The sequence below is a fragment of the Amycolatopsis sp. NBC_00348 genome, assembly GCF_036114655.1.
GTDB lineage: Bacteria > Actinomycetota > Actinomycetes > Mycobacteriales > Pseudonocardiaceae > Amycolatopsis.
This window is the reverse complement of the sequence record NZ_CP107994.1, coordinates 7,029,732-7,141,744: the sequence shown is the minus strand read 5'-3', so window position 1 is coordinate 7,141,744 and position 112,013 is coordinate 7,029,732. Positions and strand designations below refer to the sequence as shown.

106 protein-coding genes, 2 tRNA genes, 1 pseudogene and 1 riboswitch (2 of these 110 cut by a window edge) are annotated in these 112,013 nt (G+C 71.4%); of the genes and pseudogenes, 68 read left to right on the top strand and 41 right to left on the bottom strand.

Going from position 1 to position 112,013, the window contains the following annotated elements:
- Together OHS58_RS31170 and OHS58_RS31165 are read right to left on the bottom strand one after the other, a co-directional pair.
- On the bottom strand, positions 1-55 hold the 5' portion of the coding sequence (locus OHS58_RS31170; protein WP_328644884.1) for an SGNH/GDSL hydrolase family protein. Its footprint begins 743 nt before the window's first position; the window shows 55 of its 798 coding nt (coding positions 1-55); the start codon lies at positions 53-55; its stop codon lies beyond the left edge, outside the window.
- 117 nt (positions 56-172) lie between these two features.
- Positions 173-1,654 carry a helix-turn-helix domain-containing protein gene (locus OHS58_RS31165; protein WP_328644883.1) on the bottom strand — a complete coding sequence of 494 codons (1,482 nt, stop codon included), beginning with the start codon at positions 1,652-1,654 and terminating at the stop codon, positions 173-175.
- A 115-nt stretch (positions 1,655-1,769) separates the two neighbouring features.
- Between OHS58_RS31165 and adh the strand changes: the two genes are divergently transcribed.
- Together adh and OHS58_RS31155 are read left to right on the top strand one after the other, a co-directional pair.
- Positions 1,770-3,293, top strand: a complete 1,524-nt coding sequence (adh, locus tag OHS58_RS31160; RefSeq protein WP_247058008.1) for an aldehyde dehydrogenase — start codon at positions 1,770-1,772, stop codon at positions 3,291-3,293.
- A complete protein-coding gene (locus OHS58_RS31155; RefSeq protein WP_328644882.1) occupies positions 3,293-3,661 on the top strand; it encodes a DUF779 domain-containing protein in 369 nt (122 codons plus the stop codon). Before adh ends, OHS58_RS31155 begins: the two co-directional genes overlap by 1 nt.
- On the opposite strand, the gene OHS58_RS31150 is transcribed toward OHS58_RS31155, so the two are convergent.
- The gene (locus OHS58_RS31150; protein WP_328644881.1) at positions 3,630-5,006 is read right to left on the bottom strand and encodes a M20 family metallopeptidase; all 1,377 of its coding nucleotides are present in this window, start codon (positions 5,004-5,006) and stop codon (positions 3,630-3,632) included. The genes OHS58_RS31155 and OHS58_RS31150 overlap by 32 nt on opposite strands.
- A 54-nt stretch (positions 5,007-5,060) precedes the next feature.
- Between OHS58_RS31150 and OHS58_RS31145 the strand changes: the two genes are divergently transcribed.
- Positions 5,061-5,744: an MOSC domain-containing protein gene (locus OHS58_RS31145; protein WP_326944494.1), complete on the top strand. Its 684-nt coding sequence runs from the start codon at positions 5,061-5,063 to the stop codon at positions 5,742-5,744.
- A complete protein-coding gene (locus tag OHS58_RS31140) occupies positions 5,734-6,336 on the top strand; it encodes a TetR/AcrR family transcriptional regulator (RefSeq protein ID WP_326957665.1) in 603 nt (200 codons plus the stop codon). The genes OHS58_RS31145 and OHS58_RS31140 overlap by 11 nt, the downstream gene beginning before the upstream one ends.
- Positions 6,337-6,389: 53 nt before the next feature.
- Here OHS58_RS31140 and OHS58_RS31135 read toward each other — a convergent pair whose 3' ends face one another.
- Positions 6,390-7,958 (bottom strand): beta-N-acetylhexosaminidase, encoded by a 1,569-nt coding sequence (locus tag OHS58_RS31135; protein ID WP_328644880.1) that lies wholly within the window; start codon positions 7,956-7,958, stop codon positions 6,390-6,392.
- Positions 7,959-8,025: 67 nt separating this feature from the next.
- A complete protein-coding gene (locus OHS58_RS31130) occupies positions 8,026-9,903 on the bottom strand; it encodes a propionyl-CoA synthetase (RefSeq protein WP_328644879.1) in 1,878 nt (625 codons plus the stop codon).
- Positions 9,904-10,098: 195 nt separating this feature from the next.
- Here OHS58_RS31130 and OHS58_RS31125 point away from each other — a divergent pair, with 195 nt between their 5' ends.
- Positions 10,099-11,856 carry a serine/threonine-protein kinase gene (locus OHS58_RS31125; protein ID WP_328644878.1) on the top strand — a complete coding sequence of 586 codons (1,758 nt, stop codon included), beginning with the start codon at positions 10,099-10,101 and terminating at the stop codon, positions 11,854-11,856.
- 72 nt (positions 11,857-11,928) lie between these two features.
- Here OHS58_RS31125 and OHS58_RS31120 read toward each other — a convergent pair whose 3' ends face one another.
- A complete protein-coding gene (locus tag OHS58_RS31120; RefSeq protein WP_328644877.1) occupies positions 11,929-12,498 on the bottom strand; it encodes a class I SAM-dependent methyltransferase in 570 nt (189 codons plus the stop codon).
- An 82-nt stretch (positions 12,499-12,580) separates the two neighbouring features.
- Here OHS58_RS31120 and OHS58_RS31115 point away from each other — a divergent pair, with 82 nt between their 5' ends.
- Positions 12,581-13,294: an AraC family transcriptional regulator gene (locus tag OHS58_RS31115; protein ID WP_328649884.1), complete on the top strand. Its 714-nt coding sequence runs from the start codon at positions 12,581-12,583 to the stop codon at positions 13,292-13,294.
- A gap of 1 nt (position 13,295) precedes the next feature.
- On the opposite strand, the gene OHS58_RS31110 is transcribed toward OHS58_RS31115, so the two are convergent.
- A complete protein-coding gene (locus OHS58_RS31110) occupies positions 13,296-14,864 on the bottom strand; it encodes a dolichyl-phosphate-mannose--protein mannosyltransferase (RefSeq protein WP_326944488.1) in 1,569 nt (522 codons plus the stop codon).
- A 79-nt stretch (positions 14,865-14,943) separates the two neighbouring features.
- On the opposite strand from OHS58_RS31110, the gene rsmI reads away from it, so the two are divergent.
- The 3 genes from rsmI (at position 14,944) to OHS58_RS31095 (ending at position 18,615) form a co-directional block, all read left to right on the top strand.
- A complete protein-coding gene (gene rsmI, locus OHS58_RS31105; RefSeq protein ID WP_328649883.1) occupies positions 14,944-15,780 on the top strand; it encodes a 16S rRNA (cytidine(1402)-2'-O)-methyltransferase in 837 nt (278 codons plus the stop codon).
- 4 nt (positions 15,781-15,784) lie between these two features.
- A complete protein-coding gene (locus OHS58_RS31100; RefSeq protein WP_328644876.1) occupies positions 15,785-16,012 on the top strand; it encodes a hypothetical protein in 228 nt (75 codons plus the stop codon).
- 188 nt (positions 16,013-16,200) lie between these two features.
- Positions 16,201-18,615, top strand: coding sequence for a LamG domain-containing protein (locus OHS58_RS31095; protein WP_328644875.1), 2,415 nt, complete (start codon positions 16,201-16,203; stop codon positions 18,613-18,615).
- Here the strand turns inward: OHS58_RS31095 and OHS58_RS31090 are convergent.
- Positions 18,612-19,088, bottom strand: a complete 477-nt coding sequence (locus tag OHS58_RS31090; RefSeq protein WP_326951666.1) for a QsdR family transcriptional regulator — start codon at positions 19,086-19,088, stop codon at positions 18,612-18,614. The genes OHS58_RS31095 and OHS58_RS31090 overlap by 4 nt on opposite strands.
- A gap of 135 nt (positions 19,089-19,223) precedes the next feature.
- Between OHS58_RS31090 and OHS58_RS31085 the strand changes: the two genes are divergently transcribed.
- Complete coding sequence (locus OHS58_RS31085) at positions 19,224-20,183, top strand: quinone oxidoreductase family protein (protein WP_326957680.1); 960 nt, start codon at positions 19,224-19,226, stop codon at positions 20,181-20,183.
- Positions 20,184-20,230: 47 nt separating this feature from the next.
- Here OHS58_RS31085 and OHS58_RS31080 read toward each other — a convergent pair whose 3' ends face one another.
- From OHS58_RS31080 to OHS58_RS31070, 3 genes and pseudogenes are all read right to left on the bottom strand, one after another.
- Complete coding sequence (locus tag OHS58_RS31080) at positions 20,231-21,475, bottom strand: aminodeoxychorismate synthase component I (RefSeq protein WP_328644874.1); 1,245 nt, start codon at positions 21,473-21,475, stop codon at positions 20,231-20,233.
- Between the two features lie 19 nt (positions 21,476-21,494).
- Positions 21,495-22,109: a glycoside hydrolase family 25 protein gene (locus OHS58_RS31075; protein WP_247057973.1), complete on the bottom strand. Its 615-nt coding sequence runs from the start codon at positions 22,107-22,109 to the stop codon at positions 21,495-21,497.
- Positions 22,110-22,304: 195 nt separating this feature from the next.
- Positions 22,305-22,576, bottom strand: a pseudogene (locus tag OHS58_RS31070) (PadR family transcriptional regulator); the annotation flags it as partial.
- A 57-nt stretch (positions 22,577-22,633) separates the two neighbouring features.
- Between OHS58_RS31070 and metG the strand changes: the two are divergent.
- From metG to OHS58_RS31045, 5 genes are all read left to right on the top strand, one after another.
- Positions 22,634-24,427 (top strand): methionine--tRNA ligase, encoded by a 1,794-nt coding sequence (metG, locus tag OHS58_RS31065; RefSeq protein WP_247057971.1) that lies wholly within the window; start codon positions 22,634-22,636, stop codon positions 24,425-24,427.
- A gap of 12 nt (positions 24,428-24,439) precedes the next feature.
- On the top strand, positions 24,440-25,276 hold the full coding sequence (locus tag OHS58_RS31060) for a TatD family hydrolase (RefSeq protein ID WP_326944484.1): 837 nt from the start codon (positions 24,440-24,442) through the stop codon (positions 25,274-25,276).
- A 286-nt stretch (positions 25,277-25,562) separates the two neighbouring features.
- The gene (locus OHS58_RS31055; protein WP_326944483.1) at positions 25,563-26,993 is read left to right on the top strand and encodes a transglycosylase family protein; all 1,431 of its coding nucleotides are present in this window, start codon (positions 25,563-25,565) and stop codon (positions 26,991-26,993) included.
- A 418-nt stretch (positions 26,994-27,411) separates the two neighbouring features.
- Positions 27,412-28,251 carry a 16S rRNA (adenine(1518)-N(6)/adenine(1519)-N(6))-dimethyltransferase RsmA gene (gene rsmA, locus OHS58_RS31050; RefSeq protein ID WP_247057964.1) on the top strand — a complete coding sequence of 280 codons (840 nt, stop codon included), beginning with the start codon at positions 27,412-27,414 and terminating at the stop codon, positions 28,249-28,251.
- Between the two features lie 161 nt (positions 28,252-28,412).
- A riboswitch (SAM riboswitch) is annotated at positions 28,413-28,503 on the top strand.
- 207 nt (positions 28,504-28,710) lie between these two features.
- On the top strand, positions 28,711-29,724 hold the full coding sequence (locus tag OHS58_RS31045; RefSeq protein ID WP_326944481.1) for a methionine ABC transporter ATP-binding protein: 1,014 nt from the start codon (positions 28,711-28,713) through the stop codon (positions 29,722-29,724).
- Positions 29,725-29,788: 64 nt separating this feature from the next.
- On the opposite strand, the gene OHS58_RS31040 is transcribed toward OHS58_RS31045, so the two are convergent.
- Positions 29,789-31,186 carry a DHA2 family efflux MFS transporter permease subunit gene (locus tag OHS58_RS31040; protein ID WP_328644873.1) on the bottom strand — a complete coding sequence of 466 codons (1,398 nt, stop codon included), beginning with the start codon at positions 31,184-31,186 and terminating at the stop codon, positions 29,789-29,791.
- Between the two features lie 105 nt (positions 31,187-31,291).
- Between OHS58_RS31040 and OHS58_RS31035 the strand changes: the two genes are divergently transcribed.
- Genes OHS58_RS31035 through OHS58_RS31015 form a run of 5 tightly spaced genes read left to right on the top strand, consistent with a single transcriptional unit; the run spans position 31,292 to position 36,724 of the window.
- Complete coding sequence (locus OHS58_RS31035; RefSeq protein ID WP_328644872.1) at positions 31,292-31,834, top strand: TetR/AcrR family transcriptional regulator; 543 nt, start codon at positions 31,292-31,294, stop codon at positions 31,832-31,834.
- 9 nt (positions 31,835-31,843) lie between these two features.
- Positions 31,844-32,806: a 4-(cytidine 5'-diphospho)-2-C-methyl-D-erythritol kinase gene (locus OHS58_RS31030; protein WP_247057956.1), complete on the top strand. Its 963-nt coding sequence runs from the start codon at positions 31,844-31,846 to the stop codon at positions 32,804-32,806.
- Positions 32,803-33,210 (top strand): ASCH domain-containing protein, encoded by a 408-nt coding sequence (locus OHS58_RS31025; protein ID WP_328644871.1) that lies wholly within the window; start codon positions 32,803-32,805, stop codon positions 33,208-33,210. Before OHS58_RS31030 ends, OHS58_RS31025 begins: the two co-directional genes overlap by 4 nt.
- A 4-nt stretch (positions 33,211-33,214) precedes the next feature.
- Positions 33,215-34,981: an ABC-F family ATP-binding cassette domain-containing protein gene (locus OHS58_RS31020; protein ID WP_328644870.1), complete on the top strand. Its 1,767-nt coding sequence runs from the start codon at positions 33,215-33,217 to the stop codon at positions 34,979-34,981.
- A gap of 54 nt (positions 34,982-35,035) precedes the next feature.
- On the top strand, positions 35,036-36,724 hold the full coding sequence (locus OHS58_RS31015; protein WP_328644869.1) for a fatty acyl-AMP ligase: 1,689 nt from the start codon (positions 35,036-35,038) through the stop codon (positions 36,722-36,724).
- A 61-nt stretch (positions 36,725-36,785) separates the two neighbouring features.
- Here the strand turns inward: OHS58_RS31015 and OHS58_RS31010 are convergent, their stop codons facing one another.
- From OHS58_RS31010 to OHS58_RS30995, 4 genes are all read right to left on the bottom strand, one after another.
- Positions 36,786-37,142, bottom strand: coding sequence for a DivIVA domain-containing protein (locus OHS58_RS31010; RefSeq protein ID WP_326957692.1), 357 nt, complete (start codon positions 37,140-37,142; stop codon positions 36,786-36,788).
- A gap of 180 nt (positions 37,143-37,322) precedes the next feature.
- Positions 37,323-37,640 (bottom strand): DivIVA domain-containing protein, encoded by a 318-nt coding sequence (locus tag OHS58_RS31005; protein ID WP_305879357.1) that lies wholly within the window; start codon positions 37,638-37,640, stop codon positions 37,323-37,325.
- 21 nt (positions 37,641-37,661) lie between these two features.
- Complete coding sequence (gene pth / locus OHS58_RS31000; protein ID WP_247057946.1) at positions 37,662-38,255, bottom strand: aminoacyl-tRNA hydrolase; 594 nt, start codon at positions 38,253-38,255, stop codon at positions 37,662-37,664.
- Between the two features lie 7 nt (positions 38,256-38,262).
- Positions 38,263-38,871: a 50S ribosomal protein L25/general stress protein Ctc gene (locus OHS58_RS30995; RefSeq protein WP_328644868.1), complete on the bottom strand. Its 609-nt coding sequence runs from the start codon at positions 38,869-38,871 to the stop codon at positions 38,263-38,265.
- Between the two features lie 349 nt (positions 38,872-39,220).
- Here OHS58_RS30995 and OHS58_RS30990 point away from each other — a divergent pair, with 349 nt between their 5' ends.
- Together OHS58_RS30990 and OHS58_RS30985 are read left to right on the top strand one after the other, a co-directional pair.
- Positions 39,221-40,333 (top strand): hypothetical protein, encoded by a 1,113-nt coding sequence (locus tag OHS58_RS30990; protein ID WP_328644867.1) that lies wholly within the window; start codon positions 39,221-39,223, stop codon positions 40,331-40,333.
- 97 nt (positions 40,334-40,430) lie between these two features.
- Positions 40,431-41,072, top strand: a complete 642-nt coding sequence (locus OHS58_RS30985) for an NAD(P)-dependent oxidoreductase (RefSeq protein WP_328644866.1) — start codon at positions 40,431-40,433, stop codon at positions 41,070-41,072.
- Here OHS58_RS30985 and OHS58_RS30980 read toward each other — a convergent pair.
- The 5 genes from OHS58_RS30980 to OHS58_RS30960 form a co-directional block, all read right to left on the bottom strand.
- Positions 41,056-41,934, bottom strand: coding sequence for a TIGR03621 family F420-dependent LLM class oxidoreductase (locus OHS58_RS30980; RefSeq protein WP_328644865.1), 879 nt, complete (start codon positions 41,932-41,934; stop codon positions 41,056-41,058). The two genes, OHS58_RS30985 and OHS58_RS30980, sit on opposite strands and share 17 nt — an antisense overlap.
- Before the next feature lie 64 nt (positions 41,935-41,998).
- A complete protein-coding gene (locus OHS58_RS30975) occupies positions 41,999-42,979 on the bottom strand; it encodes a ribose-phosphate diphosphokinase (protein WP_247057935.1) in 981 nt (326 codons plus the stop codon).
- Positions 42,976-44,448: a bifunctional UDP-N-acetylglucosamine diphosphorylase/glucosamine-1-phosphate N-acetyltransferase GlmU gene (glmU, locus tag OHS58_RS30970; RefSeq protein ID WP_326944469.1), complete on the bottom strand. Its 1,473-nt coding sequence runs from the start codon at positions 44,446-44,448 to the stop codon at positions 42,976-42,978. The genes OHS58_RS30975 and glmU overlap by 4 nt, the downstream gene beginning before the upstream one ends.
- 150 nt (positions 44,449-44,598) lie before the next feature.
- Complete coding sequence (locus tag OHS58_RS30965) at positions 44,599-46,353, bottom strand: GGDEF domain-containing protein (RefSeq protein WP_247057931.1); 1,755 nt, start codon at positions 46,351-46,353, stop codon at positions 44,599-44,601.
- A gap of 48 nt (positions 46,354-46,401) precedes the next feature.
- Positions 46,402-46,473, bottom strand: a tRNA-Gln gene (locus tag OHS58_RS30960).
- A 202-nt stretch (positions 46,474-46,675) separates the two neighbouring features.
- Between OHS58_RS30960 and OHS58_RS30955 the strand changes: the two genes are divergently transcribed.
- A complete protein-coding gene (locus OHS58_RS30955; protein ID WP_326944468.1) occupies positions 46,676-47,641 on the top strand; it encodes an acyl-CoA desaturase in 966 nt (321 codons plus the stop codon).
- 96 nt (positions 47,642-47,737) lie between these two features.
- The gene (locus OHS58_RS30950; protein ID WP_247057927.1) at positions 47,738-48,331 is read left to right on the top strand and encodes a TetR/AcrR family transcriptional regulator; all 594 of its coding nucleotides are present in this window, start codon (positions 47,738-47,740) and stop codon (positions 48,329-48,331) included.
- 1 nt (position 48,332) lies between these two features.
- Here OHS58_RS30950 and OHS58_RS30945 read toward each other — a convergent pair whose 3' ends face one another.
- Together OHS58_RS30945 and OHS58_RS30940 are read right to left on the bottom strand one after the other, a co-directional pair.
- Positions 48,333-49,742, bottom strand: a complete 1,410-nt coding sequence (locus OHS58_RS30945; RefSeq protein WP_328644864.1) for a hypothetical protein — start codon at positions 49,740-49,742, stop codon at positions 48,333-48,335.
- Entirely contained in the window at positions 49,739-50,131 is a 393-nt protein-coding gene (locus OHS58_RS30940; RefSeq protein WP_328644863.1) for an NUDIX hydrolase, read from the bottom strand. Before OHS58_RS30940 ends, OHS58_RS30945 begins: the two co-directional genes overlap by 4 nt.
- A 56-nt stretch (positions 50,132-50,187) precedes the next feature.
- On the opposite strand from OHS58_RS30940, the gene OHS58_RS30935 reads away from it, so the two are divergent.
- On the top strand, positions 50,188-50,913 hold the full coding sequence (locus OHS58_RS30935; RefSeq protein ID WP_328644862.1) for an SDR family NAD(P)-dependent oxidoreductase: 726 nt from the start codon (positions 50,188-50,190) through the stop codon (positions 50,911-50,913).
- 447 nt (positions 50,914-51,360) lie between these two features.
- Here the strand turns inward: OHS58_RS30935 and OHS58_RS30930 are convergent, their stop codons facing one another.
- The 3 genes from OHS58_RS30930 to OHS58_RS30920 all read right to left on the bottom strand — a co-directional run bounded on the left by OHS58_RS30930 (position 51,361) and on the right by OHS58_RS30920 (position 54,263).
- Positions 51,361-52,545, bottom strand: coding sequence for a PQQ-dependent sugar dehydrogenase (locus OHS58_RS30930; RefSeq protein ID WP_328644861.1), 1,185 nt, complete (start codon positions 52,543-52,545; stop codon positions 51,361-51,363).
- A 16-nt stretch (positions 52,546-52,561) separates the two neighbouring features.
- Positions 52,562-53,413 carry an alpha/beta fold hydrolase gene (locus OHS58_RS30925; RefSeq protein WP_328644860.1) on the bottom strand — a complete coding sequence of 284 codons (852 nt, stop codon included), beginning with the start codon at positions 53,411-53,413 and terminating at the stop codon, positions 52,562-52,564.
- Between the two features lie 73 nt (positions 53,414-53,486).
- Positions 53,487-54,263, bottom strand: coding sequence for a helix-turn-helix transcriptional regulator (locus tag OHS58_RS30920; RefSeq protein WP_328644859.1), 777 nt, complete (start codon positions 54,261-54,263; stop codon positions 53,487-53,489).
- Between the two features lie 74 nt (positions 54,264-54,337).
- On the opposite strand from OHS58_RS30920, the gene OHS58_RS30915 reads away from it, so the two are divergent.
- Genes OHS58_RS30915 through mfd form a run of 3 tightly spaced genes read left to right on the top strand, consistent with a single transcriptional unit; the run spans position 54,338 to position 59,494 of the window.
- Positions 54,338-55,258, top strand: a complete 921-nt coding sequence (locus OHS58_RS30915) for an LLM class flavin-dependent oxidoreductase (protein ID WP_328644858.1) — start codon at positions 54,338-54,340, stop codon at positions 55,256-55,258.
- Between the two features lie 29 nt (positions 55,259-55,287).
- Positions 55,288-55,914, top strand: a complete 627-nt coding sequence (locus OHS58_RS30910; RefSeq protein ID WP_328644857.1) for a hypothetical protein — start codon at positions 55,288-55,290, stop codon at positions 55,912-55,914.
- A gap of 25 nt (positions 55,915-55,939) precedes the next feature.
- A complete protein-coding gene (mfd, locus tag OHS58_RS30905) occupies positions 55,940-59,494 on the top strand; it encodes a transcription-repair coupling factor (RefSeq protein ID WP_328649882.1) in 3,555 nt (1,184 codons plus the stop codon).
- 39 nt (positions 59,495-59,533) lie between these two features.
- Here mfd and OHS58_RS30900 read toward each other — a convergent pair whose 3' ends face one another.
- Positions 59,534-59,941, bottom strand: a complete 408-nt coding sequence (locus OHS58_RS30900) for a hypothetical protein (RefSeq protein ID WP_326944459.1) — start codon at positions 59,939-59,941, stop codon at positions 59,534-59,536.
- Positions 59,942-60,027: 86 nt separating this feature from the next.
- Between OHS58_RS30900 and OHS58_RS30895 the strand changes: the two genes are divergently transcribed.
- The 9 genes from OHS58_RS30895 to OHS58_RS30855 all read left to right on the top strand — a co-directional run bounded on the left by OHS58_RS30895 (position 60,028) and on the right by OHS58_RS30855 (position 67,353).
- Positions 60,028-61,068 carry a hypothetical protein gene (locus tag OHS58_RS30895; RefSeq protein ID WP_328644856.1) on the top strand — a complete coding sequence of 347 codons (1,041 nt, stop codon included), beginning with the start codon at positions 60,028-60,030 and terminating at the stop codon, positions 61,066-61,068.
- Positions 61,065-61,994, top strand: coding sequence for a MazG family protein (locus OHS58_RS30890; protein WP_326944457.1), 930 nt, complete (start codon positions 61,065-61,067; stop codon positions 61,992-61,994). The genes OHS58_RS30895 and OHS58_RS30890 overlap by 4 nt, the downstream gene beginning before the upstream one ends.
- 74 nt (positions 61,995-62,068) lie before the next feature.
- On the top strand, positions 62,069-62,620 hold the full coding sequence (locus OHS58_RS30885; protein ID WP_328644855.1) for an RNA polymerase sigma factor: 552 nt from the start codon (positions 62,069-62,071) through the stop codon (positions 62,618-62,620).
- Positions 62,617-63,429 carry a zf-HC2 domain-containing protein gene (locus tag OHS58_RS30880; RefSeq protein ID WP_328644854.1) on the top strand — a complete coding sequence of 271 codons (813 nt, stop codon included), beginning with the start codon at positions 62,617-62,619 and terminating at the stop codon, positions 63,427-63,429. Before OHS58_RS30885 ends, OHS58_RS30880 begins: the two co-directional genes overlap by 4 nt.
- A gap of 10 nt (positions 63,430-63,439) precedes the next feature.
- Positions 63,440-64,243 (top strand): ABC transporter ATP-binding protein, encoded by an 804-nt coding sequence (locus OHS58_RS30875; protein ID WP_326944455.1) that lies wholly within the window; start codon positions 63,440-63,442, stop codon positions 64,241-64,243.
- A complete protein-coding gene (locus tag OHS58_RS30870; RefSeq protein WP_328644853.1) occupies positions 64,243-65,586 on the top strand; it encodes a hypothetical protein in 1,344 nt (447 codons plus the stop codon). The genes OHS58_RS30875 and OHS58_RS30870 overlap by 1 nt, the downstream gene beginning before the upstream one ends.
- Positions 65,583-66,146 (top strand): hypothetical protein, encoded by a 564-nt coding sequence (locus OHS58_RS30865; protein WP_328644852.1) that lies wholly within the window; start codon positions 65,583-65,585, stop codon positions 66,144-66,146. Before OHS58_RS30870 ends, OHS58_RS30865 begins: the two co-directional genes overlap by 4 nt.
- 172 nt (positions 66,147-66,318) lie before the next feature.
- Positions 66,319-66,840 (top strand): ArsR/SmtB family transcription factor, encoded by a 522-nt coding sequence (locus OHS58_RS30860; protein ID WP_328644851.1) that lies wholly within the window; start codon positions 66,319-66,321, stop codon positions 66,838-66,840.
- A 108-nt stretch (positions 66,841-66,948) separates the two neighbouring features.
- Positions 66,949-67,353, top strand: coding sequence for a hypothetical protein (locus OHS58_RS30855; protein ID WP_328644850.1), 405 nt, complete (start codon positions 66,949-66,951; stop codon positions 67,351-67,353).
- Positions 67,354-67,398: 45 nt separating this feature from the next.
- Here OHS58_RS30855 and OHS58_RS30850 read toward each other — a convergent pair whose 3' ends face one another.
- Genes OHS58_RS30850 through efeU form a run of 6 tightly spaced genes read right to left on the bottom strand, consistent with a single transcriptional unit; the run spans position 67,399 to position 72,867 of the window.
- Positions 67,399-67,809, bottom strand: coding sequence for a PPOX class F420-dependent oxidoreductase (locus tag OHS58_RS30850; RefSeq protein WP_247057880.1), 411 nt, complete (start codon positions 67,807-67,809; stop codon positions 67,399-67,401).
- 45 nt (positions 67,810-67,854) lie between these two features.
- Positions 67,855-68,997 (bottom strand): GDSL-type esterase/lipase family protein, encoded by a 1,143-nt coding sequence (locus tag OHS58_RS30845; protein WP_328644849.1) that lies wholly within the window; start codon positions 68,995-68,997, stop codon positions 67,855-67,857.
- Positions 68,994-69,563: a TetR/AcrR family transcriptional regulator gene (locus tag OHS58_RS30840; protein WP_326944449.1), complete on the bottom strand. Its 570-nt coding sequence runs from the start codon at positions 69,561-69,563 to the stop codon at positions 68,994-68,996. The genes OHS58_RS30845 and OHS58_RS30840 overlap by 4 nt, the downstream gene beginning before the upstream one ends.
- A gap of 48 nt (positions 69,564-69,611) precedes the next feature.
- Entirely contained in the window at positions 69,612-70,868 is a 1,257-nt protein-coding gene (efeB, locus tag OHS58_RS30835) for an iron uptake transporter deferrochelatase/peroxidase subunit (protein WP_328644848.1), read from the bottom strand.
- A complete protein-coding gene (efeO, locus tag OHS58_RS30830; protein ID WP_326957735.1) occupies positions 70,865-72,025 on the bottom strand; it encodes an iron uptake system protein EfeO in 1,161 nt (386 codons plus the stop codon). Before efeO ends, efeB begins: the two co-directional genes overlap by 4 nt.
- Entirely contained in the window at positions 72,022-72,867 is an 846-nt protein-coding gene (efeU, locus tag OHS58_RS30825) for an iron uptake transporter permease EfeU (protein ID WP_326944446.1), read from the bottom strand. The genes efeO and efeU overlap by 4 nt, the downstream gene beginning before the upstream one ends.
- A gap of 369 nt (positions 72,868-73,236) precedes the next feature.
- Here efeU and OHS58_RS30820 point away from each other — a divergent pair, with 369 nt between their 5' ends.
- On the top strand, positions 73,237-73,983 hold the full coding sequence (locus OHS58_RS30820) for a murein transglycosylase (RefSeq protein WP_247063670.1): 747 nt from the start codon (positions 73,237-73,239) through the stop codon (positions 73,981-73,983).
- A gap of 236 nt (positions 73,984-74,219) precedes the next feature.
- Here the strand turns inward: OHS58_RS30820 and OHS58_RS30815 are convergent, their stop codons facing one another.
- The gene (locus tag OHS58_RS30815; protein ID WP_247057868.1) at positions 74,220-74,621 is read right to left on the bottom strand and encodes a tetratricopeptide repeat protein; all 402 of its coding nucleotides are present in this window, start codon (positions 74,619-74,621) and stop codon (positions 74,220-74,222) included.
- Between the two features lie 72 nt (positions 74,622-74,693).
- Between OHS58_RS30815 and OHS58_RS30810 the strand changes: the two genes are divergently transcribed.
- From OHS58_RS30810 to OHS58_RS30735, 16 genes are all read left to right on the top strand, one after another.
- The gene (locus tag OHS58_RS30810) at positions 74,694-75,140 is read left to right on the top strand and encodes a VOC family protein (protein ID WP_326944445.1); all 447 of its coding nucleotides are present in this window, start codon (positions 74,694-74,696) and stop codon (positions 75,138-75,140) included.
- A 106-nt stretch (positions 75,141-75,246) separates the two neighbouring features.
- Positions 75,247-76,533 carry a phosphopyruvate hydratase gene (eno, locus tag OHS58_RS30805; RefSeq protein WP_247057862.1) on the top strand — a complete coding sequence of 429 codons (1,287 nt, stop codon included), beginning with the start codon at positions 75,247-75,249 and terminating at the stop codon, positions 76,531-76,533.
- A gap of 7 nt (positions 76,534-76,540) precedes the next feature.
- Positions 76,541-77,110: an FtsB family cell division protein gene (locus tag OHS58_RS30800; protein ID WP_326944444.1), complete on the top strand. Its 570-nt coding sequence runs from the start codon at positions 76,541-76,543 to the stop codon at positions 77,108-77,110.
- A gap of 407 nt (positions 77,111-77,517) precedes the next feature.
- Positions 77,518-78,027, top strand: a complete 510-nt coding sequence (locus OHS58_RS30795; protein WP_326944443.1) for a DUF501 domain-containing protein — start codon at positions 77,518-77,520, stop codon at positions 78,025-78,027.
- Between the two features lie 143 nt (positions 78,028-78,170).
- Complete coding sequence (locus tag OHS58_RS30790) at positions 78,171-79,340, top strand: lytic transglycosylase domain-containing protein (RefSeq protein WP_328644847.1); 1,170 nt, start codon at positions 78,171-78,173, stop codon at positions 79,338-79,340.
- Between the two features lie 27 nt (positions 79,341-79,367).
- Positions 79,368-80,321, top strand: coding sequence for a Ppx/GppA phosphatase family protein (locus OHS58_RS30785; protein ID WP_328644846.1), 954 nt, complete (start codon positions 79,368-79,370; stop codon positions 80,319-80,321).
- A gap of 305 nt (positions 80,322-80,626) precedes the next feature.
- Entirely contained in the window at positions 80,627-82,255 is a 1,629-nt protein-coding gene (locus OHS58_RS30780; RefSeq protein WP_326944440.1) for a peptide ABC transporter substrate-binding protein, read from the top strand.
- Between the two features lie 101 nt (positions 82,256-82,356).
- Positions 82,357-83,286, top strand: coding sequence for an ABC transporter permease (locus tag OHS58_RS30775; RefSeq protein ID WP_247057850.1), 930 nt, complete (start codon positions 82,357-82,359; stop codon positions 83,284-83,286).
- A complete protein-coding gene (locus tag OHS58_RS30770) occupies positions 83,279-84,232 on the top strand; it encodes an ABC transporter permease (RefSeq protein ID WP_326944439.1) in 954 nt (317 codons plus the stop codon). Before OHS58_RS30775 ends, OHS58_RS30770 begins: the two co-directional genes overlap by 8 nt.
- Positions 84,233-84,238: 6 nt before the next feature.
- Positions 84,239-85,243: an ABC transporter ATP-binding protein gene (locus tag OHS58_RS30765; RefSeq protein ID WP_328644845.1), complete on the top strand. Its 1,005-nt coding sequence runs from the start codon at positions 84,239-84,241 to the stop codon at positions 85,241-85,243.
- A complete protein-coding gene (locus tag OHS58_RS30760; RefSeq protein ID WP_328644844.1) occupies positions 85,230-86,267 on the top strand; it encodes an ABC transporter ATP-binding protein in 1,038 nt (345 codons plus the stop codon). The genes OHS58_RS30765 and OHS58_RS30760 overlap by 14 nt, the downstream gene beginning before the upstream one ends.
- Before the next feature lie 75 nt (positions 86,268-86,342).
- Positions 86,343-88,064, top strand: coding sequence for a S8 family serine peptidase (locus OHS58_RS30755; RefSeq protein WP_328644843.1), 1,722 nt, complete (start codon positions 86,343-86,345; stop codon positions 88,062-88,064).
- 100 nt (positions 88,065-88,164) lie between these two features.
- A complete protein-coding gene (locus OHS58_RS30750; RefSeq protein WP_328644842.1) occupies positions 88,165-88,956 on the top strand; it encodes a hypothetical protein in 792 nt (263 codons plus the stop codon).
- Positions 88,953-89,771: a hypothetical protein gene (locus OHS58_RS30745; protein ID WP_328644841.1), complete on the top strand. Its 819-nt coding sequence runs from the start codon at positions 88,953-88,955 to the stop codon at positions 89,769-89,771. The genes OHS58_RS30750 and OHS58_RS30745 overlap by 4 nt, the downstream gene beginning before the upstream one ends.
- A complete protein-coding gene (locus tag OHS58_RS30740; RefSeq protein WP_328644840.1) occupies positions 89,768-90,571 on the top strand; it encodes a hypothetical protein in 804 nt (267 codons plus the stop codon). Before OHS58_RS30745 ends, OHS58_RS30740 begins: the two co-directional genes overlap by 4 nt.
- Positions 90,568-91,392: a hypothetical protein gene (locus OHS58_RS30735; RefSeq protein ID WP_328644839.1), complete on the top strand. Its 825-nt coding sequence runs from the start codon at positions 90,568-90,570 to the stop codon at positions 91,390-91,392. Before OHS58_RS30740 ends, OHS58_RS30735 begins: the two co-directional genes overlap by 4 nt.
- Here OHS58_RS30735 and OHS58_RS30730 read toward each other — a convergent pair.
- Positions 91,389-92,882 (bottom strand): S10 family peptidase, encoded by a 1,494-nt coding sequence (locus tag OHS58_RS30730; protein ID WP_326957754.1) that lies wholly within the window; start codon positions 92,880-92,882, stop codon positions 91,389-91,391. The genes OHS58_RS30735 and OHS58_RS30730 overlap by 4 nt on opposite strands.
- On the opposite strand from OHS58_RS30730, the gene OHS58_RS30725 reads away from it, so the two are divergent.
- The 5 genes from OHS58_RS30725 (at position 92,881) to OHS58_RS30705 (ending at position 97,440) form a co-directional block, all read left to right on the top strand.
- The gene (locus OHS58_RS30725; RefSeq protein WP_442875478.1) at positions 92,881-93,582 is read left to right on the top strand and encodes an endonuclease V; all 702 of its coding nucleotides are present in this window, start codon (positions 92,881-92,883) and stop codon (positions 93,580-93,582) included. The genes OHS58_RS30730 and OHS58_RS30725 overlap by 2 nt on opposite strands.
- The gene (locus tag OHS58_RS30720) at positions 93,579-94,262 is read left to right on the top strand and encodes a uracil-DNA glycosylase (RefSeq protein ID WP_328644837.1); all 684 of its coding nucleotides are present in this window, start codon (positions 93,579-93,581) and stop codon (positions 94,260-94,262) included. Before OHS58_RS30725 ends, OHS58_RS30720 begins: the two co-directional genes overlap by 4 nt.
- Positions 94,263-94,346: 84 nt before the next feature.
- On the top strand, positions 94,347-95,681 hold the full coding sequence (locus OHS58_RS30715; protein WP_326944428.1) for an NAD(P)/FAD-dependent oxidoreductase: 1,335 nt from the start codon (positions 94,347-94,349) through the stop codon (positions 95,679-95,681).
- A 248-nt stretch (positions 95,682-95,929) separates the two neighbouring features.
- On the top strand, positions 95,930-97,273 hold the full coding sequence (locus tag OHS58_RS30710; RefSeq protein ID WP_328644836.1) for a ricin-type beta-trefoil lectin domain protein: 1,344 nt from the start codon (positions 95,930-95,932) through the stop codon (positions 97,271-97,273).
- 93 nt (positions 97,274-97,366) lie between these two features.
- Positions 97,367-97,440 (top strand) — tRNA-Leu (locus OHS58_RS30705).
- 8 nt (positions 97,441-97,448) lie between these two features.
- Here the strand turns inward: OHS58_RS30705 and OHS58_RS30700 are convergent.
- Positions 97,449-98,471 (bottom strand): aldo/keto reductase, encoded by a 1,023-nt coding sequence (locus tag OHS58_RS30700; RefSeq protein WP_328644835.1) that lies wholly within the window; start codon positions 98,469-98,471, stop codon positions 97,449-97,451.
- A gap of 78 nt (positions 98,472-98,549) precedes the next feature.
- On the opposite strand from OHS58_RS30700, the gene OHS58_RS30695 reads away from it, so the two are divergent.
- The 3 genes from OHS58_RS30695 to OHS58_RS30685 all read left to right on the top strand — a co-directional run bounded on the left by OHS58_RS30695 (position 98,550) and on the right by OHS58_RS30685 (position 101,238).
- A complete protein-coding gene (locus OHS58_RS30695) occupies positions 98,550-99,107 on the top strand; it encodes a TetR/AcrR family transcriptional regulator (RefSeq protein WP_328644834.1) in 558 nt (185 codons plus the stop codon).
- A 98-nt stretch (positions 99,108-99,205) separates the two neighbouring features.
- On the top strand, positions 99,206-99,925 hold the full coding sequence (locus OHS58_RS30690) for a hypothetical protein (RefSeq protein ID WP_328644833.1): 720 nt from the start codon (positions 99,206-99,208) through the stop codon (positions 99,923-99,925).
- The gene (locus tag OHS58_RS30685; protein ID WP_328644832.1) at positions 99,922-101,238 is read left to right on the top strand and encodes a hypothetical protein; all 1,317 of its coding nucleotides are present in this window, start codon (positions 99,922-99,924) and stop codon (positions 101,236-101,238) included. Before OHS58_RS30690 ends, OHS58_RS30685 begins: the two co-directional genes overlap by 4 nt.
- A 39-nt stretch (positions 101,239-101,277) precedes the next feature.
- On the opposite strand, the gene OHS58_RS30680 is transcribed toward OHS58_RS30685, so the two are convergent.
- The 4 genes from OHS58_RS30680 to OHS58_RS30665 form a co-directional block, all read right to left on the bottom strand.
- On the bottom strand, positions 101,278-101,673 hold the full coding sequence (locus OHS58_RS30680; RefSeq protein WP_247057818.1) for a hypothetical protein: 396 nt from the start codon (positions 101,671-101,673) through the stop codon (positions 101,278-101,280).
- 1 nt (position 101,674) lies between these two features.
- Positions 101,675-102,394, bottom strand: coding sequence for a hypothetical protein (locus OHS58_RS30675; protein WP_328644831.1), 720 nt, complete (start codon positions 102,392-102,394; stop codon positions 101,675-101,677).
- An 82-nt stretch (positions 102,395-102,476) separates the two neighbouring features.
- Positions 102,477-103,154, bottom strand: coding sequence for a winged helix-turn-helix domain-containing protein (locus OHS58_RS30670; RefSeq protein WP_328644830.1), 678 nt, complete (start codon positions 103,152-103,154; stop codon positions 102,477-102,479).
- Entirely contained in the window at positions 103,151-104,845 is a 1,695-nt protein-coding gene (locus OHS58_RS30665; RefSeq protein ID WP_328644829.1) for an AfsR/SARP family transcriptional regulator, read from the bottom strand. The genes OHS58_RS30670 and OHS58_RS30665 overlap by 4 nt, the downstream gene beginning before the upstream one ends.
- Before the next feature lie 25 nt (positions 104,846-104,870).
- Between OHS58_RS30665 and OHS58_RS30660 the strand changes: the two genes are divergently transcribed.
- Together OHS58_RS30660 and OHS58_RS30655 are read left to right on the top strand one after the other, a co-directional pair.
- Positions 104,871-105,536 carry a response regulator transcription factor gene (locus OHS58_RS30660; protein ID WP_328644828.1) on the top strand — a complete coding sequence of 222 codons (666 nt, stop codon included), beginning with the start codon at positions 104,871-104,873 and terminating at the stop codon, positions 105,534-105,536.
- Positions 105,533-106,780 (top strand): sensor histidine kinase, encoded by a 1,248-nt coding sequence (locus OHS58_RS30655; protein WP_326944410.1) that lies wholly within the window; start codon positions 105,533-105,535, stop codon positions 106,778-106,780. The genes OHS58_RS30660 and OHS58_RS30655 overlap by 4 nt, the downstream gene beginning before the upstream one ends.
- Here the strand turns inward: OHS58_RS30655 and OHS58_RS30650 are convergent.
- Positions 106,767-107,207: a hypothetical protein gene (locus OHS58_RS30650; RefSeq protein WP_328644827.1), complete on the bottom strand. Its 441-nt coding sequence runs from the start codon at positions 107,205-107,207 to the stop codon at positions 106,767-106,769. The genes OHS58_RS30655 and OHS58_RS30650 overlap by 14 nt on opposite strands.
- Before the next feature lie 131 nt (positions 107,208-107,338).
- Between OHS58_RS30650 and OHS58_RS30645 the strand changes: the two genes are divergently transcribed.
- The 4 genes in view from OHS58_RS30645 to OHS58_RS30630 are tightly spaced (at most 23 nt apart) and all read left to right on the top strand, a layout consistent with a single transcriptional unit that may run on beyond the window.
- Positions 107,339-109,186, top strand: a complete 1,848-nt coding sequence (locus OHS58_RS30645) for a fibronectin type III domain-containing protein (protein WP_328644826.1) — start codon at positions 107,339-107,341, stop codon at positions 109,184-109,186.
- Entirely contained in the window at positions 109,183-110,142 is a 960-nt protein-coding gene (locus tag OHS58_RS30640; RefSeq protein ID WP_326944407.1) for an AAA family ATPase, read from the top strand. The genes OHS58_RS30645 and OHS58_RS30640 overlap by 4 nt, the downstream gene beginning before the upstream one ends.
- Before the next feature lie 23 nt (positions 110,143-110,165).
- A complete protein-coding gene (locus tag OHS58_RS30635) occupies positions 110,166-111,269 on the top strand; it encodes a DUF58 domain-containing protein (RefSeq protein WP_328644825.1) in 1,104 nt (367 codons plus the stop codon).
- Positions 111,266-112,013, top strand: partial view of a transglutaminase family protein gene (locus OHS58_RS30630; RefSeq protein ID WP_328644824.1) — the 5' portion only. The gene runs 1,238 nt beyond the window's last position; 748 of the gene's 1,986 nt are visible here — the first part of the coding sequence; its start codon is at positions 111,266-111,268; its stop codon lies beyond the right edge, outside the window. The genes OHS58_RS30635 and OHS58_RS30630 overlap by 4 nt, the downstream gene beginning before the upstream one ends.

Here is a 112,013-nt window from a genome sequence, read left to right as displayed (position 1 = left end):
CGTCGAGCCCTTCGGCGCAGCTGTCGCCGAGGACGACGAAACGGTGGTAGCTCATCCCGATCTCCGTAACCGGCAGTTCATCTTGTAGACACTGTCTATCAAACTTCTGTAGACGCTGTCTACTTACCGGACACGACGACGGAGAGTCAGGACGAACGTCCTGGGGAACGGGTCAGCGCAAGCGGGCGCGGTGGCCCGCGACGGCCGCGCGGCGGGGGTCCGCCGGCGGGAGCGTCTTCAGCAGCGCGTCCAGGACCTCGAAGTCGTCGACGCCACAGGGGGTCTCCCAGAACGACCACAGCACCGCCGGGTCGGTGCTGTTCAACGCCACCTGGCGGACCTGCGCGGTGAGCGTCTCGCGCTCTTCGCGGATCGCCGGGGCCTCCGACTCCGGCAGCAGTGGCCCGCGGAACACGCGCATGACGTCCGCCGGAGAGCTGGACCGCAGGGCCGCGCGAGCCTGGACGAAGTCCGCGTCCACCTCGGCCGCCAGGCGGTACGGGCGGGTCTGCACCACCGTCGCGCCCAGCTGGGAGCGCAGGCGATGGATCTCGGCGCGGACCGTCACCGGGTTGCCCGTCTCGCCGTAGAGCTGCAGGGCCAGCCGCTCGGCCGAGAGGCCGTTCGGGTGCAAGGTCAGCAACGTCAGGATCTCCGCGTGGCGCAAGGTGAACGGCACGTCGCGACCGTCCACTGTGGTCATTCCGGCGCCCTCGGCCAGGTACTCGAGACGCAGCCGGGGGCGGTGCCCGCCGCCGCTGCTGCCGGTCGCGCGCAGCCGGAGCAGGTAGCCCTCGGCCAGCGGCTCCATCGTCGCGATCCGGCCGTCGGGGAGGGCGACCGTGCCGCCGCCGCGGCGGACGTCCACTGTGGCCGGCAGCAGGCACGCCTGGGCCGCGAGCACCCGGCCGCCCGCCGAGAGCAGGGCGCCGGGGCGGCCGCGCAGGGCCTCCAGGTGGGGCATGTTGGCCCGCCGCAGCCGCTCGTCGCGGACCGCGAGCTGGGCGCGCAGCTGCCCTTCGGCGAGCTGCGCGGTGGCCGTGACCAGCGACAACATCGCCGGGTGCACCGTGCGCAGCGGGCCGCTGACGTCGATCGACCCGAGCAGCACCCCTGTCTCCGGGTCGCGCACGGGCGCCGCCGCGCACGTCCACGTGTGGTAGCGCCGGACCAGGTGCTCGGCCGAGTAGATCTGCACCGGCTCCCCGGTCGCCAGCGTCGTGCCCATGGCGTTCGTGCCGATCGCCGACTCGCTCCACCGGGTGCCTTCGGAGAGGCCGACGCGGTCGGCGCGCACCAGCTGGTTCGCCGCGCCCTCGCGCCACAGGATCAGGCCCTCGGCGTCGGTCACGATCATCACGTGCTCGGCGTCGTCGGCGATGCTCACCAGCATCTGCCGAAGCACCGGCAGCACGGGCGCCAGCGGGTGGGCCTCCCGCAGCGCGGTCAGCACGTCGACGTCGTAGACGAACGGGGCCTCGCCCTCGTCCGGGTCGACGTGCGCGGCCAGCGAGCGGTCCCAGGACGCCGAGACCACCGAGCGTGGCGAGCGCGGGCCCGGCAGCCCGGCCAGCACCGCCGCCCGGACGTGTTCGAGCAGCCGCGCGTACGACTCCGGATCGCGCAGCAGTTCGGGCTCGGGCGCCTCTGCCACGCTCTCCAGAGTAGAGACCCAGCTCACAGCGCTGCAACGCTCGTGCAACGTTGCCCGGCCTACGTTCGGCGGGAGCCCGAGCACCGCCGTCACTCCGAGCAATGAGGCAGGGAAGATGGTCCAGTACGCCGCACCGAACACCGAAGGCAGCGTCGTCAGCTTCGAATCGCGCTACGACCACTACATCGGCGGCGAATACGTGCCGCCCGCCGGCGGCCAGTACTTCGAGAACCCGACTCCCGTCACCGGGAAGACCTTCTGCGAGATCGCCCGGGGCACCGCGCCGGACGTCGAGAAGGCCCTCGACGCGGCCTGGGGCGCGGCCCCCGCGTGGGGCAAGACCTCCGTCGAGGAACGCGCCGGCGTCCTGCTCAAGATCGCCGACCGGATGGAGCAGAACCTCGAGAAGATCGCGGTCGCCGAGGCCTGGGAGAACGGCAAGGCCGTCCGCGAGACGCTCGCCGCCGACATCCCGCTGGCCATCGACCACTTCCGCTACTTCGCCGGCGCGCTGCGCGCCCAGGAGGGCGGCATCTCGCAGATCGACGAGAACACCGTCGCCTACCACTTCCACGAGCCGCTCGGCGTGGTCGGCCAGATCATCCCGTGGAACTTCCCGATCCTGATGGCGGTCTGGAAGCTCGCCCCGGCGCTGGCCGCGGGCAACGCGATCGTGCTCAAGCCGGCCGAGCAGACCCCGGCGTCGATCCACGTGCTGATGTCGATCATCGGCGACCTGATCCCGCCGGGTGTGCTGAACATCGTCAACGGCTTCGGCGTCGAGGCCGGCAAGCCGCTGGCCTCCAGCAACCGCGTCCGCAAGGTGGCCTTCACCGGCGAGACGACCACCGGCCGGCTGATCCTGCAGTACGCCAGCGAGAACATCATCCCGGTGACCGTCGAGCTGGGCGGCAAGAGCCCGAACATCTTCTTCGACGACGTCGCCGCGCAGAACGACGCCTTCTACAACAAGGCGCAGGAGGGCTTCACGCTCTTCGCGCTGAACCAGGGCGAGGTCTGCACCTGCCCGTCGCGGGCGCTGGTCCAGACGGGCATCTACGACAAGTTCATGGGTGACGCCGTCGAGCGCGTCCGCAAGATCAAGCAGGGCCACCCGCTCGACACCGACACGATGATCGGCGCGCAGGCGTCCAACGACCAGCTCGAGAAGATCCTGTCCTACATCGACATCGGCAAGCAGGAGGGCGCCGAGATCCTGATCGGCGGCGGCCGCAGCGACCTCGGCGGCGAGCTGTCCGGCGGCTACTACGTCGAGCCGACGGTCTTCGCGGGCGACAACAAGATGCGGATCTTCCAGGAGGAGATCTTCGGCCCGGTCGTGTCGGTGACGAAGTTCGACGACTACGACGACGCCATGAAGATCGCCAACGACACCCTCTACGGCCTCGGCGCCGGTGTCTGGTCCCGGGACGGCAACACCGCCTACCGGGCCGGCCGCGACATCCAGGCGGGTCGCGTGTGGGTGAACAACTACCACGCCTACCCGGCCCACGCGGCCTTCGGCGGTTACAAGGCGTCCGGCATCGGGCGGGAGAACCACAAGATGATGCTGGATCACTACCAGCAGACGAAGAACATGCTGGTCTCCTACTCCGACCAGGCGCTCGGGTTCTTCTGATGACCGAGCGGGTGGCGTTGACGGAGGAGGCGGCCGACCTCCTCCGGAAGCTCGCGGCGACCCACGGACCGGTGATGTTCCACCAGTCCGGCGGGTGCTGCGACGGAAGCGCCCCGATGTGCTACCCGAAGGGCGAGTTCAAGACCGGCCAGACCGACGTGCGCCTCGGCGACCTGGTCGTCGAGGGCATGGAGGACGTGCCGTTCTGGATGTCCGGGCCGCAGTTCGCGTACTGGAAGCACACCCACCTGACGGTCGACGTCGTTCCCGGTCGCGGAAGCGGGTTTTCGCTGGAGGCGCCCGAAGGCGTGCGTTTCCTGATCCGCTCCCGCCTGTTCACCGACGAAGAGTCGGCGGCGCTGAACTGAAGGCACTGAACAACGCCGTGGCGAGCACCAGCCCTTCCCGGGCGACCGGGGCGAGCTGGTGCTCGTCCGGCGCGTGCTGCAGGCAACCCGGGTAGGAGTGCGGCAGCCACAGCGTCGCCAGGCCGAGGACGTCGGTGAAGACGTGGTTGGGCAGGCCGCCGCCGAAGTTCGGCAGGACCGCGACGGGCGTCGCGGCGACCTCGTCGAGCGCGGCCTTCGCCCAGGTGACCCACGGGTCGTCGACCGGCGTGCGGCTGGCCCGGAAGTCCCCGCCGACGCTCACGTCGACCATTGGGAACCCTTGTGCGGCAAGGTGTTCCGTGACGGCGTCCGGGATCTTCCCGACGTCGGTCCCGGCGACGTACCGCAGTTGCAGCACCGCCCTCGCGCGGCCGGGGATCGCGTTGACCGGGCGGTCGACGTTGCCCGCGTCGAGCGCGAGGACTTCGAGGGTGTTCCAGCCGTAGAGCCGTTCCGCGCCGGTCAGGCCGGGCGCGCCCCAGCCTTCGTCCGGCACCGGGTCGCCGGGCGTGTTCGCGATCTTGAGACCGTCTAGGGCCGCGCGCACGCCGTCCGGGAGTTCCGGCGGCAGCAGTTCGGGCACCTGGACGCGGCCGTGGCCGTCGACCAGGCTCGCGATCGCCCCGGTGAGCGTGGTGGCCGGGTTGCGCAGGACCCCGCCCCAGTTGCCGGAGTGGTAGGCGTCCGGGCGCAGGTCGACGTCGAGCGCGAACCGGATGGCGCCGCGCGCGCCGAGGAACAGCGTCGGTGTCGCGGCGTCCAGGCGTGGGCCGTCGGAGGCGATGAGGACGTCGGCTTTCAGGAGGTCCTGTTCCTGTTCGGCGAACTCCGTGAGGCCGGGCGAGCCGATCTCCTCGCCGGTTTCGAAGAGGAACTTGAGGTTGAAGCCGAGCTTTCCGCGGTCGGCCAGCAGGAGCCGCAACGCCGTCAGGTTGATCAGGTGCTGGCCCTTGTTGTCGGCGGTGCCGCGGCCGTACCAGCGGTCGCCGTCGGCGGTCAGCGTCCACGGGTCACGGCCTTCGCCCCACTCGCCGGCTTCGCCCACGACGTCGGCGTGGCCGTAGCAGAGCAGCGTCGGCCGGTCCGGTGATTCGGTGCGGACGCCGACGAGGAACGGGCCGCCCGCCGGGTCCGGGTTGGCGTGCTGCGTGACTTCGCAGCCCAACGCCGTGAGCGCGGGGGTGAGGACTTCGTCGAGGTAGGCCTGGATGGCGACGCGGCCCTCGGGGGCGTCGCTGACCGTGGGGTACGCGACGAGCGTGGCCAGTTCGGCGAAGAGGGCGCCGGAGTCGACGTGGGCGCGGGCCTGGTCGAGCAGTTCCATGTCCGCCAGCCTAGAGGGGGTAAACAATACGAACGATCGTGCTATCTTCGAGACATGAACGTCGACAGCGTTTACGTGGGGGAACCGAGCGTCCTGGGGTACCGACGCGAGCTGCCGGTGCTGAGCGGGATCACCAAGGCGCTGGTCACGGCGCCGGAGCTGAAGCTTGCCGAGCTGAACCTCGACGGCGACCGGCAGGCCGACCTCACCGTGCACGGCGGCCCCGACAAGGCGGTCTACGTCTACCCGGCCGAGCACTACGCGGCCTGGCGCGAGGACGGCTTCGAGGTGTCGACGGCCGACTTCGGCGAGAACATCTCACTGTCCGGGGTCACCGAGGACGACGTGCGGATCGGGGACGTCTGGGCCTGGGGTGACGCGCTCGTGCAGGTCTCCCAGCCGCGGTCGCCGTGCTTCAAGCTCGCGATGAAGACCGGCCGCAAGGACATCACCCCGGCGATGATCGACTCGGGGCGCTCCGGGTGGTACCTGCGTGTGCTGCGGCCGGGCACCGTGCCGACGTCGGGCGCGGTCGAGGTGGTCGAGCGCGCGGACGCGCCGACGGTCGCCGAGGTGTACGTCATCTCGTTCGCGAACTACGGGCAGCTGCCATCGGAGCACGTCGGGTCGGCGCTGGACTTCGCCGACCGCGTGCTCGCGACGCCCGCGCTCGCCGAGCAGTGGAGCGTCTGGATCCAGTCCACTGTGGACCGGTGGCGGGCTCGCCGTGCCGGTTGACGGCCGGGTCGCGCGCGGAGACGTCACGCGCAAGCTGGTGCTGCGGCGGGCGGTGGACGTCGCGTCGGTCGACGGCCTCGACGGGCTGTCCCTCGGCCGGCTGGCCGCCGAGCTGGAGCTGAGCAAGAGCGGCGTCTTCGCGCTGTTCGGGTCCAAGGAGGACCTGCAGCTCGCGACGGTCGAAGCGGCTCTCGAGATCTTCCGCTCGTACGTCGTGACGCCTGCTTCGGACGAGCCGCCGGGCTTGCCGCGGCTGCGGGCGATCTGCGAGAACTGGCTGGACTACTCGGAAAAGCGGATCTTCCCGGGCGGCTGTTTCTTCTTCAACGTCGGCGCGGAGTTCGACGCGCGCCCGGGCCGGGTCCACGACGCGGTGGCCGCGGCGAACGGCTCGTTCGCGGCCTTCATCCGCGCGTCGGCTCTCGAAGCGGTGACCTTAGGCCACGTAGACGTCGACCCCGAAGTCCTGGCCTTCGAGCTGCACGCGCTGGGTCGCGCGGCGAACGCGGACTCCGTCCTCACCGGCACCACCACGCCGTACGCCGTGGCCCGCCGCGCCATCCACGCCCACCTGGGGGCCGAAAGTCCGTGAATGCCACATTGAGGGACATAGTGTCCCTCAATGTGGCATTCACGGACTTTGAACTACTTCCAGTCGACCTGGGGGCTGCGGTAGAAGTTGATGCCCTGCAGGGTCCAGCGGGGGGACTGCTTCGCCAGGCGGACGCGGTAGGCGTCCCAGTTGTGCGTGGACTTCGGGGACCAGCCGATCTCCGCGATGCCCGGCAGACGCGGGAACGCCATGTACTCGAGGTCGTCGCTCGTGCGGAGCGTCTCCGTCCACAGTGGAGCTTCGACGCCCGCGACCTGGTTCTCGCCGACGCCGGTCACCAGTGACGCCGGGTCCCAGTCGTAGCCGTCGCGCACCTCGATCAGCGCCGCCCAGTCCTGGCCCAGCGGCGTCGACTCGTCGTACTTCATGTCCAGGTACGCGTAGTTCGCCGGCGACATCAGGATCTTGTTGCCCCGGGCGGCCGCGGCCGCGACGGAGGCGTCGTCACCACCGAAGTCCCAGTACTGCGGGATCGCCGACACCGGCGGCGACGCCTTGGCGATCTCGTGCCAGCCGGTGATCTTCTTGCCGTACTTCGCGACGATCGGCGCCACCTTCTGCTCGAAGGTGATGTAGTCGGCCGGCGGTGTCGCGTGCGCCTCGTCGCCGCCGATGTGCAGGTACTGGCCTGGCGTGATGGCCGCCAGTTCGCGCACGACGTCGTCGACGAACCTGTACGTGATCGGCGAGGAGATGCACAGCGAGCTGTAGCCGACCTCGGTGTCCGTCCGCGGCGGGACGGCGACGCCGTCGCAGTTCAGCTCCGCGTACGTCGACTGCGCCGCGTTCGTGTGGCCCGGCATGTCGATCTCGGGGATCACCGTGATGTGCCGCGAAGCCGCGTACGCGACGATGTCCTTGTACTGCTTCTGCGTGTAGTAGCCGCCCGGGTCGCCGTCGGCCGCGGTCTTGCCGCCGACGGTCGCCAGCTTCGGCCAGCTCTTGATCTCGATGCGCCAGCCCTGGTCGTCGGCCAGGTGCAGGTGCAGCGTGTTGAGCTTGTACTGGGCGATCTGGTCGATGTAGAGCTTGACCTGGTCCGGCTGGAAGAAGTGCCGCGCGACGTCGACCATCGCGCCGCGCTCGCCGAAGCGCGGGTAGTCGAGGATCGTGCCGCCCGCGACGGTCCACGTCCGGTGCTGCACGTGCTTCGCCTCGATCGCCGACGGCAGCAGCTGCCGCAGCGACTGGACGCCTTCGAAGAGGCCGTCCGCGGTGTTGGCGCTGAGCTTGACGCCGTCGCGCGCGACCTTCAGCTGGTAACCCTCGGTGCCGATCCGGGCGTCGTGGCCCAGTTCGAGCGAGATCGCCGGCAGGCCCCACGCGCGCGGCACGACCGGCAGCGGGTAGCCGGTGGCCGGGCGCAGCAGGCCGCGCAGGTAGTCCGCGACCTGGCCGGCGCCGCGGTCGGCGCTGATCACGGTGAACGGCGTGAGCCGGAAGTCCGCCTTCGCGTCGGCCTTCGCCGACACCGGCGCGGGGACGACGTCGGTCACGCTCCGTTCTGGGGCCGCCGGCGTGGCTTCGGCGGTGGCGGCGGGCAGGCCGACTGCCGTCAGACTCACGACAGCCGCGGTCAAGACGGCTCGGGACAAGCGCATCAAGGCACCTCCGGTCGGGGACTCCCTCACAAAGGTACAGACCAGCCGGTGTATTTGGAACAATACTTTACGAAGTGCGCAACGCCGCCCGGATCGCGTCCAGCACGGCGGGATCCTCGATGGTCGACGGCACCGCCTCGTCGCGGCCGTCGGCGATCGCGCGCATGGTCTTGCGCAGGATCTTCCCGGACCGCGTCTTCGGCAGAGCGTCCACAATGGACACGTCGCGGAACGCGGCGACCGGGCCGATGTCGCGGCGCACCGTCGCCACCAGCTCGTCGCGCAGCTGGTCCGCGGGCGTGTCGACGCCCGCCTTCAGCACGACGAACCCGCGTGGCAGCTGGCCCTTGAGCTGGTCGGCGACGCCGATGACCGCGCACTCCGCGACCGCCGGGTGCGAGGCCAGCGCGGCCTCCATCGACCCCGTCGACAGCCGGTGCCCGGCGACGTTGATGACGTCGTCGGTGCGGCCCATGACGAACAGGTAGCCGTCTTCGTCGAGGTAGCCGGAGTCGCCGGTCAGGTAGTGGCCGTCGTAGCGGGAGAGGTAGGCCTCGCGGTAGCGCTCGTCGTCACCCCAGAGCGTCGGCAGCGAGCCCGGCGGCAGCGGCAGCTTGATCGTGATGGCGCCTTCGCGACCGGCCGGCAGCTCGTCGCCGGCCTGGTCGAGGATCCGGACGTCCCAGCCCGGCACGGGCTTGGTCGCCGACCCGGGCTTGACGTCCATCGGCTCCAGGCCGCGGAGGTTGGCCGCGATCGGCCAGCCCGTCTCGGTCTGCCACCAGTGGTCGATCACCGGCGTGCCGAGCTTCTCGCGCGCCCAGTGGTAGGTCTCCGGGTCGAGCCGCTCGCCGGCCATGAACAGCGTCCGGAACTGCTTGAGGTCGTACTTCTCGAGTTCTTTCGCGTCCGGGTCGACCTTCTTGATCGCCCGCAGCGCGGTCGGCGCGGTGAACAGCGCCTGGACGCCGTGCTCGGCGATGACGCGCCAGAACGCGCCCGCGTCCGGCGTCCCGACCGGCTTGCCCTCGTAGAGCACCGTCGTCGCCCCGGCCAGCAGCGGCGCGTAGACGATGTAGGAGTGCCCGACGACCCAGCCGACGTCGGACGCCGTCCACCAGACGTCGCCCGGGTGGACGTCGTAGATCGCGGCCATCGACCAGGCCAGCGCCACCGCGTGCCCGCCGGTGTCGCGGACGACGCCCTTCGGCTTCCCGGTGGTCCCGGACGTGTAGAGGATGTAGAGCGGGTCGGTCGCCTTGACCGGCACCGGGCCGGCCGGGGACGCGCTCGCGGCCAGCTCGCGCCAGTCGACGTCCCGCTCGCCCAGCTCGGCGGGCGCCTGCTCGCGCTGCAGCACGACGACGTGGTCCGGCTGGTGCTCGGTCAGCGCCAGCGCGGCGTCGATGATGGGCTTGTACTCGACGACGCGCGTCGGCTCGATCCCGCACGACGCGGCCAGGATGACCTTCGGCTTCGCGTCCTCGATCCGGGCCGCCAGTTCCTTCGGCGCGAACCCGCCGAAGACCACCGAGTGCACCGCGCCGATCCGCGCGCAGGCCAGCATCGCGATCACGGCTTCGGGGACCATCGGCAGGTAGACGATCACCCGGTCACCGTGCGTCACGCCGAGCGAACCCAGCGCACCGGCGAAGCGCGCGACCTCGTCGCGGAGCTGTTCGTAGGTGAACGTGTGTTGCTGTCCGGTCACGGGGGAGTCCCAGATCAGCGCGTCCTGCCCGCCGCGGCCGGCCTCGACGTGGCGGTCCAGGGCGTTGTAGGAGGTGTTCAGCTCGCCGTCGGGGAACCAGCGGTAGAAGGGCGGGTTCGTGTCGTCGAGGGCCCGTTCCGGGGCCTTCGTCCAGGTGATCGTCTTGGCCGCTTCCAGCCAGAACGCGTCCGGCTCGGCCAGGCTCCGCCGGTAGGCTTCGGAGTACGCGCCCATTGCCGCTCCTTCGCGTCGAACGTCCCGCCGGTCCCATCATGACGCCGCGACGGCGGGCCCGCCGGATTCCGCGCGGGATTCGGCCGCCGGAAAGACCCGGCAACCCAACGGCGGCGGCGAGCGTCCTAAGCTGGACCGCGGGGAAATGCCGCGTGACGGTAAGACGTGAACACGGACAGTGAGGGGAGCCCGGCAGTGAACGGACTCGCGAGCGCGTTGCTCTCGCTAGCCCATTCCTTGTTCGGCCCGGGCTTCTGCCCCGGCGACTGGGTCTGGGCCACGAGTGCGGCGGGCGCGCTCGTCGCGTTGCTGCCGCCGATCGGCGCGCTCGTCGTCTCGATCATCCGCAAGGGCACCGGCAACCGGTACGACCTGACGACGCTGTCGGTGTTCGGCGTGATCGGCCTGCTCAGCACGCTGGTGCTGCCGTGGCTGCTGTCGAACGGCGTGTCGGGCGTCTACCGCATGGTGTTCGCCGGCCAGAAGTCCGGGCTGTCCGCGAGCGAGGTCGCGACGCTGAAGGGGCCCGGCGGCTGCTGGGTCGACTCCCAGGTCAACTACCTGGGCGGCCGGCAGACGGTCTTCGACGTGCTCTCCTCCGGCAGCACGGGCGCCGACGACCTCCCGTTCTTCGTGTACCTGCTGGCCTTCATCGTGCTGCCGGCCGGGTCGCTGCTGTTCGTGATGCTGCAGGGGCGCACGGCGTTCCGCCGCGGTCCGAAGTGGCCGTCGCGGTTCTTCTGGATCCCGTTCGTCGCGATGGCCTTGTTCAGCGTCGGCATGGAAGCGAACACCGCGCTGCACTTCTGGCTCGGGTTCCTGCCGTTCAGCGTGCTGGGCCTGATCCCGGTCGCGATGGTCGGCCCGCCGCCGTGGTCGGTGATCAACCGGCCGGACGTGCCGCCGCGCCGCGAGCAGGAGCCCTACCGGCCGCCGCAGCAGCCGCCGTCGCAGGTCCAGCCGCGGCCCACCCCGCCGCCGCCTCCGCCGCCCCCGATCAACAAGCCGTACCCGAAGACGGCGCTGGCGTCCGCGCCCGAGCCGCCCTCAATGGCGGGCGCGCTGGCCGCGGCGCCGGGCCCGATCCCGCCGCCGCCCGGCTCGCGCAACGCCGGCGGCAGCCGCTACCGGCGCGTCAAGCAGCTCGGTGCGGGCGGCTTCGGCACGGTCTGGCAGGCCGTCGACACCCAGCTCAACCGCACGGTCGCGCTGAAGATCGCGCACGCGCCGGACCGCGACACCGCCGAGCGCATGCAGCGCGAGGCCCGCGCGCTGGCCGTCGTCAGCCACCCGAACTGCGTCAAGGTGTACGACCTGGCCGAGGAGCCGGACGGCCTCGCGCTGGTCATGGAGTACCTCGAGGGCCGGCCGCTGGCCGAGCTGGTCGACGGCCAGGGCCCGCTCGACGACATCGCCGCGGGCCGGCTGTGGGCGACCATGGCGGGCGCGCTCGCGGCCGCGCACGAGAAGGGCGTGCTGCACCGCGACATCAAGCCGTCGAACGTCGTGCTCGACCCCAGCGGCCTGGCCCACCTGATCGACTTCGGCATCGCCCGCAGCCAGGGCGACTCCAAGATGACGGCGACCGGCATGATGATCGGCACGCCGGACTTCGTCGCCCCGGAGCAGGCGATGGGCGCCACGGCCTCACCGGCGTCCGACGCCTGGCAGCTGGCGGCGACGATCAGCTACGCACTGACGGGCCAGCCCCCACGCGGCACCCGCGAGACGCCGATGGCCGCGCTGATGGCCGCGGCGCGTGCGGAACCGGTGTCCCGGCTGCCCCAGCGCAGCGCGCACGCACGGCTTCTGGCGGCGTCCTTGGACCCGGAACCGCGACGCCGTCCGACGCTCAACTCGGTGCGGCGCGAGGTCGAGGGCTGGCTGTCGAGGGCGGGCAAGTCCCTGGACGGCCCGGTGACCCGGGTGGTCCCGCGCCAGCCCCACCGCTGACCCAGACCCGTCGTGAGTGTTTAGGGCGGTTCTAACCGCCCTAAACACTCACGACAAGCCGCGGCAGACCCCTCAGCCGGGCTTCGACGCGGAGAAGATCACCAGCTCCTTCGGCCGGACCTCGACGTCCACCTGCTCGAAGCCCGCCTTCGCCAACCGCGCGGGGAACGTGCCCGCGTCGACGACGTTCATCGTGTCGCCGATGTGCAGCAGGCGGAACCTGAGGTTGAGCTGGCCGTCGCTGCCGCAGTACGTGCCGCCCGGGCGCAGGACCCGCGCGGCCTCGGCGAAGATCGCGTCCTGCAGGCGGTCGGTCGGCACGTGGTGCAGCATCGTGAAGCAGACGACCGCGGAGAACCGGCCCGACTCGAACGGCATCTCCGCGCCGCTGCCCTCGACGACGTCCGCGCGGGCGCCGTACTTCGCGCGCAGCAGCTGGGTCGACGCGGGGTCGATCTCCAGGACCGTCAGCTTCGGCACCACGTCCAGCAGCACCTTCGTCGTGGCGCCGAAGCCGGGGCCGATCTCGAGGACGTCGTCGCCCAGTTCCCGCTCCGCGAGCCACGGCGTGAGGCGCTCCTCGACCGTGTTCGCCCACTTCTCCGAGCTGCAGATCTTGCGGTGGATCAGGTTCATCGGCATGGCTTCGACGTTAGGGAGCCGCCGCGGTGACCGGTAGCCGATAGACTGACAACCGATGTCGCAAACCGGCCAACCCCACGCGATGCTGCTCGGCGAGGTCGATCTGCCGGCCGGCACCTGGTTCCCGTGGCACGAACACCCCGTCCACCAGCTCGTCTGGGCGGCCAGCGGGGTCATCGCGGTCAAGGCGGGCGACGCCGGCTGGGTCCTGCCGCCGACGCGCGCGCTGTGGATGCCCGCCGGCGTCCAGCACCGCACCGGCGCGCTCGGCAAGGCCGCGCTGCGCGGCATCTACGCGCACCCCGACCGCAGCCCGGTGGCGTGGCCGGAGCCGCGGCTGGTCGCCGTCCGGCCGCTGCTGCACGAGCTGCTGGAGTACCTGACCGGCGACGGCGTCGCCCCGGAGGCTCGGCTGCGGGCCGAAGCCGTCGCGTTCGACCTGCTGGAACCGCTCGACGTCGTGCCGATCGTGGTGCCGTCGCCCGCCGACCCGCGGGCCCGGGACGTCGAGGCGGCGGTGCTGGCCGACCCGGCCGATCCGCGCGGCCTCGCCGAGTTCGGCCGGGACGTCGGCGCGGCCGAGCGCACGCTGGCGCGGATCTTCGTCCGCGAGTGCCGGATGCCGTTCGGGACGTGGCGCACCCAGGTGCGGTTGCGTGCGGCGCTGCCGTTGCTGGCGCAGGGAATCCCGCTGACGACGGTCGCGCACCGCGTCGGCTACAGCTCGGCGAGCGCGTTCGTCGCCGCGTTCCGGCGCGCGGTCGGCGTCACGCCCAGGGCGTACTTCGCGGGCTGAGCTACCGCCAGGACGGCAGCCAGCGTTCGGCTTCCCACTGGCCGGTCGTGATCGCGATGCCGTTGAGGATCGGCCACAGCCAGGCGAAGTTGGCCACGACGAGCCCGACGTACAGGCTGACGACGAGCAGACCGGTCCCGCGTCTTTCGAACCCGCGTTTCGCGCTGCCCAGGATCTGGCCCAGGCACAACGTCAAGCCCAGCACGAGGAACGCGGCCAGCGGCGTCGCGTAGAAGAAGTACATCTGCCGGTCGATGTTGGTGTACCAGAAGACGTAGCCGCCGAGGTAGCCGACGAGGACGGCGGCGTAGCGCCAGTCCGCGCGGAAGATCGAGCGCCAGGCCGACCAGGCGAGCATCGGGATGGCCAGCCACCACATCGCCGGCGTGCCGATCAGCATCGTCGCGCTGACGCAGCGGGACTCGCCGCAGCCGGTGACTTCGCCGTCGTAGCTGTAGAGCATCGGGCGCAGCCCCATCGGCCACGTCCAGGGCTTCGACTCCCACGGGTGCGGGTTGTCCTTGGGCGTGACCAGGGTTTCGTGGAAGTGCAGGACGTTCGCCGAGTAGTCGCCGAGCGAGCGCAGCGACGCCGGGATCCAGCCCCAGACGCCCGGCGCGATGTCCTTGATCTCGGTGTAGTGCCGGTCGGTCGCCGTCTCGCTGGCGAACCACGCCCAGTACGCGCCGAGGTACATCACGAGCGGGATGAGCAGGATCGCCCACAGCGCGGGCGCGACGTCCCGGCGGATCGTGCCCAGCCAGGGCCGTTCGACGCCGGCCGCGCGCCGCGCCGCGACGTCGAACCCGACGCACAGCAGCCCGAACGCGACGATGTAGTAGAGCGCCGACCACTTGACGCCGAAGGTCAGGCCGATCATCAGCCCGGTCGCGAACCGCCACCAGCGGAAGCCGAGCTTCGGCCCCCAGACCGTCTCGTTGACCCAGCCCTCGCGGACGGCCGTCGCGAGCCTGGTGCGCACCTGGTCGCGGTCGACGAGCAGGCAGGCGAACGCGGCGAGCACGAACAGCGCGATGAAGATGTCGAGCATGCCCATCCGCGACTGCAGGTGCAGGACGCCGTCGCTGATCACCAGGATGCCGGCGATGGCGCCGAGCAGCGTGGACCGGGTGAGCCGGCGGGCGATGCGGATGGTCAGGAAGATGATGAGCGTGCCGGCCAGCGCGGGCATGATCCGCCAGCCCCAGCCGTTGTAGCCGAACAGCCACTCGCCGACCGCGATCAGCTGCTTGGCCAGCGGCGGGTGGACGACCAGCTCGTAGCCGTAGTTGTCTTCGTAACCGCCGTTGCGCAGCACCTGCCACGCCTGCGGGACGTAGTGCTTCTCGTCGAAGACCGGGCTGCCCTTGTCGGTCGGGCTGCCGAGGTTCTGCAGCCGGACGATGCCGCCGATCACGGTGAGCACGATGGTCACGAGCCAAGCGCGCAGCCGGTCGTCCGGCATGCCGCGGCCGAGCAGGGTCGTCTCGCGGTCGGTCGGCGGCCGGAGCGCCTCGACCGGGCCCGGCCGGACGCTTTCGTCGTCGGGACGGGTCAGCACGGCGGTCACGGGGCGATCCTACGGGCGGGACAGGGCGTACGTCGTCCGGATCCGCCGACCCGCCTAGGCTGGCCGGGTGAGCTCATCGGTGACAACCGGCCGCTTGGTCCTGGCCGCTACCCCACTCGGCGACGTCCGCGACGCTTCGCCCCGCCTGGCGGAAGCGCTGGCCGAAGCCGACGTCGTGGCCGCTGAGGACACCCGCCGCTTCCGGTCGCTGGCCTCGGCCCTGGACATCACCCCGCGCGGCCGCGTGGTGAGTTTCTACGAGGACGTCGAGACGGCGCGCCTGCCCAGGTTGCTCGAATCGTTACAGGCGGGCGAGACGGTGGTGCTGGTGACGGACGCCGGTATGCCCAGTGTGTCCGATCCGGGCTTCCGCCTGGTGGCCGCGTGCGTCGAAGCGGACATTCCGGTGACGTGCCTGCCGGGCCCGTCCGCGGTGACGACGGCGCTCGCTTTGTCCGGTTTGCCGTGTGACCGGTTCTGTTTCGAGGGTTTCGCGCCACGCAAGCCGGGCGAGCGGACGAAGTGGCTCACGTCGCTGGTCTCCGAGCCGCGCACGGTGGTGTTCTTCGAGTCCCCGCACCGGCTGGCCTCCCTGCTGGCGGACGCGGCCACGACACTGGGCGCGGACCGGCGCGCGGCGGTGTGCCGCGAGCTGACGAAGACGTACGAAGAGGTGAAGCGGGGCTCGTTGGCGTCGCTGGCGGAGTGGGCCGCAGACGGCGTGCGCGGCGAGATCACGGTGGTGCTGTCGGGCGCCGAGCCGCGTGCGGTGTCGGTGGCGGACCTGGTGGCGGAGGTGGCGGACCGGGTCTCGGCGGGCGAGCGGTTGAAGTCCGCGGCGGCGGAGGTCGCGGAGGCGACCGGAGTGTCCAAAAAGGAACTGTACGACGCGGTCCTGGCGGCGCGGAAGTCCTGAGCCGGTGCCCATCTCGCCTGAGCTGCGTGCCGCGTTGCGCGCGCTGGGAAGGTCGCGGGACGAGAAGCCTGACGGCGGAGACCTCGCCGCGTGGCGTGAGCGGGTCGCGGAGGCCCTGGAGACGCTGGCGCCGTTGCTGATCTTCCCGGAAGACCGGCGCCGGGCGGCCGCGGAGGCTGCCGAAGCCCGAGCCGAGGCGGCACGAATCCGCACATCGCGGCCACCCGAATGACGCACTCCGGGCCGGCGAGGGTCGCGCCGAACCGCCCGTTCACTCCAGGGCAATGTCCTGTATGTGCGACTTGTGGCGTGTGAGATCGAGATTGAGCCGTTCGGTCGCTACCGCCGCAGTCGATCATCGACGATCGTTCCCGGTGGGCGCGGCCAGGACTGTCCAGGTCGCGGAGGAGGGGTTTCCGCGTGTCTTCCGTTGTGCGTTCTTCCCGGTCGAGAGCCGGCCGTGGCGGGCTCTTCCTCGTGCTGGCCGTGGTGTCCGGGATCATCCCCGCCGCGGTCTTCGCGCGTCCGGCTGACGGCGCGACCGTCCCGCAGGCGCCCGGCGCGCCCGCGGTTTCCTCGCAGACGTACCCGGCCGATACGTTCGGCGGCGGCCCGGGTGTGCCTGGTGACTTCACGTTCACGCCGGCCGGCACCGGGTCCCCGGTCGACCACTACGTCTGGCGACTGGACAACGCGGTCTCGCCGAGCTGCAACGGCGTCGAGGCCGGCACGGTGAAGCCGACGGTGCCGGGCGGTCCCGTCACCACGACCATCGCACCCGCCGGTTCGGGTCCGCACGTGCTGAGCGCGTGGGCGTGCGACAGCGCGGAGACACCGTCGGCGCGGACCGACTACTCCTTCTCGGTCAAGGACGCCGCGGCGCCGGTGGCGGCGTGGCAGTTCGAGGGCGACACCCGCTCGCAGTTTGCCGGCCTGCGCTACGCGGGTGCCGGTTCGGCCCCCTTCGCGCCGGGCAAGCTCGGTCAGGCGGTGCCCGTGAGCGGCCGGCCCGGCGACTACCTGGCGACGAGCGCGCGGGTCCTGGACCTCGGCAAGTCGTTCTCGGTGTCGGCGTGGGTCGACGCGGCCGACCTGAGCAAGCGGCGGGTGGTGCTGTCCCAGGACGGCGCCCGGACGAGCGGGTTCGCCCTGCAGTACCTGGAAACCGGCAAGTGGGCGTTCAGCCTGAGCGACTCGGACGTCGCGAACCCGGTCGTGCGGTCGGCGGTCTCGACGGCGGCTCCGGCGACGGGCGTCTGGACGCACCTCGCCGGCGTCTACAACGCGGCGGCGCACACAGCGACGCTGTACGTCGACGGCCAGGCCCAGCAGACGATCCCGGCCACGGCTTCGGGCGGGGCAGGCCCGCTGGTCCTCGGCGGCGGCCTGGCCGCGGGAGCGCGGGCGGACCTCTTCCACGGGGCGATCGACGAGGTGACGGCCTTCGGACGCGCCCTGTCCGCCGCCGACGTCACCACGCTCTACAACCAGAACGGCTTCCCGACCGGACTTTCCGCCACCCGTGAGTACACATTGGACGGTGACACGGCCGACGCCACCGGCGCCGACGGCACGCTGACCGGGGCGAACGTCGCCTACGGTCCGGGCTACTCGGATTCGCCGGGCCGGTCCGCGACCGACGACTCGATCGGCCACGGCCGGGGCCAGGCGCTGGCGGGCACCGGCGCGGTGACGTCGTCCCCGGTGGTGGACACCGCGGGAGGTCTGGCGGTTTCGGCCTGGGTGAAGCTGGACAAGCCCGGCTGCTACACCTTCGCCGCGCAGGGAGGCACCTCCGGCGACGCGTTCAGCCTCGGTGCCACGTCCGACAGCCTCGAGTTCGGGCTGAGCACCACCGGGGGCCTCTGGCGGTGGGCGAAGACTTCCATCACCCCGCATCTCGGGAAGTGGACCCACCTGACGGGTGTCCACGACGTGCTCGCGGGCAAGGAACGGCTGTACGTCGACGGCACGCTCGCCGCGGAAACGACGATCCCGGCGGGCACCGCGTGGCGGTCGACCGGCCCGTTCCAGATCGGCGCCTTCGCGGGATCGATCGACCAGGTCCAGGTGTGGGACCGCGCGCTGCCGGCCGCCGAGGTGGCCGAGCTCGCCAACACCGCCGTGCTGCGGGCGAACTACCAGCTCGACGGCACCACGACGGACTCGGTCAGCGGTGTCACGGGCACCCCGGGCGGGAGTTTCCAGCTGACGACCGACGACGACGGCGCGGACGTCGGCCGCTTCCCGTTCGACGGCGCCGCCCAGGTCGAAGGGCCGCGCCCGCAGAACTTCCGCAGCGACCGGAGCTTCACGGCCGAAGCCTGGGTCAAGCACACCTGGACCGAGGCGGACGCCGAGCGGGAGAAGCAGCGTGACCCGTCCGACCCCGCGGGCGTGGACAAGGCCGGCCGCACGGCGCTCGGCGCGAACAGCGCATCCTCCTCGCCGTACCTCCTGGGCTACCGCGGCGCGCAGGACGCGAACGGCACCTGGCGCCCCAGGTGGAACTGGACACTGGGCACGACCCAGGTGACGCCGGACGGGGACGCCGAGTCCGGCGTCTGGACCCACCTCGCCGGGACGTACGACGCCGTGACGCACCAGGCGTGCCTGTACGCGACGACGGACGCGTACGAGTACAGCCCGAAGTGCGTCGGTGACGTCACCGGCTGGAACGGCGCGAGCGATCTCGAGGACCTCTTCCTCGGGCGTGGTCGTGTCAACGGCCAGGACAGCGATCACTGGTACGGCGACCTGCGAGGCATCCGGGTTTACAGCGGCGTGCTCGACCAGCAGCACATCAACGTCGACACCATCCTCGACCACCCTTAGGTCAGCAGCGCGGTGACCGCGGCGTGGGCCTTCGACGCGTCCGGCGCGTCGCCCGTGATCACGTCCGTGTAGACGAACGACTCGCCGATCCGCACCAGCAGGTACGCCAGGTCCGGCACCGGTAGCGGCGGCACGAGCCGGCCGGCCGTGACCTCGAGGTCCAGCAGCTCCACCAGCTTCGCCGTGGTTCGCTGCTGGCAGACGCTCGCCTTGGTCGTCAACAGCCGCAACGCGCGTTCCGGTTCTCGGCGCAGGAAGTCGCGGAACGGTGGTGCGTCGTTCGCGAACCGGACGTAGCCGCTCACGAAGTCCGCCACGCCCGCGGCGCCGCGGCCCACCGACGACGGCCACAGCCGGGCGATCGACGTCGAGGATAGGGACCACAGGATCTCGCCCAGCAGCTGGTCGCGGCTGCCCACCCGGCGGTGCAGGGTCGCGCGGCTGATCGACAGCGCCGCCGCCAGCTCGCCCATGTCCACGCGGCGGCCGGCCAGGAACCAGTCGCGAGCCAGGTCGAAGGCAGTCAGTTCCGTTTTGATGAGCGCCAAGCTACCACGGCGTGAGACATATGCCAGAATGTCTCACACGACGATCGAGAGGACCAGCAGATGCGCGCAGTTCAGGTGACCGAGTTCGGTGGACCCGAGGTGCTCACGCCCGTCGAACTGCCCGATCCGGTGGCCGGGCCCGGTGAGGTGCTGATCGACGTCGAACGCGTCGGCGTCAACTACGCCGACACCCACCAGGCCGAGAACTCCTACCTCGCCCCGGCGAAGCTGCCGCTCGTGCCCGGTGGCGAGGTCGTCGGGCGCACGCCGGACGGCAAGCGCGTCGTCGCGCTGCTCAACAGCGGTGGCGGGTACGCCGAAAAGGCCGTCGCGCCCGAGGTCACCACCTTCCCGGTGCCCGACGGCATCGACGACCTGACCGCGTTGTCCATGCTGGTCCAGGGCGCGACCGCCTGGGTGCTGCTGCGCAAGAACGCGCACCTCGAGCCGGGCGAGTCCGTCGTCGTGCACGCGGCCGCCGGCGGGGTCGGGACGATCGCCGTGCAGCTCGCCAAAGCGTGGGGCGCGGGCCGCGTCATCGCCACCGCCAGCAACGACGAGAAGCGCGCGCTCGCCCTCGAACTCGGCGCCGACGTCGCGGTCGACTCGCGCGCCGAGGACATGACCGCGACGCTGCTGGAGGCCAACGGCGGCCGCCGCGTCGACGTCGTGCTCGACATGGTCGGCGGCAGGACGACCGACCAGAGCATCGCCGCGCTGGCGGCGTTCGGCCGGCTGGCGTTCTACGGCATGGCCGGGCGCGAGTCGCCGAAGCCGCTGGACCTGCGCAACATCCTCGGCCACAGCACGACGGTCAGCGGCATGTGGCTGCCGCACGTCTTCCGCCTGCCGGGCAACGTCTTCGGCACGGCGCTGACCGAGCTGTTCGACCTGGTCCTGGCCGGGAACCTCCGCGCGATCCCGGGCGGCGAGTACGCCCTGACGAACGCCCGCGGCGCACACGAAGCCCTGCGCTCCCGCGGCACGGTCGGCAAGCTCCTCCTCGACCCGACGAAGTAAAGCCGTGAAGGCCTCCTTACCGGCCATAAGAGCCGGTAAGGAGGCCTTCACGGCTTTGAAGCCAGCAGGGCCTCCAGCGGCGCGGCCTTGTGGAGGCACTCCTGCCACTCCGCCTCCGGGTCCGAATCCGCCGTGATGCCGCCGCCGACGCCCAGGGTTATCGAGCCGTCCGCGATCTCGAACGTCCGGATCGCGACGTTCAGCTCCAGGCCCGCCGCCGGCGAAACCAGGCCGATGGCTCCCGTGTAGACGCCGCGGCCGGACGGCTCCAGTTCCGCGATCAGGTCCTGCGCGCGGATCTTCGGCGCGCCCGTCACCGAGCCCGGCGGGAACGTCGCGGCCAGCAGTTCGGCGTCGGACACCGACGGGCCCAGCACGCCCGAGACCGTCGACTCCAGGTGCCACACCCCCGGTGCCGGGCGCACCCGCAGCAGCGACGGCACCGTCACCGAGCCCACCTCGCACACCCGGCCCAGGTCGTTGCGCACCAGGTCCGTGATCATCACGTTCTCCGCGACGTCCTTCGTGGACTGACGCAGCAGCACAGCGTTGCCGGAATCAGCAGGTCCGCGCCGGGGGAGCGTCCCCTTGATCGGCGTCGACAGCACCGAACGCCCGTGGCGCGCCAGGAACAGCTCAGGTGAGAACGACACGACCGAACCCCACGAACCCGACAGGAACGCCGCCCGGCGCGGGTTCAGCCGGGAGACGCCGGTGGCGAACAGCGCGGCCGGCGAGCCCGCGAACGAGCCCGTGAAGCGGGTGCAGATGTTCGCCTGGAACAGCTCCCCGGCCTCGATCGCGTGCACGCACGCCTTGACCGCGTCCCGGTGCTCCGAAGGCAGCGGACGCCGTAGGGGACCGGCCGTCCAGGAAGGAGCGACCGGCGAAGAATTCAACAGAGACTCCATTGTGGACACCGACGGGCCGCCGCCGTCCAGGGACTCCAGGTGGCAGGTGCCCGACGCCGACCAGCGCAGCACGTGGTCCGTCCAGCCCCACGCCGTCGCGGGCAGGGCGCCGCGCCGGCCCGACGGGTCCGCCGAGTCGTAGGACAGGTAGCCGAACCAGCCGCCGCCCACCACGCCGTGCGGGGCGTCCACCGGTGCGGGCCAGGACACCGGGCCCGGGGACACCTCGAGCGACGGCGCGATCACCGCGCGTGAGCCGAACCAGTCGCCCGACAGCATCGCGGGCGGTGGCAGGCCGCGGGCCCGGGCGTGCGCGGCCAGGACCAGAAGCGCGCGCGACGGCGTCACGTTCGTCCGGAGTGTCCTGCTCTGCACGCGCATGGCGACATTGTCACCGGTCCTACAGCAAAAGGTCGCCCAATGTGAACGGATACACGACGGCGTTCTGCTCCACCGGCCCGCTGATCCCCGGCACCCCCGGCGCGCACGCGTGCTGGTGGATGCCGAGCCGCGCGTGGAACCAGCCCGCCCGGCCCGGGATGCCGTTGTGCCGGATCAGCCAGAGCACGACCTCGGAGTCGGCCCAGCGGTCGGGGTGCAGGCGCTGCTGCCAGCAGTCGTAGTCGGCGTAGATCAGCACCCGCTCGATCCGCGCCGCCTGCCGGACGTGCTTGATCCACAGCTTGATGAACCGGTCGTCGACGCTCGGCGCCGCCACCTCCAGCGCCGGCGCCAGCGACCCGGGCGAGAACGCGCCGAGCTTGCTCGCCGTCCGGACGAAGTGGTCGGCCTGGTCGTGCACCGCGCCGGGCCGCGCGTAGTGGCGGCCGCCGACGTGCAGTCCCGCTTCCTGCGCGCCGGCCAGGCTGCGCTCCGCGGCCGAGCTGCTCCAGTTGACGTTCTCGCTGATCGTCACCGAGACGAACTTGGCCTGCGCGCCGCGGACGGCCTGCCAGTCCGCGACGCGCTCGCGGTGGGACAGCGAGATGCCGAGTTCGGCTTCCGGCTCCGTCACAGTCCGCCCCCGGCGCGTAGATGAGAGCACACCATACGTCGCCGGGAGCGGACCCGCAGTCGCACCACACCGGGTTGATCAGGCGTTTTCGGTCAGGCGCTCTCGCGCTGGAACGTCCGCGTGCCCCACCACACCGACAGCACCGCGAGCGCCGGCACGACGACGCTCCCGCGCCGGCTGCGCGAACAGCGCCGGGGTGAGCTCCGGGTCGGACAGCGCCTTCGACAGCAGGAGCCGGTACTCCTGCTCGCCGACGTCGGTGAGCCGGTAGGCGACCCGGTCCGGCCGCCGTCGCCCGGCTCGACGTCGATCTGCTCCAGCAGGTTCAGCGCGTGGTGGATCGACCCCGGCTGGACGTCGGCCCACTTGTCCGCCGACCAGCTCAGCAGCTCGCGCCGCACCTGGTAGCCGTGCGCGCGGCCGTACATGCGCACGACCCCGAGGACGAGCAGACGCGTCGCGGACAACCCGGCCTCCTGTACCTGCCGAAATCGCCTTGGGCGGCATCCGTAGGCTAATAAGGTATGAGCACCCCAGTGTTGACTGCGGTGGCCTGGCCCTACGCCAACGGCCCCCGCCACATCGGCCACGTGTCCGGATTCGGCGTCCCGTCCGACGTCTTCTCCCGCTACCAGCGAATGGCCGGCAACCGGGTGCTCATGGTGTCCGGCACCGACGAACACGGCACGCCGATCACCGTCCAGGCCGACAAGGAAGGCCTCACCTCCCAGCAGACCGCCGACAAGTACACCCGTCAGATCGGCAACGACCTGCAGGGCCTCGGCCTGTCCTACGACCTGTTCACCCGGACCACCACCGGCAACCACGCCGACGTGACGCAGCAGATCTTCCTGGCGCTGCACCGCAACGGCTACGTCGTGCCGAAGACCACGCGCGGCGCGATCAGCCCGTCCACCGGCCGCACGCTGCCCGACCGCTACGTCGAGGGCACCTGCCCGATCTGCGGGTACGACGGCGCGCGCGGTGACCAGTGCGACAACTGCGGCAACCAGCTCGACGCCGCGGAGCTGATCAACCCGAAGTCGCGGATCAACGGCGAGACGCCCAAGTTCGTCGAGACCGAGCACTACTTCCTCGACCTCCCGGCGTTCACCAAGACCCTCGGCGACTGGCTCTCGACCAAGACCGACTGGCGCCCGAACGTCCTCAACTTCACCAAGAACCTGATCGACGACATGCGGCCCCGGCCGATCACCCGCGACCTCGACTGGGGCGTCAAGATCCCGCTCGACGGCTGGAGCGACCAGCCGATGAAGCGGTTCTACGTCTGGTTCGACGCGGTGATCGGCTACTTCTCGGCCAGCGTCGAGTGGGCGCGGCGCTCCGGGAACCCGGACGCGTGGCAGGAGTGGTGGACCAATCCCGACGCGCGCTCCTACTACTTCATGGGCAAGGACAACATCACCTTCCACGCCCAGATCTGGCCGGCGCTGCTGTTCGGCCACAACGGCGAGGGCGACAAGGGCGGCGAGGCCGGGAAGTACGGCAAGCTGCACCTGCCGGACGAGATCGTCTCCAGCGAGTTCCTCACCATGAGCGGCTCGAAGTTCTCGACCTCGCGCGGGCGCGTCATCTACGTCGAGGACTTCCTGCGCGACTTCGGCCCGGACACGCTGCGGTACTTCATCTCGGTCGCCGGCCCGGAGACCCAGGACACCGACTTCACCTGGGACGAGTTCGTCCGCCGGACCAACTTCGAGCTGGCCAACGAGTGGGGCAACCTGGTCAACCGGTCCATCTCGATGGCGCACAAGAACGTCGGCGCGATCCCGCGCCCGGAGGCGCCGGCCCCGGCCGACGAAGAGCTGAAGGCGTTGTCCCGCAAGGCGTTCGACACCGTCGGGGCGCACCTGGCCCGGTCGCGGTTCAAGCAGGCGGCCGGCGAGGCGATGCGCGTCGTCACGGCGGCGAACAAGTACCTGTCGGACCAGGAGCCGTGGAAGCTCAAGGACGACCCGGCGCGCCGCGACAGCGTGCTGCACACCGCGCTGCAGGTCGTCAGCGACGCCAACACGCTGCTGACGCCGTTCCTGCCGCACTCGGCCCAGAAGATCCACGAGGCCCTCGGCGGCACCGGCGTCTGGGCCGCGCAGCCGGAGCTCAAGGAGGTCGAGGACCTCGACATCGCCGGGCGGGTCAACCCGATCCTCACCGGCGACTACGCGGCGGAGCAGGCGAAGTGGGAGTCGAAGCCGATCGAGGTCGGCGTCCCGCTCGCCAAGCCGTCGCCGCTGTTCACGAAGCTCGACCCGGAACTCGGGGAGACCGGCCCCGAGTGGGCCCCGATCACGAAGTAAGAGGTACGCGAGTTGGGTGACGAGAAGCGCGAACTGCCCCCGGTCCCGGACCGGCTCCCGGTGGCGGTGGTGGACGCGCACACCCACCTCGACGCGTGCGGCGCGGTCACCGCGGCCGATGTGACGGCCATGGTCGACCGCGCCGAGCGCGCGGGTGTCGCGCGCGTGGTGACGGTGGCCGACGACCTCGCCTCCGCCCGCTGGGCGGCCGAGGCGGCGACGTGGGACCGCCGTGTCTGGGCCGCGGTCGCGGTCCACCCGACGCGGACCAAGGCCTTCGGCGACGCCGAGAAGGCCGAAGTGGAGCGCCTGGCGGGCCAGGACCGCGTGGTCGCCGTCGGCGAGACCGGCCTCGACTACTACTGGGACTACTCGCCCCACGACGCCCAGCAGGACGCCTTCCGCTGGCACATCGACCTCGCGAAGCGGCTCGGCAAGCCGCTGATGATCCACGACCGCGAGGCCCACGAGGACGTATTGCGCATTCTGGTCGAAGAGGGTGCGCCGAATGCCGTAATCTTCCATTGTTTTTCCGGCGACGCGGAAATCGCGCGGCGCTGCATCGACGCCGGTTACGTGCTTTCGTTCGCCGGCACCGTGACGTTCAAGAACGCCAAGGGGCTCCACGAGGCGGCGCGGCTCTGCCCGCCCGACGGTTACCTCGTCGAGACCGACGCGCCGTTTCTGACCCCCCACCCCTTCCGTGGACGGCCGAACGAGCCGTACGGCGCCGCCTACACCGTCCGTCACCTCGCGGCGCTCAGGGGCGAAGCTGTCCACGAGGTCGCCGAAGCCGTCCGGACCACGGCCGAGCGGATCTACCGACTCCCCAGTGTCACAACGGGTTGAACGCATTGCGACAACCGGGTTCCATGATCGCCCACTCGATGGAGTGACCCAGATCACGACACTCCGGGGGGTGTTTGCGCAACCCGGCGGGACCCGTTACTGTCCCGTGATCGTGCCGGTCGGTACTGCACCATGCAGTTGCCGGCTGTTACGCCCTCAGTCACGTCAGTGCACGTCGGGGAAGCGGAACCGGGTGGTACGACCGGGACCGTGACGATGGCGCCGACTGCGGGCCCAGACGTAAAGATGCCGCCCCGAACGGCGTCTTGGGAAAGGGAACGACCCGGTGACAGGTAGCAGACAGGCTGGAGCACGCTCCGCCGCCGTCCTCGACCGCAATTACTTCGAGGACACCGCGTACGGCCAGCTCGACTTTTCTGACGACCCGAACATCACGCAGCAGGACATCCTCGCCGCGCTCGGCCCCGACGCCGACGCGATGATGGCGTCGATCGACGTCGACGTCGACGAGCTGATCCGCCTCATCAACGCCGAGACCACGTACCTCCCGCCGATCGTCATCCCGGATGAGATCGAGGCGGACCGGACCGCGTCCCCGCAGGCCAAGAAGGCCTTGATGGACGAGAGCATCCGGCAGACCTCCAAGGTCTGGAAGCGCCGCTTCCTCAAGGGCGCCGTCCTCGGCGTCATGATCAGCATCGCCGGCGGCGGCGCGGCCGCGCTGGCGATGAACAAGAGCGTCACCGTCGACGTCGACGGCCAGCAGACCACCGTGCACTCGTTCGGCGACACCGTCGGCGAGGTGCTGGAGGACGCGGGCCTGTCCGTCGGCGCGCACGACTCGCTCTCCCCGTCCCCGCAGGCCGAGGTCGGCGACGGCGGCGTCATCAAGCTCGAGCGCGGCCGCCAGCTGAAGCTGGTCGTGGACGGCGCCGAGCGCACCTCCTGGGTCCGCGCGACCCACCTGGGCGACGCCCTGTCCCAGCTCGGCATGCAGCAGGCCGAGCAGGCCGGCACGTGGATGTCGATGCCGAAGGACGGCGAACTGCCGCTCGAGGGCGCGACCGTCCAGATCAAGACCCTCAAGCACATCACGCTCTACGACGGCGCGAACCAGCCGAAGCAGATCACCACGACCGCGGTCACCACGAAGGAGTTCCTGGGCGAGTACAAGCTCACCCTGGGCCCGGAGGACGCGGCCGAGGGCGGCCTGGACGTCAAGCTGACCGACGGTGCCGAGGTCCACATCAGCCGCACCGGCGTCTCGATGGTCAACCAGAAGGAGACCATCGACCCGCCCGAGCAGAAGGTCGACGACCCGGACCTCGACAAGGGCAAGACCCAGGTCGAGGACCCAGGCACGCCCGGCGAGAAGATGGTGACCTACAAGGTCACGCAGAAGAACGGCAAAGAGGTCTCGCGGCAGTCGATGTCGGAGCAGGTGATCACTCCGGCCAAGCCGAAGATCATCCACGTCGGCACCAAGAAGGCCGCGACCCCCGACATCGGCGACGGTTCCGCGTGGGACCGCATCGCGCAGTGCGAGTCGGGCGGCAACTGGGCCATCAACACCGGCAACGGTTACTACGGCGGCCTCCAGTTCGACAAGCAGACCTGGAACGCCTACGGCGGCTCCCAGTACGCGGCGCTCCCGAACCAGGCTTCGCGTGAAGAGCAGATCGCGGTGGCGGAGAAGGTCCGCGCCGGACGCGGCGGCAGCTACAGCGCCTGGCCGGTCTGCGGCAAGAAGGCCTGACTTCCTTTTTCCCGAAACGGCCCCCGCCTAGCGGCGGGGGCCGTTTCGCGTCCCCAGCGAGGCATGACCCGAGTTCCGCCGCCAATCACGTGAGTCACGGGTCTGATCACGTCGGTTCCGCCTGCGATCACGTGTGTCGACCACTCAATCACGTGTGTCGACCACTCAATCACGCGTGTTGACCGCTCAATCACGCGTGTCGGCCTGCTGATCACGCGTGTCGGCCTGCTGATCACGCGAGCCGACCGTCTGGGTATGCGAGCCGACCGTCTGGGTACGCGAGCCGACCGTCCAGGTACGCGAGTCGACCGTCCAGGTACGTGGGTCGACTGGCCGGGTACGTGGGTCGACCCGCTGGGGTGTGGGACTCCGGGCGGGCGTGCAGAGGGGGCCGGGTTGTCCTGGGTAGGCTCGTCCGGTGGTTGAACTGTTGGGACCTGCCGAGATCCGCGGGCTGGCGGCCGAGCTGGACGTGCGGCCGACCAAGAAGCTCGGGCAGAACTTCGTGCACGATCCCAACACCGTGCGGCGGATCGTCGACCTCGCGCACCTCGGGCCGGACGACGTCGTCCTCGAGGTCGGGCCCGGGCTCGGGTCCCTGACTCTCGGGCTGCTCGCCGCCGGGGCGCGGGTCGTGGCCGTCGAGATCGATCGCAAGCTCGCCGAACGGCTGCCGAAGACCGTCGCCGAACGCGGGCCGGACGTCGCGGGCCGGCTGGACGTCCTCGAGGCCGACGCCATGCGCGTCTCGAACGCCGACCTGCCCGCCGCGCCCACCGCGCTCGTGGCCAACCTGCCCTACAACGTCGCCGTGCCGGTCGTGCTGCACCTGCTCGCCGAGGTGCCCTCCCTCAAGTCCGGCCTCGTGATGGTCCAGACCGAGGTCGCCGACCGGATGGCCGCGGGCCCGGGCAGCCGGATCTACGGCGTCCCGAGCGTCAAGCTCGCCTGGTACGGCCCGGCGCGCAAGGTCGCCGCCGTGCCACGCTCGGTGTTCTGGCCGGTACCCAACGTCGATTCCGCGCTCGTCGCGTTCGAGCGCGGGGAGACGCCGGCGTCCGAGGACCGGGATCGGCTGTTCGGTCTCGTGGACGCCGCGTTCTCACAACGCAGGAAGACCCTCCGCGCCGCGCTCGCCGGCTGGGCGGGGTCGGCCGAGCGGGCCGGCGAGCTGCTGGTGGCCGCCGGGATCGACCCGAAGACCCGCGGTGAGCAGCTGGACGTGCACGACTTCGCCCGGCTCGCCGCCGTCCGGTGACGCGTCCTCAGTGGAACTGACGGTGCCCGCCGACGCCGGAGCGTGCGCGTCGCGGCGAAATAAGTCTTCCTGAGTGCTGTTCCCGCGATTCGGACACCTCCAGTCGTGTGATCTGGCCCAACAGGCTTGCTTTCGCTCCTCGGGATCGGTTTTACTCAGTACGTCCATCCCGAGCGACTGAGAGACCTGGCTCGCCGAAGTCGCAGCAACCACCCTCCGCAGGGCAGGTGCTACCGCCAGGACCGATGGAGGCCGTCCCGATGAAGAGGGTTGCTCGCCCGCTGCTGCTGACCAAACGCCGCGTTGTCGACGAGGGTCGCCGCTCCGTGACCGCATGTCGACGCTCCAACTGAGCTTGCTCGACCCGTCACACCTCTTCTTCATGCACCGTCCATAGAGGACGGACATTCGCTTGCGGCCGGACGCGCTTATCTGCGCGCCCCGTTTTCTGGAGCCTTCGTGATCACCGTCGAAAACCTGTCCAAGTCCTTTGCCCTCAACGGAAATCCGGTCGTCGCGCTGCGGGACGTGAGCGTCGACGTCCAGGCCGGCTCACTGTTCGGCGTCGTCGGCCCGGCCGGTTCCGGCAAGTCCGTCCTCGCCCGGTGCATCGCGCTGCAGGAGCGGCCGGACCGCGGTGTCGTCCGGCTCGACGGCCTCAACACCGGCACCCTCGACGGCCGCCGGCTCCGCGAGATCCGCCGCCAGCTCGGCGTCGTCGGCACCAAGCCGGAGCTGATCGCCGAGCGCACCATCGCCGGCAACATCGCGTCCCCGCTGGAGCAGCTGGGCGTCGACGGCCCGCAGCGCCGCAGCAAGGTCGGCTCGCTGCTCGACCTCGTCGGCCTGACCCCGCGCGCCGCGCAGCGTCCGGGCGAGCTCACCGAGGGGCAGCTCCGCCGCGTCGCCGTCGCGAAGGCGCTGGCCGCGGCCCCCGCGGTGCTGCTCGCCGACGACCCGACCGCCGGGATCGACCCGGAGGAGGCCGGCGCGGTGCTCACCGTGCTCGACCGGGCCCGCGCCGAACTGGGTGTCACCATCGTGATCACGACGCCGGACGCGAGCGTCGTCCGCCGGGTGTGCGACGACGTCGCGGTGCTCGAAGACGGCACCGTCGTCGAGCGTGGCTCCGTGCTCGACCTGATCTCGAACCCGGCCAGCCGCACCGCGCAGGCGCTGCTGCCCGCCATCGAGACCACCCGCTCGCAGTCCTCGCGCTACGACCGCTCGGTCGACGTCGTGCTGGTCGGCTTCGCTTCGGTCGGCGCGCTGCTGCCCGAGGCCGCGGGCCGCTTCGACGTCGAGTTCGCCACCATCGGCGGCGGCCTGACCCGGATCGGCGACACCCCGGTCGGCCGGTTCCGCCTCGGCGTCCGCGGCGAGCGGGCCGACGCCGCGCTGGCGTGGGTCGCCGAGCGCGGCGGCCACGTCACGCACACCGCGCGCGGCCCCCAGGGCGTCGCCGCAGCCTGACCCCGAACGTCCGTGAAGGCCTCCTTACCGGCTCTTATGGCCGGGAAGGAGGCCTTCACGGCTTTCAGCGGGTGCCGCGTGGGAGGAGCAGGAGTGCGGTGAGCGCGGCTATGGCGACGAGGGCCGCCGCCCAGGCCGCGGCTGTTGTGTAGCCGTGGACGATCGCCGTCGACGTCGTGAGCCCGGCCGCCGCCGCGGTGGCGATCGTGTTCAGCGTCGCCGTCCCCAGTGACGCGCCGACCTGCTGCGACGTCGTCACGAAGGCCGACGCGGCGCCCGCGTCCCGCGCGCCGACGTCGCGGGTCGCGACGTTCAGCACCACCGGCATGCACAGCCCGGCGCCCAGGCCCAGCAGCAGTTGCATCGGCAGGATCACCGCGGCGTACGACGAGTCCGGCGTCAACCGGGTGGCCAGCAGCAACCCGCCCGCCAGCACGAAGAGCCCGCCCGCCAGCAGCGGACGCGGGCCGAAGCGGGCCAGCAACCGTCCCGACAGCTGCGTCGAGGCGAAGAGGTTCGCGCCCAGCGTCGGCAGGAACGCCAGCGCCGCGGCGAGCGCGCCGTAGCCCATCACCACCTGCAGCTGATACGTCAGGAACAGGAACATCCCGAACGCGCCGAACGACGCGGTCCCGACGGTCAGGTACGCGACGGCGCGGGCGCGGTCACGCACCACCGCGAGCGGCAGCAGCGGGTGCGGGTGGCGGGCCTGCCGGCTGACGAACGCGCCGAGCAGCACCACCGCGAGCGCGAGGAAACCCAGTACCCACAACGAGTTCCAGCCCAGCGTCGCCGCTTCGGACAGCGCGTGCACCAGCACGACGACGCCGCCGCAGCTGAGCAGCGCACTGGTCCAGTCCAGCTTGGTGTCGCGGTGCCCGGCCGTGGCCGGCACGGCGAACCAGGCGCCCAGCCCGGCCACGACGGCGAGCGGCACGTTGATGTAGAGCGACCAGCGCCAGTCGAGGAACTGCGTGAGCGCGCCGCCGAGCGTGAGGCCGAGCGCGGAGCCGGAGATCATGATGGCGCTGAAGATCCCGAACGCCTTCCCGCGTTCGCGCGGGTCGGTGAAGGTGAGCGTCAGCAGGGACATCGTCGACGGCGCGAGCAGCGCGGCGAACACACCCTGGGCGGCGCGCGCGGCGATCAGCCAGCCGGCGCTCGGCGCCGCGCCGCCGAGCGCGGAGGCGACGGCGAACCCGGCGACGCCGACGAGCAGCGTCGTGCGGCGGCCGAGCCGGTCGGCCAGCCGGCCGCCGAGCAGCAGCAGGCCGCCGAACGCCAGCGTGTACGCGGAGATCGTCCACTGGCGGCCGGTGTCGGACATGCCGAGCGCGCGCTGCGCCGAGGGCAGCGCGATGTTCACGACGGTCGTGTCGAGCACGACCATGAGCTGGGCCAGACCCAGCGCGGCGAGCGCGAGCCGGCGGCTCACGGCGCGCGGTGGCGCGAGTGCGGTCATGGTGGACCCCCGAGGTAGGCTGTGGATGCATTGCTTGCCGGCCGACTAGCAATGCCGAAGGTAGGTCATTACTAGTCGGCCGTCAAGCAAGTTGAGGAGTGGGGCATGGCCGGGCGGCGCACCGACACGCGCGAACGCATCCAGCGCGTCGCGCTCGAACTGTTCGCCGAGCAGGGCTACGAGGGCAGCTCGCTGCGGGAGATCGCCGAGCGGCTGGACGTCACGAAAGCCGCGCTGTACTACCACTTCCGCACGAAGGAGGACATCGTCTCGAGCCTCCTCGAGGACTGGGGGACCGCGCTCGACGACCTCCTGGCGCGCGAGACGGGCCCGGCCGAGCTGCTCACCGCGTACGCCGGGCTGGTCGAGACCCGGTTCGGCCCGGTGATGGGCCTGGTCCAGCGCAACACGTCGGCGCTGAAGGCGATCGCGGCCGGCGCGGGCCTGGCGGATCGGATGCTGCGGCTGCACGAGCGGCTCCGCGGCGGTTCGGCCGACCCCGAGTCCGATCTGCGGGCCAGGCTCGCGCTCGTGGCCGTCCAGCTCAACAGCGCCGAGGGCGGCCCGGGCACGCCGCCGGCCGTCGCGCTCGCCGTCGCGCTCGACGTCCTTTCTCCTGACGGGAAGCCGGCCGGTGCGGGCACGTAGGCTGGTCGGGTGCTCGCTGTAGTCCCGCCCCCAGTCACCGTCCGGGTCCCGGCCAAGGTCAACCTGCACCTGGCGGTCGACGACCTGCGCGAGGACGGTTACCACGAGCTGGTGACCGTGTTCCAGGCCTTGTCGCTGACCGACGAGGTGACCGTCGCGGTCACCGACGACCCGGGCCTGGAGATCTACGGCGAGGGTGAGGGGTCGGTGCCCACCGACGCCACGAACCTGGCCTGGCGCGCCGTCGAAGCGCTGGCCGCGCACGTCGGCCGCACCGAAGAGCCGAAGATCCGCGTGGTGCTGCGCAAGGGCATCCCGGTCGCCGGCGGCATGGCGGGCGGCAGCGCCGACGCGGCGGCGACGCTCGTCGGGCTCGCCTCCCTCTGGAACCTCGAGATCACGCGCGACGAGCTGGCCGGGATCGCCGCCGGTCTGGGCAGCGACGTCCCGTTCGCGCTCTACGGCGGCACGGCGCTGGGTACCGGCCGCGGCGAGCAGCTCGTCCCGGTGCTGTCGCGGCACACGTTCCACTGGGTGCTGGCCTTCGACCAGCGCGGCCTGTCGACGCCGAAGGTGTTCGGCGAGCTGGACCGGCTGCGCGCGGAGGGCAACCCGCCGCGGATCGGCTCGCACACGCCGGTCGCCGAGGCGCTGGCCTCGGGCGACCCGCGTCAGCTGGCTCTGCTGCTGGGCAACGACCTCCAGGCGGCGGCGGTCTCGCTGCGCCCGGGCCTGCGCCGCACGCTGCGGGCCGGCGTCAACGCGGGTGCGCTCGCGGGCACGGTCTCCGGCTCCGGCCCGACGTGCGCGTTCCTCTGCGAAGACGCGCAGGCGGCGGTCGAGGTCGCGGCCGAGCTGTCGGGCGCGGGGGTGTGCCGCACGGTCCGCGTGGCCCACGGCCCGGTGCCCGGAGCGCGGGTGGTCGGCGGGGACGACGCACCGCGTCCGTCGCCGCCGCGGGTGCACGCGTGAAGCGCGCCGAGTTCGCGTTCCCGGGGCCGTTGCGGGACAAGCTCGTCGGGGCGATCCTCGACGGCACGAAGACGACGACGTCCGCGTTGCTCGCCGGCTACGAAATCGACGGCGAGGCGCCGCCCGCGGTGGGCGAGCGCGAACTGGTCGTCGACTCCGCCGGCAAGGGCGTCGCGATCATCGAGATCCGCGAAGTGCGGGTCGTCCCACTGTCCGAAGTGGACCTCGCGCACGCGGTCGGTGAGGGTGAGGGCTTCACCACCGTCGCCGAGTGGCGCGCGGACCACACCTCCTTCTGGCACACGGCCGAAGTTCGCGCCGAGCTGGGAGATCCCGAATTCACCGTGGACGACACGACACTGGTCGTGGCGACCCGGTTCACGATCGTGGAAAGGATCGGCTGAGCGCATGGCCAACCTGGTCAACCTGGAGGCGGTGAGCAAGTCCTACGGGGTGAAGCCACTGCTGGACGGCGTCTCGCTGGGCGTCGCGGCCGGGCAGCGCATCGGCGTCGTCGGTCTCAACGGCGGCGGCAAGACCACGCTCCTCGAAGTCCTTTCCGGACTCGCCGCGCCGGATTCCGGGCGGGTGAGCCACGTCGGCGGCCTGCGGATGGCCGTCGTCACCCAGCGGACCGAGTTGCCGGACGGCAGCAGCGTCGGCGAAGTCGTGCTCGAACGCTACGGCGCCGAGCACGAATGGGCCGCCGACGCGCGCGTCCGGTCCATTGTGGACGGATTGGGCATCACCGCGATCGGGCTCGAGACGCCCACCGCGAACCTCTCCGGCGGTGAGCGGCGCCGGGTTTCGCTGGCCGCCGCGCTGACCGGCGAGCTCGACCTCGTCGTGCTCGACGAGCCGACCAACCACCTGGACGTCGAAGGTGTCCAGTGGCTCGCCGACCACCTGCTGACCCGGCGCATCGCGGTCGTGGTCGTCACGCACGACCGGTGGTTCCTGGACACCGTCGCGAGCGTGACCTGGGAGGTGGCCAACGGCCGCGTCGAGAACTACGAAGGCGGTTACGCGGACTGGATCTTCGCGCGCGCCGAGCGGGCGCGGCTGGCCGCGACGGCCGAGGAGAAGCGGCAGAACCTGGCGCGCAAGGAGCTGGCGTGGCTGCGCCGCGGCCCGCAGGCGCGCTCGTCGAAGCCGCGCTACCGGATCGACGCCGCCGAGGCGCTGATCGCGGACGTCCCGCCGCCGCGCGACTCCGTCGAGCTGATGGCGTTCGCGAAGCGGCGGCTCGGCAAGACCGTGCTGGAGCTGGAAGACACGACGTACACGGTGGGCGAGCGGACGCTGCTCGACCACGTCACCTGGCGGGTCGGCCCCGGCGACCGGATCGGCCTGGTCGGCATCAACGGCTCCGGCAAGACATCGCTGCTCAAGCTGCTCGGCGGCGACGTCGAGGGCTCGACGGGGCGCCGGATCGAGGGCAAGACCGTCGCGCTCGCGCACCTGCGCCAGGAGCTCGACGACCTGCCCGCCGACCTGCGTGTGCTGCAGGCGATCGAGCAGGTCGCCGGGCGCGTGGTGTTCGGCAAGCAGGAGATGACGGCGTCGCAGCTCGGCGAGAAGCTCGGTTTCCCGCAGGCGCGCCAGTGGACGCCGGTCGGCGACCTCTCCGGCGGCGAGCGGCGCCGGCTGCAGCTGTGCCGGCTGCTGATGGCCGAGCCGAACGTCCTGCTCCTCGACGAGCCGACGAACGACCTGGACATCGACACCCTGCAGCAGCTGGAAGACCTGCTCGACGGCTGGCCGGGCACGATGATCGTCGTCTCGCACGACCGCTACCTGGTCGAACGCGTCTGCGACACGATCGTCGCCCTCTTCGGCGACGGCCGCATCACCCACCTGCCGGGCGGCATCGAGGAGTACCTGAACCGCCGAGCCCTCGCCAAGGAACCGGCGGGCGCGACGGCCCCGACGGCGGCAAAGGCCGAGGCCAAGAAGTCGGCGGCGGACCTCCGCGCGGCGCAGAAGGACCTGGGGCGCCTGGAGCGCAAGCTGGACCAGCTGCACGCGAAGGAGGAGAAGCTCCACGCGGCCCTGCTCGAGGCGGCGACGGACCCGGCGAAGCTGATGGAGCTGAACGCCCAGCTGAAGGGCGTCAAGGGCGAGATCGAGGACGTCGAGGCGCGCTGGCTGGAGACGTCCGAGCTGCTGGAGTGACCGGTTTCCGCGTTGGTCGGCGGGTGTTGACACCCAGACAGTAATCTGACGCGCATGAGCAGGTTCGTGGACACGCTCGTCGCCACCGCGGCGGGGCGAGGTCAGCAGCGTGGCATGGTTACCGGGGAGCCGAAGGAGCCGGTCCGGCGGACCTGGGGTGAGGTGCACGGACGGGCCCGGCGGATCGCCGGTGGCCTGGTCGCCTCGGGGTTCGAGCGGGGCGGGGCCGTTGCGGTGCTGGCCGCGGCGCCGGTGTTGATCGCGCCCACCGTGCAGGCCGTGTGGCTGGCCGGGGGCAGCGTCACCATGCTGCACCAGCCGACCCCGCGGACCGACCTCGCCGAGTGGGCCGAGGACACCGTGCGCATCCTGGGGATGATCGGGTCGGACCTGGTGCTGCTGGGCGAGCCGTTCGACCAGCTGGCGCCGGTGCTGGAGCAGAAGGGCATCGGCTTCAAGCTCATCAACGAGCTGGCCGACGCCGAGCCGCTCGCCGAGGTCGTCGTCACCGATGAGGGCGAGACCGCGCTGCTGCAGCTGACCAGCGGGTCGACCGCCGACCCGAAGGCCGTGCGGATCACCTACGGCAACCTGTACTCCAACGTCAAGGCCATGGTCGACCGCGCGGAGTTCGACTTCGACACCGACGTGATGGTGTCCTGGCTGCCGACCTTCCACGACATGGGGATGGTCGGGTTCCTGACCGTGCCGATGACGTTCGGCGTCGAGCTGGTCAAGATCACCCCGGTCGAGTTCCTGTCCGGGCCGCTGATCTGGCCCGAGCTGATCACGAAGTACCACGGCACTACGACGGCGGCGCCGAACTTCGCCTACGCGATCGTCGGGCGCCGGATGGCCCGCGTCGACGACGACGACGCCTACGACCTGTCGACGCTGCGGATCGCCCTGAACGGTGCCGAACCCGTCGACGAGACCGCCGTCCAGACCTTTGTGGACGCCGGTGCCCGTTTCAAGATGCCCGCGGAGTGCGTGTTCCCGGCCTACGGCATGGCCGAGGCGACGCTCGCGGTGTCGTTCGCGCCGCTGTTCACCGGGCTCACCCTGGACGTCGTCGAAGCCGACGCGCTCGAGGCCGACAACCGCGCGGTGCCGGTGCCCGAGGGCGACGAGCGGCGCGGCACCGACGGCGTCCGCTCGTTCGCGGTCCTCGGCCGGCCGCTCGACGGGCTCGAGGCGGAGATCGTCGACGACAAGGGCGGGCGGCTCGGCGAGCGCGAGGTCGGCGAGATCCGGCTGCGCGGCGAGGCCGTGACACCCGGCTACCTGACGATGAACGGGCCGCTCGACACCCAGGACGCCGACGGCTGGCTCGACACCGGCGACCTCGGCTACCTGATCGACGGCCAGATCGTCATCTGCGGCCGCCGCAAGGACGTCATCATCATGGGCGGCCGCAACCTGTACCCGACGGACATCGAGCGCGCGGCCACGTCGGTCGAGGGCGTGCGCGCGGGCAACGCGGTCGCCGTGCGCATCGACGCCGGCAGCCGTCGCGAGCGCTTCGCGGTGGTACTGGAGTCCAAGCTGGCGGGTGACGCCGACGCCGAGAAGAACCTGGTGAAGCAGGTGTCGGCCCGGGTCCGCGACGCCGTCGACATGCGGCCGTACGCGGTGGTCGTGCTGCCGGCGGGCAGCCTGCCGAAGACGCCGTCCGGCAAGGTCAAGCGCGCGGCGACGGCCACCCAGTTCGCGGACAAGATCAAGAAGAACGCGGACGCCTGACGCGTCACTTCCACGTGAAAGTGCCCACCCGGGGGCGGCACTTTCACGTGAAAGTGCCGCTCTAGCGCTGTGGGAGGTGGTCCGCCAGCTCGGCGGGCGGGGTGGCGCGCTCCGCGGTGGCTTCCACCGAGGTGCGCGCGCCCGGGAGGTCCGGTGCGCGGCCCGAGCGGGCGGCGAGCTGGTCCTCGGCCGAGTCGAGGAACTCGTCGACCTCGCGCTCGTCGTACCCGCGCTTGCCGATCAGGGGCTTCGAGAACACCACGTGGTGCACTTCCGCGGCGGTCAGGTCGTCCTCCTCGGCGAACGTCTTGGCGATGCGCCGGACGAGCTCGTCGACCTCGTGCTTGGCGTAGCCACGGCGACCGATCGGGGCGTTACCGAATGTGACCTCGGCGAGGTCTTCGGCGGTGAACGACATGGAACTCTCTCCGATTCCGGGGTTGGCGGTGCGAACTCCCGTACACCGTCCTAACCCGTGAACAGGCTCCTCGGAAGGGGCAACCCCGAACCTCACCCCGACGGGCGCCCCGGCGCCCGCCATCGAGTGAGCGGAACTACCCAGCGCCATGTGGCGGGTTTCACACTTCGACCAGCGGGTTCAGCCGCGGCCGAACCACTTCCGGGTGCCCGGCGGCGGGGCTTCCCCGGCCACCGGGGGCGGCGGGGTCCGCAACGCGATCAGCGCCGCCTCGGCTTCGTCGAGGAACATGTCGACCTGCGCCTGGTCGTAGCTGCGCGCGCCGATCGGCATGATCGTGAAGTCGACGTAGTGGATGTCGTCGGCGGTCAGGATGTTGCGCCCGGCGAGCGCCTCGGCGATGAGGTCGAGGAACGCGTCGACTTGGTCTTCGTCGTAACCGCGACGGCCGAACCGGGGCTTGCCGAACGCGATCGCCCGGACTTCGTCAGGGGTCATGGAGTCACCTTGCCACCCGTGTCAGCCCGCGTGAAAGGTGTTCTGCGCCGCAGCGAGGCCGGTCCCGACCAGGGCCTCGGTGGCGTCCGCGCAGCGGTCCACCTCGAACGGGAGCTCCTTGCGCTCGACCGTCGAAAAGTCCTTCAGCACGAAGTCCGCCGGGTCCTGGCGGCCGGGCGGGCGGCCGATGCCGAACCGCACCCGGTAGTACTCGCGGGTGCCGAGCGACTTCGTGATCGAGCGGAGCCCGTTGTGGCCGTTGTCGCCGCCGCCGAACTTGAGCTTCAGGGCGCCGAAGTCGACGTCCAGCTCGTCGTGCACCACGACGACGCCGGTCGGCGGCACCTTGAAGAACTTCGCCGCGCCGGCCACCGGCCCGCCGGAGAGGTTCATGTAGGACCGCGGCTTCACGAGCACGACCCGGCGGCCGCCGAGACGGCCTTCGACCACGTCCGCGCCGCTCTTGTGCGACTTGAACTTGCCGCCGATCCGGCCGGCGAGCTCGTCCAGCACCAGGAAGCCGACGTTGTGCCGGTTGCCGGCGTACTGGGGTCCGGGATTGCCGAGGCCGGCGAGCAGGATCAGCTCGCCGGCCCCGGGCAGGTCTTCGGTCACGCTTGAGCTACTCGCCGGCTTCGGCCGACTCGTCGCCCGCTTCGCCCGTGCCGTCTTCGCCCTCTTCCTCTTCACGCTGCGGCTCGTTGACGGCCACGACGAGGGAGTCCGGGTCGGTGATCAGGGCGGCGCCCTGGGGCAGCTCGACCTGGGAGGCGGTGATCTGGGTGCCGATCGGGGCGCCCTCGATCGAGACCTCGACCTGGTCCGGGATGTGCAGGGCCTCGACCTCGACCTGCAGGGTGCCGACGTCCTGGTTGACCAGGCCGCCGGGGCCCGGGTTGCCGGTGACGACGACGGGGACGTCGACGATGATCTTCTCGCCGCGCTTCACGACCAGCAGGTCGACGTGCTCGATGTAGTTCTTGAGCGGGTGCACGACGATGGTCTTCGTCAGCGCCAGCTCGTCGGAGCCCTCGAGGGCCAGGGTGATGACGGCGTTGGAGCCGTTCTCCCGGACGACGCGGGCGAACTCGATGGCCGGCAGCGCGAAGTGCCGCGGGTCCGAGCCGTGGCCGTACAGCACGGCGGGGATCTTGCCGGCGCGACGCGTGCGACGCGCGGCACCCTTGCCGAACTCGGTGCGCGGTTCGACGGACAGACGTACCTCGGACACGGTGTGGCACTCCTTCAAATCACGAACATGGTGCGGTGAACAGCATGCTGCGGCGGGGATGCGGTGGTCTTCTCGTTCAGGTGGTCGCGTTCGGCGGCGAGTTTCCGGGCGTGCACAACAGCCGGGAGCTACTCCGAGCCGCCGCGTCGATCACGCCGGGCACCCTGGAAGGGCCCCGCCTCGCCGAGACAACCTCAAGAGTGTAAACCAACCTCATCACGGTGGGTTGCGGCGGGTGCCAGGACCAGGCTAGAACCCTCTTGAGCCCGGGACGTGACGACACAAATCCGGTGGCGGAGCTCCGCCTGCCGGGGTGTGCTCGGCGGAGCGGGAGAGCAGGGGGCGGAAGATGCGGGCTCGAGGCACGGTGGCGGCCGTGTTGCTGGTGGGCGGACTGCTGGCCGGTTGTCAGGTGGCGGTCCCCGGCACGGCCGGCGTCTCCGCGGCCGACCGGGAGAAGGCGGACCGGCGCGCCGAGCAGCGCACCGCCGTCGACGCCGCCCTCGCCGCGCTGGAACAGGCACCCGCGCTCGCGCTGAAGTCGACGCTCAAAGGCGCCGAGCAGCAGTTCCGGGTCACCCGCGGCGGCAGCGCGGCCGGCGCCCTGCCGCTCGACGGCCGCGCCGTCCAGGTGGCGGCCGCCGACGGCCAGTTCTACCTGCAGGCCGACGCCGACTACTGGAAGGCGCACGCGATCGACGAGGGCACGCAGTTCGGCACGAGCTGGGTGCGCTCGCTCGGTTCCGAGCTGCCGCTGGACCCGGCGGCCAAGTTCGCCCCCGCCGCGCTCGCCGGCGCGCTGCGCAAGGCCGTCACCGGGATGGACCAGACGCGGGAGCCGGTCAAGGCCAAGCTCCCGGACGGCACCGAGGTCTACGAGCTGGGCGCCGCGCCCAGCGTCCTGCGCGTCAGCACCGCCAAGCCCAACCGCGTCGTCAGCTTCGCCCCGGTGCTGCTCGACCCGCAGGGCGGGCCGGAGTTCGGCGCCGAGTTCCGGGTCACCCCGCTCACCGGGGACGCGCTGAAGACGTTCCACACCGACCTCGACAACACCGTCGGCGGGCTGGGCCAGCCGTTCGAGGGACTGGTGCAGGCGAGCGCCGTCGTCACGAACGACAACCTCGACTGCAAGGACTTCGTCGGCTCGTGCACGACGACCGTGGACGTCTCGACCAGCGTCGTCGGCACGCCGGCGTCCGGCGGGAAGAGCACCGTGCACATCACCCTCTCCGTCGAGGTGAGCGCCGACTCGCTCGGCGCGCAGACCTGCACGGCGGCGGCCGACGCGGAGCCGTACGCGACGGTCAAGATGTCCTGCGCGGTCAAGTTCAAGCTCCCCAACCGCACGGCCAGCTACCAGGTGCTGTCCAAGCCGACCGCGACCGCGGAGGTCCGCGCGGCGCTCGACGTCAACGCGGTGAAGCAGAAGCTGGCCACGGAGTTCGCGGCGCTGGGCGGCTGACCTGGACACCTACCCCGGGGTGCGTTGCGCCCGTTGAAGTAGGTGATCTTCCGTTCCTAACATCGGCTGTGACAGCCGAATTCGAACGGAGAACGTGATGGCCAAGCTGGTGGTTTTCGGGGGGACCGGGTACGCCGGGAGCAGGATCGGCGCCGAGGCGCTGCGCCGCGGGCACGAGGTCGTCGGCGTCGCGCGCAACCCCGGCGCGGTGCCCGAAGGCGTCGAAGCGGTGCAGGGTTCGTTGCACGACGAGGACTTCGTCGCGCGGGTGGCGAAGGACGCGGACGTCATCGTGGTCGCCACCCCGGCCCGCGCGCTCGACGGCGAGAAGCTGATCGACGCGGTGCCCGCGCTGTCCCGGATCGCGCGCGAGCAGGGCGTCCGCCTGTCGTTCGTGGGCGGCGCGTCGAGCCTGCTCGTCGCCGAGGGCGGCCCGCGGCTGTTCGACACCCCGGAGTTCCCGGACGAGTACAAGGAAGAGGCGGGCAACCACGCCGAGGTGCTGTCCCTGCTGCGTGAGCAGCCCGCGGACCTCGACTGGTTCTACGTCAGCCCCGCCGCCGAGTTCGGCGCCTGGATCCCCGGCGAGCGCCGGGGCGAGTACCGCGTCGGCGGCGACATCCTGGTGACCGACGAGAACGGCAAGTCGCACATCGGCGGCGACGACTACGCGATCGCCTACGTCGACGAGATCGAGGACCCGAAGCACCGCCGGGTGCGTTTCACTGTCGCCTACTGACGGTTTTCAGCACCGGCGCGAACGTCTCGAGCATCGGCTCGAAGACGGTGATGTAGGTGAAGCCGTAACGCTTTCGCCGTTCTTCCAGTTGCCCGGCGATCTCCTCGACCGTACCCAGCAGCAGCTGGGGCGCGTCGAGGAGTTCGCGGGCGTCCGGCACGGCGCTGCGCTCGGTCTTCTCGTGCCACGCCTCGGCCGCGCGTTGCCGGTGGCCGGTGACTTCGACGTGCTGGACCAGCATGTTGTACTCGACGTCGCGCGCACCGGCGCGAGCCCGGAAGTACGCGACGCGCTCGTCCATCGCCTCGGCGTTGTCGAGCTGGAAGGTGCCGGGCGGCTTGCCGGGCTGCTGCCGGAGCCCGGCGAACCCGACGACGTCCGCGTGTTCCGCGGCCAGCCCGAGGACGCCGTCGCTGTTGCCCGCGATGAGCAGCCGCGGCATCGTGAGACCTTCGTCGTCGAAGTGGTTCCGCAGGTAATCGAGGCTCTCAGCGAGGTAGCCGATCCTGGCCGACGCCTTCTGCCACGGCAGCCCGGCGTCGTCGAACTCCCGCTTCATGTGCCCGGAGCCGAGGCCCAGGTCGAGCCGCCCGTCGAGCAGCGCGGCCGTCGATGACGCTTCGCGCGCGAAGAGCGCGAGGTTGTAGAAGGGCACGTTGGACACCAGTGTCCCGAGCCGCGGCCGTTCGGTGACGGCGGCGGCCATGGCGAGCACCGGGAACGGCGCGAACCGCCCGGTACCGAGGTGATCGGGCACGGTGATGACGTCGTAACCGAGCTCTTCGGCCCGCCGGCACTTCGCGATCCACGAGTCCCGGCTGCCGATTTCCCGGAAGCTGACGCCGAACTTGAACTTCCCCATGCCGGCGACGTTAGCGCCGGAAACCGCCGCCGAGCGCGGAGTTCGCGCCCGGCGGACGGGTTCGTCAGGCTTGGCCGTCGAAGAGCGACGTGACCGAGCCGTCTTCGAAGACCTGCTGGATGGCCTCCGCCAGCATCGGGGCGATCGACAGGACCGTCAGGCCCTCGAACCGCTTCTCCTCGGGGATCGGGAGCGAGTTCGTGACGATGACCTCGCGCGCCTTGCACTGCGAAAGGCGCTCGGTCGCCGGGTCCGAGAGGATGCCGTGGGTCGTCGCGATGACGACGTCCGCCGCGCCCTCGTCGATCAGCGCCTCGGTGGCCTTCACGATCGTGCCGCCGGTGTCGATCATGTCGTCGATCAGGACGCAGAGCTTGCCCTCGACCTTGCCGACCACGCGGTTCGCGACGGCCTGGTTCGGCTTGTCCGGGTCGCGCGTCTTGTGGATGAACGCGATCGGGCGGTCACCCAGCGTCTGCGCCCACTTCTCGGCCAGCCGCACGCGGCCCGAGTCCGGCGAGACGACGGTGATGTCGGCGTCGCCGTAGGTCTTCTTGATGTGGTCGGCCAGCACGCTCTGGGCCATCAGGTGGTCGACCGGGCCGTCGAAGAAGCCCTGGATCTGCGCGGTGTGCAGGTCGACCGTCATGATCCGGTCGGCGCCCGCGGTCTTGAACAGGTCCGCGATCAGCCGGGCCGAGATCGGCTCGCGGCCCTTGTGCTTCTTGTCCTGGCGCGCGTACGGGTAGAACGGCATCACTACGGTGATCCGCTTCGCGCTCGCCCGCTTGAGCGCGTCCACCATGATCAGCTGTTCCATCACGTACTCGTTGATGGGGGTGGTGTGCGCCTGGATGACGAAGGCGTCGGTCCCGCGGACGGACTCCTCGAACCGGACGAACAGCTCGCCGTTGGCGAAGGTGTGCGCCGTCTGCGGGGTGATCGTCACGTTGAGGTGCTCGGCGACCTCTTCCGCGAGCTCCCGGTGCGCCCGTCCGGAGAAGAGCATCAAGTTCTTCTTCGGCGTACCTGACTTCGGACTCATGCTGGCGACTCCCCGTCGGTTCCTGCTGCTGAATCGGCGTCGAGGGCGGCCTGGGCCGCCTCCGCCGCGGGCGTACCCGGCCGGCGCCGGATCGCCCAGCCTTCGATGTTGCGCTGCGGCGGCGCCGACACCGCGAGTGTGCCCGGCGGGACATCCTCGCGGATCACGGCACCTGCACCACTGTAAGCGCCGTCACCGATCCGCACCGGGGCGACGAACGTGTTGTCCGCGCCCAACCGGACATGCGACCCGATAACGGTCTTGTGCTTGTTCACGCCGTCGTAGTTCACGAACACGCTGGAGCAGCCGATGTTGCTGTTCTCGCCGATCGTGGCGTCGCCGACGTAGGTCAGGTGCGGCACCTTCGTGCCGGCGCCGATGTCGGCGGCCTTCGTCTCGACGAACGCGCCGAGCTTGGCCTTGACGCCCAGCTTCGTGCCCGGCCGCAGGTACGTGAACGGGCCGACGTTGACGCGGTCGCCCAGCTCGGAGTCGGAGCCGTGCACCCGCACCACGGAGGCGCCGGCGCCGATCGAGACGTTCGTCAGCGTGCTGTCCGGGCCGACCGTACTGCCCTCGCCGACCGACGTGGTGCCCTTGAGCTGCACGCCGGGCTCGAGCACGACGTCCCGCGAGAGGGTGACGCCCGCGTCGATCCAGGTCGAGGCCGGGTCGACGACCGTGACGCCCTCGCGCTGCCAGCGGCGGACGATCCGGCGGTTCAGCTCGGCGCCGAGCACCGACAGCTGGACGCGGTCGTTGACGCCTTCGGTCAGCCACGGGTCGTCGACGACCAGCGCGCCGACGCCCTTGCCGTCGCCGCGGGCGATGCCCAGCACGTCGGTGAGGTAGAGCTCACCCTGCGAGTTGTCGGTCGAGAGCCGGCCGAGGCCGTCCGAGAGGACCGCGGCGTCGAAGGCGTAGACGCCCGAGTTGATCTCGGTGATCTCGGCCTGCTCGGGGCTGGCGTCCTTGTGCTCGACGATCGCGGTGACCGCGCCCGCGGCGTCCCGGACGATCCGGCCGTAACCGGTCGGGTCGGGCACCACGGCGGTGAGCACGGTGACGGCGTTGCCCGAGCCGGTGTGCTCGGCCAGCAGGGCCGCCAGCGTCTCGGTGTCCAGGAGCGGGACGTCGCCGTAGCTGACGAGCACGGTGCCGGTGAGGTCCGCCGGGAGCGTGGCGAGCGCGCAGGACACGGCGTGGCCGGTGCCCTTCTGCTCGGCCTGCACGGCGGTGCCGACCTCGCGCCCGAGGTCCTTGGCGACGTCGGTGATGCGGTCGCCGACGGCTTCGCGACCGTGGCCGAGCACGACGACGAGGTGGGCCGGGTCCAGGCCGGCGGCGGCGCGGACGGCGTGCTCGACGAGGGGCCGCCCGGCGATCGGGTGCAGCACCTTCGGCGTCGAGGAACGCATGCGGGTGCCTTCACCCGCGGCGAGGATCAACGTGCTCAGCGGGCCGGTCAACGACGCTCCCAACGGTTACCACTAAATGGCTTCTGTCGGGCACCGATCCTACTGTGCCGATTGTTAGCAATCCGACCGGCAGCCACGGCGGAAAGGTGCCGGTGAGCAGGCTCGCTCGCCGAACGTATCCGCCTACTTTCGGCCGGATTGCTAACTGTGCTCCTCAGGGTCCCACGCGGGGTCGGTCGGTAGGCCTTCGCTAGCCCACGCCGCGGCCGGGTCGGACGCCATCGAGTTCGCCGACGCGACCTGGTTGCCGCCCCCGCGTTTCGCCTGGTACATCGCCGCGTCCGCACGGGCGAGGACCTGCTCGCCGCGCTCCTGCGGGCGCAGCGAGACGAGCCCGATCGACAGCGTGACGCCGTGGGAGAGGTGGTGCGGCAGGCCGGCGACGGACTTCACCGCGCGGCCGAGCGCCATCTTCGCCGCCGACACCGGGGTGCCCGGCAGCAGCACGATGAACTCGTCGCCGCCGTAGCGCGCCACCAGGTCGTCGCCGCGCAGGGCGTCACGGAGCGTGCTCGCGACGACACGCAGCACGTTGTCGCCTTCGGCGTGCGACTGCTTGTCGTTGACGCCCTTGAAACCGTCGAGGTCGACGAGCGCGACGGCCAGCGGCTGCGCGTCGGCCGAGGACGCCAGCTGGCGCAGCTTCTCGTCCAGCGCGCGCCGGTTCGGCAGGCCGGTGAGCGGGTCCTGCAGCGCCTGCTGGGTGATCGCGCCGTGCTCGGCGGACAGCCGCTCGTGCTCGCGGCGGGCGTTCAGCGTGGCGATCTGCGACTCGCGCAGGCTCCACATCTCCGACTCCAGCCGGGTCGCGTAGTCGATCAGCGACTGGCTGGCGCCGGACGCGTAGTCCGGGCTGGTGTCGAGGCGGGCCAGCTCGCGGGCGATGTTCAGCCGCATGGACGGCTGCGAGGAGTCGTCACCCAGTGATTCGCGGGCCTCGCGGAGCACGTTCAGCGCGTCTTCGCGGCGGCCGGCCTTGTCGAAGCAGCGGGCCAGCGCGATCGTCACGATCTCGCGTTCGCCCGGGTAGCCGATGCCGTCGTGGAGGCGCTGCAGCCGGTCGATCTGGTCCTCGTCGGGCTGGTGCAGGGCGAGCGCGGCGGCGAGCACGCCGACCTCGTCGACCGCGGCGACGCCGGCCTGGCGCGGGAACAGCGACTCGCTGTAGGGCCCCTCGATGGCCATCGCCATCGACGCGGCGGTGCGGAACTTCTCGGCGCTCTCGTCGTACTCTTCGATCCGCTCCAGCCGCAGGCCCCAGCCGAGCAGCATCTTCACCCGGTTCAGCAGCTGCAGGGTGATCTCGTGCGGGGTGGCGCTCTCGCGGATCGCGACGGCGGCACGGCTGCTGACCTCTTCGGCGGCCTCGTACACACCGAGCTGGTTGAGCACGATCCAGCAGTCGTTCAGCGTCGACCACAGCAGCCGGTTCCAGGCGCGGACGCCGACCTGGCGGTCCGGGGTCGTCGAGTCGTCGAGGATGGCCAGCGCGCGGGCGATCTCGGTGAGCGCGGCGTCCTCCTGCGCGGCCAGCACGAGGCGGCGCCCGCGCAGCGCGTGCGCGTCGGCCCGCAGCAGCGCGAGGCCGTGGCGCCGGGTGTGCGCGAGCATCTCGTCGAGCCGCGGCTCCGCCTCGGCGGCCAGGCCCTTGGTGACCAGCCGCGCGGTCGCGGACGCGCGCAGCAGGCGCGCGACCAGCAGCGGTTCGCCGCGGCGCTGGGTCTCGTCGAGGAGCTCGTCCATCTGCGCGACGATCTCGAGCTGGCTGGCGTAGTCGGACCGTTGGACCACGGCGGTGAGCTCGCGCGCGCGCCCGACGAGCCAGGCGTCGGACATCTCGACCAGTGCGGGTCGCCTGGCCGCTACCGGGTCGGTCGCCTCTTCGGTCAGCGCCAACCTCCCGGTGTCGTGGTTCGGGGTACTCGGCAAATGGTGTTTCCGCTGCTCCGCCGCCAGGATTCGAACCTGAACTGTCAGAACCAAAATCTGAAGTGCTGCCGATTACACTACGGCGGATTGCTCCTGGTCAGGATAGCGACGATCGGGTGTCGTCCGCGCGGGGGATGCGTTACGCGCCCGTCTGCCGGGTACACGGGTCCGAAGTACCAGTGAGAGGTTCAGCCACTCCCCACCCGGCGCAACCTCCTGTACCGTAACTTACGGCATCGTAGGTTAGGTAACCCTTTGTAGGGGCACCACGCAGGAAGAAGTGAAGCGTATGACGGCCACGCTCGACCGTTCGCAGCCCACCGGGGAGCCGTCGGCTCCCAAGGGGCCCAAACCTGTCACCGAAGGCACCCGCGGAATCGGCGTGCAGCTTTCGGTCTACTTCGGTGTGATCGCGCCGTTGGTGGCACTGCTGGTCGCGGTGCCGTTCGCCTGGGGCTGGGGACTGAGCTGGGTCGACGTCGGCGTCTTCGTGGTGTTCTACGCGATCAGCGGGCTCGGCATCACGGTGTCGTACCACCGCTACTTCACGCACGGGTCGTTCAAGGCCAAGCAGTGGCTGCGCGTCGTCATGGCGATCGCGGGCAGCATCGCGTTGCAGGGCCCGGTCATCACCTGGGTCGCCGACCACCGTCGCCACCACGCGTTCTCCGACCGCGACGGCGACCCGCACTCCCCGTGGGCGTTCGGCACCTCGCCGTGGGCCATCGCCAAGGGCTTCTGGCACGCGCACATGGGCTGGCTGTTCGAGCGCGACCAGACCAACGCCGAGCGCTTCGCGCCGGACCTGGTGAAGGACCCGGCGATCAAGAAGGTCGACGACCTGTTCTGGCTGTGGGCCCTGGTCAGCCTGGCGCTGCCGGCGCTGGCGGGCGGGCTGATCTCGTGGTCGCTGTGGGGCGCCGTGACGGCGTTCTTCTGGGCCGGGCTGGTCCGCATCTGCGTGCTGCACCACGTGACGTGGTCGGTCAACTCGATCTGCCACATGATCGGCGAGCGCCCGTTCGCGGCGCGCGACAAGTCGGCGAACTTCTGGCCGCTGGCGATCTTCTCGTTCGGCGAGTCCTGGCACAACCTGCACCACGCGGACCCGACGTCCGCCCGGCACGGCGTGAAGCGCGGCCAGATCGACATTTCCGCGCGCCTGATCTGGATCTTCGAGAAGTTCGGCTGGGTGCACGACGTGCGCTGGCCGACGCCGCAGCGATTGGCCCGAATCGCCACGGAGAAGAGCTAGCCTCACTGTAGGGTTCGGCGAGTGGCGGGGAGACGACGTTCAAAACGTGAGCAGGTCACCGGGGCACGTCCGGCCGCCCCGGTGACCCGCGTCCGGATGACCGGCACCGAGCGCCGTCAGCAGCTGCTGAACGTGGCGCGGGCCCTGTTCGCCGAAAAGGGTTTCGACGGCACGTCGATCGAGGAGATCGCGCACCGCGCCAATGTGTCGAAACCCGTGGTGTACGAACACTTCGGTGGCAAAGAGGGCATCTACGCGGTGGTCGTCGACCGCGAAACGCAGCTGCTGCTGGAGCGGATGGTTTCGACGCTCCACGGCGGCCACCCGCGCGTCATGCTGGAACAGGCGGCGATCGCGTTGCTGTCGTACGTCGAGGATTCCCACGACGGCTTCCGCATCCTGGTCCGCGACTCCCCGGTGGCGAGTTCCACGGGCACGTTTTCCACGGTCCTGAACGACATCGCGAGCCAGGTGGAGCACATCCTGGCCCAGCAGTTCGCGGCGCGCGGCTACGACGAGAAGCTGGCGGCGCTGTACGCCCAGGCGCTGGTGGGCATGGTGGCGCTGACCGGGCAGTGGTGGCTCGACGCGCGGAAGCCGAAGCGCGACGAGGTCGCCGCGCACCTCGTGAACCTGGCGTGGAACGGGTTGTCGCACCTGGAGGACAAGCCCAAGCTCCGGCTGAGGTGAGTCACTTCAAGGCTTGAAGCGCGATCTTGCCGAGCATCGCGGTGAGCGCGGCTTCGAACTCCAGCGAGTTGTCGGATTCGCCGGAGACCGCGTGGGTGAGTTCGTGCAGCAGCGTCGCGCAGTACGCGGCGGCGCCGGCCAGCTGGCTGCGGTGGATCACGATCCGGTTCTCGCCCGGCTCCCACAGGCCCAGGGTGGACTCCCCGGTCACGTCGAGGCGCATGGTCTCCGAGATCACGACGCTGTGCACGCCGGCCCGGCGCAGGTCGATCCCCGCGAGGCGGGCGACGGCGTCGGTCAGTGCGTAGACCGAGTTCTCCCGCGGTGACAGCTCGGCCGTGCTCACCAGCGTGAAGACGAAGCTGTCGTTCCAGGCCTCGCGGTAGCCGCTCAGGTCGAGCAACGGCTTGCCGTCGAAGTCGGTCTGCTGGTTCAGCTTCGCCGACACCTCCCCGGAGACGGTCACCAAGCGGTAGCCCTCCTGCTCGGCGTAACGGAGCTGCGGGGTGCCCTCCTGCAGCTCCGACGGCGTCACGAAGACGACTTTCTCGTGGGTGGCCAGGACCGTGCACGCGTGCAGGGTGATCTCGCGCCAGCTCAGCTCGTCGTGCATCCGGCCGGTGGCGAACTCGGCGAGGTCGTCGGCCAAGGGCGAGGCGACCTGGGCCGAGCGGCACTGCTTGAGGATCGCCTTGACCCGGTCGGTGTAGGCGGACCGGCCGACGTTGCTGCGCTCGCGGTTGAGGGCGCGCCGCAACGGCGCGTTGATGTCGGTGATGTTGTAGGAGAACAGGAAGTTCGGCTCTTCCGCGACGAGGAGGCCCTTGACGTAGATCCGGCCGGGAGCCCCGGGATCGATCCGCTTCAGGACCTGGCCGGCCGAGGTGCTCTCCAGCAGCTCGTCCCCGCTGTAGTGCAGGAAGAACCTCCGGGCCGCCGCGACGTCGTCGTCGGTGACGCCGCGCAGCACGACGTCCGTCCCGGAAAGACCGGGGTCGGCCGCAGGGCGGATCACGGCGTGCAGGGTGCGCACGTCGGCGAACGACTCCTTCGCGCGCTGCCGGGTGGTGATGTCGCCGTGCCCGCTGCGGATCACCACGTCGACGTCGTGGCGGTCGAACACGGCCAGTGCGTCCTTGAGGCCCATGCCGAACTGGCCGATCACGACGTCGGAGCCGCGTTTCTCGTCGTTCTCCTTCTGCGTGAGGTGTTCGTAACGCAGTCCGCGGCCGAAGTCGGCCACGTGCCACGCGCCCGCGGGATCCTTGGTGATCACCGGTTCGCCGGTCCGGGTGAGAGCGTGCTCGTCGAGGGCGTTGGCGATGATCTCGCGGATCGCGAAGGCCACCGGCCAGTGCTCCAGCACCCGCTCGATGTTCAGGTCGAAGAACTGTTCGGCACCGTCGTTCATCTCAGCAGTCCTGTTTGGTGCAGGTGGTCGAAAATGATCTTGTCCACGGCCGAAACGCGGTCGCGGTCTTCGTAGGCGAGCCACGTGATCTCCTCGATCTCGCTGCTCGCCACCAGCGTTCCCGTGTACTCCGCCGTGAAGCACGTCATCCGGACCACCACACCGGACGCTTTGCCGTCCGCCTGGGCTTCGAAGACGCCGGCGGGCGCGATCGTCGGCTCGGTGATCGCCACGGAGACCTCTTCGCGGACTTCCCGGACCAGCGTCTGCGCGTCCGTCTCGCCCGGTTCGCGCTTGCCGCCCGGGAGGTAGTAGACGTCCTTGCCACGCGAGCGGATGCTCAGGATGCGGCCGTCCACCAGGTGCAGCCACGCGATCTTGTCGATCATGCCGGCCTCGCCAAGGCTTTCGTCATGACCCGATCCTAGGCACTAGGGTCGGGGACATGGGGAACAGCAGGGAAGTAGTGGTGACGGGCGGCGGCACGGGCATCGGGTACGCCGTCGCGGCGGCTTTCGCGGCGGCCGGCGACCGCGTCACGATCACCGGACGTCGCGAGCAGGTGCTCACCGAAGCCGCGACGCTGCTCGGCGCGCGGCCCGTCGTGTTCGACGCCGCCGATCCCGCGGCCGTCGAGACCGCACTGGGTGAGTTGCCGGACCGGGTCGACGTGCTCGTCAACAACGCCGGCGGCAACACGGACTTCGCCGGGGACACCGAAGAGGGCCTCGCCGGGTTCGCGGCCGCGTTCGAGCGGAACCTCCGGTCCAATGTGGTCAGTGCCGCGCTGGTGACGCACGCACTGCGCGACCGCCTCGCCGACGGCGCCCGGATCGTGACGATCGGCTCGATCGCCGCCCACACCGGCGCCGGCTCCTACGGCGCCGCGAAGGCCGCGGTCGAGGCGTGGAACGTCAGCGTGGCGCAGGAGTTCGGCGCACGTGGCATCACCGCGAACGTCGTCGCGCCGGGACTGATCGGGGAGACGGAGTTCTTCCACGGCCAGCTCAGCGACCGCCGCCGCGAGCGGCTGGTCGGGAACACGATGAACAAGCGACCGGGCACACCGGAGGACGTCACGGCGGTGGTGACGTTCCTCGCGAGCCCGGCGGCCGGGCACGTGACCGGCCAGGTCGTACACGTCAACGGCGGCGCCTACCTGGGCGGTTAGGACCTGGTCGAGTTCCGGCCGCGACGCCAGAAGGCCGGCCGCCACCAGTACAGCGTCGTGACGTCGCCGGGCCCAGGCGCTTCCGCGACGCCTCGAGGCTCGAAGTCGTCGAGGGCGAGATCGATGGGCCGCCACCCGTCGTCGATCGGTTCGGCCGCGGCGGCCACGGGTAACTCACCTCGGCGTCCACAAGGGCTCAGCCTGGGCGGCCGGCGGTCGCCGGTCAAGCCGATATGGGCAACCAGGACGGTTGGAAGCCGGTCCCCGGGCGCCAGGTCGGCGATGGCGCTCGGGGACCGGCGCGGGTGCTGCCGCGGGAAAGCTTTCTTCGGACCGCGTCCAACACTCGTCGGTGGCGGGCGAAACTCTTGGTGCACACCATGTTCCGCGATCGGAGCGCGGTGCGACAGTGTTCCCGGCACCGGCTCGGTGTGTCTTTCGCATGAATCAGGCGGGCGTGACCTTCAGCAGCTTGTCGTTCGTGCCGTCCGAGGTGGTCACGTACAGGGCGCCGTCCGGGCCGCTGCGGACCGCGCGCAGGCGGCCGAACTTGTCGTCGAACTCCGGGGGCAGCGTGACGTCCAGGACCTTGCCCGCGGGGTCCAAGTGGTACAGCAGCAGCTTCTGGCCCTTGAGCGCGACGACGACGAGCGCGCCGTCGTTGCGGCCCCACTGGGCGCCGGTCAGGAAAGCGTCGCCGCTGATCGCCTCGGTGATCTTGCCGGACGTCCATAGTGGACTCACCGCGTCGGGGAAGCGCTTGAGGTCGGTCATCGGCACGCTCTCGTCGTAGCTGGAGTCCGTGCCGCCCTTCGACGGGTCCCAGCCGTAGTTCGCGCCCGGTTTCAGCAGGTTGACCTCGTCGTCGAACGTCGGGCCGTGCTCGGCGGTGATCACCTGGCCGCTGCCCGGCCGGATGGCCACGCCCTGCAGGTTGCGGTGTCCGTCGGTGTAGATGAGCCGCTCGTGCGGGTCCGACGACGTGATGAACGGGTTGTCCGGCAACGGCTTCCCGGTCTTCGCGTCCAATCGCAGCACTTTGCCACCCAAGGAGTGGCGGTCCTGCGAGACGGTCGACTTCGCCGTGTCGCCGGTGCCGACCAGCAGCGCGCCGTCCGGTGCGAAGGTCGGGCGGCAGCCGGAGTGCCGGCCGCTCGGGTTGATCGGCAGCCCGGTGAGCAGATCCCCGACCTTCGTCGCGCTCCCGCCGTCACCGGCCAGCTTCCAGGTGACCAGCCGGATGTCGACGGGCTTGCCGCCCTCCTGGTGGTCCTGGCAGGTGATGAACTCGCGGCTGGTCGTGAAGTCCGGGCTGATCACCATGCCGAGCAGGCCGCCCTCGCCCTGGGCGAAGACGTCGGAGAAGTCGGCCTGCACCTCGGTGGCCCGGCCGTCGCGGACCAGCGCGAGCTTGCCGGGCCGCTGCGGCACGAGGATGCCGCCGTCGGGCAGGAAACCGATGTCCCAGCCGTGCTCGAGGCCCGCGGTGACCGTCTCGACCTTGAACTTCCCGGTCGCTGCCGCCGGTGTGGACGGTGGTGGCGAGACGCTCTGCACGGGCGCGCTCGACGCCCCCGAGCAGCCCGTGACCAGCAGGGACACCACACCGATGAGACCCAGCACACGCCGCATACGGCTCATCCTGCCATCAAGCGGTGAAATCGCCGTTCGCCGCCGCGCGCGTGAGGAACTCCAGGTCCGCGTCGCCGGGGAGGTAGTGCCCGGTGCCGGGCACCAGGTCGACGACGGCGTCCGGCGCGAACGCCTCGAGCCGCCGTTTGGTCGTCGCGGAGTCGACCATGACGTCGTCGGCGCCGGCGACGGCGTACACCGGCACGGCCAGCCCGGCCAGCGTGGCGTCGTCGAAGGGCGGGAAAGGGCCGGTGCGGTACCGGTAGTTCGCCGACACGAGCAGCTGGTGCTCGACGACCTCCGGCGTGCCCGCGTCGCCGAGGACACCGGCCACCGACCTGCGCCGGCCCCGCTCGCCCAGCAGCGCCCACAGCACGGCCTTGACGAGGAACGCCTTCTTCATCGGGCCGAGGCCGATCGGGGACCGCAGCGCGAGCGCGGTGACGCGGTCCGGGCGCCGGGTCGCGTAGTCGAGCGTGAGCCAGCCGCCGAGCGACGACGCCAGGAACGCCGCCGACGGCACGCCGAACTGGTCGAGCACGGCGTCCAGCCAGGCCGCGTAGCGATCGGTGCCGAGCGGCGGCCGCGTCTCGGCGCTCAGCCCCGGCTCGCCGACGATGTCGACGGCGTACACCCGGAACCGCTCGGCGAGCGCGGGCAGCCGGGGCGCCCACTCGCCGGAGTTGCTGCCGGAACCGTGCAGCAGCACCAGCGCCGGAGCGCCGGCCGGGCCGGAGACGAGCACGAACGTCTCGCCCTCGGGCGTCGGCACCCGGACCTGCTCATGGGGGACGGGCCACGCCGTCAGGACGTCGAGGTAGCGCTCACGCAGCAGCCGGGCGCCTACCTCGGACCTGTATATCGTCATGCAATGTACTCTAACCTTCCCTATCAAGTGGATAAATAGGGAGTTTTACGCCCTAAGTCGGACCAAGCCGGACTCAGCTGTCGGCGTCGGCCGTCTGAAGCAGGGCTTCCGCGGTTTCGGCGTCCGCCGGCAGGAACGTCTCCAGCTTCAGCTCCGACACCGTGACGTCGGCCGCGGTCGCGAACGTCGTGATCGCGGTGATCAGCCGCAGCTCACCGACCGAAGTGGACAGTCGGACCGGGACCGCGAACCCCAGGTGGTCCGGGGCCGGCGGGGACGCCGGGGGCAGGTACGACTCCAGTTCGGCGAGCTGCGCGGCCAGCCGGTCGTCCGGGTTGCGCGCGAGGTCGTTGCGGATGCGCTCGAGGATGTGGCGCGCCCAGTCGTCGAGGTTGCGCACGCGCGGCGCCATGCCCTCGGGGTGCAGCGCGAGCCGCAGCGTGTCCACCGGTTCCTCCAGCAGCTCCGGCGCGACGCCCTCGGTGAGCAGGCCGAAGGCGTCGTTCTTCGCGACCAGCACGCCGTAGCGGTCGACGACGATCGCCGGGTAGGGCCGATGGCCGTCGAGCAGCCGCCGCAGGCCGTCGAGGACCGGCTTGATCGCCGGGGAGTCGAGGCGCGTTTCGGGGTACGACGGCGCGAAGCCGGCGGTGTAGAGCAGGCCGTTGCGTTCGCGCAGCGGCAGTTCCAGCGACTCGGCGACACGCAGCACCATCCCGCGGCCGGGGAGCGAGCGCCCGCTCTCCATGAAGCTCACGTGCCGTTGCGTCGTCCCGGCGCGCAACGCCAGGTCGAGCTGGCTGAGGTGCCGCCGAATCCGCCAGTCCTTGAGCGCCGTTCCGAAGTTCACCCGACCATCATCGCGGTCCGCGCCATTCCCCGCGAGGAATTGAGCCCATACCCCGATACGAACAGGCTTGCGGCATGACGAAATACGGCCTGGTCGTCCCGACCTACCAGCCCATCCTCGACGCCGGGCGGACCGCGCCCGAACTGGTCGAGACCGCCGTCGAGGCCGAACGCCTCGGCCTCGACTCGGTGTGGGTGGGCGACACGCTCGCCCGCGCCCCGATCGACGCCCTGACCATCCTCGGCGCGTTCGCGGCGCGCACGTCCCGCGTCACGCTCGGGACGGCTTCGCTGCTCCCGGCGTTGCGCGACCCGATCCTGACGGCGAACCAGCTGCTGAGCCTCGACCTGCTCAGCGGCGGCCGGCTCACGGTGGCCGTCGGCGCCGGGTTCGCCGGGCGGAGTGAACCGGAGTTCGCGTTCACCGGCGTCCCGTGGGCCCGCCGGCGCGCGCGGCTGGACGACATCGTGGCGCTGTGGCGGGCCGCGTGGCGCGGCGAGACGTCGTTCCACGGGCCGGTGCTGGACTACGGCTCCCTGCCGGTGTTCCCGGCACCCGCGCGCCCGGGCGGCCCGCCGGTGTGGCTGGCGGCGCACACGCCGGGGGCGCTGGAGCGCGCCGGCCGGCTCTACGACGGCTGGCTCCCGTACCCGCCCGACCCCGCGGACTACGCCGCCGGGCTGGCCGGGATCCGCTCGACGGCGTCGCGGCCGGTGACCCCGGCGCTGTTCGCGACGGTCCTGGTCGAGGACGACGCCGATCGCGGGACGGCGCTGCTGGAGGATTACTGCCGGCGCAACTACGGCATGCCCGCGGGCTTCGTCCAGCGCATCCAGATGCAGGTCACGGGCTCGGCCGCGGAGGTGGCGTCGCAACTGCGCGAGTACGCCGGCGCCGAGCACGTGCTGCTGCGGGTCGCGAGCACCGAGCCGAAGGTCTTCGACGAGCAGCTGCCGCGACTGGCGGAGGTGGCGGCGGAACTGCGGGCCGCGTAACGCGGGCGGGCCGGCACCGACTCATCGGCATGGCGAAGGTGAACTGGTCGGCGCGGCAGCCGCTGCCGGCGGTCCCGGCCTGCCGCCTGACCGCCGTGCTGCGCGAGGCGCGCCGGGCGACCGGCCGCGACCGCGAAACCGGCCGGATCGAGCCGGGCAAAGCGGCGCTGAGCGGGAACTGGCTGGGGGCCGTCGGCTACCTGCTGCTGGTCGACCAGGTGGGGAGCGCCTGCCGGGCGCCCGGCCCGCCGGTCGTCCGGGCGCTGCGGCAGTTCGCCCCTCGATTGGGTGAACCGGAACGGGAAGCGCTCTACGCCTTGCGCTGCTCGCTCGTCCACGACTTCGGGCTGGTCACCGTCGGCGGGCCGGGCCGGACCCACCACTTCATGCCGGCCGCCACGGCGGGGTCCGGCCCGGTCGTGCGGCTCCCGCCGGAGCCGTGGGACGGCCGCGCCGAGCACTGCCGGCGGCTCAACGCCACCTGGGTCGACCTGCGGGCGCTGGGCGACCTGGCCGAGGAGGTGGTCCGGCGGTTCGCGGGCCGCCACGGCCAGGCGCCGGTGCCCCGCGGCCGTCGATCCCGGCCCGCGCGCCGACCGGCTCCGGGCACCCGCGCGGCCAGCGGTGATCGGAAACCTGTCGGGGGTGGCACGTAGGCTGGGGACCGTGACAAACGCTTCACTGTCCGGACTCCTCACCGCCGTACTTCCCGACCCGGCCCTGCGTGGAGTGGTCGAGCGCGCCGGTGCGCCGCTGCTCGAACTCCAAGGGCCGATCGCCGCGCGCCAGCTCGTCGCCGGCGCCCTCGCCTCCGACGACGGCGCCGGGAAACCCGTGCTCGTCGTGACCGCCACCGGCCGGGAGGCCGACGAGCTGACCGCGGCGCTGGGCGCGCTGCTGGGCACGAGCCGGGTCGCCGACTTCCCGTCCTGGGAGACCCTGCCCCACGAGCGGCTCTCGCCCCGCGCCGACACCGTCGGGCGGCGGCTGGAGGTGCTGCACCGGCTGAAGACCGGGGCCGACGACCTGCGCGTCGTCGTCGCCACCGTCCGCAGCCTGATCCAGCCGATGGCCCCCGGGCTCGGCTCGCTCGCCCCGGTCGACCTGATCGTCGGCGAGGAGCAGAGCTTCGACGCCCTGCTGGAACGGCTGGTCGAGCTGGCCTACACCCGCGTCGACATGGTCGAGAAGCGCGGCGAGTTCGCCGTCCGCGGCGGCATCCTCGACCTCTTCGGCCCGACCGCGCAGCACCCGGTCCGGGTCGAGTTCTGGGGCGACGAGGTCAGCGAGATCCGCGCGTTCGCCGTCTCCGACCAGCGGTCGCTGCCCGGCGAGATCCCGCGCGTCACCGCGCCGCCGTGCCGTGAGCTGCTGCTCACCCAGCCGGTCAAGGACAAGGCCGCGGAGCTGGCGAAGACCTACGAAGCCGACGCCCACCTGTCGGAGATGCTCACCAAGCTGGCCGACGGCATCCCCGTCGAGGGCATGGAAGCGCTCATCCCGGTGCTCTGCGAAGGCGAGCTGGAGCTGCTCACCGACGCGATGCCGGTCGGCACCCACGTCCTGCTGACCGACCCGGAGAAGATCCGCGCCCGCGCCGCCGACCTCGTCCGCACCGGCCAGGAGTTCCTCGAAGCGTCCTGGACGACGGCCGCGGCGGGCGGCCTGGCCCCGATCGACCTCGGCTCGTCCGCCTACCGCGGGCTCGAGGGGATCGCGTCCCACGCGCAGGACACCAAGCGCACCTGGTGGACGCTCAGCCAGCTGACCAGCGAAGACCCGGACGTCTACCGCGTCTCGGTCGAGGCCGCGCCGGCCTACCGCGGCGAGATCGACCGCGCGACGGCGGACCTGCGCGCGCACACCGCGGCGGGCGGCACGGCGGTGCTCGTCGTCGCCGGTCAGGGCACCGCGGCCCGCGCCGTCGAGCAGCTCTCGAGCGCCGACGTCCCGGCGTCGCTGGCGGGTGACGGCGTCACGGGCTCGCTCCCGCCCGGCACGGTCACCGTCACCTGCGGCGCCCTCACCGAAGGGTTCGTCTCGCCGGAGCGCGCCCTCGTCGTGCTGTCGGAAGCCGACCTCACCGGCCGCGGCGCCGGCGCCGGAACGTCCACAAAGGACCTCACCACCAAGATGCCGTCGCGGCGGCGCAACGCCGTCGACCCGCTGGCCCTCAAGAACGGCGACTACGTCGTCCACGAGCAGCACGGCATCGGCCGGTTCGTCGAGATGGTGCAGCGCACCGTCGCCGGCGCGACCCGCGAATACCTGCTGCTGGAGTACGGCTCGTCCAAGCGCGGTCACCCCGGCGACCGGCTGTTCGTCCCGACCGACCAGCTCGACGAGGTGTCCAAGTACGTCGGCGGCGAGCTGCCCACGCTCAACAAGCTCGGCGGCTCCGACTGGAAGAACACCAAGGCACGGGCCAAGAAGGCGGTCAAGGAGATCGCCGCCGAGCTGGTCCAGCTCTACGCCGCGCGCCAGGCCGCGCCCGGGCACGCGTTCGGCCCGGACACGCCGTGGCAGGGCGAGCTGGAAGACGCCTTCCCGTTCACCGAGACCAACGACCAGCTCGCCGCGATCGACGAGGTCAAGTCGGACATGCAGCGCGGCGTCCCGATGGACCGCGTGATCTGCGGCGACGTCGGCTACGGCAAGACGGAGATCGCCGTGCGCGCCGCGTTCAAGGCGGTGCAGGACGGCAAGCAGGTCGCCGTCCTCGTCCCGACGACGCTGCTCGCCCAGCAGCACCTCAACACCTTCCACGAGCGGATGCGCTCGTTCCCGGTGACGATCAAGGGCCTGTCCCGGTTCACGAACAAGACCGAGTCGGACATCATCCTGGAGCAGCTCGCCGGCGGCGAGGTCGACATCGTGATCGGCACGCACCGCCTGCTGCAGACCGGGATCCGCTACAAGGACCTGGGTCTGGTGATCGTCGACGAGGAGCAGCGCTTCGGCGTCGAGCACAAGGAGCACATCAAGGCGCTGCGCACGCACGTCGACGTCCTGACGATGTCGGCGACGCCGATCCCGCGCACGCTCGAGATGTCGCTGGCCGGCATCCGCGAGATGTCGACGATCCTGACGCCGCCGGAAGACCGGCACCCGATCCTGACCTACGTCGGCTCGTACGACGACAAGCAGGTCGGCGCGGCGATCCGCCGCGAGCTGCTGCGCGACGGCCAGGTCTTCTACGTCCACAACCGCGTCTCGTCGATCGAGAAGGCCGCGCGGCACATCCGGGAGCTGGTGCCGGAGGCGCGCGTCGTCACCGCGCACGGCCAGATGAACGAGGACAAGCTCGAGAAGATCATCCAGGGCTTCTGGGAGAACGAGTACGACGTCCTGGTGTGCACCACGATCGTCGAGACCGGGCTGGACATCTCGAACGCCAACACGCTGCTGGTCGAGCGCGGCGACCTGCTCGGGCTGGCGCAGCTGCACCAGCTGCGCGGCCGCGTCGGGCGTGGCCGCGAGCGCGGGTACGCGTACTTCCTGTACCCGCCGGAGGCGCCGCTGACGGAGACGGCGCACGACCGGCTCGCGACGATCGCCCAGAACACCGAGCTGGGCGCGGGCATGGCGGTCGCGATGAAGGACCTGGAGATCCGCGGCGCGGGCAACATCCTGGGCGCGGAGCAGTCCGGGCACATCGCCGGTGTCGGGTTCGACCTGTACGTGCGGCTGGTCGGCGAAGCGGTCGACGCCTTCCGCCGGCACGCGGGCGCGGAGCCGGCGGAAGACGAGGAGCTGGCCGACGTCCGCGTCGACCTCCCGATCGACGCCCACCTCCCGCACGACTACATCCCGGGCGAGCGGCTGCGGCTGGAGGCGTACCGCAAGATCGCGGCGGCGCCGGACACCGAGGGCCTGGACGCGGTGCGCGAAGAGCTGATCGACCGCTACGGCCAGCCGCCGGCGACGGTCAACCGCCTGCTCGCGGTGGCGAGGTTCCGGCACACCTGCCGCGAGGCGGGCGTGACGGAGGTGGCCGTGCAGGGCAACACGATCCGTTTCGCGCCGCTGCCCTTGCAGGATTCGCAAATGGTCCGGTTGAAGCGGCTGTACCCGAAGGCGATGTTCAAGGCCGTGACGAACACCGTGTCGGTGCCGAAGCCCACGGAAGGCGCGGCGGGCGGCCGTATCGGCGCCCCGACGCTGCGCGACGAGGAGCTGCTCGACTGGTGCGCCAAGCTGCTGACGCAGCTGACGAAGAAACCCGCGGCGGTGTAACGGAAACGGACGTCCGGTTGCGTACCGGACGTCCGTCGCTCAGCCGACTTCGCTGAACATCGGCGGCATCGGGTCCGCCAGCCCCATCCGCACCTGCTCGACCGGCACCGGCACGGCCCCGGCGTCCGACATCGGCTTCGGCCGTGGCCGGCGGGGGTTCCGCGTCCCCGCGCCGCCACCGCGGCCCGGGTACACCAGCAACCCGCGCGCCGGATCGGGCACGGCGTCGAGCGCCGCCGTCACGACCGGCAACGCCCGGAACGCGTCGCGGCTTTCCTCGGAACGGAATTCGATCTCCAGCACGACGCCCCAGCGGTGTTCGTGCCACACCCACTGCTCGGCGCCGTTCGTCAGTGCTGCTTCGGTCAGTGCGTCACCCCGGGCGAGCCGCCACAACGAAGCCGTGGACTCGCCATCGAAGACCTCGATGGTCAGCCAGTGGTCCATGCCGACGACGGTACGCCCGGCGAAACCGAACGGGTGTTGCGTTTCGGCCGCGAAGGTGTGAGAGGGTATGCGCTGTGATGCGGATCATGGGGCGCCCTCGCGCGCTGGTGGCGGTCGTTGCCGGCGCTCTCCTGCTCGCCGGGTGCGGTGCGGGCCCCGGTCAGGTCGGCAGTGCGGTGATCGTCGGCGACCGCTCGGTCTCCCTCGACCAGGTGCAGTCGATGATCGACCAGGCCGTCCGGGACCAGCCGTACGCGCAGAAGCTCGCGCGTGAGCACAAGGTCGACCTGCTCGGCCGCGAGATCATCCGGCAGTCCGTGCTCCACGAGCTGACCCTGCGCGCCGCGAAGCAGGAGGGCATCGTCGCCGACCAGGCGAAGATCGCCGCCCTCGCCGCGAAGGAGTCCGCCGCCCCGGTCGCCGACACCGGGCAGGGCGACCAGGTCGCCGTCACCGAGATCGTCTCCAAGCTGCGCGACAAGAACGAGACGGCCGGCGACGTCGTCCTGGAGCAGCAGCTCGCCGAGAAGTACCTGCCGAAGCTGTCGGTCGGCGCGGACTACGTCGGGATCAGCGCGGCCGCCGCGAACGACAAGGACGCCCGCGCCCGCGCGTTCGACCTCGCGAAGCAGTTCGCCGACGACCCGGGCAAGATCCAGGGCGCCATCCAACAGGCGAGCCAGGCGGCGCAGGCCGCGCAGCAGGCCCAGCAGTCCGGCGGCCCCGGCCCGGCCCCCGGCGACGTCTCCGACGCCGGGCTCACCGAGCTCTTCGGCGCTTCGCAGTACCTCGCGCTGGCGCAGACCGCGTTGTTCGGCTCCGCCGCGAACAGCGTCGTCGTGTTCCAGGCGCGGATGCCGACCAAGCCCGACTGGTACGTCTTCGTCGTCCGCACCCGCGGCACCGACAAGGCCGTGCCGGCGGACCAGGAGGCGCAGAAGCCGACCGACGAGCAGCTGACCGCCATCGGCACCCGGCTCCTGCAGCCCTACGTGGGCCCGAGCGGGCTGCGCGTCAACCCCCGGTACGGCGTGTGGGATGTTGTGAGCATGAACCTCGCGACGAACCAGGACGCCACCCAGGGCACCGTGCTGCCCTTGCGCGGTGCCGCTCCCGCGCAGCAGTGAGCCGGGGCGTCGTCGTAGTCGTCCGCGGGGCGACACTGCCCGCCGCGGCGCTGAAGGTCCTCCGTGAGTCCACCGCCGTCTTCGCGGCGTCGGACGTCGACCCCGCGGTGTTCGGGGTCCCGGCGATCACGGAGGCGCTGTCCCTGAAGGGCATCGTGCTGCTCACGACGTCCCGCGAGGAACCCGCCGCGGCCGTGCTCATCGCGACCGGCGCGCAGGTCATCGACACGCCCGTCCCGCCGCTGGTCGAAGCCGCGGACGTGATGGACCGGCTCCGCTCGCCGGGCGGCTGCCCGTGGGACGCCGTGCAGACGCACGAGTCGCTGCGGCAGTACCTGGTCGAGGAGACCTACGAGCTGCTCGACGCGATCGAAGACGGCGACCGCGAGGCGCTGCGCGAGGAGCTCGGCGACGTCCTGCTGCAGGTGCTCTTCCACGCCCGCGTCGCCGCCGAGGACCCCGCGGACCCGTTCGGCATCGACGACGTCGCGGCCGCACTGGTCGAGAAGCTGGTCGGCCGGCACCCGCACGTCTTCGCCGGCGCCGACGAGGTGCGCACGGTCGAGCACCAGAACGCCAAGTGGGAAGAGCTGAAGCAGCGCGAGAAGCAGCGTCTGTCCATTGTGGACGGCGTCGCGCTCGGCCAGCCCGCGGTCGCGCTGGCGGGCAAGCTCGGCCAGCGCAGCGGCCGCGCCGGCATCCCGCTGGACCTCTTCCCCGAGGGCTCGAACGCGGCGGCCCAGCTGTTCCGCATCGCGGCCACGGCGCGCCGCGCGGGCGTCGACCCGGAGGGCGAGCTGCGAGCGCTGGCGAAGGAGTTCGCGCTGGAGGTCCGCGCCGCCGAGCAGGCCGCGCGCGACGCCGGCCTGGAGCCGACCACCCTCGAAGCGGACGGCTGGCGCAAGTTCTGGCCGGCCCGCGACTGACCCAGTGAATGTGACGCAGCACACATCCGAGTGAGAACCGGGGGCGATCTTCCGGCGTCTTCCCCGGTGTGAGGATGAAGCCACTGGAGGACGCCGACGAGGAGCACCTCGTCCGGCGCACGGCCAAGGGCGACCGCGCGGCGTTCGAGGAGCTCTACCGCCGCACGTCGCCCTGGCTGGCCGTGCGTCTGCGCCGCCGGTGCGCGGACGAGCAGGTCGTCGCCGAGGTCATGCAGGAGACGTACCTGGCCGTCTGGCGCGCGGCGGGCTCGTTCGCGGGGTCCGCGGCCGGCGGTTCCGCGGTCGGCTGGGTGTGGATCATCGCCGCCCGGCGGCTGGTCGACGCGTTCCGCCGGCGGGCGCACCACGCGCAGCCGCCGCCGGTGATGGCGCTCGACGTCGCGCCGGTGCCCGGGGCCGAGGAAGAAGCGCTGGCGGCGGCGGTCGGGGACGACGTCGGCGACGCGCTGCGCGACCTCGCACCCGAGCTGCGGGCCGTGCTGCAGGCGATGGTGCTCGACGGGCTGACCGTCCGCGAGACCGCCGTCCTGCTCGGGCTGCCGGAAGGCACCGTCAAGACCCGGGCCCGGCGGGCGCGGATCGCGATGCGGGAGGCACTGTCATGAAGCATCCGTCGGACGAGCTCATCGCCGGCTACACGGCGGGCGACGACCTCCCCGGTGGCCAGCTCTGGGGCATCGAGGCGCACCTCGAGACCTGCGCGGTGTGCCGGGCGCGGCTGGCCGTGCTGCGGCCCGCGCAGCCGGTGGTGGACCTCGTCTGGTCGCGGCTCGCGGTGGACATCGAGCTGTCGGGCACGCCCGCGCACCCGCGGCCACAGCCGAAAGCGCACCCGCGGCGGCGGTGGCTGTTCACCTGGACGACGCCGGTGATGGTGCCGTGGCTGGCGATGATCGTGCTGCTCACGCTGCTGGTGGTGGCGCTCGACCGGATCTGGCCCACGACGTTCGACACGACGGCGGTGCAGCTGCTCGCGCCGCTGCTGCCGGTGCTCGGCGTCGCCGCGTCGTGGGCGCGCGGGCTCGATCCGGCGTACGAGGTCGTCGTCGCGACCCCGCGGGCCGGGCTGTACCTGATCGCGCGGCGGACGGTGGCGGTGCTCGTCGTCGTCCTGCCGGTGCTCGGCTTCGCGGGCTGGCTGACCGGCACCGGCTTGGCGCTCTGGCTGGTGCCGAGCCTGGCCTTCACCACCGGCACGCTCGCGCTGGGCGGGCTGATCGGGGTCACCCGCGCGGCCGGCGTGCTCGGCGCGGTGTGGGTCGCGGCGGTGGTGCTGCCGAGCGTGGTGGCGCACCAGCAAACGGTTGTGCTCAGTGCCGGCGCGGTGCCGGTGTGGGCGGGGATCTTCGCGCTGACGACGGTGGTCGTCGCCCTGCACAAGGGCGCGTTCACCCGGCTCGGCGTCGGCGACTAGGGAGGAAGACATGCGTGCTGTCGGGGCCGCCGAGATCGCGCCAACGGCCTACGCCTGGGAAATCCAGGCGGAAGGGCTGAAGGTGCGGGTCGGCAGGCGGAAAATGGCGGTGGACGGGCTGGACCTGTCCCTCGGCAAGGGGGTGCACGGCTTGCTCGGGCCGAACGGCGCGGGCAAGACGACGCTGATCCGGGCACTGGCGACGGTGCTGCGCCCGGCGGAAGGCCGGCTGACGCTGCTCGGCGCACCGGCCGGGGGACACGCCGGGCAGCGCGGCCTGCGCCGCCGGATCGGTTACCTGCCCCAGGACTTCGGCTACTACAAGCGGTTCACGGTCCGCGAGTTCGTCGAATACCTGGCGTGGCTCAAGGAAATGCCGAAGGCGGACATCCCGGGCGCGGTGCAGCGCGCGATCGAGCGCGTCGGGCTGGCCGACCGCGCCGGCGACCGGATGAAGACGCTTTCCGGCGGCATGGTGCGTCGCGTCGGGATCGCGCAGGCGATCGTCAACGACCCGGACATCCTGCTGCTCGACGAGCCGACGGCCGGCCTGGACCCGGCCCAGCGCGTCCGGTTCCGCGAGCTCGTCCAGGAACTGGGCCAGGACTCGTGCGTGCTGATCTCGACGCACCTGGTCGAAGACGTCGGCACGGCGTGTTCCGACGTCGTGCTCTTCGCCGAGGGCAAGCTGGTCTTCCAGGGGACGCCGGGCGAGCTGGCCGCGGCGGGGACCCCGGACCACGTCGGTGACAGCCCGATCGAGCGCGGTTATTCGGCGCTGCTGAACCACGAGCACGGCAAGGGGGCGTGGTGATGGTCTTCCGCATCGAACTGCGGCGCTCCATCGCGCCCTGGGCCGGGCTGGCGCTCGTCGTGATCGCGCTCGGGTTCCTGTTCCTGCTGTCCGGCCCGTGGTGGAAGGTGCCCGCGCCGTGGACGGCGAACACGACGACCACCGCGTTGTGGCTGCGGTTCCTCATGGTGTTCCTGTGGCCGGTCGCCGTCGGCGCCGGGGCGATCCAGGGCATGCGCGACAGCCGCTCCGGCATGGTCGAACTGCTGTCCACGACGTCCCGGCCGGGGTGGCACCGGGCATTGCGGCTCGCTGGGGCGGTGGGGGCGCTGTGCGCGCTCGGGTTCGTGCTGGTGTTCGGCGTCGGCCTGGCCGAGGTGCTGGGGCACGGCGGGTTCGTTTCCGCGAGCTTCCTGCCGGTCCTGTTCGTCGGCCTGCTCGCCATCGTGGCCGGGAGCTGGGTCGGCCTGGCGGTCGGGCGGCTGCTGCCGCACCCGCTGACCGCGCCCGCGCTGGCCGTGCTGACCCTGGTGGTGTCGGTGCTGGTCTGGGCGGCGGGCTTGCTTTCCTACAGCCGGCTCGGGCTGCTGACGCCGACCTTCGACGAGCCGCAGGGCGCGCTGGTGACGACGTCGACCTCGGTGGACCTCGGGCAGACGGCGTGGTTCCTCGGGCTCGCCGTGACGGGCTTCCTCTTGCTGGCGGCGAACTCCGCGCGGACCCGGCTCCTCGGCCTGCTGCCGGTGGTGGCCGGAGCGGCGATTGCCCTGCCGGTCTTCCCGGCCTCCGCCGACGGTCTCATGGCCGCCGACAGCATCGCCGCGCAGAAGCTCTGCGACGGGCCGATCTGCGTCAGCCGGGCGCACGAGGACAGGCTGGCCGCGCTGGCCGGGCCGGGCCGCGAAGCGCTGGCACTGCTGGCGAAGCTGCCCGGCGCGCCCACCCGGATCGAGGAGCAGACGGCGCCGAACTCCGTCGCCGGCCGGCCCGCTCGCGATTCCGGCGTCGTCTACCTGGACTTCCAGCTCAACGACGACCTGCTCACGGCGGACGCGAGTGCCCTGCGGGTCGCGGTGCTGTCCGGGGCCGGGCTGCCCGCGTGCATGCCACCGAGTTACGGCGACCTGTCCGACATGGGCGGCCGCATGATCGCGGCGGCGTACTTCACCGGCGAGCTGAAGCTGCTGCCCGAGTACGGCGGCAGCTGGTTCCGCCACGAGTTCGGCCGGATCGAGCAGGTGTGGCAGAAGTTCCGCGCGCTGCCGGCGGACGTGCAGTTCGCCCGGGTGGCCGCACTGCGCCAGGTGCTGCTGACCTGCAACGGCGACCCGATCGACACGCTCGTGCCGGGGGCGCTGCGATGAGGTGGGCGATCCTCTACGCCCGGTCGAGGCAGCTCCCGGCGGCGTTCGCGGCGCTGCTGGTGGCCACGTTCGGCCTGTGGTTCCTGGGCCGCGACTCGTGGGGCACCCTGCTGGTGGTGCTGACGCTGGCGGCCGGGATCGCGGTGGCGGCGATCGGCCTGAGCGGCCAGGACCCGGATCTCGACCGCACCGCGGCCCGCCCGTGGCCGGTCCGGCGGTTCGCGCACCTGACCCTGATCGGCGTCGCGACGGGCGCGCTGGTGCTGGGGGTGCAGCACCTGGGCACGCCGATTGTCGACTTGTCGATCATAGTCCGCGACGCGGCGGGCTTGGCGGGCTTGGCCGGCCTCGCGGCCACGGCGGCGGGCGGCCAGTTCGGCTGGACGCTCCCGCTGGCCTGGTGCGCGATCGCCCCGTTCGTCCCGGACGACGACTCGACCGGCGCCCGCATCACCGCGTGGATGCTGCAACCCCCGGCCACCACGGCGGCGACGTGGACGGCGGCGGTACTGGCGCTAACGGGAGCGGCGACCTACGCGGCCTGGGGCGGCCGCCGGTAGCCACGGACTGGACCGGTTGGGGTGGGCGCCGGGGTGACGGCCGGGGCAGGCGCCGTCCGTGTGGCGCGACCGGCCGGGGCGGTGAACATCCGGTGCCGGCTCAACCGGAACCCGCGTCTCGGCGTGGATGCAGCGCCCGCCGGGTACCGCGGCGGCCACATCGGAGGAAGCCATGCTGCGCGTGTTGTTCGATGTCGAAGATCTGGCCCGGACCCGGTTCGCCACCGCCGGCGATCAGGCGAGCTGGCTTCGGGCGGGGATCGGTGACCTGCTCAACGCGCTGCACCCGCGGGTCCGGTGGCAGGCTCCGGTCCTGTCGATCCGTGACCTTCCGGACCACGCCGTCCGGCTCGGTGGGCGGGGACTGCTCGTCGACTCCACCGCGCGCCGGCTGCGGTTCGTCCCCGAGGCGGCGCAACCGGTGCTCTACTGCCCGGCGGCGCCGCCGGTGAAGCGGTGCCCGGCCGACGCGTTGAGCGACGTGCTGGGCCGGACCCGCGCCGAGATCCTCCGGCTCCTCGGAGACGGCGAACGCTCCACCGCCGAGCTGGCGGAGGCGACGCGGATCAGCCCGTCGCGGGCCTCCCAGTGCGCGACGGCCCTTCGCGCGGCCGGTCTGGTCGCCACGCGGCGGACCGGGCGGTCGGTGCGCCACGGACTCACCGGGCACGGCCATCGTGTGCTGCGCGGCTGACCGTCCACAGTGGAGCAATTTCGGGATGCGCAAAACCCTGGGGTCTCCCCGGAATCCGCCACTAGCCTCCCGGAGTCCGGCACGGTGCCGGGCGTGGGGAGGATTTCCATGCGGGTCATCAGGTCAGTGGTCGCGCTGGCGGCGGTCGTGGCGGCGATGTTCGGCTCGGCGGCCGTGGCCGACGCGGCGGTGACGACGCCGTGGCGGATCGAGTACGGCGCCAGTGTGGCCGCGGGAACCATCGGGTGGACCGACGGCCGTTCGGCGACGGTGTCCGGCACGATCCACGCGGTCAGCGGCTACCGCGAGGTCTGCGTCTGGGGTGTCAACGGCACCTACACCAGCCCCGTCGAGTGCGACGCGACGTTCCCCGGGGTCGACGCGCCCTTCTCGGAAGTCCTCACCATCAACCAGGTCGGCGGCGTCCAGGTGATCTACATCCACCTGTCCGACCAGTACAACCACGACTTCGGTCAGCTCCGCTGCACCCGGGCCGGGTGCGTGCACCAGTGACCGGCGGCGGTGCGGGCACCCCCAGCGCCCGCACCGGCACCGACGTCAGACGTTGCGGATGTTCGTCTCCAGCTCCAGCGGCTCCCGGTCCCAGTCCTCGACGCCGAAGGCGAGGATGCGGGCCGGGTGGATGCGGATCACCGCGTCGTCGAAGTGGTTGTCCGGCAGGCTGACGCCGACCAGTGCTTCCGCGCGGCCGCGGATCTCCAGGCAGCGGACCCGCCACGGGTTCGTCGACGGGAGGTCGTCGACGACGAACGCGACCTGGTCGTTCGTCGCGATGTTGCGGAACTTCTTGCTGGTGCGCAGGTTGTGCCCGGTGACGTCGACGGTCTTCTCGTCCGGGTTGTAGCGGAAGCCGACCGGGTTGACCTGGAGCTTGCCGTCGGGCTGGGCCGTGGCCAGGCGGCCGAGGGGCTGGTCAGCGAGGTACGCGAGCTCTGCTTCGGTGAACATGCGTCCAGCATTCAACTTCAAGCGAGCTTGAAGTCAAGCCCGGTGTCAGGCGAAGACGCCGTCGGCGAACACGAGCTTCGTGAACCGCTCGCCGATCCGGCGGTGCGCCGCCGCGTCCGGGTGCAGGTTGTCCGGCAGCGGGAACTCCGCGAAGTCCGCCTCGCCGTACAACGCGCGGCCGTCGAGGTAGTGCAGCCGGGCGTCCTGCCGGGCCGCCACGATCCGCTCCAGCTCGGCGCGGATGACCTCCAGCGTCAGCTTGCCCGCAGCCGTCTCGGCGGGGTCGCCGGTGGCCCGGAACCGCACCTCGCCCGCGGCCAGCGCCTCGTGGTCGAAGTCGCCCGGCCCCGGCGTCCGCTCGTGGATCGGGCAGAGGATCGGCGAGACGACCAGCAGCGGCGTGTCCGGGTGGCCGTCGCGGATGGTGTCGAGGAACCCGTGCACGGCCGGGCCGAACGCGCGCAGCCGCATCAGGTCGGCGTTGACGACGTTGATGCCGAGCTTGACGCTGATCAGGTCGGCCGGGGTGTCGCGCAACGCGCGGGCGGTGAACGGGTCGAGCAACGCGTTGCCGCTGAACCCGAGGTTCACCAGGTCGACACCGGCCGCGGTGGCGGCGAGCGCGGGCCACGTCCCGGACGGCGTCGCCGCGTTCGAGCCGTGGCTGATCGAGCTGCCGTGGTGCAGCCAGACCCGGCCGCGGGCCGGCACGGTCTCGACCGGCGCGTCGGTGCGCAGCGCCACCAGCTCGGTGATCTCGTTGTGCGGCAACCAGATCTCGACGTCCTTGAGGGCGTCGCCGAGCCCGGCGAACCGGACACGGCCGGTCGGGCCGTCGGCCCGCGACCCGGCGCCGGTGCGCGGATCGACGGTCAGCGTGCTGCCGCCCTCGACCACGCCTGACTGCGCGAGCCGGCCGTCGACGAGCAGGTCGTAGACGCCGTCCGGGCGCGGCGGGGCACCCGCGTACACCAGCTTCGTGGGCCGGGTTTCCAGCTCGACGACGTCGGCGCGGGTCCGGAACCGCAGCCGCACGCCCGCGGGCTGCGCCTCGGCCATGGCCAGGCGCGGGTCGGTGTTCTGGGCTCGTGCGCGGGCGGGCAGCCGGTGCGGGACCAGGCCGAGTTCAGTGGGCTCCAGTTCGAGCGCGCCGCGAACCAGCGAGGCGGTGAGGGCGGTGGTGATCATGTCTGCGGCCAATCGCGGAGAAGGGTGTCGAGGACGGCGAGAATCCGGGTCCAGGACTCCTGGGAGGCGGGGGAGCTGTGGTCGAAGCCGCCCTGGGACTCCAGGTCGACGTAGCCGTGGAAGACGCTGCCCAGCAACCGGACGGCGTGCGTCTCGTCCGGCCCGGTGAGGTCGTAACCCCGCAGGATCGCGCGCATCATCTGCGAGTGCCGGACCCCGGCACTCGCGGCGGCGGTCTCCGGATCGAGCCGGAACCGCGCGGCGGCGTACCGCCCGGGGTGCTCCCGGGCGTAGTCGCGGTAGACGTCGGCGAAGGCCACGAGCGCGTCGCGCCCCGCCCGCCCGGCCAGCGCGGCGGCGGCCCGGTCGGCGAGCTCCTCCAGCGCGAGCAGGGCGATCTTCGTCCGCAGGTCGTGGGCGTTCTTGACGTGCGAATACAGGCTCGCGACCTTGACGTCGAACCGCCGCGCCAGCTCCGACGGCGTCACCTGCTCGAAGCCGGCCTCATCGGCCAATTCCGCCCCGGCACGCACGACGCGTTCCGTGGTCAACCCAGCACGAACCATGACTACACTCCCTTTTGCCTAAAGCGAGTGTAGATCAGCCTAAAGCCTTTAGGCAAACAGGGCGTCGCCCCAGGAGCCGGTCGGCGAAACGCCCGGCGGGACGGCGAAGTGCGCCGAACCCGTGTGCTGGACGTACTCCATCATCGCGTCCTTCGACGAGAGCGCTTGCTGCATCGGGACGTACTGCTTGCGCGTGTCCCGGTTGAACGCCAGGAAGAACAGCCCGGCCTCCAAGTGCCCGACACCGTCCGAGCCGTCGACGAAGTTGTAGCCGCGGCGCAGGATCCGCGTCCCGTTGAGCGCCTGGTGCGACGCGAGCCTGACGTGGGCGTCCTCGGCGATCAGCTTCTCGCCGCCCGCGCCGCCGACGTCAAGGTCGATCTCGTCGAACTCGTTTTGCTGGCCCAGGGCCGCGCCGACGCCCTTCGTGCGGCCGATGATCTGCTGCTGGCCGTCGAGGGTCTCGCGGTCCCACGTCTCGATGTGCATCCGGATCCGGCGCGCCACCAGGTAGCTGCCGCCCGCCATCCAGGCCTGCCCGTCGGCCGGCGTGGCCCACACCTGGTCGCGCAGGAAGTCGGTGTCCTCGGACTTGATGTTGTTCGTGCCGTCCTTGAACCCGAACAGGTTCCGCGGTGTCTGCTGCGCCCGCGACGTCGACGAGCTGCGGCCGAAGCCGAGCTGCGACCAGCGGACCTCGGTGACGCCGAAGCCGAGCCGCACCAGGTTGCGCACGGCGTGCACGGCGACCTGCGGGTCGTCCGCGCACGCCTGGATGCACAGGTCGCCGCCGCTGCGGGCGGGGTCGAGCTTGTCCTTCGGGAACAGCGGCAGGTCGATCAGCTGCGGCGGCCGCTTCGCCGCGAGACCGAAGCGGCCGTCGAACAGCGACGGCCCGAAACCGATGGTCAGCGTCAGGTGCGATGCCGGCAGGTCGAGCGCCTCGCCGGTGTCACCCGGCGGGGCGAACTCGCCGCCGCCGACCGCGCCGTTCGCGACGACCTCCTGGCCCGCCGTCATCCGGCGGGCCGCGTCGGTCCACGTCTTGAGCAGCTGCCGCAGCTTCTCGCGGTCGGTGGTCGTCACGTCCAGGGCGGCGAAGTGCAGGTTCGCCTGGGCCGGCGTGACGATCCCGGCCTGGTGCTCGCCGTGGAAGTCGACGGTGGTCACCGACGCCTCGGCGTTGCTGCTGGTCGCCTTGTCGATCCCGATGCCCGCCGCGGCTCCGGCCCCGGCGAGCGCGACACCCGCTCCCGCCAGGCCGAAGAGCTTCCGACGGGAGACGCGGGTGCCGTCTTCGGTCACTTGGAAACAACCTCCGCAACCTTGCTCAGCGGCTCGCTCAGCGCGTCGACGGCACTGGCGAACGCCTTGATCTCGTCCTGCGACAGCTGGTCGTACAGCTTGTAGCCGTCACCGACGCGGGTCTTGTCGAGCAGGCCCTGCACGTTCGCGAACTCCTTGTCCAAAGTGGACACGAGGGCGGCGTCCCGCTCCTGCAGCAGCGGCCGCAGCGAGGCGATCGCGCCCTTCGAGCCGTCCACGTTGGCCTGGAAGTCCCACAGGTCCGTGTGCGAGAAGGTCTCCTCCTCGCCGGTGATCTTGCCGGTGGCGACCTCGTCGAGCAGGCCCTTCGCGCCGTTCGCCAGGTCGAGCGCGGTCAGCTCGAGGGTCTTCGTCTTCGAGACCAGGTCCTTGACGTCGGTGAGCAGCTTGTCCGCGATCTGCGGGCTGTCCGGCTTGAGGCCGGTCACGTAGAGGTCCTTCTCCAGCCGGTGGAACCCGGTGAACTGCTGGTTCGGCTCGAGGTCGGCCTCGCGCACGTCGATGGCCGGGTCCAGGTCGCCGAACTTCTCGGCCACCGGCTCGATGCGCTCGTAGTAGACGCGGGTGGTCGCGTACGCGGCCTTCGCCTCGTCGACCTTGCCGGCCTTGACGAGGTCGACGAACTTGCCCGTCTGCTCCTCCAGCGCGGCGGTGTTGTTCGCGACGTAGTCGGCGTAGCTCTTGGTGGCCGCGGCCTTCTGCGCGTTGGCGTCGGCCTGCTTCGGCGCGCCGCCGGTGATGGTGAAGTCGCCGCGGATGCCGTTGCCGGCCATGCCCGGCTTGCACGCGGTCTGGTACTTGCCCGCGTCGGACGCCTCGACGATCAGCCGCCGGTTGAGGCCGGGGGCGATGTTCTCGACCTCGCCGATGATCCGGTCGCCCTCGGCGTAGAGGTAGAACTCGGTGACCTTGGCGCCCTTGTTGGTGATCTCGAAGGTGACGTTGCCCGCGGCGGCGGTGTTGACGGAGACGTTGCACGCGGTGTCCGAAGCCTCGACCTTGATCGGGCCGCCGGCCGCGCCGGTCTGGGCCGCGTCGCCGCTGCCGCCCTGGCCGTCGCACGCGGCGAGCGTCACCAGCGCGGCGGCGCCGGCCACCAGGGCCAGCGGGGTTCTGTGGGTCTTGCGCACGGTCACTCCTTCGGGGCGGCCGCGGCGGCGGGCGCCGGCGCGGTCTTCTTGCTGGGCTTGAGGAAAAGGGGCAGCACGATGACGACGTAGGCGACCCACGCGATGGCCTGCAGCACGGTCGTCGCTTGCGAGTAGTTGAGGATGCCCTTGAGCAGGGCGCCGTACCAGGACGTCTCCGGCAGCACGTTCGACGCGTCGAAGGCGAGGGTGTTGATGCCGGGCAGGAACGCGGCCTCCTGGAGGTCGTGCAGGCCGTAGCCGAGCACGCCGGCGGCGACGAACACCAGCAGCACGCCGGTGATCGTGAAGAACTTCGAGAGGTTGAACCGGACGGCGCCGCGGTAGAGCAGCCAGGCCAGCACGACCGCGGCGAGGATGCCGATGGCGAAGCCGATCAGCGGCTGCGAGGTGTCCGACTGCGCGGTCTGGACGGCGGAGTAGAAGAACACGGCGGTTTCGAGGCCCTCGCGGCCGACGGCGAGGAACGACAGCAGCAGCACGGCCATCGGGCCGACGTCCAGCGCGTCGTCCATCTTCCCGCGCAGCTCGGCGGCGATGCTCTTGGACGCCTTGCGCATCCAGAAGATCATCGCCGTGACGAACACGACGGCGACGATCGACAGGCTCCCGCCGAGCAGCTCCTGGTGCTCGAACGAGAGCTGGGCGGTCGTGTAGGTCAGGACCGCGCCGACGGCGATCGACAGCAGCACCGCCGCGCCGACGCCGGGCCACACCCAGCGCAGCGCGTGGCGTCGCTCGGTCTTGACCAGGAAGGCCACGAGGATGCTGACGACGAGCGCAGCCTCCAGGCCTTCGCGTAGCCCGATCAGCGCGCTCGAGAACAACACCGGTCCACCTCCTCGTTCTTCTGGTCCCGTGAAGTTTTTAGGTAAGGCTCACCTGTAAGTCCAGCGAGCGCACGTCTCGGGAAGCCCGAAGAACCGGGCAAATGGGACCGAGGGTGGAAGTTAGGTTAGGGTAACCGCAGGTCAGCGCACTGCGCGTCGACTCGATAACAAAATCTGTGACGTCGCTGGCAGCGGACCTGTTTTTACCCTGCGTTTGCCTGGTCAGGCGTCCGTGGTCCCACTTGAGTGGCTCCGTAACCTGATCGGGTGGCCGAAACCGCTCAGCCGACCGTCACGCCTCCGGACTCGCCGCCCTCGGGTGGTCCACCGCGGCGCTATCTCGGCCGGGCGGCGCTCGCGGTGGGGCTGGTGCTCACCGGAGTGGTCCTCGTGCTCACCATCGGTGTCCGGAACCCGGACGCGCCGGCGGCCCCGCCGCCGGCCCAGCCGGCGCTCGCCATCCCGGTGCAGCGCCCGCAGCCCGGCGCGGAGTCGCCGCGGGCCGGGCTCGCCGCGCCGGTCGACCGGCCGCAGGTGTCCGACCAGGCCGAGCTGGACGCGTGGTCGGCGCGCGTCGCGGACAAGACGCACATCCCGGCGCGCGTGGTTTCGGCGTACGGCCGGGCGGAGATGTGGATGCAGCGCCAGAAGCCGACGTGCCACCTGTCGTGGGCGACGCTCGCGGGCATCGGCCGGGTCGAGGCCGAGCGCGGGAAGTTCGACCTCTCGGCGATCCGGCCGGACGGCCGCGTCGTCATGCCGGTGGTCGGCCCGCCGCTGGACGGCTCGCCCGGCGTCCCGGCGGTGCACGACACCGACGGCGGCAAGCTCGACGGCGACAAGTCGTGGGACCACCTGATCGGCCCGCTGCAGTTCCCGCCGGCGACGTGGAAGAAGTACCAGGAGCGCGCCAACGGCGACGGCGGTACGCCGGACCCCCAGAACGTCGACGACGCGGCCTTCACGGCGGCGCGCTACCTGTGCTCGGGCGGCGACGACCTGGGCACCCCGGCCGGCTGGTGGCGGGCGGTGCTGTTCTACAACTCGGCCGTGACGTACGGCCAGGACGTCTTCAGCGCGGCGGACGCCTACGCGGAGGCGAGCGTCGCGCCGTGAGGCTCACAGCTCGCGGTCGGCGAACAACGGCGTGACGGCCGTCAGCACGAGCAGCAGCACTCCGGCGTAGGCACCCAACGTGGCGAAGATCCCCATTTTCGTTCCCTCCTGGTTCCTTGCGGTCTGGAACCAGCTTCGCCCGCGGCGGGGGGTTCGCGGATCGGCCGAGGGGCCCGGAGAGATCGGCCGAAAGTACGGTCCTCCGGCCCTGGTGCCCCGTCCTTCGGGGGAGGTGCTCAGTCGCGCAGCGCGATGTGCGCCTTGACCTCGCTGATCGCTTCCAGGTACTCCGGCACCGGGTTCATCGCCGAGGCCATCCGCATCTGCGCCAGTGCCTCGACGAACCGGCCGAGGCGCTGGAGGGTGCGGCCCAGGATGAAGCGGGCGTAGTGGTCCGTCGGATCCAGCTCCAGCACCCGCGTGAACGCCTGCTCGGCGCGCCGCAACTGAGCGGAGTGGAAGTAGGCGCGCCCGGCCAGCAGGTGCACCGACGGTTTGTCCGTCTCGGATTCCAGGAGCGGTTGCAACGCCTTCAGCGCGTCGAGCGGGCGACGGCGGCCGACGAGGTCTTCGGCCTGGCGGAAGGCATGGAACCGCGACTCCTCGGGAGGCTGCGAAGCAGCTGCGGCGTCCGTCATGGTCACTCTGACTTTACCTCGGGAGAGGGGCTAACACACGCCCGTGAACGGGACGTGATGGACTGTGCCGCCATGAGCAGCGGGTACCGGGGCTTGGCGCCCTACCTCTACTACGCCGACGCCACCGCGGCGCTGGCCTGGCTGACCAGGGTCTTCGGGTTCACCGAGGAGGTCCGCTTCTGCGACGCCGCGGGCGAGGTCTTCCAGGCGACGCTCCGCGCGGGCGACGCGCGGATCCAGCTCGCGGGCGTCGGCCCGGACTACTGGCAGGCCAAGGGCGTCGACGGCCCGGTCGGTCAGCTCAACATCCTGTACGTCGACGACGTCGACGCCTGCCACGAGCGGATCGGGGCGGCGCTCGGCGACGAGGGCGAGCTCGACCCGCCGCAGGACCAGCCCTACGGCGCGCGGGTGTTCACCGTCGCCGATCTCGGCGGCAACAGCTGGACGTTCTGGCAGCAGACGTCCGACGTCGTGGAGCTGCCGCCGGGCTGGCGGGCCGTCCGCGCGGACGGCTGAAGACGCTCGCGGACCGGCCGCTACCGGCCGTGCCTCCAACGGGTGAACTGCGGTGACGGCTAGGCTGGGCGCGAAACCGCAGGCACGACGCACCGAGGAGCATGGCGTGGCTCTCATCGAGCAGGTAGGCGCGCGCGAGATTCTGGACTCGCGCGGCAACCCGACCGTCGAGGTGGAGGTCGCCCTCGACGACGGCACCCTGGCCCGGGCCGCTGTCCCGTCGGGAGCGTCCACCGGCGAACACGAGGCGGTCGAGCTCCGTGACGGCGACACCGGCCGCTACAACGGCAAGGGCGTCGAGCGCGCGGTCGCCGCGGTGCTCGACGAGATCGGCCCGGAGATGGTCGGCATCGAAGCTGTCGACCAGCGGATCGTCGACCAGAAGCTGGTCGACCTCGACGGCACACCGGCGAAGTCCCGCCTCGGCGCGAACGCCATCCTCGGCGTCTCGCTGGCCGTCGCGAAGGCCGCCGCCGAGTCGGCCGAGCTGGAGCTGTTCCGCTACCTGGGCGGGCCGAACGCGCACGTGCTGCCGGTCCCGATGCTGAACATCCTCAACGGCGGTTCGCACGCGGACAGCAACGTCGACGTCCAGGAGTTCATGATCGCGCCGATCGGCGCGGAGACCTTCCGCGAGGCCCTGCGCTGGGGCGCCGAGGTCTACCACTCGCTGAAGTCGGTGCTGAAGGGCCGCGGCCTTTCGACCGGTCTGGGCGACGAAGGCGGCTTCGCGCCGAACCTGGCGAACAACCGCGAGGCGCTCGACCTGATCCTGCAGGCCATCGAGAAGGCCGGGTACACGCCGGGCCGCGACGTCGCGCTCGCGCTCGACGTCGCCGCGACGGAGTTCTTCGCCGACGGCGCGTACACCTTCGAAGGCAGCAAGAAGAGCGCGGAGCAGATGTCGGCGTACTACGCCGAGCTGATCCGCGACTACCCGATGGTCTCCATCGAGGACCCGCTGAGCGAGGACGACTGGGACGGCTGGGTCACCCTGACCGCCGAGGTCGGCGAGAAGGTCCAGATCGTCGGCGACGACCTGTTCGTCACCAACCCGGACCGGCTCGAGGAGGGCATCACCCGCCGCGCCGCCAACGCGCTGCTGGTGAAGGTCAACCAGATCGGCACCCTGTCCGAGACGCTCGACGCGATCTCGCTGGCCACGTCGTTCGGCTACAAGTCGATGATGAGCCACCGCTCCGGCGAGACCGAGGACACGTTCATCGCGGACCTCGCGGTCGCCACGAGCGTCGGCCAGATCAAGACCGGCGCCCCGGCCCGCGGCGAGCGGATCGCCAAGTACAACCAGCTGCTGCGCATCGAGGAGACCCTCGGTGACGCCGCCCGGTACGCCGGCGAGCTGGCCTTCCCGCGGTTCAGCGCCGAGGGCTGAGCCTGCTATGGCGGACCGGGGGAGGGCACCACGCAGCCGGGGCGGCAGCAGCCGCGCCGCCGGCGGCGGTGCCACGCGGGTAGGCGGGTCCTCGCGAGCCCGCCGCCCCGAGGCGGCGCGGGCCCGCCGCACCGGCGACGCGGAGACGACGAGGGACCGGCTGCGCCGGGGCCTCGCGCAGAAGCGCGCGTCGGGTGCGGCGAAGGTGCTCGGCATGTCCACCACCCGCCGCGCGGCGGTGGTGGCGATCGTGGTGTGCGCCTTGGCGTTCACCATCGCCGTGCCCCTGCGCACGTACCTCTCCCAGCGGACCGAAATCCGCCAGCAGCAGGCGCAGCAGGCGTTGCTGCAGCAGACGGTCGCTCAGCTCCAGGGCCGCAAGGCGGAGCTGAGCGACCCGGCGCAGATCGAGGCGGAGGCGAGGCGCCGGCTGCGGTACGTCAAGCCGGGCGAGACGCCGTACATCGTCCAGCTGCCGGAGGACAAGGCCCAGGACGCGGTCCCACAGCCGGGCCAGCAGCAAGTCCCGGACGGCTCCTGGTACGACAACCTATGGAACCAGGTCTCCGGCGGCTGACGTCCCCGCGGACCGCCGCTGTCCAGCGAGTGGCGTCGCGGCGGGACCAACCCCCGGCTTCGCGAGCCGAACCCGCCTGCGCGAGCAGCACCCGGCGTCCTCGCGGACCGCGCCGAGCGGGCGGGTGTGAGCGGGGCGGGATCCATGGTCCGGCGCTACCGGCGCACGGCGTGGTCGCGGCGAGTTTCCCGCGGATCCTCGGCGCGGCAGGTCATCAGGCGACGCTGCCGGTCGCACGGCAGCGGGCGAGGATCCTCGGCGCCGCCCAGCGAGTGGCACTGCCGGCAGACGCGTCGCGGCGGGACCAACCCCCGGGTTCGCGAGCCGAACCCACCTGCGCGAGCAGTACCCGGCGTCCCCGCGGACCGCCGCCGGGGAGACGTACCCCACGCATTAACCTTGAGTGCGTGAACAGCACGCAGCAGCACCGGTTCGAGCCCGTCACCGACGCCGACCGCGAGGTCATCGCGGCGCAGCTCGGGCGGCCGCCGCGGGCCCTGCGGGCCGTTGCCGCCCGGTGTCCCAGTGGGCACCCCTCCGTGGTGCAGACCAGCCCGCGGCTGGAGAACGGCACGCCGTTCCCGACGCTCTACTACTTGACCTGCCCGAAGCTGAACTCGATGATCGGCACGATCGAGGCGTCCGGGGTCATGAAGGAGATGACCGAGCGGCTCACCACCGATCCCGAGCTGGCCGCGCAGTACCAGCGCACCCACGAGACCTACCTCGCCGAGCGCGACGCGATCGAGCCCCTCGGCCACCAGGTCACCGCCGGCGGCATGCCCGGCCGCGTCAAGTGCCTGCACGTGCACGTCGCGCACTCGCTCGCGGTCGGTCCCGGCGTGAACCCGTTCGGTGACGAGACCCTCGCGCTCCTTAAGGCGAACGGGTGGCCCACGGGAGACTGTGCCGAGTAACGAACGCAGGCCGTGAGGAGATAACTGGTCTGGGTGAGCGAAAACCCCGATCCGGGAAGATCCCGACTCCCGAAGGGGTGAAACCGTGCCCCGGGTACGGCAGGCTGTCACCCGAGGGGTTCCGGCCAGGAGGGTTTCGAGTTATGCGTGTGCGGCGACTGCCTGACGCAGTCGGGAGCTACACCCGAAGATTCGGGATCCGCCACCGCAGCGCGTACCCGATCGTCCTCGGCGTCCTCGCGGTGATCCCGGCCCTGGTGGCCGGCGGTGGCGTCCTCGGCTGGCTCGGCGGCAGCGGTGACCACACCCGCGACGCCGCGCTCGCCCAGGGCTACGATCCCGGCCGCGCCGCCATCCAGCAGATCGCCGTCGACGGCACCCTCCCCGGCGCCCCCATCCCGCTGCCGCTGCCGGCCTACGAGCTGCCCGACGGCCCCCTCGGCATCCCGGCCACCGCGCTCGCCGCGTACCACAACGCCGCCGGCATCCTCGGCCGCGAGCAGCCCGCGTGCCACATCGACTGGGCCCTGATCGCCAGCATCGGCCGCATCGAGTCCAACCACGCCCGCGGCGGGTACGTCGACGCCGCCGGCACCACGCGCGAGCCGATCCTCGGCCCGGAGCTCAACGGCCAGGGCGGGTTCGCCGCGATCCCGGACACCGACCAGGGCCTGCTCGACACGGACCCGGTGTGGGACCGCGCGGTCGGCCCGACCCAGTTCATCCCGGGGACCTGGCGCGGTTACGCCTCCGACGGCAACGGCGACGGCAAGTCCGACCCCAACAACATCTTCGACGCGGCCCTGGCCACCGGCCGTTACCTCTGCTCGGGCGGCTTCGACCTGGGCAACCCGGACCAGCTGCGCGGCGCGATCTACCGCTACAACAACTCCGACACGTACGTGAACACGGTCGTCCTCTGGGCCGACGCGTACCGCAGCGGCATCATGCAGATCCCGGACAGCACGATCCCGATCGGCGCGCCCAACGCGGCGTCCGGGCCCCCGCCGCCGTCGATCCCGCCCCCGCCGGTCCCGACGACGACGCCGAGCGCCCCGCCGACGACGACCACGCCGGGCGGCACGTCGACCGCGCCGACGACGTCGAAGCCGTGCGCTCCGCCGACGACCACGCCGACCACGACGACGGAGATCAGCGTCACCACGGTCCCGTCCCCGACGACGACACCGACGCCGCCCAGCACCACGCCCGGCGGTCCGACCACGACGCCGACTCCGAGCTGCGGCGCGGTCGTCACCTCGGTCTCGACGTCGGTCACCACGACCACGACGACACTGGCACCCACCAGCTGAGAAGTCCGTGGCAGCTAAGGTTGATCCATGCCTCGTGTTGCCGCGATCGACTGTGGGACCAACTCCATCCGCCTGCTCGTCGCCGAGCTGACCCCGCGCCACGACGGCACGGTGGACCTGCGCGACCTGCACCGCGAGATGCGGATCGTCCGGCTCGGCCAGGGCGTCGACGCCACCGGTGAGCTCGCCCCCGAAGCGCTCGAACGCACCCGCGTCGCGCTCGCCGACTACACGATCGCGGCCCGCCGCAAGGGGGCCGAGAAGGTGCGCATGGTCGCCACCTCCGCGACCCGCGACGCGAAGAACCGCGACGACTTCTTCCGCATGACGCGCGAGACCCTCGGCGTCGAGGCCGAGGTGATCACCGGCGACGAGGAAGCCCGGCTCAGCTTCACCGGCGCCGTCGGGGAGCAGGACCCGGACGACGGCCCGTTCGTCGTGGTCGACGTCGGCGGCGGCTCGACCGAGCTCGTCCTCGGCACCTGGGACGGCCGCAAGGCCGAGGTGCTCGCCGCGAAGTCCGTCGACATCGGGTGCGTCCGGATCACCGAGCGCGCCCTCAAGAGCGACCCGCCGACCGCCGGCGAGATCGCCGCCGCCCGCGACCTCGCCGGGAAGGTGCTGGCCGAGGCGTTCGACGTCGTCGACGTCTCGCGCGCGAAGACCTGGGTCGGCGTCGCCGGCACGGTGACGACGCTCTCGGCCATCGCGCTCGGCCTCGCGGAGTACGACAGCGAGCGCGTCCACCTGTCCAAGCTGGACGCCGCGGACATCGACCGGCTCGCCTCGGGCCTGCTGCAGGCCGACCACGCGACCCGCGCGGCGAACCCGGTGATCCACCCCGGCCGGGTCGACGTGATCGGCGGCGGCGCCGTGGTGGTCCAGATCCTCGCCGAGCAGCTCGCGGCCCGCGGCGGCCCGACGGAGCTGATCGTCAGCGAGCACGACATCCTCGACGGCATCGCTCTTTCGCTCGTCTAGACCAGTCACGTTCGGTCACTTCGACGTCACGCGCCCGCGGCGGTGGTCCCGGCCGCCGCCGCCCGTTCGCGTGCCCGAAACAGCTTGTGCCACAAGGGATTTCGCGACCAACCCTCGGTGAGCGCACGATGACAAGGCGTCCGGACTACTCCGTCCGGAGTATCCGGTTACCTACGTTGGTTGTGCTCCAACCAGGTGGTCCTGACGGTCGTCACACATTTGCAACACCGCACTCCTGTGATCACCTTCGCCGCCCCCGATAGCGTGCGTCCCATCTTTCGGACAGCCGGATTGTGGAGGGGATCATGCGTCGTTCGCGCAGGCTCTGGGGAAGTTCCGCGGTGGTGACCACGCTGGCACTGGTGCTCGCCGCCTGTGGCGGTGGTAGCTCAGGCGACTCCACGGGCTCGGGCGGGACGGACCCGGACGGCACGGTCAGCGTCTACGGCACGGAACCGCAGAACGCGCTGGTCCCGACCAACATCAACGACCTCGGCGGCACCAAGGCCATCCAGGTCATGTTCGCCACGCTGGTCGGCTTCAAGGGAGCGGACGCACAGCCGTTCAACCTGATGGCCGACTCGATCACGACGACCGACTCCAAAGTCTACGACATCAAGATCAAGCAGGGCTGGAAGTTCCACGACGGCACCGAGGTGAAGGCGCACAACTTCGTCGACGCCTGGAACTACGGGGCCTACGGCCCGAACGGCCAGCTCAACACCGACTTCTTCTCGAACATCCAGGGCTACAAGGACGTCCACCCCGCGGACGAGAACGCCAAGCCGGCCACGGACAAGATGTCCGGCCTGGTCCTCAAGGGCGACTACGAGTTCCAGGTGACGCTGGACGGGCCGTTCTCGGTGTTCTCGATCAAGGTCGGCTACCAGGCGTTCGCGCCGCTGCCCGACGTGTTCTTCAAGGACCCCAAGGGCTTCGAGCAGCACCCGGTCGGCAACGGCCCGATGAAGTTCGTCTCGCGGACGCCGAACCAGGACATCAAGCTCACCCGCTTCGACGACTACAAGGGTGACGACAAGGTCCACTTCAAGGACCTGAACATCAAGATCTACGCCAGCCAGGAGACGGCCTACCAGGACCTGCTGAGCGGCCGGCTCGACTTCATGGAGGCGCTGCCGCCGTCGGCCGTCGCGGGCGGCAAGTACAAGGCCGACCTGGGCGACCGCCTGGTCACCGGCCACCTGCTCGGGATCAGCACCATCGCGCTGCCGTACTACGTCCCGGGTTACGACAACCTGGAGCTGCGCAAGGCGGTCTCGATGGCGATCGACCGGGCCCAGATCACCAAGACCGTCATGAACGACACCTACGTGCCCGCGGACAGCTACATCGCCCAGGGCATCCCGGGTGCCCGCGCCGGTGTCTGCCAGTTCTGCAAGTTCGACCCGGCCGCGGCGAAGGAAGCCTTCGCGAAGTCCGGCTTCAAGGGCAAGCTGACGATCGCGTCCAACGCGGACGGCGGCCGCAAGGAACCGCTGACCGCGGCGTGCAACAGCATCAAGAACACCCTCGGCGTCGAGTGCGACTTCGTGCCGGCCACCGACTTCGGCCAGTGGCGCAGCATCGTGACCGGCAAGAAGCTGACGGGCATGGGCCGGTCGGACTGGTCCGCGGACTACCCGTCCATCGAGGACTTCCTCAACCCGATCTACAAGACCGGTGGCTCCTCGAACGACTCGTCGTACTCGAACCCGCAGGTCGACTCGGTCCTCGCCCAGGCGGACGCCACGGCCGACAAGGACGCCGCGGTCAAGCTGTACCAGCAGGCCGAGGACCTGATCGCGAAGGACCTGCCCTCGATCCCGGTGTGGGACGAGAAGGGCGTCGCGGCGAAGTCGAAGAACCTCAAGTCCGCGGGCCTGGACTTCCGGCGCATGCCGGACTACCCGTCCATCGAGGTCCTGAAGAAGTGACGCGCTGACCTGCCGTAACCACCACACGGCGTCGTGAGTGGTAATGAGGGTTCTAACCCGAATTACCACTCACGACGGCCGGCGCGCACTAGGAATCCGTCATGATCCGCTATGTCCTGCGACGGCTGCTCCAGCTGATCCCGGTCTTCTTCGGCACCACGTTCCTGATCTACGTCCTGGTCTGGGCCGTGCCCGGCGACCCGTTCGCCGGCAAGTGCGGGCAGACCGCCTGCCCCCAGGCCTACATCGCGCAGATGACCGAGAAGTTCCACCTGGCCGACAACATCTTCGTCCAGTACTTCAAGTACCTCGGGAGCCTGTTCACCGGCGACTGGGGCGAGACCTTCAACGGCACCTCGGTCGGCGAGCTGATCGCGACGTCGTACCCGATCACGCTGCGCCTGGCCGTGGTCGCGGTGGTCATCGAGGCCGTCATCGGCCTCACCGCCGGCGTGCTGACCGGCCTGCGCGGCAAGGGTTTCCTCGACAACCTGGTGCTGGTCTCGACCACGTTCCTGATCTCGCTGCCGGTGTTCGTCACGGCGATCGTGCTGCAGCTGGCCCTGGGCACCAACGGCCTCGGCCTGATCGAGGCCAGCGTGTCCGACAACCCCAGCATCGGCGAGCTGATCGTGCCCGGCATCGCGCTGGGCAGCCTGTCCATGGCCTACGTCGCCCGGCTGTCGAGAACGAGCATCGCCGAGAACCGCCGCGCCGACTACGTCCGGACGGCGATCGCGAAGGGCCAGCCCACCAGCCGCGTCGTCGGCGTCCACCTGCTGCGCAACTCGGTGATCCCGGTGCTGACGTTCCTCGGCACCGACCTCGGCGCCCTGATGGGCGGCGCGATCGTCACCGAAGGCGTGTTCAACATCAACGGCCTCGGCGGCCTCATCTTCCGCGGCATCCAGAACCGGGAGAGCGCCACCGTCGTCGGCGTGGTCGTCCTGCTGGTGCTGGTGTACCTGCTGATGAGCCTGATCGTCGACCTGCTCTACGCCGTTCTCGACCCGAGGATCCGCTATGACTGACCCGAACCTGGTGGGCGGCGGCGGGGCCGACGCGGCCGAGCTGTCCCGCATCGACGACTCCGCGACCAGCCCGCAGAAACCCCGCAGCCTGGCGGCCGACGCCTGGCGCCAGCTGCGCCGCAAGCCGGCGGTCGTCGTCTCGGCGGTGATCATCCTGGTCATCGTGCTGATCGCGATCGCGCCCGGCCTGTTCAGCTCGCGCGACGCGGGCTTCAGCGACCTGACCCACGCCAACGAAGGCCCGTCCGGTGCCGCCTGGTTCGGCTACGACAACCAGGGCGCCGACGTCTACGCCAGGGTGATCTACGGGACCCGCGCGTCGCTGCTGGTCGGGGTGTTCTCGACGCTGCTGACCGTGCTCTTCGGTTCGCTCGTCGGCATCGTCGCCGGGTACTACGGCCGGTTCGTCGACAGCCTGCTGTCGCGCTTCGGCGACATCTTCGCCGGCCTGCCGTTCGTGCTCGGCGCGATCGTCATCCTGACGACGTTCAACGCGCCCGGCACGAGCCCGGGCGCGGTCACGATCATCGTCCAGGTGGTGTGCTCGATCGCCGTGCTGAGCTGGCCGGTCGCGATGCGCATCATGCGGTCGGCGACGCTGGTGGCCAAGCAGCTCGACTACGTCAAGGCCGCGCGCGGCCTCGGCGCGAGCACGCCGCGGATCATCTTCCGGCACCTGCTGCCGAACACGGTCGCGCCGGTGCTGGTGTACGCGACCATCGCGCTCGGCGCGTTCATCGGCGCCGAGGCGACCCTGGCCTACCTGGGCATCGGCGTGCGCGCGCCGGTGATCTCGTGGGGCGTGATGATCAGCGACTCGCGGGACTACTTCCGCAGCGACCCGCACATGCTGCTGTTCCCGGGTGCCTTCGTCACCCTGACCGTGCTGGCCTTCGTGATGCTGGGTGACGGCATCCGCGACGCGCTCGATCCGAAGTCGAGGTAGATCCCCTTGTCCGACAACGAACTCCTGCTTGAGGTAGAGGATCTGCACGTCGAGTTCCGCACCTCGGACGGTGTGGCGAACGTGCTCAACGGCGTCGGCTACTCGGTGCACGCCGGGGAGACCCTGGCCGTGCTCGGCGAGTCCGGCTCCGGCAAGAGCGTCACGGCGCAGACCGTGATGGGCATCCTCGACACGCCGCCCGGCGTGATCACCGGCGGCGCCGTGTGCTGGCGCGGCGAGGACCTGCTGACGGCGTCCGAGGACCGCCGCCGGGAGGTGCGCGGCAGCGAGATCGCGATGATCTTCCAGGACGCGCTGTCCGCGCTGAACCCGGTGTTCACCGTGGGGTTCCAGATCGAGGAGCAGCTGCGGGTGCGGCTCGGGATGTCCCGCAAGGACGCCCGCAAGCGCGCGATCGAGCTGCTGGACATCGTCCGCATCCCGGCCGCCGACCGGCGGCTCAAGGACTACCCGCACCAGTTCTCCGGCGGGATGCGCCAGCGCGCGATGATCGCGATGTCGCTGGCCCTGGACCCGGACCTGCTCATCGCCGACGAGCCGACCACCGCCCTCGACGTCACCGTGCAGGCCCAGATCATGGACCTGCTGGGGGAGATCCAGGCCGAACGCAAGATGGGGCTGGTGCTCATCACCCACGACCTGGGCGTGGTCGCCGAGGTCGCGGACCGGATCGCGGTGATGTACGCGGGCCGGATCGTCGAGCAGGCCGACGTCGTCGAGCTGTTCCGCGCGCCGGCCCACCCCTACACCGCCGCGCTGATGGACTCCCTGCCCCGGCTCGACCTCAAGGGACAGACGCTGGAGACCATCAAGGGCCTGCCGCCGAGCCTGCTCGACGTCCCGCCCGGCTGCCCGTTCCACCCGCGCTGCAAGCGGGCCGAGGACCGCTGTTCCTCGGAAGTCCCGGCGCCCCGCGGGATCGGCTTCGGCCGGACCAGCGCGTGCCACTTCGCCGAAGATGTGGTGGTGAACTCCCGTGGCAGTGTCTGATGCCGCTTCCGCTGAGAAGAGCACGTCGGCGGAACCCATTCTTTCCGTCAACGACCTCAAGAAGTACTTCCCGGTCCGCACCGGCGTCCTGTTCAAGCGGACAGTCGGCCAGGTCAAGGCGGTCGACGGCGTCTCGTTCGACCTGCTGCCCGGCGAGACGCTCGGCGTCGTCGGCGAGTCCGGCTGCGGCAAGTCGACGCTGGCCCAGGTGCTGATGCGCCTGGAGGAACCGACGGGCGGCACCGCGAAGTTCGAGGGCCGCGACATCTTTTCGATGCGCGGCAACGAACTGCGCAAGCTGCGGCGCGAGATCCAGATCGTGCTGCAGGACCCGTACACGTCGCTGAACCCGCGGATGACCGTCGGCGACATCGTCGGCGAGCCGTTCGAGATCCACACCGACGTCGCGCCGAAGGGCTCGCGGGCGAAGAAGGTGCAGGAGCTGCTGGAGGTGGTCGGGCTCAACCCCGAGCACCTCAACCGCTACCCGCACCAGTTCTCGGGCGGGCAGCGCCAGCGCATCGGCATCGCGCGGGCGCTGGCGTTGCGGCCCAAGGTGATCATCTGCGACGAGCCGGTGTCCGCGTTGGACGTCTCGATCCAGGCGCAGGTGATGAACCTGCTCGGCGACCTGCAGGACGAGTTCGGGTTGTCGTACGTCTTCATCGCGCACGACCTTTCGGTGGTGCGGCACCTGTCCAACCGGGTCGCGGTGATGTACCTCGGCAAGGTCGTCGAGATCGGCACCGACGAGGAGATCTACGAGCGACCGTCCCACCCGTACACCCAGGCGCTGCTGTCCGCGGTGCCGGTGGCGGACCCGGCGCTGCGCGGGCAGCGGCAGGTCATCCGGCTGACCGGCGACGTGCCGAGCCCGCTGGATCCGCCGTCCGGCTGCCGGTTCCGCACGCGGTGCTGGAAGGCGCAGGACATCTGCGCGTCGGAGGTACCGGAACTCGTGCCGCGGACCGACGGGCACTTGTCAGCATGTCACTTCGCGGAGCAGAAGTCGGTTGTTCCATAACGTACGTTTGGCCGTTGTAACCACATTGTCCGATCTATACGGTCCGGAGGGAACCGCTTTCCGAGGAGGAGAAACGTGAAGAGACCCAGGCTTCTCGCCGCGGCGCTGGCCGTCCCGCTGTTCGGGGCGCTCACCGCGGTGGCGGTCCCGGTGGCGTCCGCGCAGCCCGCGCTGGCCGGCCCCGCGACCGAGTTCACCGTGCTCGCCAAGGACGTCCAGAGTGTCGCGAGCGCGCAGAAGGCGATCCGCGACGCGGGTGGCACGGTGCTGGAGACCAACAGCGCGGTCGGCCTGATCAAGGCCAGCGCCCCGGCGACCGGCTTCACCGAGCGCGTCTCGGCGAACCGGTCCGTGTTCGGCGCGGCCAAGGCGCAGGTCATCGGCTCGGTGCCGAAGGACGGCAAGAAGGCCAAGAACAACAACGTCGAGAAGGAAGGCCGCGGCACGGCCAAGGGGAACGCCGCCGCGAAGAAGGCCCTCGGACTGGACCCGCTGGACGACCAGCTCTGGGGCCTCAAGTCCGTCCGATCGGACCTTTCCCGCACCAAGCAGCCGGGCAGCAAGCAGGTCAAGGTCGGCATCATCGACACCGGCATCGACGGCACGCACCCGGACATCGCGCCGAACTTCGACGCGGCCGACTCGCGCAACTTCGTCAAGGACATCCCGTTCGACGTCAACGGCGTCGAGGTCGACGGCCCGTGCGAGTTCCGCGGCTGCGTCGACCCGGTGAACCACGACGACGGCGCCCACGGCACCCACGTCGCCGGCACGATCGCCGCCGCGGCCAACGGCTTCGGCGTCTCGGGTGTCGCGCCGAACGTGACGCTGGTGAACATCCGCGCCGGCCAGGACTCGGGGTACTTCTTCCTGCAGCCGACCGTCGACGCGCTGACCTACGCCGGCGACGCCGGCATCGACGTGGTCAACATGAGCTTCTACACCGACCCGTGGCTGTACAACTGCACCGCGAACCCGGCCGACTCGGCCGCGGAGCAGGCCGAGCAGCGCACGATCATCGAGGCGACGCAGCGCGCGCTGAACTACGCGCACAAGAAGGGCGTCACGATGGTGGTCGCGCTGGGCAACCAGCACACCGACCTCGGCGCGCCGCAGCCGGACACCACCAGCCCGGACTACCCGGCGAACACCACGCACCCGCGCGCCGTCGACAACAGCTCGTGCCTCAACCTGCCGGTCGAGGGCAACCACACGATCGGCGTCGGCGCGTTCGGCCCGTCGCAGGCGAAGGCGGACTACTCGAACTACGGCACCGAGCAGATCTCGGTTTCCGCACCGGGCGGCTACTTCCGCGACGGTTTCGGCACGCCGTGGTTCCGCACGGTCGAGAACGAGATCCTCTCGACGTACCCGAAGAACGTGGGTGTGGCCGAAGGCAACATCGACGCGGCGGGCAACGTGACACCGGCGGGTGTCGCACTGGGCGTCCAGAAGGCCACGGCCGCGGACGGCCGCGTCGGCTACTACCAGTGGCTGCAGGGCACGTCGATGGCCACACCGCACGCGGCGGGCGTCGCGGCGCTGATCGTCTCGCAGTACGGCAAGAAGTCCGGCGCCGGCTTCGGCCTGGACCCGGACAAGGTCCAGCGCGTCCTCGAGGGCACGGCGTCGAAGATCGCCTGCCCGGTCCCCCGCACGGTGGACTACCTGGACGAAGGCCGCGACGCCACGTTCACGGCAACGTGCACGGGTGACGCGTCGTTCAACGGCTTCTACGGCCACGGCGCCGTCGACGCCTACGCGGCGGTGACCCACGGGTCGCAGTACCTGAAGTAACTCTCGCCGAGACGGCCCGCTTCCCTTCCGGGAGGCGGGCCGTTTTCGGGTCAACCTTTTGACCGGTTCGTGCGTGTACTTCCCGAGGCGAGGGGGAGACGTGTACGAACCGACGGAGGCCGAGGTCGACGCGGCCGGGTTGTGGCTGGCCAAACGCGGCGTCGAGGTGGCGCGGCCGACGCCGTTGCTCGCGCTGCGGCTGGGCGCGCGCCGGGCCGCGCGGCCGCCGGGGTACTGGGCGTGGTGCTTCCTGGTGCTGGTGGTGGTCGTGGTCGCCGGTGGCGTCCTGCAGTTCCTGGCGCTCTGGCTCCACACGCCCATGGGCGGCGTGGTCTTCGCGGCCTACGCCGGCGTGGTGGTGCTCGTCTGGCTCCCGGTGCGCTGGGCGGACCGGCGAGCCGCGGCCCTGCTGGGCGACCGGCGGCTCGACGTGCCCCGGCCGCCGTGGCGGGAGTCGCTGGACGGCTGGTACCTGGCCTCGGTGCTGATCACCTTCGGCGGGGGCGCGCTCCTGGCCGTCGCGATGTGCGTGACGACGTCCGCGTGGGTCTGGGCGGTGGGCTGGCTCGGGATGCTCGCGATCGGCGCGCTCGTGGTGGCGGTGGTCCTCACCGGCGTGGTCCGGCGGCCGGTCCTCGCCGAGGACGAGACGTCGCTGATGATCGACGCCGTCGTGCGGGCCGAGGACCCGTACGTCACCTTGCCCGCGCTGTTCGCGCTGCCGGTGCTCTTCGACCCCCTGACGACGGGCCGGCAGCCGCACGAGTTCACGCCGTGGCTCGTCGGTTACGTCGTCCTCGCCTTCGCGACCCTGCTCGTCGGCCGCTACCGGCAGTACCGGCGCCGGCTGCTGCCGGAGGGGACCTACGGCGTCGAGGTGGTGGTCCGATGATCATGGTGACCGCCGCGGAGCAGGAAGCGGCCCGGCGCTGGCTGGCCAAGCGCGGGCAGCGGGTCGAGCGGCCGACGCCGGTGCTGACCGCGTTGATCGCGACGAGGCAGGCCTTCAACGGCCGCTGGTTCCCGCGCTACATCGGCTACGTGCTGCTCGTCTTCGTCGGCGGGCTGGGGTACACGCGGCTCTTCGGACCGGGAATGACCGAAAGCTACCCCGTCTACTTCAGCTATTTCGCGCTCCAGTTCGCCGCCCGGGACAGCAGTCACCTCCGCTTGCGGGAACTCCGTGAGTCCGTCCCGTCGCGGAAGCCCGCGGAACCGTGGTGGCAGGTCCTCGGCGGCTGGTTCCTCGCGTCCGTCGCGGTCGCGTTCGGGGGCGGGATCGCGCTCGCCGTCACGATGTACGCGACGACGCCGTCCCGGACGTACGCCGTGAGCTGGCTGGGGCTGCTCGCGCTGAGCGCCCTCGTCAGCGGCTGGGTCCTGGTCAGCGTGCTCCGTCGCCCGCTCATCGCCGACGGCGCCGAATCGCTGGCCGTCGCCCGGGCCCTCCGGGTCGAGGCGATCTACGCGGCGTCACCGCTGATGGCGGTCCTGCCGCTGGTGATGGACCCGCTCCTGGGGAACCACCAGCCGCCGTCGTTCACGCCGTGGCTGGCCGGCTACGTCGTACTGGTGCTGGTTCTGCAGGTGGTCGGCTACGTCCGGCACCTGCGCCGCTCCCGGACGCTGCCGCCGGGCCACTACGGCACGCCGCTGCCGGACCTGGACGTCCCCGTCGACTGGTCACCCCCGCAGGAGGCCCGATGATCGAGGTGACCGCGGCGACGGAATCGGCCGCGCTGAAGTGGCTGGCGGGCCACGGTCAGCGCGTCGGCCGGCCGGCGCCGGTGCTGACCGCGCTGATCGCCACCAGACAGCCGTCGCGGTGGTGGCGCTACTTCCTCTACATCGTGGTCGCCAGTTCCTTCGGGGTGGCGTATTCGCTGTTGTTCGGTCACGGCATGACCGAGAGCGTCCCGATCTACTTCCTCTACTTCGGGATGCAGCTCTCGATGTGGGACGGCTTCCGCCGCAACGACCGGGCCCTGCGCGCGTGGGGCCCGTCGCGGAAGCCGGCCGAACCGTGGTGGCAGGTCGTCGGCGGCTGGTTCCTGGTGTCCGTCGTGGTCGCGTTCGGCGGCGGGATCGCGCTCGCCGTCTCGATGTACCCGACGGACCGAACGTACGCGGCGAGCTGGCTGGGCTTGCTGATCTTGAGCGCGTTGTGCACCGGCTGGGTCCTGGTCGGCACCGTCCGCCGTCCGCTCTTCGCCGAAACCGCCGAATCCCTCGCCGTCGCCCGGACGTTGCGCGCCGATCAGGTCTACGTCGTGACGCCGATCCTGGTGGTCGTCCCGCTGGTGATGGACCTGCTGGAGGACAGGCTGCCGCCGGGCTTCACGTCCTGGCTGGCCGGCTACTCCGCGGCGGTGGTGCTCCTGCAGGCGGTCGCCATCATCCGGCACGTGCGCCGGTACCGGAGGCTGCCACCGGGCGACTACGGCACGCCGCCGGTCCCGGATCCGGGCACCCCGGTGGACTGGTCGCCGCCACAGGAGGCCCGATGATCGAGGTGACGTCGGCGGAGGAGTCGGCGGCGTTGAAGTGGCTGGCCAAGCGAGGACAGCCCGTCGGACGCCCGACGCCGCTGCTCACCGCGCTGATCGCCACCAGACGGTCGCTGTACAGCCGCGGTCTGCCGCGCTACTTCGCGATCGTGGTCGGCATCTGCGTCATCGGCAGTGGCTATTCGCTGTTGTTCGGGCCTGGAGCGACCCGGAGCGACGTCGCGTACTTCATCTACTTCGGGATCCAGCTGTCGATGTGGGACGGCATCCGGTGGCACGAGCGGAAACTCGGTGCGTCGGTCCCGTCGCGGAGCCCGGCGGAGCCCTGGTGGCAGGCCCTGGGCGGCTGGTACCTGGTTTCGGTCGTGGCCGCGTTCGGCGGCGGGATCGCGCTTGCCGTCACGATGTACTTCACGACAGCGGCTCGGACGTACGCGGTGAGCTGGCTGGGTCTGCTCGTCCTGAGCGCGCTCTGCTGCGGCTGGATCCTGACAGGCGTCCTCCGCGGCAGGGACTTCGGCGAGACCCCGGAATCCCTGGCCGTCCACCGGGCGTTGCGCACCGAGCGGCTCTACCTCGCGATGCCGGGGTTCGTGGTCTTCCCGGTCATCCTGGAGCTGCTGTGGCCGAGCAGGCGGCCGCCGGCGGAGGTCACGTCGTGGCTGGCGGGCTACATCGCGGTGGTGGTGGTCCTCCAGCTGATCAGCGGCACCCTGCACTGGCGCCGGCAGCGGCGGCTGCCACCGGGCGACTACGGCCGGCCGCTGCCGACGGCGTCCGGTCCGGCTCGAGCCGGACCGGACGCCACCGGATCGCCCTAGCGGTTCGACGCCTTCTTGACGAACTTCCCGAGGTCCTTGGCCTGCTGCACCCGGGTCGGCTCGTGGACGTACATCATGTGTCCCGCCGGGTAGTACGCCGTGTCGATGTTGTCGCGCAGTTCCTCCGGGATCTGCAGGTGCGCCAAGACGTGCTCGGCCGCGAAGTACGCCGTCGCGCCGTCGTAGTGGCCGAACGCGACGTGGACCTTCAGGTGCGGGTTCGCGCGCATCGCCGCGCTCACCGAGTCGACCACCGAGATCGAGCGGCCCTCGAACTCCTTGTACGACCACGCCTTGAACGTGTCCTCGTGGATGATCTCGTACGGCAGGTCGTTCTCGTAGCCCAGCTCGGCCCGCACGTAGTGGTTGAACGCCGCCGAGTACGCGCCGATCACCCGGGAGATCGACGGGTCGTCGCTCATGTGCTCGCGGCCGCCGTCCGGCTCCCACGTCGTGAAGCGGCCGTCCATCCGGCCGACCGTGAGGCCGCGGTCGCGCAGCAGCTCGGTGAAGAACCGGACGTGCTCGATCCGCAGGTTGACCCGGTCCACATAGGACTCGGTGAGCCCGGTCAGCGACGCCAGCGTGGCGACGGCGTCGGCCCGGTCCTGTGTGGACAGCCGGGCGCCGCGCGCCAGCGCCCACGGCAGGTCCTTCGCCGCGAAGTCCTCGGCGTCGGCGAGGACGTCGTCGAGCGGGCGCTCGCCGTGCAGGCCGTGGTAGTGCGCGATCGCCGCGTACGTCGGCACGTACAGCGAGTACGGCAGGTCGTTGCCCTCGCTGAACTGCAGCGTGCCGAGGTCGAGCACCGACGAGATGAGCAGCAGGCCGTTGAGGTAGAGCCCGTGGCGGTCCTGCAGGTGCGCGGCCAGCCCGGCGGCGCGCAGCGTGCCGTACGACTCGCCGGCCAGGAACTTCGGCGACAGCCAGCGCTCGTGGCGTGACACCCAGAGCCGGATGACCTCGCCGACCGACTCGATGTCGCCCTTGAAACCGTGGAAGTCCTTCGTCTCGCCGCCCTCGGCCGCGCGCGAGTAGCCCGTCGACACCGGGTCGATGAACACCAGGTCGCTGTGCACCAGCAGCGTCTCGGGGTTGTCGGCCAGCCCGTACGGCGGCGGCTCCGGGTTGTCGACGTCGCCGGAGAGCACCCGCCGCGGCCCGAGCAGCCCCATGTGCAGCCAGATGCTCGACGAGCCGGGCCCGCCGTTGAAGGCGAACGTCACCGGCCGCGAGCCGGGTTCGGCGTCGTCGAGGGTGTAGGAGGTGATGAAGACCTCGGCCTTCGCCTTCGGCCCCTCGGACTTGCCGTCCTTCACGACCTCCTTGCGGAGGACGATCCGCCCGGCCTTCGCCGTGTAGGACAGCGTCTTCCGCTTCACGGTGAGCGTGTGCTGGGTCGTGACGATGTCGTCGGCCGGCTCGGCCGGGAGCTCCTTGATCTCCGGAGTCGTCTTCTCGGGAGCCTCTTCGGGGGTCGTGTCCGCCATGGACCCCAACTTAGCCGGATCACTGTGGCAGGGTGACTTGGTGCACACCGACGACTGGCCGGCGACGATCGCCGACGCGCTCGCCGTGCAGGAACGGCTGCGCGGCGAAGTCGACCTGACCGACGACGTCCCGGAGCTGCCCCCGACGGTGACCGGCCTGGACGTCGCCTACGACGAGGCCGACGGGATCGCCGCCGCGGTCGTCACGCTGGAGACGGCGGGGCTGACCGTGGTGGAGGAGCGGACGGTCCGCGCCAAGGCCGTCTTCCCGTACGAGCCGGGCCTGTTCGCCTTCCGCGAGCTGCCGCCGCTGCTGGCCGCGCTCGAGCGGCTCGACCACGAGCCCGACGTCCTGGTCTGCGACGGCCACGGCCTCGCCCACCCGCGGCGCTTCGGGCTCGCGTGTCACCTGGGCGTGCTGACTGGGCGGCCCGCGTTCGGCGTCGGCAAGACGCGGTTCGTCGGCTCGCACGACGAGCCGGAGCACGCGCGCGGCTCGTCGGCGCCGCTGGTCGACGCGGGGGAGGTCGTCGGCGCGGTGCTGCGCACCCAGGACGGCGTCAAGCCGGTGTACGTCTCGGCCGGGCACCGCATCGACCTGGCTCACGCGTGCCGGCTGACGCTCGCGCTGGCGCCGCGCTACCGGCTGCCCGAGACGACGCGGCAGGCCGACCGGCTGTCCCGGGTGGCGCTGCGATGAGGACGCTCGCCCAGCTCGACGCCGCCGTCTCCGCGTGCCGCGCCTGCCCGCGGCTGGTCGAGTGGCGCGAGGGCGTCGCGGGCACGAAGGCGGCGTTCCGCGGCGAGGAGTACTGGGCGCGGCCGGTGCCGGGCTTCGGGCCGTCGGACGCCAAGCTCGCCGTGGTCGGGCTGGCGCCGTCGGCGCACGGCGCGAACCGCACCGGCCGGATGTTCACCGGCGACCCGTCGGGTGACTTCCTGTTCCGGGTGCTGCACGAGGTCGGGCTCGCGTCGCAGCCGACGTCGACGGCGATCGGCGACGGCCTCGAGCTGTACGGCACGCGGCTCGTCGCGCCGGTGCGCTGCGCGCCGCCGGAGAACAAGCCGACGCCGGCCGAGCGCGACACGTGCCGATCGTGGCTCGCGGAGGAGCTGACGCTGTTACGTCCGACACTGCGCTCGATCGTGGTGCTCGGCGCGTTCGGCTGGCAGGCGTTGCTGCCCGTGCTCGCCGCGGCGGGCTGGCCGGTGCCGTCGCCGCGTCCCGCGTTCGGCCACGGCACGGTCCTGAAGCTCGGCGACCTGCGGATTTTCGGCTGTTATCACGTCTCGCCGCGCAATGTCCAGACCGGGCTCCTGACCCACACGATGGTGGCCGACGTCTTCCGCGCCGCGACCTCGGTGACGGCCTCGGACTGAATCGTTACGGAAGGTGCAGCGACGCTGGTCACAGCGAGATGGGGTCCCCTCGCAAGGTCCGTGTGAAGGTGCGACTATGAGTTCATGGCTGCTGCGAAGTCGAAGTCGGAACCGCTTCGGATCCTTGTCCTCGGTGGTGGGTACGTCGGGCTCTACACGGCGTTCGGCCTCCAGAAGATGCTCCGGGCCAACGAGGCCTCCGTGACCGTCGTTGACCCGCAGCCCCACATGACCTACGCGCCGTTCCTCCCGGAGGCCGCGGCCGGCGCGATCGAGCCCCGCCACGTCGTCGTGCCGCTGCGCCGCGTCCTCAAGCGCTGCCACGTGCTCACCGCGCGCGTCACCAAGATCGAGAACGACAAGAAGTCGGTCACGGTCGAGGCCGCCGACGGCCACATCGAGCAGCTCGGCTACGACGTCCTCGTGGTCGCGCTCGGCGCCGTCGCCCGCATCCTGCCGATCCCGGGCCTGGTCGAGCAGGGCATCGCCTTCAAGACCATCGGCGAGGCGATCTACCTCCGCAACCACATCATGACCAAGCTCGACGAGGCGGCCAGCACGCTCGACCCCGAGCTGCGCAAGCGCCTGCTGACGTTCACCGTCGTCGGCGGCGGGTTCGCCGGCATCGAGGCGCTGGCCGAGCTCGAGGACATGACCCGCTTCGCGGTGGAGAACTACTACCCGAACATCGAGCCGGCCGACGTCCGCTGGGTGCTCGTCGAGGCCGCCGGGCGCATCCTGCCCGAGGTCCGCGAGACGCTCGGGGTGTACACGGTCGAGCAGCTGGAGAAGCGCGGCATCGAGGTCTACCTGTCGACGGCGGCGAAGTCGTTCGAGAACGGCCACGTCGAGCTCTCGGACGGCACCGAGTTCGACACCGACACGCTCATCTGGACCGCGGGTGTGAAGGCCAACCCGGTGCTGGCCGACTCGGACCTGCCGCTGGACAAGCGCGGCCGCCTCGAGGCCACGGCGGCCATGCAGGTCGTCGGCCACCCGGACGTCTGGACCGCGGGCGACAACGCGGCGATCCCGGACCTCTCGCGCACCGAAGAGGACCCGACGGCCACCTGCCCGCCGAACGCCCAGCACGCGGTCCGCCAGGCGAGGCTGCTGGCGAAGAACATCATCAAGGTGATCCGCGGCGGCCAGCCGAAGGACTACTACCACAAGAACCTCGGCGCGGTCGCGAGCCTGGGCCTGCACAAGGGCGTCGCCGACGCGCTGAACCTGAAGATCAAGGGCTTCCCGGCGTGGCTGTTCCACCGCGCCTACCACCTCAAGGCGATGCCGACGTGGAACCGCAAGATCCGCATCCTGTTCGACTGGATCCTCGGCGGCCTGTTCCGGCGTGAGGTCATCTCGCTGGGCCAGATCAACAACCCGAAGGACGAGTTCGCGCGCGTCTCGAAGTCCTGACGTTCCGGTCGGAAGAGCCCCTGTCCGCTTCGGCGGGCGGGGGCTCTTTTGCTGCCTGTTAAGGGCCTTTTGGGGCAGTTGCCAGGGAATGACCGACTGTGTGCCGGTGAGCGACATGGTCTGGACAACTGGGTCGTTGAGCGGGTATCCCTTTCTTCACAACGAAGAATAAGTCGGCGAACCTCCCCCTCGCCGACGGTCGTCGGATCGACTCCGCACCGCCCGTCCCCACGGTCCCAGGAGCTTTCATGCGCTTTTCCAAAACCCGAGCGGCACTCGTCGCGGCGTTGCCCGCCGTGCTGAGCGTCGCCGTCATCGCCGGCGTGCCCGGCACCGCGGCCGCGGCCGGCCCGGCCTTCCCGGCCCACTACGCGGCCCCCTACCTGCAGATCAGCGACTCCGACGCCGGCCAGATGTCCGCCGACATGAGCGCCACCGGCACCAAGTTCTTCACGCTCGCGTTCCTCACCCCGCAGTCCGGCTGCACGCCGGTCTGGGAAGCGAACGGCACCGGCGTCGGCTCGTTCAAGTCCCAGATCAGCGCGCTGCAGGCCGCGGGCGGCAACGTCATCCCGTCGTTCGGCGGCGCGGAGGGCGGCGAACTGGCCCAGACCTGCACGAACACCGCCAGCCTGACCGCGGCGTACGCGAACGTGGTCAACAGCTACGGCACGAACCGCCTGGACTTCGACATCGAGGGCGACGTCCTCGGCGACACGGGCTCGAACCAGCGCCGCAACTCCGCGCTGGCCGCGCTGCAGCAGCAAAATGGCGCCGTCCAGGTCGACTACACCCTGGCCGTCGACCCGTCGGGCATCCCGGGCAACGAGCTGGACCTGCTGCGCGACGCCAAGAACAAGGGCGTCAAGGTCAGCGTCGTCAACCTGATGGTGATGGACTTCTACGACGGCCAGCCGGTGCTGGGCGACGCCCTGTCCGCGGCCCGCGCCAGCGCGTCGCAGCTGGCGAGCCTGTACGGCATCTCGACGTCGGCGGCCTACGCGATGATGGGCCTGACCCCGATCGCCGGCCGCAACGACGACGGCGCGCAGTTCAGCCAGTCCGACGCGCAGCAGCTGGAGACGTTCGCCGCCCAGAACGGCGTCGCGGAGCTGTCGTTCTGGGAGCTCCAGGACTACGACCGCGCGACGGGCTACGCGTACTCGAGGATCTTCAACGCGATCACCGGCGGCGGCACGACCACTCCGCCGCCCGCGGGCAGCGGCACGATCACCGGCTACGGCGGCAAGTGCGTGGACGTCGCGGGCGCCTCCTCGTCCAACGGCACGGCGGTGGACTTGTACACGTGCAACGGCACGACGGCCCAGAAGTGGACGTCGACCTCGGGCACGCTCCGAGCGCTGGGCAAGTGCCTGGACGTGAACGCGGCGAGCACGGCGAACGGCGCGAAGGTCCAGCTGTACGACTGCAACGGAACGGGCGCCCAGCAGTGGACCCACACGGGCAACCAGCTGGTCAACCCGGCTTCGGGCAAGTGCCTGGACGCCACGGGCCCCAGCTCCGCGGACGGCACCCTGCTGCAGATCTGGACGTGCACGGGCAGCGCCAACCAGTCCTGGACGCTGAACTGAGCCACTAGGTCCACAGTAGACACGAGGCCGGCCGGGGACACCCCCGTCCGGCCTCGTGGCTTGCGAGGGCGGGGATCGCCTAGAGTGTGCGGTGCCCCCGTAGCCCAACTGGCAGAGGCAGTCGACTTAAAATCGACCCAGTGCGGGTTCGAACCCCGTCGGGGGCACTGTGCGATCAGGCGGCTGAGCGTTCGCTCATCGGGCGTCGACGGAGGGGGATCTCCTGTAGCGCCCGCGGTACGAAGTCCTGGTCCAGTGCGCTTACGTTCGTGCCCGGGGGGACTATCTCGTCGATTCGGTCCAAGACCTCGTCCGACAGGGTGACCTCCATGCCGGCCAGCAGGTCGTCCAGGTGGGCCATCGTTCGCGGGCCGATGATTGCGCTTGTCACGCCCGGGTGGGAGATTGCGAACGCCATCGCCAGGTGGGTCAGCGGTAGGCCGGCCGAAGCTGCTAGCGGGATCAGTTGCTCCACGACGTCGATGCGACGCGAGTCGTTCAGGTGCTTCAGCATGCCCGCTCGGCGGAGGTCGTTCGCGCCGTCTCGGCGGACTCGGCCTGTGAGCATTCCCTGGCCCAGTGGGCCCCAGACCAGGGTGCCCATTCCGTGGCGTCGTGTGGTCGGGAGGACTTCGCGTTCGATTCCTCGGCTCAGGATCGAATACGGCGGCTGCTCCGTGTGGAAGCGCTCGAAGTTGCGGCGGGTGGCCGTCCACTGGGCCTCGATGAGGTCCGATACCGGCATGGCCGACGTGCCGATTGCGCGGACCTTGCCGCTGTGGATCAGGTCGTTCAGGGCCGAGAGCGTTTCCTCGATGTCCGTCGACGGGTCGGGGCGGTGGATCTGGTACAGGTCTATGTGGTCCGTCTGCAGGCGGCGCAACGAAGTCTCTACTGCGGTCATGATCCAGCGCCTTGACGTGCCCTGGTGGTTGGGGTCTTCGCCCGTCGGGCGGCTGAACTTTGTAGCTAGGACTACGTTGTCGCGGCGGCCCTTCAGGGCCTTGCCCACTACGTCTTCGACGTCGCCGTAGGCGTCGGCCGTGTCTACGAAGTTGATGCCCGCGTCCAGGGCCTTGTGGATGACGCGGATCGAGTCCTCGGGGTCGGGGTTGCCGATGGACGTCGCGAACATCAGGGTGCCCAGTGCGTACGGGCTGACCTTGATGCCGGTGCGGCCGAGGGTGCGGTACTGCATGAGGGGTGGCTCCTGGGGGTAGTCTCGGAGGCGTAAGCGGAAAGCTCTTCCGCTACTATACGGAAAGGCTTTCCGGTTATGCAACCGCGCAAGCTGCGCGCCGATGCCCAGCGCAACGTCGACGCCCTGCTCGAAGCCGCGAAAAACGTCTTCGCCACCTCCGGCGTGGACGCTCCCGCGAAGGAGATCACCGACCTGGCCGGGGTCGGCGTCGGGACGCTCTACCGGCACTTCCCGCAGCGCGCTGACCTGGTCGTGGCCGTGCTGCACCGGGGGATCGACACCTGCGCCGTCGCCGGTCCGGCGCTCAGTGCCGAGCACGAACCACAGGTGGCGCTCGTGGAGTGGCTTCGCCAGTACACCGCGTTCGTCGGGACCAAGCGCGGCCTCGCGACGGCCCTGCACTCCGGGGACCCGGCCTTCGACGGCCTGCCCGGCTACTTCATGCAACGGCTCGAGCCCGTGCTCGCGGCGCTGCTCGACGCCGCGGTCGCGACCGGCGGGATCCGCGCCGACGTCAGCGCGAAGGACCTGATGCACGCCATCGCGCTGCTGTGCCAGCCCGTGCTCGGCGAGGGTATCGAGTACAACCAGCGCATGGTCGGCGTGCTCGTCGACGGGCTCCGGCGCGCCTGAAACCCCGATGTACGCCGGGTGTACCCGCCCTGGATCCTCCCCGCCCACGCTGCACGGAAACCCGCATTCCGCGAGGTCATCCGTACGGGGAGAGCAGCATGACAACATCCAGCAAGGTGGGCCGCGCGGCCGTGTACGGCGTCGCCGGGCTCGCTACCGCCGCGGTCGGGGCCACCGCCGCCGGGGCCTTCGCCTCCGATGACGTGACGCCGGTCGCCGCGGCCACCGGGCGGCCCGCCGTCGCTCCGGCCGCCGTCGCGCCCGTCAAGGTCGCGCCCCTCGCGGCGCCGGCCGCGAAGGTCGCGCAGAAGGTCGCCCAGCCCGCAAAGCACGCTCCGGCCAAGCACAGCCAGGCCAAGCCGGGTTCCCACCAGAAGCGGCAGGTCGTGAAGCATCAGACCGTGCAGCCCGGGCAGGCCAACCACATCTCGCTGCCGCACCTCGTCGCCAAGCCCGTGGCGCTGCCGAAGCCCGTGCCGCCGCCGAAGCCGGCCGCGCCGTCCGCGCTCGACCAGGCGACCGCCGAGGTCGGGGCGGCGAAGAAGGCCGTCGACGCCGCCGATCAGGCGCTGCACCAGGCGAAGGACCACCTCTCCAAGGCCGAGGCCCACCTCGCGGACGTCAAGCACCACACCCAGCACCGGAAGTCGCCCGCGAAGCCGACGCGCGACTCCGACCAGAAACTGCTGGAGCAGGCCGGGTTCTCGCCCGCCATCGCGAAGAAGATCGCCGCCCACGAACACAAGTCCGTGACGTCGACGTCCACTTCGGACAGTGGGCCGTCGTCGTGGTCGTCTTCGACGGTGGTGCACCGATGAGCGCACGCCGGGCGCTGCTCTACACGGCTTCCGGCGGCTTCGTCGCCCTCGGGTTCGGGCTGCTCAGCGCGGGCGCGGCCGAGGCGAAGCCGACGCCGAACCCGTGCGCGTGCACGATTATTGGTGGGGGTGTGGGTGGGAAGCTGGTTCCCAGCGGCCCCGGCGGGGCGCTGCGCGACGACGGCCCGCTGCGGAAGCTCGACGCCGAGACCAAGAACCAGCCGGTGAACCCACCGCCGGCGCAGAAGAAGGATCCCGCCTCCAAGCAGCAGACGCCCAAGCAGCCGAAGCCGAAGCCGGAGAAGCCCGCGCCGAAGCCGGAGAAGCCGAAGCCGCGTGAGGACTCCGGGCAAGAGGACAAGCCGCGCAAGCAGCAGGACGACAACAAGAAGAACCAGGACAACGAGGACCAGCCGAAGCAGCGGGACAGCGACGATCGGAAGGACCGCGACGACAACCAGGACCGGTCCGAGAAGAAGAACCGGGACGACGACAGGAACCAGGACCGCGACAAGCAGCAGAAGAAAGACAAGCAGGAAAAGCAGCCCAAGCAGGAGAAGCAGCCCGAGCAGAAGCAGGAAAAGCAGCAGAAGAAGCCCGACTACCGCCAGGTCCGCAAGCAGGACGCCATCCCCGCCGACTACCGCCACAAGGCCGACGACGGCGACGACCCGTGGCCGCAGCCGAACGCCGGTGATCCCTACCCCGAGGACCCGATCCCGATCACGCCCGCCTGCACGCAAGGGGATTGCCTGCGCACCCAGGGCATTCTCCGCCGTTACGTGCAGGACGCGATGGACCGGCTCGACCAGCTCGGCGTGAAGGTCCAGTCGCAGGGGACGGACAGCGGGGCCGAGGTGACGGGCCCGGACAAGAAGGGCGGGATCGTCCACGCCGAGGCGCACTACGACTTCGACCACGGCACCTGGTCCGCCCTCGACGGCGGGATCCAGAACGGCGAATACGCGCTGACGGCCAAGGCGGAAGGCGGCGTCGAGGTCGGCAAGGACGGCGTCGGTGCCAAAGCCGAAGCCAAGGCCGGGCTCGACGTGAAGCTGCCCGAGGTGTCGAGCGGCCCCGGCCCGGTCACCGTGTCCGCGCAGCCCGAGCTGATGATCGGCCCGGGCGTCACCGCCGAGGCCACGCTGGGCAAGGGTGAGGACGGGAAGTACCGCGTGCACGTCAAGGCCGGCTTCTCACCGCTGGTCGGCGGCTCGCTGGGCCTCGACATGGAGGTCGATCCGCAGGCCATCGAGGACGGCGTGCTCACCAGCGACGTCTTCAAGGACTTCGTCTCCGCTGTCGCGGGCTGAGGAACAACCGGGGCGGGTGCCGATCGGCACCCGCCCCCCTCAGGCTTCGTGACGGCGTTCGTACAGCTCGCCGGCCAGTTCGCGGCCCATCAGCCCGCCGAACAGCCCGGCCGCGACGCCGGCGACGATCCCGCCCGGCGCGCCGATCAGCATCCCCGGCAGGACACCGGCCGCGATCGCGGCCAGCACGCCGCCGGCCGTGCTCGCCGCGGCCTGGCCCATCGGCGTCCGGACCGGGTGCTGGTAGTAGTACTCCTCCGCGGGCACCGCGTCGGACGCGTGTTCGTCGTCCTCCGGCGTGGCCGCCCGCTGGCCCAGCCAGACCTGCGCGGGCACGACGATGTAGCGCGGCGCGACCGGCCGCCGCAGCAGGCCGGTGCGGACCAGCGCGGACTGCAGCGACAGCCGCGGCCGCTCGGCGACGGTGGCGCCCACGTCAGCCCACCTTCACGGTGCCGTTGCCGCACACCGAAGCCGTCGACGCGCTGTGCCCGTCCGCCGACACCTTCCGGACGGTCTTGCACGGCCCGATGTCCCGTTGCTGCCCCGCCTTCAGGGTCGCGAGATCGGCCCGCGCCCGCGTCAGCTCGGCCTGCAGGTCCTTGACGCGCTGCTCGGCCTGGGCGACGCTCGGCCGGGTCGCGGCCCGCACGACGAACTTCTTCTGCGGCGCCGCCTTCGTGTGCTGAGCCGTGTGCCGCGTCGCGGGCTTCACCGCGTGGTGCCGCACGCCGGTGACCTGGTGAGCGGCCGGGGCGGCGACGTGCACCTTCGGCGCGGCCTTCTGCGTCGAAGCGGCCTGCTTCACGACAGGCTTTGAGGCGGGTTTCGAGACGGGCTTGGCTTCGGGGGCCTTGACCGTGGGCGCCTTCACCTCAGGAGCCTTGACGGTCGGCGCCTTCACCTCGGGGGCCTTGACGGCCGGTGCCGGGTGCGCAGCCGGTGTCTTCACCGCCGGTGTCTTCACGGCCGGAGACGCGTGCGGCGAAACGGCAGGTGCCTGCGTCATCGGGGCCTGGGCCGCCGCGGCCTGCGGAGCCGCCACGGTGTCGCTCTCGGCGGCCATGGCGTTCGCCGCGGTGGCGCCGATCGCGGCCGTCGCCAGGCCCGCGACGCCGTAGACCGCCGCCCGGCCGATCCGGTTCGGTTTGCTCATCACAGTGCTCCCGGGAATCGAAGAAAGTCCTACCCGGAAATGGTGCGCGATCGCCGTCCAACCGCGATACAGCGCCAATACATCAGGAAAGCGAGAAACCCGTTCCGCGCACGGTCCGCACGATCGGTGGCGGCCCGAGCTTGCGCCGCAACTGCGCGATCACGACGTCGAGCACGTTGGACGTCGGCGCGACCAGTTCGTCCCACGCCGCCGCCTCCAGTTCGCGCCGCGTGACCGTGCTCCCGGCCGCCTCCAGCAACCGCCGCACCACGGCGAACTCCTTGGCCGTCAAGGAAACGAGCACACCGAAACGGTGGACTTCGTGCCGGGAGACGTCCATAGAAAGGTCGCCGTGGCGCAGGACTTCGGGCCCAGACGGGACGGCCCGGCGGCACAGGTTCCGCACCCGCGCGATCAGCTCGGCGACGGCGAACGGCTTGCCGAGGTAATCGTCGCCTTCGGCCAGCCCGGCGACGCGATCGGCGACGCTGTCGTGCCCGGTCAAGAACAGCACGGGAACCGTCCAGCCGGATTTCCGGTGGCCCCGGACAAAGCCGAGGGAATCACCGTCCGGCAGTTTCCGGTCGAACACCGCGCAGTCGTAGGAATTGACGAACAACGCTTCGTCCGCGGTCGCCAGGTCGGGCGCCGTGTCGACGGCGAACCCGGCGTCGCGCAACGCCAGCTCGACGGCGAGGCGGATGTCCTCGTCGTCCTCGGTGACCAGTACCCGCACGGGCACCGAGCCTAGCCGGGTCATGCCACGTGCACCCCTTGGTCACCCGGCCGGGAAACCCGCGCCCGGTACCGCCCGGGGCCGGGCGCGGTGAGCAGGTGGACGTCGACCAGCCGTTCCAGCAGCCGCCGCGCCTCGGTCTGGCCCACCCGCAGCCGCCGCGCGACCAGCGGGACGCCGACCTCGCGCGGCAGCCCGGCGAACGCGCGGAACGCCGTCCGCTCGGCCGGGGCGAGCCGCTGCAGGGACGCGTCGAGCCGGGCCGGGGCGACCTCCGCCGCGAGCCACGCGACGACGTCGGCGATCCGCCAGTGCGGCCGCGCGGCGAGCCGGTCGCCGGCCGCGCGCAGCAGATCCGGTAGCCCGCCGCAGAAAGCGAGCAGTTCGCCCAGCGGCCGGGCGTCGCCCGCGCACGCGTGGACCAGGGCCGCGGCGGCTTCGTCGTCCAGCGGTGCCAGGGTCAGCCGACGCGCGCCGGGGACGTGCCAGCCGCCGTCGCGGGTCGTGATCAGCGTCCGGGCCGGGCCCGCGCCCGGCAGCAGCGGCGCGATCTGGCGCGCGCTGACGGCGTCGTCGAGGACCAGCAGGATCCGGCGGCCGGCGATCTCGGACCGCCAGAGCGCCGCGCGTTCGCCCAAGTCGGCGGGAAGAGCGTCGACGCCGATCGCGCGCAGCAGCCGGGCGAGCACCGCGCCGGGATCGCCGTCGGCACCCAGCTCGACGTGGAACTGGCCGTCCGGGAACCGCTCGGCCAGCTCGTGCGCGAGCCGCACGGCCAGCGCGGATTTCCCCACCCCTGGCATGCCTTCGAGCAGCACGACCGGCTCGGGCGCGTCCCGCAGCAGCGCGAGTTCGGTGTCGCGGCCGGTGAAGCCGGGGACGTCGCGGGGGAGTTCGCGACGTGCCGGAGCGGGCCCGGACAGCGCCCGCCGGTAGGCCGCGGCGAGGCCGGCGCCGGGTTCGACGCCGAGTTCCGCGGCCAGCACCCGCCGCGCGTCGCAGTACGCGGACAGCGCCTCACCCCGGCGGCCGGCCGCCGTGAGCGCGTCGACCAGGAGCGTCCAGGCGCCTTCGCGCAGCGGGTCCTCGGTGACCAGTTCCCGAAGCAGCACAACGGCTTCACCCGCGCGCCCGGCCGCTTGCCGGGCGCGGGCCAGCAGCTCCCGCAGCTCCCAGCGCAGCTCGCCGAGCCGGACCGCCGCCGCGGCCGGCGGCTTCCCGGCCACCCCCTCGAACGGCCGGCCGCGCCACAGCACGAGCCCCCGTCCCGCCAGCGCGGCGGCGGTCTCGTACTCCCCCTCGGCCAGCGCGGCTCCCGCCCGCGCGGCCAGGTCGGCGGCCAGGTCCGCGTCGAGCTCCCCGGGCTCGACGCGGATCCGGTAGGCACCGGGCCGGTGCTCGATGCGCCCGCCGTCCCCCGGCGCCGGCAGGACCCGCCGCAGGCGCCAGATGTAGGTCTTGAGGTTGGCCTCGGCCGACGCGGGCGGGCGGCGGTCCGCCCAGGTCGCGTCCACCAGCTCGTCGACGCTCACCCAGGCGCCCGCGTGCCGCAGCAGCGTCGCCAGCACGGTGACCGGCTTGCCCGGCCCGAGCTCGAGCGCCGCGCCGTCGCGGCCACGCGCCGTCACCGGCCCCAGCACCTGGAAGAGCACCGTTTCCCCCTCGCGGTCCGGGCCGTCCGGCCCGTTGTGCCACCACCGTGCCGCGGCCCGCATGAGGTTTCGATGACATGATCGGCCGGTGAGCCGGGTGCTGGTGGTGGAGGACGACGAGGACCTGCGCACGGCCGTCGCGGTCGAGCTGCGGGCGGCCGGGTTCGACGTCGACGAGGCCGGCGACGTCGCGAGCGCCGACACGGCGTTCGCCCGCGACGCCTACGACTGCGCGGTGTTCGACCGGAAGCTGCCCGACGGCGATTCGCTCGGCTACGTCGCCGAGCGACGGCGAACCGGCTGGACGGTCCCGGTGCTGTTCCTGACCGGCCACGCCGGGGTCGCGGACCGCGTCGCCGGGTTCGAGAGCGGCGCCGACGACTACCTCGGCAAGCCGTTCGCGGTCGCCGAGCTGACCGCCCGGGTGCACGCGCTCTGCCGCCGTCCGGCCACCCGGCCGCCGGTGCTGCGGGTGGCCGACCTCGAGGTCGACACCGCCCGCCACGAAGCCCGCCGCGGTGGCGCGCCGCTGGCGTTGAGCGCCCGCGAGTTCGCCGTCCTGGAGTTCCTGATCTCGCGGCCCGGCCGGGCCGTCGCCCGCGCCGACCTGGTCGAACACTGCTGGGACACCGCGGCCGACCCGATGTCCAACGTCGTCGACGTCGTCATCCGCCGGATCCGCCGCAAGCTCGGCGAGCCGGACCTCGTGCACGCCGTCCGCGGGCTCGGCTACCGGCTCGGGGCGCCGGCGTGAGCGCGACGTCCGCGGCCCGGCTGCGCCGCCTGCGCTGGCTGCTCGTCTGGCTGTTCACCGGCCTCAACGCGGTCGGCTTGATCCTCTACTGCTGGCTGCTGGTCCGCGACGACGGCCGCAGCCGCGACCTCGCCCTGGACGCCCAGCTCCAGCGCGTCACCTCGACCGTCACCCGGCTGATCCACTACGACGGCGCGATCGTCACCGCCGACGTCGCACGCGACCCGATGAACGCCGGCTGCCCGCAGTTCGCCGTGCTGCCCGGCGCCGACGTCCGGTTCACCGGCTACCAGTCGGCCCGCACCTGCGTCGCGGTCGACAACGCGACGCTGACCGGGCTCGCGCGCCAGGCCACCGAGTCCGGCACGCTGCTGAGCGGCACGGTCCAGGGCGGCGACGGGCTGGTCCGGGTGTGCGCGCAGCCGTTCCTCGAGCCGGGCGGCCGGTACGTCGGCGCGGTCGTGGCCACCCTCGACGCCCAGGAGCCGGCCGACGCGCACGACGAGCGCGTGCTGCTGCTGATCGGCGGGTGCGTGCTGCTCGTCGGCGTCGCCGGGGTCGCGGGGTACCTGATCGCCGGGCGGGCGTTGCGGCCGGCCACGAAAGCCCTGGCGCAGCAGGAAATCCTCATCGCCGAGACCGCGCACGACCTGCGGACGCCGGTCGCGGCGCTGCGCGCGCTGGCCGAGACGGCGTTGCGCAACCCCGCGCACAGCGCCGACCTGCTGCCGCGCACCGTGCGGCTGGCCGGGCGGATGGGCGAGATCATCGACGGCCTGCTCGTCCGCGCCCGGCTGTCGGCGGGCGCCGACCAGCTCGCCGTCCGGCGCGTCCGGCTCGACGAGCTCGTCGCCGGCGTCGTCCGCGAAACCCCGGCCGAGGGCGGCGAAGTCACGCTCACCGCGGCCCCCACCGAGATCGACGCCGACCCGGTGCTCGTGCAGCGGGCCATCGCGAACCTGCTCGACAACGCCCTGCGCTACGGCCACGAACCCGGCGCGCGGGCGGTCGTGCACATCACCGTGGCGGGCGGCCGGGTCACCGTCGCCGACCACGGCCCCGGCGTCGACGCGGCCCGCGCGGAAGCGGCGTTCGAGCAGTTCACCGGCGAGGGCTCGTCGAGCGGGCTCGGGCTGTCGATCGTGCGGTGGGTCGCCCAGGCCCACGGCGGCGAGCTGCGCGTCTACAACGCCGAACAGGGCGGCGCGATCTTCGAGCTGGTGCTGCCGCTCAGCGCACCGTGAACGGCGCCCACGGCGGCAGGCTCAGCGGGCCGTCGCCGGTGTCGTAGGCCAGGTAGGCGAAGTAGCGGCCGGGCGCCGGAAACGCCGTCGTGACCACAAAATCGGCCGCCGACGGCGTCAGCGGGAAGTCCGGGCGGGCCGGGAAGTCGTGGAACGCGCCGCGGTCGTCGCGGACCTTCACCACGAGCGTCCGCAGCCGGACCGAGCGATCGCCCGCGACGCGCACGCGGGCGGTGACCGGCTGCCCGGCGACGGGCGTGGTCGGCTCCAGCGTCACCGAGCCGACGACCGTCAGCGGGCCGTCCGGCGCGGCCGCGGGCAGCACCGGGTCCTCGGCGGCGCGGGCGAGCGCGAAGGTCAGCAGCCCGGTCAGCACCGGCACGGCCAGCAGCCCGGCCACCGCCGTGACCGGCCGGTTCGCCGCCATCCGGACCCCCTCGGTGTACGCGGAATGGACCAGGACTGTATCCGATGGCTTACGCTGAGCGGGTGCAGGGAAGTGGCGTGAAGGGTGGCGCGCCGCGGGGGGCCGGCCGGGGTTTGCGGTCGAGACTGCCCGTGGCGCTGGTCGCGATCGGCGGGGTCGCGGTGGTGACGCTGGCGCTCACGGGAGCCGTGAGCCCGACCTCCGGTCTGTCGTTTTCGCCGTCCGGGCACTGGGTGGTCAACCCCGGGCTCGGGCTCGTGCTGCACGTCAACGGCGCTTCGCGCAGCGTCGACGCGAAGGCCGCCGTGCCCGGTCTCGCGCCGGGGGATTCCGTGGTGCAAGGGGATTCCAGCGGGTACGTCGTCGGGCCGTCGCAGGCGACGCAGTTCGGCAAATCCGACCTCGCGGTGACCGGCAGCACCCCGCTCCCGGTCACCGGGGAACACCCGGTGCTGCTCGAAACCGACGGCGGGCCCTACCTCGTCTTCCGCGACGCCGGCAGCGTCGTGCGGCTCGGTGACACCATGACCGTCGTCCCCGCGGGCGGGAAGCTCGGCGATCCGGTGGCCGCGAAGGACGGCACGGTGTGGGTCAACCGCGTCGACACCGGCTCGGTCTGCGACCTGCCGAAGGCCGCCGATCAGCTCGCCTGCCCCGCCGCGGCGCCGCCCGGGCACGCCGGCGCCCTCACCCTGGTGGGGGAAAAGCCGGTCTTCGTCGACACCACGGCCGGCACGTTCAGCGCGGTCGGTCCGGGCGGTCTCGAACCGGCCGTCGCACTCGGCGTCGACGTCCCGCCCGGCGCGCGGGTCGCGGGCTCGGACGCGCAGGGCCGCGTCGCGATCTTCGACCCCTCGGCCAACCGGCTGCACTTGGTCGACACGGCCGCGCTGACCCGCGACCGGCCGGGCGTCCCGCCGATCACCGTCGACGTCCCGCCGGGCGACTACGCGACCCCGGCCGCTACCGGCGACACCGTCGCGCTGCTCGACAAGCACGGCCGGACGCTGCGCACCTACGGCGCCGACGGCCGCGGCCGCGCCGTCACGCCGATCCCGGCCGAGCCGGGCGACCCGCGGCTCAGCAAAGGCGAGGACCAGCGGCTCTACATCGACGGCGACGCCGGCAAGCACGTCGTGGTCGTCGACCCGGACGGCTCGGCCGCCGACGTCCCGGTCGTCGCGGACCCGCCGAAACAGGCGCCGCCGGTCGCACCGCCGCCGGTCACGCCGACCCCGCCGCCTCCGTCGCCGTCCTCCGGGCGGCCGGATCCGCCGCGGCCGCCCGCGCCCCCGAAGCCGGCTTCGACGCGGCCCGCGGCCCCGCCTTCGCGAACCACACCACCGGCGCCGCCCGCGCCGCCTGCCTCGCCGCCGGTGGTCGCCGCGCCCGCGACGCCGCCGGGCGTGCCGGGCGGGCTGTCCGCCTCGGTCAGCGGGTCCACCGCGGCGGTCCGCTGGTCGGCCGCGGCCCCGAACGGCGCCGCCGTCACCGCGTACCACGTGAGCTGGGCTCGGTCGGACGGCTCGGGCGCGGGCTCGCTCGACACCGCCGGCCGCTCCGCGTCCATTCCGGGCCTGGTCGCGGGCGCGACCTACCGCGTCCAGGTCGCGGCGCAGAACAGCGCCGGGCGGGGCGCGGCGGCGTCGACGACGTTCACGCGGGCGGCGCCGAAACCGTCGATCAAGATCAGTCGCGGGACCCGTCCCCAAGGTGATGAGCGAGACTGCGACCAGCCGGAGGACACCCCCTCCTGCGCGTGGATGCACGTCGTGCTGACCGGGTTCCAGCCCGACACGAGCTACCACGTCCAGCCGAACGCGAGCAACAGCGGTTACGACAACCCAGGCCTCACGAAGAGCACGGACGAAAACGGATCCATGACCTTGAACGCGTTCTACTACTACGGCGTCGGCAACACGGTGTGGGTGACGGTCGGCTCGGTCAGCTCCAACCGCCTCGTCTGGCGGGCGTCTTGAGCACTCGCGCCGCCGAGGTCTACCGCGCGATCGCCGACAACGTCAGCCAGGTCGTGCGCGGCAAGCCGGAGCTGATCCGGCTGACCGTCGCCGCGTTGTTCGCCGAAGGGCACCTGCTGCTGGAGGACGTCCCGGGCGTCGGCAAGACGACGCTGGCGCAGTGCCTCGCGCGCAGCGTCGGCGGGACCTGGCACCGCATCCAGTTCACGCCGGACCTGATGCCGGGTGACATCACCGGCGTCACCGTCTACCGGCAGAAGGACGAGGACTTCGTCTTCCACCCCGGCGGGGTGTTCGCGAACGTCGTCGTCGCCGACGAGATCAACCGCGGCACGCCGAAGACGCAGTCGGCGCTGCTCGAGGTGATGAGCGAGCAGCGGGTGACCGTCGACGCCGTCGGGCACGACGTGCCGCGCCCGTTCCTCGTGGTGGCGACGCAGAACCCGATCGAGATGGAGGGCACCTACCGGCTGCCCGAGGCCCAGCTCGACCGGTTCCTGATGCGGCTGACCGTCGGCTACCCCGACCTCGCCTCGGAGGTCCTGGTGATCATGAGCGAGGCGGCCGGGGTGAGCCCGCGCGACCTGCCCGCGGTCGTCGACCTGCCGACCGTGACGGCGGCGATCGCCGAGGTCCGCGCGTCCCACGTGGACCGTGGGGTGTGCGAGTACGCGGCGCGCCTGGCGGCGGCCACCCGCGGTCACCCGGCCGTGCGGTTCGGCGCCAGCCCGCGCGGCAGCATCGCGCTGGTCCGCGCCGGGCAGGGGCTGGCGGCCACCGCCGGCCGCGCGTACGTCACCCCGGACGACATCAAGGACGTCGCGATCCCGGTGCTCGCGCACCGGCTGGTGCTCACCGCCGAGGCCGAGCTGGGCCGGCGCGGCGCCGACGAGATCGTGCGCGAGGTGCTCGACGCCGTCCCGGCACCCGGGCCGCTGCCCGTCGCCGCGCGGTGAACGTGCGGCTCACGCCGCGTGGCGTGGCCTTCCTCGTCGTCTCGCTGCTGCTCTTCGGCGGCGGCCAATGGGGTGGGTACCCGCTGCTGCGGGCGCTCGGCGCGGCCGGCCTCGGCGCGGTCGCGGCGGCGATCGCGCTGACCGCGCGCCGGGGCCGGGTCGACGTCACGCGGGCGGTGCACCCGGACCGCGTCGAACGGGGTGAACCCGCGCTGGCCCGGCTGACCGCGACGGCGCCCGGCCGGCGGCAGAGCGGGTGCTACGCCACCGACCGGGCCGGCCGGTTCCGGCGGACCGTGCGGATCCCGCCGCTGCACCCCGGCGTCAGCCGGACGCTGCACTACGAACTGCCGACGTCGGTGCGCGGGCGTCAGACCGTCGGCCCGCTGAGCCTGCACCGGGCGGACCCGTTCGGGCTGGCGCGCAACCGCGTCGCGACCGGCGAGACCGCGACGTTGTGGGTGCACCCGCGCCGGTACGCGGCCAGGGCGCCGTCCGCGGGCCATCCGCGTCACCACCACGAAGGCGTCACCTCCGACGACTCCCTCCGTGGCTCGACCGACCTGCAGGAGATCCGCGAGTACCAGCCCGGCGACGAGGTGCGGCACCTGTACTGGAAGGCCACAGCGCGCACCGGCCGGCTGATGGTGCGCGACTACGCCGACCCGGAGCAGCCGCGGTTCACCCTGCTGCTCGACACCCGCCGGGACGTCTTCGGACCGGAGGTGTTCGAGGAAGCGGTCGACCTCGCGGCGTCGCTGCTGGTGGCCGCCGCCCAGGCCGGCCGGCACACGCGGCTCGTCACGCCCGGTGGCACCGATCGGCCGTCTGCGGGCGGGATGGCCGCGGTGCTGCCCCTGCTGGACGAGCTCTGCGAACTCCGTCAGTCCGAAGTGGACACGGCGTTGGTGCCGGCCGGCCTGCTGCACGGGTCGGGCGGCGGCTGCCTCGCCGTGGTGACCGCGACGGCGGACCCGTCGACGCTCGCCGAGCTGCGGCCGCGGTACCGCGCGGCGTACGTCCTCGAACTCGGCCCGCCCGCGCCGCCGCGCGCGGGTTCCGGCGTCCTGGTGTTGCGTGCGGGACAGGCTCGCGAAGCCGTCGCGCGGTGGAACGAGGTCGCGTGACCGCGCGCTTGGCCGTGGTGGCGGCCGTCGTCGTCGCGGGCCTGCTGTTCGGGCCGGTGTTCGGCTGGACGCCGCTGCTGCTGCCGGTGCTCATCACGGCGGCCGTGTTGTTCGGCGTCGCGCAGCTGTGCGAGCTGCGGCCCGGGCTGGCGACCTGGCGCCCGGTGCTGCTGGTCGTGGCGGGCCTGCTCGCGGTCGTCGGCACGGTGCTGGTCCCGATGTCCGTTGTGGACATTCTCGGTGCGCTCGGCACCGGCGTCACGCGGTCGTGGCGGCTGGTGCTGCAATCGACGTGGCCCGCCCGGCCCGAGCCCGCGCTGCTGGTGTTCGTGCCGCTGCTGGTGGTGCTCGCCGGGACCGCGGCGCTGGAACTGCTGGCGCGCCTGCGCCGTCCGCTGCCCGCGCTCGCGCCGAGCGCCGTGGTCCTCGTGCTCAGCCAGCTGTTTTCGGCGGCGTCCGGGCTGACGGCGCTGATCGCCGCGGTCGCGTACTTCGCGTGCGTGCTGACCGCGTGTGTCACCGCGCGGGCCGGCGCGGTGGCGGTCCCGGTGACGGCGTTGGTGGCGGTGGTGCTGGCCGGAAGCCTGCCTTCGGCGGCGGCGTATTCGCTGCAGGAGCAGGAGGTGCCGCGCGTCGACGTCCGCACGGGCAGCCCGCTCGACGAGATCGCCGCCCGGCTCGCGCGGCCCGGCGAGCCGGTGTTCGACGTCCGCGGCGCGAGCCCGGACCGGTGGCCGCTGGTGG

What these genes read in the sequence shown, in the direction of transcription:
- OHS58_RS30855 (WP_328644850.1), top strand. Translation starts at nt 66,949, where the DNA reads ATGCGGGTCATCAGGTCAGTGGTCGCGCTGGCGGCGGTCGTGGCGGCG.
- OHS58_RS31155 (WP_328644882.1), top strand. Translation starts at nt 3,293, where the DNA reads ATGACCGAGCGGGTGGCGTTGACGGAGGAGGCGGCCGACCTCCTCCGG.
- OHS58_RS30735 (WP_328644839.1), top strand. Translation starts at nt 90,568, where the DNA reads ATGATCGAGGTGACGTCGGCGGAGGAGTCGGCGGCGTTGAAGTGGCTG.
- OHS58_RS30715 (WP_326944428.1), top strand. Translation starts at nt 94,347, where the DNA reads ATGGCTGCTGCGAAGTCGAAGTCGGAACCGCTTCGGATCCTTGTCCTC.
- OHS58_RS30695 (WP_328644834.1), top strand. Translation starts at nt 98,550, where the DNA reads ATGCAACCGCGCAAGCTGCGCGCCGATGCCCAGCGCAACGTCGACGCC.
- OHS58_RS31085 (WP_326957680.1), top strand. Translation starts at nt 19,224, where the DNA reads ATGCGCGCAGTTCAGGTGACCGAGTTCGGTGGACCCGAGGTGCTCACG.
- OHS58_RS30720 (WP_328644837.1), top strand. Translation starts at nt 93,579, where the DNA reads ATGAGGACGCTCGCCCAGCTCGACGCCGCCGTCTCCGCGTGCCGCGCC.
- metG (WP_247057971.1), top strand. Translation starts at nt 22,634, where the DNA reads ATGAGCACCCCAGTGTTGACTGCGGTGGCCTGGCCCTACGCCAACGGC.
- OHS58_RS30865 (WP_328644852.1), top strand. Translation starts at nt 65,583, where the DNA reads ATGAGGTGGGCGATCCTCTACGCCCGGTCGAGGCAGCTCCCGGCGGCG.
- OHS58_RS30665 (WP_328644829.1), bottom strand. Translation starts at nt 104,845, where the DNA reads ATGCGGGCCGCGGCACGGTGGTGGCACAACGGGCCGGACGGCCCGGAC.
- OHS58_RS31020 (WP_328644870.1), top strand. Translation starts at nt 33,215, where the DNA reads ATGGCCAACCTGGTCAACCTGGAGGCGGTGAGCAAGTCCTACGGGGTG.
- OHS58_RS30940 (WP_328644863.1), bottom strand. Translation starts at nt 50,131, where the DNA reads ATGATCGACAAGATCGCGTGGCTGCACCTGGTGGACGGCCGCATCCTG.
- OHS58_RS30725 (WP_442875478.1), top strand. Translation starts at nt 92,881, where the DNA reads ATGGACCCCAACTTAGCCGGATCACTGTGGCAGGGTGACTTGGTGCAC.
- OHS58_RS30875 (WP_326944455.1), top strand. Translation starts at nt 63,440, where the DNA reads ATGCGTGCTGTCGGGGCCGCCGAGATCGCGCCAACGGCCTACGCCTGG.
- OHS58_RS30975 (WP_247057935.1), bottom strand. Translation starts at nt 42,979, where the DNA reads ATGAGTCCGAAGTCAGGTACGCCGAAGAAGAACTTGATGCTCTTCTCC.
- OHS58_RS30900 (WP_326944459.1), bottom strand. Translation starts at nt 59,941, where the DNA reads ATGGACCACTGGCTGACCATCGAGGTCTTCGATGGCGAGTCCACGGCT.
- OHS58_RS31010 (WP_326957692.1), bottom strand. Translation starts at nt 37,142, where the DNA reads ATGTCGTTCACCGCCGAAGACCTCGCCGAGGTCACATTCGGTAACGCC.
- OHS58_RS30700 (WP_328644835.1), bottom strand. Translation starts at nt 98,471, where the DNA reads ATGCAGTACCGCACCCTCGGCCGCACCGGCATCAAGGTCAGCCCGTAC.
- OHS58_RS30785 (WP_328644846.1), top strand. Translation starts at nt 79,368, where the DNA reads ATGCCTCGTGTTGCCGCGATCGACTGTGGGACCAACTCCATCCGCCTG.
- OHS58_RS31150 (WP_328644881.1), bottom strand. Translation starts at nt 5,006, where the DNA reads ATGGAACTGCTCGACCAGGCCCGCGCCCACGTCGACTCCGGCGCCCTC.
- OHS58_RS30770 (WP_326944439.1), top strand. Translation starts at nt 83,279, where the DNA reads ATGACTGACCCGAACCTGGTGGGCGGCGGCGGGGCCGACGCGGCCGAG.
- OHS58_RS30980 (WP_328644865.1), bottom strand. Translation starts at nt 41,934, where the DNA reads ATGGGGAAGTTCAAGTTCGGCGTCAGCTTCCGGGAAATCGGCAGCCGG.
- OHS58_RS31040 (WP_328644873.1), bottom strand. Translation starts at nt 31,186, where the DNA reads ATGACCGCACTCGCGCCACCGCGCGCCGTGAGCCGCCGGCTCGCGCTC.
- OHS58_RS31135 (WP_328644880.1), bottom strand. Translation starts at nt 7,958, where the DNA reads ATGCGCTTGTCCCGAGCCGTCTTGACCGCGGCTGTCGTGAGTCTGACG.
- OHS58_RS30775 (WP_247057850.1), top strand. Translation starts at nt 82,357, where the DNA reads ATGATCCGCTATGTCCTGCGACGGCTGCTCCAGCTGATCCCGGTCTTC.
- OHS58_RS30650 (WP_328644827.1), bottom strand. Translation starts at nt 107,207, where the DNA reads ATGGCGGCGAACCGGCCGGTCACGGCGGTGGCCGGGCTGCTGGCCGTG.
- OHS58_RS31145 (WP_326944494.1), top strand. Translation starts at nt 5,061, where the DNA reads ATGAACGTCGACAGCGTTTACGTGGGGGAACCGAGCGTCCTGGGGTAC.
- OHS58_RS30685 (WP_328644832.1), top strand. Translation starts at nt 99,922, where the DNA reads ATGAGCGCACGCCGGGCGCTGCTCTACACGGCTTCCGGCGGCTTCGTC.
- OHS58_RS30800 (WP_326944444.1), top strand. Translation starts at nt 76,541, where the DNA reads ATGGCGGACCGGGGGAGGGCACCACGCAGCCGGGGCGGCAGCAGCCGC.
- OHS58_RS30730 (WP_326957754.1), bottom strand. Translation starts at nt 92,882, where the DNA reads ATGGCGGACACGACCCCCGAAGAGGCTCCCGAGAAGACGACTCCGGAG.
- OHS58_RS31035 (WP_328644872.1), top strand. Translation starts at nt 31,292, where the DNA reads ATGGCCGGGCGGCGCACCGACACGCGCGAACGCATCCAGCGCGTCGCG.
- OHS58_RS30915 (WP_328644858.1), top strand. Translation starts at nt 54,338, where the DNA reads ATGACGAAATACGGCCTGGTCGTCCCGACCTACCAGCCCATCCTCGAC.
- OHS58_RS30885 (WP_328644855.1), top strand. Translation starts at nt 62,069, where the DNA reads ATGAAGCCACTGGAGGACGCCGACGAGGAGCACCTCGTCCGGCGCACG.
- OHS58_RS30870 (WP_328644853.1), top strand. Translation starts at nt 64,243, where the DNA reads ATGGTCTTCCGCATCGAACTGCGGCGCTCCATCGCGCCCTGGGCCGGG.
- OHS58_RS30710 (WP_328644836.1), top strand. Translation starts at nt 95,930, where the DNA reads ATGCGCTTTTCCAAAACCCGAGCGGCACTCGTCGCGGCGTTGCCCGCC.
- OHS58_RS30990 (WP_328644867.1), top strand. Translation starts at nt 39,221, where the DNA reads ATGCGGGCTCGAGGCACGGTGGCGGCCGTGTTGCTGGTGGGCGGACTG.
- OHS58_RS30880 (WP_328644854.1), top strand. Translation starts at nt 62,617, where the DNA reads ATGAAGCATCCGTCGGACGAGCTCATCGCCGGCTACACGGCGGGCGAC.
- OHS58_RS31015 (WP_328644869.1), top strand. Translation starts at nt 35,036, where the DNA reads ATGAGCAGGTTCGTGGACACGCTCGTCGCCACCGCGGCGGGGCGAGGT.
- OHS58_RS30945 (WP_328644864.1), bottom strand. Translation starts at nt 49,742, where the DNA reads ATGAACGACGGTGCCGAACAGTTCTTCGACCTGAACATCGAGCGGGTG.
- OHS58_RS30690 (WP_328644833.1), top strand. Translation starts at nt 99,206, where the DNA reads ATGACAACATCCAGCAAGGTGGGCCGCGCGGCCGTGTACGGCGTCGCC.
- OHS58_RS30950 (WP_247057927.1), top strand. Translation starts at nt 47,738, where the DNA reads ATGACCGGCACCGAGCGCCGTCAGCAGCTGCTGAACGTGGCGCGGGCC.
- OHS58_RS30745 (WP_328644841.1), top strand. Translation starts at nt 88,953, where the DNA reads ATGATCATGGTGACCGCCGCGGAGCAGGAAGCGGCCCGGCGCTGGCTG.
- OHS58_RS30955 (WP_326944468.1), top strand. Translation starts at nt 46,676, where the DNA reads ATGACGGCCACGCTCGACCGTTCGCAGCCCACCGGGGAGCCGTCGGCT.
- OHS58_RS30810 (WP_326944445.1), top strand. Translation starts at nt 74,694, where the DNA reads ATGAGCAGCGGGTACCGGGGCTTGGCGCCCTACCTCTACTACGCCGAC.
- OHS58_RS30840 (WP_326944449.1), bottom strand. Translation starts at nt 69,563, where the DNA reads ATGGTTCGTGCTGGGTTGACCACGGAACGCGTCGTGCGTGCCGGGGCG.
- OHS58_RS31120 (WP_328644877.1), bottom strand. Translation starts at nt 12,498, where the DNA reads ATGCCGATGAACCTGATCCACCGCAAGATCTGCAGCTCGGAGAAGTGG.
- OHS58_RS31090 (WP_326951666.1), bottom strand. Translation starts at nt 19,088, where the DNA reads ATGGGCGAGCTGGCGGCGGCGCTGTCGATCAGCCGCGCGACCCTGCAC.
- OHS58_RS30860 (WP_328644851.1), top strand. Translation starts at nt 66,319, where the DNA reads ATGCTGCGCGTGTTGTTCGATGTCGAAGATCTGGCCCGGACCCGGTTC.
- OHS58_RS30895 (WP_328644856.1), top strand. Translation starts at nt 60,028, where the DNA reads ATGGGGCGCCCTCGCGCGCTGGTGGCGGTCGTTGCCGGCGCTCTCCTG.
- OHS58_RS30815 (WP_247057868.1), bottom strand. Translation starts at nt 74,621, where the DNA reads ATGACGGACGCCGCAGCTGCTTCGCAGCCTCCCGAGGAGTCGCGGTTC.
- OHS58_RS30670 (WP_328644830.1), bottom strand. Translation starts at nt 103,154, where the DNA reads ATGACCCGGCTAGGCTCGGTGCCCGTGCGGGTACTGGTCACCGAGGAC.
- OHS58_RS31115 (WP_328649884.1), top strand. Translation starts at nt 12,581, where the DNA reads ATGCTGCTCGGCGAGGTCGATCTGCCGGCCGGCACCTGGTTCCCGTGG.
- OHS58_RS30850 (WP_247057880.1), bottom strand. Translation starts at nt 67,809, where the DNA reads ATGTTCACCGAAGCAGAGCTCGCGTACCTCGCTGACCAGCCCCTCGGC.
- OHS58_RS30740 (WP_328644840.1), top strand. Translation starts at nt 89,768, where the DNA reads ATGATCGAGGTGACCGCGGCGACGGAATCGGCCGCGCTGAAGTGGCTG.
- OHS58_RS30935 (WP_328644862.1), top strand. Translation starts at nt 50,188, where the DNA reads ATGGGGAACAGCAGGGAAGTAGTGGTGACGGGCGGCGGCACGGGCATC.
- OHS58_RS31080 (WP_328644874.1), bottom strand. Translation starts at nt 21,475, where the DNA reads ATGCGCGTGCAGAGCAGGACACTCCGGACGAACGTGACGCCGTCGCGC.
- OHS58_RS30910 (WP_328644857.1), top strand. Translation starts at nt 55,288, where the DNA reads ATGGCGAAGGTGAACTGGTCGGCGCGGCAGCCGCTGCCGGCGGTCCCG.
- OHS58_RS30675 (WP_328644831.1), bottom strand. Translation starts at nt 102,394, where the DNA reads ATGAGCAAACCGAACCGGATCGGCCGGGCGGCGGTCTACGGCGTCGCG.
- OHS58_RS31005 (WP_305879357.1), bottom strand. Translation starts at nt 37,640, where the DNA reads ATGACCCCTGACGAAGTCCGGGCGATCGCGTTCGGCAAGCCCCGGTTC.
- OHS58_RS30780 (WP_326944440.1), top strand. Translation starts at nt 80,627, where the DNA reads ATGCGTCGTTCGCGCAGGCTCTGGGGAAGTTCCGCGGTGGTGACCACG.
- adh (WP_247058008.1), top strand. Translation starts at nt 1,770, where the DNA reads ATGGTCCAGTACGCCGCACCGAACACCGAAGGCAGCGTCGTCAGCTTC.
- OHS58_RS30790 (WP_328644847.1), top strand. Translation starts at nt 78,171, where the DNA reads ATGCGTGTGCGGCGACTGCCTGACGCAGTCGGGAGCTACACCCGAAGA.
- OHS58_RS31130 (WP_328644879.1), bottom strand. Translation starts at nt 9,903, where the DNA reads ATGGGCGCGTACTCCGAAGCCTACCGGCGGAGCCTGGCCGAGCCGGAC.
- OHS58_RS30925 (WP_328644860.1), bottom strand. Translation starts at nt 53,413, where the DNA reads ATGACGATATACAGGTCCGAGGTAGGCGCCCGGCTGCTGCGTGAGCGC.
- OHS58_RS30985 (WP_328644866.1), top strand. Translation starts at nt 40,431, where the DNA reads ATGGCCAAGCTGGTGGTTTTCGGGGGGACCGGGTACGCCGGGAGCAGG.
- OHS58_RS30930 (WP_328644861.1), bottom strand. Translation starts at nt 52,545, where the DNA reads ATGCGGCGTGTGCTGGGTCTCATCGGTGTGGTGTCCCTGCTGGTCACG.
- OHS58_RS30845 (WP_328644849.1), bottom strand. Translation starts at nt 68,997, where the DNA reads ATGATCACCACCGCCCTCACCGCCTCGCTGGTTCGCGGCGCGCTCGAA.